The organism is Candidatus Acidulodesulfobacterium ferriphilum (assembly GCA_004195035.1).
Classification (GTDB): Bacteria; SZUA-79; SZUA-79; order Acidulodesulfobacterales; family Acidulodesulfobacteraceae; genus Acidulodesulfobacterium; species Acidulodesulfobacterium ferriphilum.
On sequence record SGBD01000005.1, the window covers coordinates 1 to 103,240 of the forward strand.

96 protein-coding genes, 2 tRNA genes and 1 rRNA gene are annotated in these 103,240 nt (G+C 36.7%); 34 read left to right on the forward strand and 65 right to left on the reverse strand.

Going from position 1 to position 103,240, the window contains the following annotated elements; all coding sequences use genetic code 11:
• From EVJ47_08135 to EVJ47_08190, 12 genes are all read right to left on the reverse strand, one after another.
• Positions 1-437: ribosomal RNA gene (locus EVJ47_08135) — 16S ribosomal RNA — on the reverse strand; the annotation flags it as partial.
• A 140-nt stretch (positions 438-577) separates the two neighbouring features.
• The gene (locus EVJ47_08140) at positions 578-1,894 is read right to left on the reverse strand and encodes a tyrosine--tRNA ligase (protein RZD13891.1); all 1,317 of its coding nucleotides are present in this window, start codon (positions 1,892-1,894) and stop codon (positions 578-580) included.
• An 18-nt stretch (positions 1,895-1,912) separates the two neighbouring features.
• Positions 1,913-2,713: a TIGR00282 family metallophosphoesterase gene (locus tag EVJ47_08145; GenBank protein RZD13892.1), complete on the reverse strand. Its 801-nt coding sequence runs from the start codon at positions 2,711-2,713 to the stop codon at positions 1,913-1,915.
• Positions 2,703-4,241: a ribonuclease Y gene (rny, locus tag EVJ47_08150; GenBank protein RZD13983.1), complete on the reverse strand. Its 1,539-nt coding sequence runs from the start codon at positions 4,239-4,241 to the stop codon at positions 2,703-2,705. The genes EVJ47_08145 and rny overlap by 11 nt, the downstream gene beginning before the upstream one ends.
• Before the next feature lie 57 nt (positions 4,242-4,298).
• Complete coding sequence (locus tag EVJ47_08155; GenBank protein RZD13893.1) at positions 4,299-4,871, reverse strand: 5-formyltetrahydrofolate cyclo-ligase; 573 nt, start codon at positions 4,869-4,871, stop codon at positions 4,299-4,301.
• A gap of 322 nt (positions 4,872-5,193) precedes the next feature.
• Complete coding sequence (locus EVJ47_08160; protein RZD13894.1) at positions 5,194-5,535, reverse strand: cell division protein ZapA; 342 nt, start codon at positions 5,533-5,535, stop codon at positions 5,194-5,196.
• Positions 5,532-5,756 (reverse strand): hypothetical protein, encoded by a 225-nt coding sequence (locus tag EVJ47_08165; GenBank protein ID RZD13895.1) that lies wholly within the window; start codon positions 5,754-5,756, stop codon positions 5,532-5,534. The genes EVJ47_08160 and EVJ47_08165 overlap by 4 nt, the downstream gene beginning before the upstream one ends.
• 67 nt (positions 5,757-5,823) lie before the next feature.
• Entirely contained in the window at positions 5,824-6,561 is a 738-nt protein-coding gene (locus EVJ47_08170) for a hypothetical protein (GenBank protein RZD13896.1), read from the reverse strand.
• An 81-nt stretch (positions 6,562-6,642) separates the two neighbouring features.
• Positions 6,643-8,163 (reverse strand): FMN-binding glutamate synthase family protein, encoded by a 1,521-nt coding sequence (locus EVJ47_08175; GenBank protein ID RZD13897.1) that lies wholly within the window; start codon positions 8,161-8,163, stop codon positions 6,643-6,645.
• Positions 8,160-9,293, reverse strand: coding sequence for a hypothetical protein (locus tag EVJ47_08180; protein ID RZD13898.1), 1,134 nt, complete (start codon positions 9,291-9,293; stop codon positions 8,160-8,162). The genes EVJ47_08175 and EVJ47_08180 overlap by 4 nt, the downstream gene beginning before the upstream one ends.
• A 2-nt stretch (positions 9,294-9,295) precedes the next feature.
• Positions 9,296-9,523 (reverse strand): hypothetical protein, encoded by a 228-nt coding sequence (locus EVJ47_08185; GenBank protein RZD13899.1) that lies wholly within the window; start codon positions 9,521-9,523, stop codon positions 9,296-9,298.
• A 24-nt stretch (positions 9,524-9,547) separates the two neighbouring features.
• Positions 9,548-10,873, reverse strand: coding sequence for a 4Fe-4S dicluster domain-containing protein (locus EVJ47_08190; protein ID RZD13900.1), 1,326 nt, complete (start codon positions 10,871-10,873; stop codon positions 9,548-9,550).
• A 153-nt stretch (positions 10,874-11,026) separates the two neighbouring features.
• Here EVJ47_08190 and EVJ47_08195 point away from each other — a divergent pair, with 153 nt between their 5' ends.
• Positions 11,027-11,914 (forward strand): diguanylate cyclase, encoded by an 888-nt coding sequence (locus EVJ47_08195; GenBank protein RZD13901.1) that lies wholly within the window; start codon positions 11,027-11,029, stop codon positions 11,912-11,914.
• 17 nt (positions 11,915-11,931) lie between these two features.
• On the opposite strand, the gene pgsA is transcribed toward EVJ47_08195, so the two are convergent.
• Genes pgsA through EVJ47_08210 form a run of 3 tightly spaced genes read right to left on the reverse strand, consistent with a single transcriptional unit; the run spans position 11,932 to position 13,809 of the window.
• Positions 11,932-12,492 (reverse strand): CDP-diacylglycerol--glycerol-3-phosphate 3-phosphatidyltransferase, encoded by a 561-nt coding sequence (gene pgsA, locus EVJ47_08200; protein ID RZD13902.1) that lies wholly within the window; start codon positions 12,490-12,492, stop codon positions 11,932-11,934.
• A complete protein-coding gene (locus tag EVJ47_08205; GenBank protein ID RZD13903.1) occupies positions 12,482-13,093 on the reverse strand; it encodes a lytic transglycosylase domain-containing protein in 612 nt (203 codons plus the stop codon). The genes pgsA and EVJ47_08205 overlap by 11 nt, the downstream gene beginning before the upstream one ends.
• Positions 13,090-13,809: a hypothetical protein gene (locus EVJ47_08210; protein RZD13904.1), complete on the reverse strand. Its 720-nt coding sequence runs from the start codon at positions 13,807-13,809 to the stop codon at positions 13,090-13,092. Before EVJ47_08210 ends, EVJ47_08205 begins: the two co-directional genes overlap by 4 nt.
• A 134-nt stretch (positions 13,810-13,943) precedes the next feature.
• On the opposite strand from EVJ47_08210, the gene rlmN reads away from it, so the two are divergent.
• Complete coding sequence (rlmN, locus tag EVJ47_08215; GenBank protein RZD13905.1) at positions 13,944-14,993, forward strand: 23S rRNA (adenine(2503)-C(2))-methyltransferase RlmN; 1,050 nt, start codon at positions 13,944-13,946, stop codon at positions 14,991-14,993.
• Here the strand turns inward: rlmN and EVJ47_08220 are convergent.
• The 12 genes from EVJ47_08220 to EVJ47_08275 form a co-directional block, all read right to left on the reverse strand.
• Positions 14,968-16,224, reverse strand: a complete 1,257-nt coding sequence (locus tag EVJ47_08220) for a DUF4445 domain-containing protein (GenBank protein ID RZD13906.1) — start codon at positions 16,222-16,224, stop codon at positions 14,968-14,970. The genes rlmN and EVJ47_08220 overlap by 26 nt on opposite strands.
• Before the next feature lie 54 nt (positions 16,225-16,278).
• Entirely contained in the window at positions 16,279-17,274 is a 996-nt protein-coding gene (gene selD / locus EVJ47_08225) for a selenide, water dikinase SelD (GenBank protein RZD13907.1), read from the reverse strand.
• 77 nt (positions 17,275-17,351) lie between these two features.
• Positions 17,352-18,932, reverse strand: a complete 1,581-nt coding sequence (locus tag EVJ47_08230; protein RZD13908.1) for an MCE family protein — start codon at positions 18,930-18,932, stop codon at positions 17,352-17,354.
• A 2-nt stretch (positions 18,933-18,934) separates the two neighbouring features.
• Positions 18,935-19,687, reverse strand: a complete 753-nt coding sequence (locus EVJ47_08235) for an ATP-binding cassette domain-containing protein (protein ID RZD13909.1) — start codon at positions 19,685-19,687, stop codon at positions 18,935-18,937.
• 49 nt (positions 19,688-19,736) lie between these two features.
• Positions 19,737-20,516, reverse strand: a complete 780-nt coding sequence (locus EVJ47_08240) for an ABC transporter permease (GenBank protein RZD13910.1) — start codon at positions 20,514-20,516, stop codon at positions 19,737-19,739.
• A gap of 58 nt (positions 20,517-20,574) precedes the next feature.
• Positions 20,575-21,174 (reverse strand): HNH endonuclease, encoded by a 600-nt coding sequence (locus tag EVJ47_08245; GenBank protein RZD13911.1) that lies wholly within the window; start codon positions 21,172-21,174, stop codon positions 20,575-20,577.
• Positions 21,175-21,284: 110 nt separating this feature from the next.
• The gene (locus tag EVJ47_08250; protein ID RZD13912.1) at positions 21,285-22,745 is read right to left on the reverse strand and encodes an L-seryl-tRNA(Sec) selenium transferase; all 1,461 of its coding nucleotides are present in this window, start codon (positions 22,743-22,745) and stop codon (positions 21,285-21,287) included.
• Positions 22,746-22,766: 21 nt separating this feature from the next.
• A complete protein-coding gene (gene recO / locus EVJ47_08255; protein ID RZD13913.1) occupies positions 22,767-23,546 on the reverse strand; it encodes a DNA repair protein RecO in 780 nt (259 codons plus the stop codon).
• 22 nt (positions 23,547-23,568) lie between these two features.
• Positions 23,569-23,937, reverse strand: coding sequence for a hypothetical protein (locus EVJ47_08260; protein RZD13914.1), 369 nt, complete (start codon positions 23,935-23,937; stop codon positions 23,569-23,571).
• Between the two features lie 9 nt (positions 23,938-23,946).
• The gene (locus EVJ47_08265; GenBank protein ID RZD13915.1) at positions 23,947-25,356 is read right to left on the reverse strand and encodes a Mur ligase family protein; all 1,410 of its coding nucleotides are present in this window, start codon (positions 25,354-25,356) and stop codon (positions 23,947-23,949) included.
• A 221-nt stretch (positions 25,357-25,577) separates the two neighbouring features.
• A complete protein-coding gene (locus EVJ47_08270; GenBank protein ID RZD13916.1) occupies positions 25,578-28,037 on the reverse strand; it encodes a 5-methyltetrahydrofolate--homocysteine methyltransferase in 2,460 nt (819 codons plus the stop codon).
• Positions 28,038-28,071: 34 nt separating this feature from the next.
• On the reverse strand, positions 28,072-28,917 hold the full coding sequence (locus tag EVJ47_08275; GenBank protein ID RZD13917.1) for a glutamate racemase: 846 nt from the start codon (positions 28,915-28,917) through the stop codon (positions 28,072-28,074).
• Positions 28,918-29,063: 146 nt separating this feature from the next.
• Here EVJ47_08275 and queF point away from each other — a divergent pair, with 146 nt between their 5' ends.
• The gene (gene queF / locus EVJ47_08280; protein ID RZD13918.1) at positions 29,064-29,471 is read left to right on the forward strand and encodes an NADPH-dependent 7-cyano-7-deazaguanine reductase QueF; all 408 of its coding nucleotides are present in this window, start codon (positions 29,064-29,066) and stop codon (positions 29,469-29,471) included.
• Positions 29,472-29,508: 37 nt separating this feature from the next.
• Here queF and EVJ47_08285 read toward each other — a convergent pair whose 3' ends face one another.
• Complete coding sequence (locus tag EVJ47_08285) at positions 29,509-30,270, reverse strand: glutamine amidotransferase (GenBank protein ID RZD13919.1); 762 nt, start codon at positions 30,268-30,270, stop codon at positions 29,509-29,511.
• Positions 30,271-30,361: 91 nt separating this feature from the next.
• Between EVJ47_08285 and EVJ47_08290 the strand changes: the two genes are divergently transcribed.
• Both EVJ47_08290 and EVJ47_08295 read left to right on the forward strand, forming a co-directional pair.
• A complete protein-coding gene (locus EVJ47_08290) occupies positions 30,362-31,594 on the forward strand; it encodes a pyridoxal phosphate-dependent aminotransferase family protein (GenBank protein RZD13920.1) in 1,233 nt (410 codons plus the stop codon).
• A complete protein-coding gene (locus tag EVJ47_08295; protein ID RZD13921.1) occupies positions 31,585-32,475 on the forward strand; it encodes a methyltransferase domain-containing protein in 891 nt (296 codons plus the stop codon). The genes EVJ47_08290 and EVJ47_08295 overlap by 10 nt, the downstream gene beginning before the upstream one ends.
• A gap of 94 nt (positions 32,476-32,569) precedes the next feature.
• Here the strand turns inward: EVJ47_08295 and EVJ47_08300 are convergent, their stop codons facing one another.
• From EVJ47_08300 to EVJ47_08310, 3 genes are all read right to left on the reverse strand, one after another.
• Positions 32,570-33,130, reverse strand: a complete 561-nt coding sequence (locus tag EVJ47_08300; protein ID RZD13922.1) for a peptidoglycan-associated lipoprotein — start codon at positions 33,128-33,130, stop codon at positions 32,570-32,572.
• 499 nt (positions 33,131-33,629) lie between these two features.
• Positions 33,630-34,061, reverse strand: a complete 432-nt coding sequence (locus EVJ47_08305; GenBank protein ID RZD13923.1) for a hypothetical protein — start codon at positions 34,059-34,061, stop codon at positions 33,630-33,632.
• Positions 34,024-34,506, reverse strand: coding sequence for a dTDP-4-dehydrorhamnose 3,5-epimerase (locus EVJ47_08310; GenBank protein ID RZD13924.1), 483 nt, complete (start codon positions 34,504-34,506; stop codon positions 34,024-34,026). Before EVJ47_08310 ends, EVJ47_08305 begins: the two co-directional genes overlap by 38 nt.
• A 162-nt stretch (positions 34,507-34,668) precedes the next feature.
• On the opposite strand from EVJ47_08310, the gene EVJ47_08315 reads away from it, so the two are divergent.
• The 10 genes from EVJ47_08315 (at position 34,669) to EVJ47_08360 (ending at position 45,076) form a co-directional block, all read left to right on the forward strand.
• A complete protein-coding gene (locus EVJ47_08315) occupies positions 34,669-36,933 on the forward strand; it encodes a hypothetical protein (protein RZD13925.1) in 2,265 nt (754 codons plus the stop codon).
• A gap of 69 nt (positions 36,934-37,002) precedes the next feature.
• On the forward strand, positions 37,003-37,902 hold the full coding sequence (locus EVJ47_08320; GenBank protein RZD13926.1) for a J domain-containing protein: 900 nt from the start codon (positions 37,003-37,005) through the stop codon (positions 37,900-37,902).
• Between the two features lie 33 nt (positions 37,903-37,935).
• Positions 37,936-38,292: a hypothetical protein gene (locus tag EVJ47_08325; GenBank protein RZD13927.1), complete on the forward strand. Its 357-nt coding sequence runs from the start codon at positions 37,936-37,938 to the stop codon at positions 38,290-38,292.
• Between the two features lie 21 nt (positions 38,293-38,313).
• Positions 38,314-39,324, forward strand: a complete 1,011-nt coding sequence (gene bioB, locus EVJ47_08330) for a biotin synthase BioB (protein ID RZD13928.1) — start codon at positions 38,314-38,316, stop codon at positions 39,322-39,324.
• Positions 39,287-39,772 (forward strand): Holliday junction resolvase RuvX, encoded by a 486-nt coding sequence (gene ruvX, locus EVJ47_08335; protein RZD13929.1) that lies wholly within the window; start codon positions 39,287-39,289, stop codon positions 39,770-39,772. The genes bioB and ruvX overlap by 38 nt, the downstream gene beginning before the upstream one ends.
• A 169-nt stretch (positions 39,773-39,941) precedes the next feature.
• Positions 39,942-40,976 (forward strand): endolytic transglycosylase MltG, encoded by a 1,035-nt coding sequence (gene mltG / locus EVJ47_08340; protein RZD13930.1) that lies wholly within the window; start codon positions 39,942-39,944, stop codon positions 40,974-40,976.
• 157 nt (positions 40,977-41,133) lie between these two features.
• Positions 41,134-41,907 (forward strand): glycine zipper 2TM domain-containing protein, encoded by a 774-nt coding sequence (locus tag EVJ47_08345; protein ID RZD13984.1) that lies wholly within the window; start codon positions 41,134-41,136, stop codon positions 41,905-41,907.
• 213 nt (positions 41,908-42,120) lie between these two features.
• On the forward strand, positions 42,121-42,960 hold the full coding sequence (gene modA / locus EVJ47_08350) for a molybdate ABC transporter substrate-binding protein (GenBank protein ID RZD13931.1): 840 nt from the start codon (positions 42,121-42,123) through the stop codon (positions 42,958-42,960).
• A 150-nt stretch (positions 42,961-43,110) separates the two neighbouring features.
• Positions 43,111-43,914 carry an ABC transporter permease subunit gene (locus EVJ47_08355; protein RZD13932.1) on the forward strand — a complete coding sequence of 268 codons (804 nt, stop codon included), beginning with the start codon at positions 43,111-43,113 and terminating at the stop codon, positions 43,912-43,914.
• 16 nt (positions 43,915-43,930) lie between these two features.
• Positions 43,931-45,076: an ABC transporter ATP-binding protein gene (locus EVJ47_08360; GenBank protein RZD13933.1), complete on the forward strand. Its 1,146-nt coding sequence runs from the start codon at positions 43,931-43,933 to the stop codon at positions 45,074-45,076.
• A 4-nt stretch (positions 45,077-45,080) separates the two neighbouring features.
• On the opposite strand, the gene EVJ47_08365 is transcribed toward EVJ47_08360, so the two are convergent.
• The 24 genes from EVJ47_08365 to EVJ47_08480 form a co-directional block, all read right to left on the reverse strand.
• Positions 45,081-46,451 (reverse strand): exodeoxyribonuclease VII large subunit, encoded by a 1,371-nt coding sequence (locus EVJ47_08365; protein RZD13934.1) that lies wholly within the window; start codon positions 46,449-46,451, stop codon positions 45,081-45,083.
• A 16-nt stretch (positions 46,452-46,467) separates the two neighbouring features.
• On the reverse strand, positions 46,468-48,018 hold the full coding sequence (locus EVJ47_08370) for a DHA2 family efflux MFS transporter permease subunit (GenBank protein RZD13935.1): 1,551 nt from the start codon (positions 48,016-48,018) through the stop codon (positions 46,468-46,470).
• A 22-nt stretch (positions 48,019-48,040) separates the two neighbouring features.
• Positions 48,041-51,100, reverse strand: coding sequence for an efflux RND transporter permease subunit (locus tag EVJ47_08375; protein RZD13936.1), 3,060 nt, complete (start codon positions 51,098-51,100; stop codon positions 48,041-48,043).
• A gap of 7 nt (positions 51,101-51,107) precedes the next feature.
• Positions 51,108-52,238: an efflux RND transporter periplasmic adaptor subunit gene (locus EVJ47_08380; GenBank protein RZD13937.1), complete on the reverse strand. Its 1,131-nt coding sequence runs from the start codon at positions 52,236-52,238 to the stop codon at positions 51,108-51,110.
• Between the two features lie 19 nt (positions 52,239-52,257).
• Entirely contained in the window at positions 52,258-52,863 is a 606-nt protein-coding gene (locus EVJ47_08385) for a TetR/AcrR family transcriptional regulator (protein RZD13938.1), read from the reverse strand.
• 50 nt (positions 52,864-52,913) lie between these two features.
• Positions 52,914-53,465 (reverse strand): hypothetical protein, encoded by a 552-nt coding sequence (locus EVJ47_08390; GenBank protein ID RZD13939.1) that lies wholly within the window; start codon positions 53,463-53,465, stop codon positions 52,914-52,916.
• A gap of 3 nt (positions 53,466-53,468) precedes the next feature.
• The gene (locus tag EVJ47_08395) at positions 53,469-54,710 is read right to left on the reverse strand and encodes an insulinase family protein (GenBank protein ID RZD13940.1); all 1,242 of its coding nucleotides are present in this window, start codon (positions 54,708-54,710) and stop codon (positions 53,469-53,471) included.
• Entirely contained in the window at positions 54,707-56,788 is a 2,082-nt protein-coding gene (gene pnp, locus EVJ47_08400; protein ID RZD13985.1) for a polyribonucleotide nucleotidyltransferase, read from the reverse strand. The genes EVJ47_08395 and pnp overlap by 4 nt, the downstream gene beginning before the upstream one ends.
• Positions 56,789-56,875: 87 nt before the next feature.
• The gene (locus tag EVJ47_08405) at positions 56,876-57,145 is read right to left on the reverse strand and encodes a 30S ribosomal protein S15 (protein RZD13941.1); all 270 of its coding nucleotides are present in this window, start codon (positions 57,143-57,145) and stop codon (positions 56,876-56,878) included.
• Between the two features lie 27 nt (positions 57,146-57,172).
• Positions 57,173-57,946: a tRNA pseudouridine(55) synthase TruB gene (gene truB, locus EVJ47_08410; GenBank protein ID RZD13942.1), complete on the reverse strand. Its 774-nt coding sequence runs from the start codon at positions 57,944-57,946 to the stop codon at positions 57,173-57,175.
• 68 nt (positions 57,947-58,014) lie between these two features.
• Positions 58,015-59,139: a bifunctional oligoribonuclease/PAP phosphatase NrnA gene (locus EVJ47_08415; GenBank protein ID RZD13943.1), complete on the reverse strand. Its 1,125-nt coding sequence runs from the start codon at positions 59,137-59,139 to the stop codon at positions 58,015-58,017.
• A gap of 31 nt (positions 59,140-59,170) precedes the next feature.
• A complete protein-coding gene (rbfA, locus tag EVJ47_08420) occupies positions 59,171-59,575 on the reverse strand; it encodes a 30S ribosome-binding factor RbfA (protein RZD13944.1) in 405 nt (134 codons plus the stop codon).
• A gap of 59 nt (positions 59,576-59,634) precedes the next feature.
• The gene (locus EVJ47_08425) at positions 59,635-62,049 is read right to left on the reverse strand and encodes a translation initiation factor IF-2 (GenBank protein ID RZD13945.1); all 2,415 of its coding nucleotides are present in this window, start codon (positions 62,047-62,049) and stop codon (positions 59,635-59,637) included.
• 13 nt (positions 62,050-62,062) lie between these two features.
• Complete coding sequence (nusA, locus tag EVJ47_08430; GenBank protein ID RZD13946.1) at positions 62,063-63,358, reverse strand: transcription termination factor NusA; 1,296 nt, start codon at positions 63,356-63,358, stop codon at positions 62,063-62,065.
• A gap of 40 nt (positions 63,359-63,398) precedes the next feature.
• Positions 63,399-63,884: a ribosome maturation factor RimP gene (locus EVJ47_08435; protein RZD13947.1), complete on the reverse strand. Its 486-nt coding sequence runs from the start codon at positions 63,882-63,884 to the stop codon at positions 63,399-63,401.
• A gap of 122 nt (positions 63,885-64,006) precedes the next feature.
• Entirely contained in the window at positions 64,007-64,798 is a 792-nt protein-coding gene (truA, locus tag EVJ47_08440; GenBank protein RZD13948.1) for a tRNA pseudouridine(38-40) synthase TruA, read from the reverse strand.
• Positions 64,780-66,246: a sigma-54-dependent Fis family transcriptional regulator gene (locus EVJ47_08445; protein ID RZD13949.1), complete on the reverse strand. Its 1,467-nt coding sequence runs from the start codon at positions 66,244-66,246 to the stop codon at positions 64,780-64,782. The genes truA and EVJ47_08445 overlap by 19 nt, the downstream gene beginning before the upstream one ends.
• Positions 66,247-66,267: 21 nt before the next feature.
• On the reverse strand, positions 66,268-68,022 hold the full coding sequence (locus tag EVJ47_08450; GenBank protein RZD13950.1) for a hypothetical protein: 1,755 nt from the start codon (positions 68,020-68,022) through the stop codon (positions 66,268-66,270).
• A gap of 32 nt (positions 68,023-68,054) precedes the next feature.
• A complete protein-coding gene (locus EVJ47_08455; GenBank protein ID RZD13951.1) occupies positions 68,055-69,335 on the reverse strand; it encodes a type II secretion system F family protein in 1,281 nt (426 codons plus the stop codon).
• Positions 69,336-69,350: 15 nt separating this feature from the next.
• Complete coding sequence (locus EVJ47_08460; protein RZD13952.1) at positions 69,351-70,589, reverse strand: type IV pilus twitching motility protein PilT; 1,239 nt, start codon at positions 70,587-70,589, stop codon at positions 69,351-69,353.
• Between the two features lie 197 nt (positions 70,590-70,786).
• Positions 70,787-72,619 carry a type IV-A pilus assembly ATPase PilB gene (gene pilB, locus EVJ47_08465; GenBank protein ID RZD13986.1) on the reverse strand — a complete coding sequence of 611 codons (1,833 nt, stop codon included), beginning with the start codon at positions 72,617-72,619 and terminating at the stop codon, positions 70,787-70,789.
• Positions 72,620-72,692: 73 nt separating this feature from the next.
• A complete protein-coding gene (locus EVJ47_08470; GenBank protein ID RZD13953.1) occupies positions 72,693-73,577 on the reverse strand; it encodes a shikimate dehydrogenase in 885 nt (294 codons plus the stop codon).
• 1 nt (position 73,578) lies between these two features.
• Positions 73,579-74,526, reverse strand: a complete 948-nt coding sequence (locus tag EVJ47_08475; GenBank protein ID RZD13954.1) for a DUF4388 domain-containing protein — start codon at positions 74,524-74,526, stop codon at positions 73,579-73,581.
• A 55-nt stretch (positions 74,527-74,581) separates the two neighbouring features.
• Positions 74,582-74,917: a hypothetical protein gene (locus tag EVJ47_08480; GenBank protein RZD13955.1), complete on the reverse strand. Its 336-nt coding sequence runs from the start codon at positions 74,915-74,917 to the stop codon at positions 74,582-74,584.
• Positions 74,918-75,071: 154 nt separating this feature from the next.
• On the opposite strand from EVJ47_08480, the gene xseB reads away from it, so the two are divergent.
• The 5 genes from xseB to EVJ47_08505 are packed head-to-tail and all read left to right on the forward strand — an operon-like array spanning position 75,072 to position 80,723.
• On the forward strand, positions 75,072-75,374 hold the full coding sequence (gene xseB, locus EVJ47_08485; GenBank protein RZD13956.1) for an exodeoxyribonuclease VII small subunit: 303 nt from the start codon (positions 75,072-75,074) through the stop codon (positions 75,372-75,374).
• A 35-nt stretch (positions 75,375-75,409) separates the two neighbouring features.
• The gene (locus EVJ47_08490; protein ID RZD13957.1) at positions 75,410-76,324 is read left to right on the forward strand and encodes a polyprenyl synthetase family protein; all 915 of its coding nucleotides are present in this window, start codon (positions 75,410-75,412) and stop codon (positions 76,322-76,324) included.
• Positions 76,325-76,370: 46 nt separating this feature from the next.
• Entirely contained in the window at positions 76,371-78,314 is a 1,944-nt protein-coding gene (dxs, locus tag EVJ47_08495; protein RZD13958.1) for a 1-deoxy-D-xylulose-5-phosphate synthase, read from the forward strand.
• Entirely contained in the window at positions 78,280-79,041 is a 762-nt protein-coding gene (locus tag EVJ47_08500) for a TlyA family RNA methyltransferase (protein RZD13959.1), read from the forward strand. Before dxs ends, EVJ47_08500 begins: the two co-directional genes overlap by 35 nt.
• The gene (locus EVJ47_08505; GenBank protein RZD13960.1) at positions 78,960-80,723 is read left to right on the forward strand and encodes a tetratricopeptide repeat protein; all 1,764 of its coding nucleotides are present in this window, start codon (positions 78,960-78,962) and stop codon (positions 80,721-80,723) included. The genes EVJ47_08500 and EVJ47_08505 overlap by 82 nt, the downstream gene beginning before the upstream one ends.
• A gap of 165 nt (positions 80,724-80,888) precedes the next feature.
• On the opposite strand, the gene EVJ47_08510 is transcribed toward EVJ47_08505, so the two are convergent.
• The 5 genes from EVJ47_08510 to rnr are packed head-to-tail and all read right to left on the reverse strand — an operon-like array spanning position 80,889 to position 88,393.
• Complete coding sequence (locus EVJ47_08510; GenBank protein ID RZD13961.1) at positions 80,889-82,310, reverse strand: sigma-54-dependent Fis family transcriptional regulator; 1,422 nt, start codon at positions 82,308-82,310, stop codon at positions 80,889-80,891.
• An 18-nt stretch (positions 82,311-82,328) separates the two neighbouring features.
• Positions 82,329-83,366 (reverse strand): HAMP domain-containing histidine kinase, encoded by a 1,038-nt coding sequence (locus EVJ47_08515; GenBank protein ID RZD13962.1) that lies wholly within the window; start codon positions 83,364-83,366, stop codon positions 82,329-82,331.
• Between the two features lie 41 nt (positions 83,367-83,407).
• Positions 83,408-84,466, reverse strand: coding sequence for a bifunctional riboflavin kinase/FAD synthetase (locus EVJ47_08520; protein ID RZD13963.1), 1,059 nt, complete (start codon positions 84,464-84,466; stop codon positions 83,408-83,410).
• Positions 84,412-86,103, reverse strand: a complete 1,692-nt coding sequence (locus tag EVJ47_08525) for an AarF/ABC1/UbiB kinase family protein (GenBank protein ID RZD13964.1) — start codon at positions 86,101-86,103, stop codon at positions 84,412-84,414. The genes EVJ47_08520 and EVJ47_08525 overlap by 55 nt, the downstream gene beginning before the upstream one ends.
• Complete coding sequence (gene rnr / locus EVJ47_08530) at positions 86,090-88,393, reverse strand: ribonuclease R (protein RZD13965.1); 2,304 nt, start codon at positions 88,391-88,393, stop codon at positions 86,090-86,092. Before rnr ends, EVJ47_08525 begins: the two co-directional genes overlap by 14 nt.
• Positions 88,394-88,530: 137 nt before the next feature.
• On the opposite strand from rnr, the gene EVJ47_08535 reads away from it, so the two are divergent.
• The 13 genes from EVJ47_08535 (at position 88,531) to EVJ47_08595 (ending at position 97,854) form a co-directional block, all read left to right on the forward strand.
• A tRNA-Leu gene (locus tag EVJ47_08535) sits at positions 88,531-88,617 on the forward strand.
• A gap of 36 nt (positions 88,618-88,653) precedes the next feature.
• The gene (locus tag EVJ47_08540; protein ID RZD13966.1) at positions 88,654-90,561 is read left to right on the forward strand and encodes a DUF3857 domain-containing protein; all 1,908 of its coding nucleotides are present in this window, start codon (positions 88,654-88,656) and stop codon (positions 90,559-90,561) included.
• Positions 90,545-91,177 (forward strand): cob(I)yrinic acid a,c-diamide adenosyltransferase, encoded by a 633-nt coding sequence (locus EVJ47_08545; protein RZD13967.1) that lies wholly within the window; start codon positions 90,545-90,547, stop codon positions 91,175-91,177. The genes EVJ47_08540 and EVJ47_08545 overlap by 17 nt, the downstream gene beginning before the upstream one ends.
• A 96-nt stretch (positions 91,178-91,273) precedes the next feature.
• Positions 91,274-91,861, forward strand: a complete 588-nt coding sequence (locus tag EVJ47_08550) for a TetR/AcrR family transcriptional regulator (GenBank protein RZD13968.1) — start codon at positions 91,274-91,276, stop codon at positions 91,859-91,861.
• Positions 91,862-91,867: 6 nt separating this feature from the next.
• Positions 91,868-92,836, forward strand: a complete 969-nt coding sequence (locus tag EVJ47_08555; GenBank protein RZD13969.1) for a hypothetical protein — start codon at positions 91,868-91,870, stop codon at positions 92,834-92,836.
• Positions 92,837-92,870: 34 nt separating this feature from the next.
• A complete protein-coding gene (locus EVJ47_08560; GenBank protein ID RZD13970.1) occupies positions 92,871-93,131 on the forward strand; it encodes a sulfurtransferase TusA family protein in 261 nt (86 codons plus the stop codon).
• Between the two features lie 61 nt (positions 93,132-93,192).
• Complete coding sequence (locus EVJ47_08565) at positions 93,193-94,371, forward strand: YeeE/YedE family protein (GenBank protein ID RZD13971.1); 1,179 nt, start codon at positions 93,193-93,195, stop codon at positions 94,369-94,371.
• A gap of 35 nt (positions 94,372-94,406) precedes the next feature.
• Entirely contained in the window at positions 94,407-94,700 is a 294-nt protein-coding gene (locus EVJ47_08570; protein ID RZD13972.1) for a hypothetical protein, read from the forward strand.
• Positions 94,701-94,743: 43 nt separating this feature from the next.
• A complete protein-coding gene (locus tag EVJ47_08575; GenBank protein ID RZD13973.1) occupies positions 94,744-95,049 on the forward strand; it encodes a hypothetical protein in 306 nt (101 codons plus the stop codon).
• A 17-nt stretch (positions 95,050-95,066) separates the two neighbouring features.
• A complete protein-coding gene (locus EVJ47_08580) occupies positions 95,067-95,339 on the forward strand; it encodes a hypothetical protein (protein ID RZD13974.1) in 273 nt (90 codons plus the stop codon).
• Between the two features lie 301 nt (positions 95,340-95,640).
• Positions 95,641-96,159: a rhodanese-like domain-containing protein gene (locus EVJ47_08585; GenBank protein ID RZD13975.1), complete on the forward strand. Its 519-nt coding sequence runs from the start codon at positions 95,641-95,643 to the stop codon at positions 96,157-96,159.
• Between the two features lie 121 nt (positions 96,160-96,280).
• A complete protein-coding gene (locus EVJ47_08590; protein ID RZD13976.1) occupies positions 96,281-96,499 on the forward strand; it encodes a hypothetical protein in 219 nt (72 codons plus the stop codon).
• 422 nt (positions 96,500-96,921) lie between these two features.
• Positions 96,922-97,854: an L-lactate dehydrogenase gene (locus EVJ47_08595; GenBank protein ID RZD13977.1), complete on the forward strand. Its 933-nt coding sequence runs from the start codon at positions 96,922-96,924 to the stop codon at positions 97,852-97,854.
• Positions 97,855-97,943: 89 nt separating this feature from the next.
• Here the strand turns inward: EVJ47_08595 and EVJ47_08600 are convergent, their stop codons facing one another.
• A complete protein-coding gene (locus EVJ47_08600) occupies positions 97,944-98,525 on the reverse strand; it encodes a hypothetical protein (GenBank protein RZD13978.1) in 582 nt (193 codons plus the stop codon).
• A 199-nt stretch (positions 98,526-98,724) separates the two neighbouring features.
• Here EVJ47_08600 and EVJ47_08605 point away from each other — a divergent pair.
• Positions 98,725-98,811 (forward strand) — tRNA-Leu (locus EVJ47_08605).
• Between the two features lie 68 nt (positions 98,812-98,879).
• On the opposite strand, the gene namA is transcribed toward EVJ47_08605, so the two are convergent.
• From namA to EVJ47_08625, 4 genes are all read right to left on the reverse strand, one after another.
• The gene (namA, locus tag EVJ47_08610) at positions 98,880-99,947 is read right to left on the reverse strand and encodes an NADPH dehydrogenase NamA (protein RZD13979.1); all 1,068 of its coding nucleotides are present in this window, start codon (positions 99,945-99,947) and stop codon (positions 98,880-98,882) included.
• 78 nt (positions 99,948-100,025) lie between these two features.
• Positions 100,026-100,901, reverse strand: a complete 876-nt coding sequence (locus tag EVJ47_08615; protein RZD13980.1) for a sulfite exporter TauE/SafE family protein — start codon at positions 100,899-100,901, stop codon at positions 100,026-100,028.
• Between the two features lie 354 nt (positions 100,902-101,255).
• A complete protein-coding gene (locus EVJ47_08620; GenBank protein ID RZD13981.1) occupies positions 101,256-102,197 on the reverse strand; it encodes a hypothetical protein in 942 nt (313 codons plus the stop codon).
• Positions 102,119-103,132, reverse strand: a complete 1,014-nt coding sequence (locus tag EVJ47_08625; GenBank protein ID RZD13982.1) for a hypothetical protein — start codon at positions 103,130-103,132, stop codon at positions 102,119-102,121. Before EVJ47_08625 ends, EVJ47_08620 begins: the two co-directional genes overlap by 79 nt.
• Positions 103,133-103,240 lie beyond the last annotated feature (108 nt).

Below are 103,240 nucleotides of genomic sequence, written 5' to 3' on the forward strand. Positions count from 1 at the left end.
GCTTTACAACCCGAAGGCCTTCATCGCTCACACGGCGTTGCTGCGTCAGGGTTTCCCCCATTGCGCAATATTCCCCACTGCTGCCTCCCGTAGGAGTCTGGACCGTGTTTCAGTTCCAGTGTGGCTGGTCATCCTCTCAGACCAGCTAACCATCTTTGTCTTGGTAGGCTATTACCCTGCCAACTAACTAATGGTCCATAGGCTCATTTATAAGTGATAGCATTGTGAAGAGGCCACCTTTGATACTTTACCATATGATAAAGTATATTATTCGGTATTAGCAATCCTTTCGAATTGTTATTCCAAACTTATAAGTAGATTACCTATGTATTACTCACCCGTTCGCCACTTTACTTATCCCTTGCGGGACTTTCACGTTCGACTTGCATGTGTTAGGCACGCCGCCAGCGTTTGTTCTGAGCCAGAATCAAACTCTCTATAACAATAAAATTGTATCGAAATTAACTTATTTTTTAATGCGTGCTGTTTAGTTCTCAAAGACCAATCTTCTATAGCAGGCTTTTTTAATACCTTAACTTGAAGTGTTTGAACAGTATATTAAAATATAAAACTCTTGTCAAGCTTTTTTTAAAGAATTTAATTTTATTTTATATATTTTTTTCTTGCCTATTTTTATTATAAATTCTTTAGTGTTTAAAGGCATCAAGGCATAATTCGAATCTAACCTGATAGGGGTTGCGTTATTATTATATTCTAAATCTATTTTAACGGCTCCCTGTTTAATAAGTCTTTTTGCCTCGCTATTAGATTCGATGACGCCGATATGAGTCAGTAAAGATATTAGATTTAAATTAACGCCTTGCGGTAGAATTTCTACATACTTTTCGATATATTCGCGATTAAGCTCTATTGTATTTATCTCATCGGGATTTATTCTTTTTTGAAATTTTTCTTCAAAATATTTCGAAGCCTTTTCGGCCAAAGATTGGCCATGATATGTTCTTACGATTTCTAATGCAAGTTTCTTTTTGGCGAGTATTGGATTCATGCCCTCATTTATTTCCTTTTTTAGAATATTTAATTCTGCATTACATATAGAACTTAAAAGTTCATAATACTTAATCATCATTTCATCGGATATCGACATAATTTTGCCAAACATCTCGTTTGGCTCATCGGATACCCCTATCTGGTTTCCAAGTGATTTGCTCATTTTATTTTTACCGTCAAGACCTTCAAGCAAAGGCATGGTCATAATAACTTGAGGATTCACATTAAAGCTCTTCATTAATTCTCTGCCGACAATAAGATTGAATTTTTGATCATTTCCTCCAATCTCGATATCCGATTTAAGAAATAATGAATCGAACCCCTGAAGCAACGGATAAATAAACTCGTGTATCGATATCGGACTATTGTCGCTAAGCCTTTTTTCAAAATCATCCTTTTCAAGCATTCTTCTTACCGTATAATTTGAGGATATTTTAATAAATTCATCTAATTTTATATTGGATAACCACCAGCTGTTAAAAAGAATTGTTGTTTTTTCGGGCTTCAGTATCTTAAAGGCCTGATTTCTATAATCCTTGGAATTCTTCAGGACATCTTCTCCGGATAGCGGTTTTCTTGTTTCGGATTTCCCTGTAGGATCGCCGATCATAGCCGTAAAATCACCTATTATGAAAAACACTTGATGCCCGTATTCTTGAAAAGTCCTTAATTTGTTTAACAAAACAGTATGCCCTAAATGTATATCGGGGGCTGTAGGATCAAAACCCGCTTTTATTTTTAATGGTAAATTGTGCACCGTTGAATACAATAGTTTTTCATAAAGCTCATCTTCTTTTATCAACTCGACGCAACCTCTTTTTATAGCATCGATCTGGTTTTGAATTTGGCTTTCTATTTCATGTTTTACGCTAATGCTATTCATATACGTTTAATAATTAACCTAATTTTTATCGATATAAATTTTTTGAATATTTTTACTCAATTTGGTTTTTTTGTCAACTATTACCTGCACGGCGTTTAAAACTATATTATTTTCTTCGGGAATAAATTTTTCAGGCATTCCGGTTAAGTATTTTTTGATTGCGATATCTTTATTGGTCCCGACAACCGAATATTTGGAACCTACCATGCCGACATCCGTTATATAAGCGGTGCCTTTTGGCAAAATCATATTGTCATTTGTTTGAACATGTGTATGTGTCCCGACTAAAGCCGATACCTCGCCGTCTAAATACAATGCGAGGGCTTCCTTTTCGGATGTTGCTTCGGCATGAAAATCTATAATTATAGCGTCTGAATGGCCTGAAATTTTTTCGATCACATCCTTTGCAACCGTAAACGGCGATTCTGTAAGCCCCTTCATAAAAACTCTTCCTTCTAAATTTACAACCCCTATTTTTCTTTCAAATCTGGAATTAAATATGCCGTAACCAAACCCTGGAACTAAAGGGGAATAGTTTGCCGGCCTTAAAAGTTTATGCTGCCCCGCTATATAGGGAATTATAGATTTTTGATCCCAAATATGATTACCCGAGGTGATAACATCGATGCCTAAACTTAATATAAAATCGGCAACATCTGGTGTTATTCCCATTCCATGCGCCGCATTTTCCCCGTTCGCTATAATAAACTCCGGTTCGTATTTAGAAACCAAATTGCTCAGGAGTCCTTTAACCGCCAGTCTTCCCGGTTTCCCTATGATATCGCCTATAAAAAGAATTTTAATATCATTATCTTGCAAATTCCGTTGCCCTCGTCTCTCTGATAACGGTAACCTTAATCTGCCCCGGATATTGAAGCGAGGATTCTATCTTTTTAGCAATATCTTTAGATAGCATAATAGAATCGTCATCCGATATTTTCTGACTTTGAACGATAGCCCTAATCTCTCTTCCTGCTTGAATAACATAACTTTTGGCAACGCCGTTAAATGAACCGGCAATCGATTCAAGATCCTCAAGCCTTTTTACATAAGTTTCAAACATCTCTTTTCTTGCGCCTGGCCTTGCGGCGCTTAATGCATCGGCGGCAGATACTAAAACAGCTAACACGCTGTTTGGTTCTTCATCATAATGATGAGCGGCGATAGCATGCACCACTCTGGGAGATTCGCCAAATTTTTTAGCAAGTTCTGCTCCGATAACCGCGTGCGATCCTTCAATCTCATGATCAACCGCTTTTCCTATATCGTGTAAAAGACCCGCCCTTTTTGCCTGCTTAACATTAATGTTGAGCTCCGCTGCCATTATCCCGCATAAGAAAGCAACCTCTATAGAATGATTATACACATTTTGCGAATAACTTGTTCTATACTTTAACCTCCCTAAAAGTTTGAGAATTTCGGGATGGATACCGTGAACGCCGACATCGAAAGTAGCCTGCTCGCCGGCTTCCTTCATTGCAAGGCTGAGTTCCTCTTCGACTTTGCTAACCACTTCTTCTATTCGGGCAGGATGAATTCTGCCGTCCGTTATTAATCTTTCGAGCGAAAGCCTTGCAATTTCTCTTTTAACAGGGTTAAAAGACGATAAGATAACAGCCTCGGGGGTTTCATCGATTATAAAATCGACGCCGGTAGCCGCTTCCAATGCCCTTATATTTCTGCCTTCTCTTCCGATTATCCTGCCTTTCATGTCATCGCTTGGAAGTTGAACCGATGATATAGATTTTTCTGCGACATAATCACCCGCGTATCTTTGTATAGCTAATGCTATAATTTCTTTAGCTTTTTTATCGGCGGACTCTTTTGTTTCATCCTCTATTTTTTTAATAGATTTTGCCGCTTCATGTTTGGCCTCTTCGACGATTGAATTTATGAGGGAATTTTTAGCCTCCGAGACGGTCATCCCCGATATCTTTTCTAGTTCGTAAACCCTTTCTTTTAATGCTTCTTCTATTTTTTTTTCTTTCTCGACTATTGTTTTTTCGGATTGGATTAAACCCCTTTCCCTTCTTAAAAAATCGCTTTCTTTTCTTTCGATTAATGTTATCCTTTTTTCAAGATTATCTTCTTTAATCGATAATCTTTTTTCCATTTGATTTAATTCTTGTTTTTGAATCCTTATTTCTTCTTCCGCAATTTCTTTTGACCTGATAGTTTCGGATTTAACGCTTAAAAGCAAATCCTTTTTAATCTCTTCCGCCTTTTTTTCGGCTTCCTTTATAATTGAATCCGCCTTTGATATAGCATTTTTTAACGAAATTTTATCGATAGTATATTTAACGATAAACCCCGCAATAAAGAATAAAAGAGAAAAACCAATTATCATTCCTATAACAAAACCATTTAACATTATTGTATCTCCTTAATATAATAAAATCATTATTTAATTATTTGCTTTAACAAAACCGTTCTCCGTAAGCATGTAATGCATCTTTATATCGTTGCCGTCAAATTCTAATTCGTCATCCGAAATTAGTTGGAAACCATAACAAACACCCACAAACAGAGAATCTTTTGCTTGATTGAGAGCTTTATCGTAACACCCTTTTCCATAACCTGCCCTGTTTCCAGATATATCGAATGCAACTCCCGGTACGAAAAAAACATCTATCTCCTTTATATCGATAATACACCCGCCCTTTGGGCATAAGATGCCGTAATCGTCTGTTTTCATCGAATTAATATTTTCAAATTTATTAAAACACATATAATTCCCCCTGGAATACTGAGGAAGGTAAAAATTAATACTTTTGGATATATCTAATTTAATAATATATTCTATTCTTACCTCATTTTTTACACTCATATAAATTGCCGCATTTTTAAAAAAATTATCTTTTATAAAAGAATAAGCATTGGCGGCAATATTCAGGCTGAAATATTTAATTTCATCCTCGCTTAATTTATTGCGCCTTTCAATCATCCTTTTTCTTGCGATATTCTTTTCAATCATCATCTATTATCGTATCGTCATTTATTTAGATAAAAGCAATATTATAACTGAATAACTGAACGGATTATTGCGTGAAATTTAAATAAATTTTTAAGGGAATAAAATGGATAGGGCGGCATGACAAACAGAACCCCGCATGTGCCGAAGCGGCTTTAAAATTAGACCTATTTCAAAATAGGTGGCAATCATATGCTAAATGAATTAGGAATCACAGTTGCCTATGTTTCTATATCAAAAAGCAGTGACAATCCCATTCTATCTAACTGTTGGGTCAATTTTAAAAACCTGACATCGAACACTGCAGGGCATAAGCCTATAATCAGTTCTAAAGAGAGCGATTTATATGATTATATATATTGTTAATTTTTTCTAAAACTCTTTTGCTTTCACTATTAACTTCCGTTTTGCTGGATATATAATCGTCAGCTATATTAAGCGCAGTTAGAACAGCTACATTAAAGGAATCAACGGATTTTGTCCGTTTTATAATCTGATCTGCTTTAGCATTCACATAGGCTGCTAATTGCTCTAAATATTTTTTATCTTTATCGCTATTTATAACAAACTTGTGATTCATTATTATAAGCTCCACAAATGAGCTGCCCTGAAGTGAGGCTATCTCCGCCGAACCTGCATCCCGCTGGACTTTCGTCTCGTTCTCCCTCATAATTGTATCGATTCCAAATTTACCATTATACCGTCAATCTTTTTTATTATTATATCATTTTCCATTTCATTTTGGGTAATTTTATTCTTCAATTCGTTAATCTCATCATCTTTAGCTTTAACCTCCATTAAAAGTTTATCCCGTTCAATTTTTATTTTTTCAAATAATTCTTTAATTAAAATAACCTTTTCTTCGATTATATTAAGATTATCGATATCCATTTTTTGAGACCCCGCAAATAATTCATTCATAAGTTTAAAAAATTATTTTAAAAAGTTTAGCGATAAATTATGCCGATGTATAAAGATGGGCATACGGTCTGGCGCTTGAAGGGACAATTTTATAAAAAGGCTTGCCCGTAATGTCTTCAAAAGAAATATTAAAATCATCCGCATATTCCAATAAATATTTTTTTAAAAAAGCCATATCGTTATCATCTGCTTCATATAGTTCAACTTCTTTCGAATATTTTGAGAAATCTATTTTTTTTCGTAAATATATAACCCCTCCATGCATTCCTGCCGCAAAATAATCGCCGGCGGTATCGTCCGCATCGTTCAGCCCCAGCAAGACAATAACTCCTCCAGCCATGTATTCCGCAAAAAAACTCCCCACCTTTCCGCCTATTATTATAACAGGCAACTGCTCATTATAACCCTTCATATGTATCCCGACCCGATATCCGGCATTTCCCAAAATATAAATCCTGCCGCCTCTCATACCGTACCCGACCACATCTCCCGCATCGCCTTTTATTGAAATTTTCCCGGCATTCATAGTATTGCCGACATTATCCTGCGCATTGCCGTTTACGGCTATAGTGGGACCGTCCATAAAAACTCCTAAATCATTGCCCGGAACGCCGTTTATGTTAATAATTATATCGTCGCCTTTGATGCCGTCTCCAATGTAATATTGCCCGTTAACATTTTCCAGGAAAAATTTTTTAACTCCTCTTTCAATCCCTTCCCTTATTAATCTGTTAAGGTCTCTATAATACATCCCATTTGCATCTATCGTTATCATGTTGCCGCTTAATCTCCTTTATCTTTTAGCCAATTTGATATTTTAGATATTTTATATGTGGTAAACACGGGTTTAACACTATTATAGCCCCGCATGTTTGATACCTAATACTTTAAGCTCGGCATCGGTTAATTCGACGCCTCTCAATCTTTCTCTCGAACCTCTTAAACTTTCGATGGAATTAACACCCATGGCTCCCAGCACCTCCTGAATTTCATGGCTCCATGCAGAAATGAGATTATATAACCTTTCCCCGTAAACTTCAGGGTCTAATCTTCTGACAAGCTCCGGCCTTTGAGTGGTTATTCCCCAGCTGCAATTGCCTGTATTACACTTTCCGCATACATGGCAGCCCATAACAATAAGGGCGGCAGTTCCGATTGCAACGGCATCCGCCCCAAGGGCAATCGCTTTTACGGCATCTGCGCTCGACCTGATACTCCCCGCTGCAATAAGGGAAGCCTCATTTCTAATCCCTTCTTCCCTGAGTCTTTCATCAACCTGGGCAAGAGCAAGCTCGATAGGAATCCCTACATGGTCTTTTATTATATTTGGCGCCGCTCCTGTACCGCCGGTATATCCGTCGATATATACTATATCTGCCCCGGCTCTGACTATTCCGCTAACAATAGCGGCAATATTATGAACGGCGGCAACCTTGACGGAAACCGGCTTCTCATAATTTGTAGCCTCCTTTATGGCAAAAATAAGCTGCCTTAAGTCTTCGATAGAGTAAATATCATGATGGGGCGCGGGTGAAATTGCATCCGTTCCTATAGGAATCATTCTCGTTCTGGATATATCTAATCCTATTTTTTCGCCGGGCAAATGACCCCCTATGCCGGGTTTAGCGCCCTGTCCTATTTTTATTTCAACGGCAATACCACTGTTTAAATAATCCCTGTGAACGCCGAATCTTCCCGAAGCAACCTGAACAATGATGTTTTTGCCGAACGGGACAAGATCGTCATGAAGTCCGCCCTCGCCCGTATTCATAACTATCCCCAAAGCCCTGGCGGCCAAAGCCATGGCTTTTTGAGCGTTTAATGAAATAGAGCCGTAAGACATTGCGCCAAAAACAAAAGGCGTCTGCAATTCAATTTGAGGGGGCATCTTCGTTTTTAAAATCGGTTCGCCCTCTTCATTAAAATCAAGCTCGATTTTGGACGGCTTTTTGCCAAGGTAAGTCTTAAGTTCCATGGGTTCGCGCAATGGATCGATGGAAGGATTGGTAACCTGGCATGCATCTAAAAGTATATGGTCAAAATATTTTTTATATTTAAAGGTCGTCCCCATTCCTGAAATAACAATTCCACCCGTTTCGGATTGTTTCCAGATGCTTTTAATGTGATTCTCCTTCCAATTGCCGTTCTCCCTGATAACGGTGGGATTTTTAACAATCGAAATGGCGCTTTCGGGACAATATGTGTAGCACCTGCCGCAAGCTACGCATTTAGCATGGTCGGACAGAATTTTATCGCCGCCGAAGCTATATGTCCCCCACCCGCAGTTTTGGATGCATCTTTTGCATCTTACACATTTTGTGTGGTCTATTAGCGCCAGATATTCGGATTGTATGTTAGAGAAGGAGGATTTTGTCATAAGCCGATTAACCCTCCTTTTTGAGCCACTAACTCTTCGAACTTAACTATAACTGGTTCTCCCGCCTTTGGAGACCATACTAAATCAGGGGAAGGGCAAATTGCTCTAATAGCGGCTTCTTCGGATGCCACATAGGTAAAATCTCCCATTGTCGCTGCAACTAACGGCCTAAGTTTAATCCTGTCATTCATTGCGACCATGCCTCCAGAATAACCGAATACGATAGCAAACGGGCCGTTTAAAAGGGCGCTGCCGTATATTTGCCTGAGCGTGGTTAACAATTCTTTCTTTTCGTTATCCATTTTATCGATATTTTGATAAAAAGGCGCCGCCAGCACAAGGGCGGCTAATTCAATTGGAAGTCCATGTTTTCTAACCAAAAGATCGAAAATATATGTTATAACCTCTGTATCGGTTTTTAGCGAAAGATTATATTTATACATCTCAAGATACCTTTTGTTAATACCGTAAGACGATATCTCGCCATTATGCACAATAGACCAATCGAGTAATGTAAACGGGTGCGCGCCGCCCCACCAACCCGGGGTATTAGTAGGAAAACGGTTATGGGCCGTCCACATATAGCCTTCAACCTCGTCTAACTTATAAAAATCGGCAATATCCTCGGGATATCCTACACCCTTAAACGCCCCCATATTTTTTCCGCTTGAAAAAACATAAGCCCCGTCATATTTTTCATTAATGGACATAACGCTTTGGACAACAAAATCATCGTCTCCGAGATCATGAAATAATTTATCCTGTCTATCGGACTTCGGTTTCATAAAATAACGGTGTAAATATGGATGTTCCTTAATCTTAGAAGTTTTTGATGTTGGTATAGACTCCTCTTTCTCGATAATAAAATTATTTTTAAGGTATTCTTCGACATTATCCTTTGCGGATAAATTATCATACATTATATGGAACGCGTACAATTCGGCGTAATCATGGTAGTTGCCGTAAACGGCAAAACCGCCGCCTAAACCGTTGCCCCTGTCATGTTCAACGGAGATAGCCTTTTTAATGTCACTGCCGGTGGTTTTAACCTTTTTTGCATTTATTATGCCGCATAACCCGCATCCTGAAATATCTCTTTCAACGCTAAATTTATTTTTTAACTTTAACACTTTTAATCCCTCAGCCTTTTGTATATAAAATTGTTTTTATTAAACAGGTCTAAATATTTATAATGGATTACCGCTTCGCCATCTTCGCCCGCGTTTTCGACATGCAAAAACAATCGTGCGGGCGAAAATATGTGTCTGACGACACTCGTGAAGTTGAGCTTCGCTGAACTTCGTTTGCTTTGAAACTTTCCTGCTTCCTTCGGAACGACAAACATATTAAATATTAACATATAAGTAATTTTTTAACAAATATTTTATAACAGATTTTCATCTATAAGTTTTTTAAAATCGGCAGCCACAACCTTTTTTACAGGAGGAAGACCTAATTTCTTTCTAATTCCTTCCTGCGGATCCCCCAGCCTTAAAGTTTTAAAGAAAATGTCCTCAGCCTTTTTAACCTTTTGAGGGGAGGCGTCATTTTTTATCGCAAGATTTTTAAGCGTTGTAAGAACCGTCTCCCAGCTATAATTTTGCGGACACAGTTCGGAACATGTGTGGCATTCAAGACATTCCCAGACTATTTTTGAAGATACCGCCCTCTCAACATCGTTATCCAGAATCATTTTAATAATCAAAGGAGGGTCGTAAGATTCGAAAGAAAGGCTCATAGGGCAATCATTCCTGCAAGCCTGGCAATTATAACATCTAACTAATGAATCTTTCTCGAACATTATCGAGTAATCCGTTAAGGCCTTTGTTCCGTCAAATTTATCAAGGAATTTTACAGCCTTAATTTTATGCTGTCCTATAAGTTCTTCGGTTCCTTCTATGCCAAAAGCCAAACACATAAGCTCTTCCAGTGTGATAACAGGAATTTGATAAGCGGTTCCCTCTTTTAAAAGCATAAACTGGTTTGTATCGAACTGCGTAAAACAAGAAGGACAAACTGTCGTAATTAAATCGGGATTAACTTCTTTAATCGAATCTAACTTTATTCTGGCCATATCAAGAGCCTTATCGTGCTCGTCAACCCTGTCGAGCGCCTGCCCGCAGCACATCATTTTGTTTTTATAATTTATAACATTAGCTCCGAGCGCCTTAAGAATACTATCGTATTTAAAAGGGTCAAAGGGGGAATCAAATCCGATTGCATGGGACGGCCTTACTAAATGACAGCCGTAATGTATTGCGATGTTAATGCCCTTTAGCGGATACTTTACATTTGCTTTAATTTTATCTAATCCAACCTCGTCATGGAGATATTCGATAAAATGGTAAATGGAAGAGCTTCCCGAAAAATTAAGTCCGATATGCCCGAGGGTTTCGTTTAATTTTTTTTGGTACGGAAGATTTGAAACGACCTTTGCCTTGATTTGCTTGAGGTTTGAATAGCATCCCGTGCAAACCGACATTATATCGACATTTTCATTTTCGGCAAGCGCAATATTTCTAACGCCGGTTAAATCAAAGAGTGTTTCGTCGATATTTTTTACCAAAGATTTTTCCGGGCAGCAGGTAAAAGAATCGATATCCCGATATTTTATATTTAATTTATCCAGCACTAAACGGGTAGCCTTTTCCATAAAGGGAAACTTTGCCTGTATCGTGCAGCCCCAAAAAAAAGCGCTCTCTTTATTCATATATTTTTATCTATTTATATTTTTTAATTTAATTAATTATTTTTTTATTTAAATAAAATTTAAAAATTTCGATAATTTTTTCTTTTAATTATTATTAGTAATAGTATAAAATATATTAAGAAAAAATTCAATTTCAAAAATGATACTTAATCTATGGAATCTATGGATATTTTTAAACAAATCCAGCCTGACGATTCATTAAACGATATAGATTATGTAAAAACCTTTTCATCTTTTAACAAGCCGGTTGCCGTTAAAGGAGTAAAAGGGGAAATATTGTATATGAACGAGCTTGCGAAAAATCTATCAAAATTATCGGATCAGGAAATATTTGCCTTATACGATGAAAAATTGCCCGAAGACATAGCGCAGGTTAATGGGCTGGGACTCGTATCGATTGAAAAAATAATAAGATTAAAAACTACCGACGGAGAGATGGAAGAAAAATTTTTTCATATCGAAAGCAAAACCCTTCTAAATAAATTCGGCCTGTTTTACGGCACGATGTTTATTTTTTATGATTTTACTTCGCTTGTTAAATATGTACTAAATATTAAAAATAATTCGGAAAATAAGGTTTATGACGATATAACGGGTTTATTTTTAAAAAATCAATTTAAAGAAATGCTTTCAATGGAAGTAGAAAGGGTTACAAGATATGGATTCCCTCTCACCCTTGCGGTATTTTTCTTTGAAAATCTGGTTTTTTTCGGCCAATCGTTTGGAAAAGATAAATTAAATCAGCTGCTCAAATTTTTCGGTATTTTTTTCAAGCAGAAATTTAGAAAAACCGATACTATTTTTAGAATCGATTTTAATAGCTTTATTTGCATATTGCCTCACACAAACTATGAAAGCGCGAATAACAAGTTTAAGAAATTACAAAAAGAGCTTGATGAGGTAATAAAATTTCAAAGCAGTATTAAACCGATTTTAATTTTCGGAATTTCGGAATTCGACTTAAAAAAGCATTATAAAAATTATGAGCTTTTAATAGAAGAAGCGAGGATAAACCAGCAAAATAACAAATTTTACAAATAAACTTAACCCCCCGCCTGCTAACTTTCCAATAGCACGCCTGATACGCTTTTCAAATATTTATACGAAGAAATCAGTGAAAATACTATACTGATAAAAATCAATATAAGACCTATGTCCCCAAAATTTATATTAAAATGCTCATAATAAATCAATAAAAAAAATATGCCGAACATTTGAAAAGCGGTTTTCCATTTCCCCTCCTTTCCCGCAGAAATAACGACCCCTTTTTCACTGGCAATAGCCCTTAACCCCATAATAAATATTTCCCTGAATATAATTATAACAACCACCCATGCAGGAATTCTATTTAATGGAATAAGCATTATAAGAATTGTTACTACAAGAAGTTTATCGGCGATAGGATCTAAAAAAATTCCTAAATTTGTTACCAATTTTTTCTTTCTTGCTATATAGCCGTCTATAAAATCAGTTAATACGGCAAAGATAAAAAAAACCGAGGCATATATGCCGTAAATTTCTTTTTTGAAAAATAACAACGCAAATATCACGGGTATAATTAAAATTCTAGACATCGTCAAAAGATTGGGCAGGTTATATATTTGTTTTTTACTTTGCATTGTTACTTTCCCTCCTGTAATACTTCATTACCTCGTTAACATAACCGCGGGTTTCGCTGTACGGGGGTATGCCTCCGTATTTTTTAACGGCTTTGCTTCCCGCGTTATATGCGGCGAGAGCCAGGGGCAGATCCCCGTTATACCTGACAATAAGGCTTTTTAAGTATTTTGTTCCGCCATAAATGTTTTGAGACGGATTAAACGGCTTCAAGACATTAAGTTGCCTCTGAGTCCCGGGCATTAATTGCATAAGCCCTTCGGCGCCTTTATCCGAAACCGCATCGTCATTAAATCCTGATTCTGCCTTTATAACGGCTTCTATCAATCTGGAACTAACTTTATATTTATTGGAGGCTTTAAGTATTATCTTTCTGTATAAGACATTATTGTACCCTTTAAAATTATTTGAGTGCTGCCTTGTCTTCATATAAAGCCGATAGTTATTCGAAACGGGAACATTAGAAAAATAAACCGTTCCGTTTTTGCCGACGCGCATATAGATGTCGGCCGCCCCTGCCTTGAGATTAACAAAATTAATTAAGCAAAAAGAAACAAAAATCAATAATAAATATGCATATTTTTTCATAAAATATTTTTTCATAAACTACAGGCCAAAAGAGCGTTTACGGCGGAAGCGGCGGAGGAACTTCCTCCAAAATTTCCGAAATTGCCGACGGAGGAATAAAAATTATCTTCGTAAAGCAATTTTTTGGACTCTGCCGCCCCGACAAAACCGACAGGCATGGCTATTATTATAGGCGGATTGTAATTTATAAAATTATAAAGCCGCTTGCATAAATCCATGACCTCGACAAGCGCGGTCGGAGCGTTTCCTATCACGATTATATCCGGTAATTTTTCTATAGTCGCCAGCCTTATAGAAAGAGCCGTTTTCGTTATATTATTGTTGCCCCCGTTATCTTTCATCTTACCTAAAAATTCATATTTATTTTCTAAATCTTGCTGCTTTTCCGCTAAAATATCATGATTAAAACCTATATAGCAGTTTAAATCAAGTATAATATTTTTGTTGGCATTTTTACTGATACCTGCTTTAGTCATTTCGGAATCGCATACAATTTTTAACGGTTCTTTTTTTTTAATTTTTCCGTTAATAAGATTTATCCCCCTTTGAACCGAATTGTTTGTGAAGAAAATGGTTTCGGCATAATTTATATCGCTCGTAGCATGGATAACTCTTTTAACAACCGCCTTTTCTGCTTCGGAATAAAAACCGTCGAAACGGGTATTCCCTTTTAGTAAAGAATCTATTATGGTTATGCTTTTCTTATAAATTTCTTCTCCGATATTGGACATGCGCCGATGTTTTAATAATTCCCGATAAATGTTATAATATAATACAAATGATACAAATACATGTTAAAATTATATAATAGAATTTATCACACTTTACTACTTAAGACAAGCTCCGAACTTGTTAAAAAATAAAAATGAAAAATAAGGAATCGCTATTCGATAAATCGCAGCTGGAATTGGAAGAATTCTGCATTTTAAACGGGTTTAAAAAGTATAACGCTCATCAGGTTATGAGATGGGTTTATTTCTATCAGACCCTCGATTTTACTAAAATGACCGACATCCCGAAGCCTTTAAGGAATGAGTTATCGAATAATTTTCATATTAATCTGCCGGGGATAGCAGGAACGACATACGAAGAGGATACAAACGGCTATTCAAAGAAATATTTAATCAGGCTTGCGGATGATATGACCATAGAATCGGTATTAATAAATTATAATAACAGAAAAACTTTATGCGTCTCGTCTCAAATAGGATGTAAAATGGGCTGCGCATTTTGTGAAACTGCAGGACTCGGCGCAGGCAGAAACTTATCCTCGGGTGAAATAATATCCCAAATATTGCTGGTAAACGAGGATATAAAAGAAAAAATTACAAATGTAGTTTTTATGGGTATGGGCGAACCGTTAGACAACATGGCAGAGGTAGAAAAATCATTAAATATTATGTCGGATAACAAGTTTCTTGCTATAGCGCCGCGGAAAATCACTATTTCGACTTGCGGCTTATTAGATAAACTTCACGACATCGAAAAATTTAAATATAAAATCGCCATATCTCTAAACGCTTCTGATAATATTACAAGAAATAAGCTTATGCCCATCAACAAAAAGTTTCCGTTAGAAAGCATCGTTAATTTAATAAATCGCAAAAAACCTTCCGTCCATAACAAAATAACGCTGGAGTATGTGCTGATAAAAGGTGTGAATGACGGTATTTCAAACGCTAAAGAGCTTATAAAAATGTTTTCCCCTTCAAAAGTAAAATTTAACTTGATACCATTAAATAAAGGAGAAGATTCCATATTTTTAAAAAACTTAGAAAGACCCGACGATAAAGTTATTAACGATTTTAAAGTTAAATTGCTCAAAGCGGGGTTCACCGTAACGACAAGATTTTCTAAAGCGCAATCGATAAACGGCGGGTGCGGACAGCTCACGGCAAAAATGCTATATTCTTAATAAAATGTTTTTCGAAAAGCTTACTGCCGGAAAGGGGAAAGTTTTTTGCGATTTTGATTATATCTCTTAAATCCTTTTCTCTTTCGGACGGTTTTGCCGTTATATATTTAAGGCATCCTGAAAGGACCGAATCTGAGGTAAAATTTATCGTTTTCCCTTTAAACGGAAGAATGTCTATTAAATCAATAATTTCGGGCTTTATATGGCTACCGAATGTCCCCGAAAGGTAAACATCGAAATCATCGTCATTATAAATTTTAAATTTTTCTATAAGGATTTCCGATGCAGATTTAACTGCTGATTTGGCTAACTGAAATTGCCTGACATCTTCCTGAAAAAACCGCATATTAATTTTATCGTCGAAATACAGGACAACCTCCTGTCCCCCATTCTTTGTATCGATTACGGAATAGCTTTCGGAATCTATTAAGTCAGGGGGAAGAATTCTTCCGTTTCTATCTATAATATTTTCTTTTAAAAGCTCATGCATAAGGCTCATTATACCGCTTCCGCAAATTCCCTTCGGCCTAGCATCGTTTATTGTCTTAAACTTAAATATGCCGTTTTTAAGTTTTACATCAAAAATAGCGCCGGTTTCTGCCGTCATCCCAAACTTAATGTTTCCGCCCTCAAACGCCGGACCTGCGGGAGCGGAAGCGGTATATATCTTATGCTTATTTCCTATGGCTATTTCGACATTTGTTCCAAAATCTGCCAGAAAAATCGGTTTATCTCTTTTTGCCATATCCAGATAATAGATGGAAGCCACCGTATCGCCCCCGACAAATCCATCCAATATCGGGAATATAAATAACTCCTTGTTCTTTAAACAAAAGTCCTGTAAAAAATCGGTTTTATCGGGAAAGAACAGGTCAGCCGAAGCCCTATAAGGCGGCTTCGAAAGCGGAGCAAGCGGATAGCCGCACAAGGCCATTTCCATAACCGTATTGCCCGCTATCGCAACAATTTCGATATCGTTATAGTCGAGTCTGGTTTCCTTTTTAATATCATCTATTAATGTATTTATAGTTAAGACCGCTCTTTGCTGCAACTTTTTAACGGAATTCTGGTCTAATCCATTCTGTATTCTTTTGATGGAATCAAGGCCAAATTCGGGGTATTGAAAATTTAATATGCTTTTGCTTGAGATAACGGAATTTTCACTATTTGCCAAAGCGGCGGCAACCGTCGTCGTTCCAAGATCGATTCCTAAAAAATATCTATTTCGCATTCCGATTAACCCGACAAATAAAGAATAAAGGCGGGACGATAATAAGGATTATGTTTAAACCATATAAATAAGGGCACCCTTTCCCGGAGTTTTTTGTAATACTTTGCCTATTTTGTGCAACGGCTCTCCCGCATCTTTAAAAGCGTGCTCCAGCGCCTTCGATTTTAATTCAGGAACCGGCATTACAAGTCCGCCTGAGGTTTCTGCGCCAAAAGCTAACCACAATAAATTTTCATCGACATTTCTCAAGGTGGATACATATTTTGAAAAATATTTTCTGTTTCGTTTGGTTCCTGACGGGTTTATACCTTTCTTAATTAACTCATATACCCCGTTTATAGCGGGAAGAGCGGATAAATCAATCTCGCATGCGGCGCCGCTTGCAATCATCATCTCGCTTAAATGCCCGACCAGCCCGAAGCCCGTAACATCCGTAATAGCATTTGGCGATTTTAAAGAAACGGCAAGCTCCGAGGCTTTTTTATTGAGCTTTGACATAGACAAAGAGGCTTCGTTTAGCGAATCCTTGCTTAAAAAATCCGTACAGATAGCGCTGACGACAAACCCTGTTCCGAGACTTTTGGTTAAATATAAGATATCCCCGGGGCTTGCCCCCTGATTAGAATAAATTTCATTTATATTGCAAACCCCCGTAACGCTAAGCCCGTATTTAAGCTCTTTGTCGTCTATCGAGTGGCCGCCTAAAAGCGCTGCCCCTGCCTCGTTTATCTTATCCAGACCGCCAAGAAGTATCAGGTTGAAAACCTCTTTTTCTACTTCCTCAATCGGGAAACAGGCAATATTTAAAGCCGTTATCGGCTTCCCCCCCATTGCATAGACATCCGAAAGCGCATTTGCGGCGGCAATCTGGCCAAAAGTATAAGGGTCGTCCACCACAGGCGTAAAAAAATCGACTGTTTGAATAAGGCAAGAATCGTCGCTTATTTTATAAACGCCCGCATCATCTTTATACCCAAACCCGACCAAAACATTATCATTTTTTGGAACAGGCAATTTTTCGAGAATCTTCGAGAGGTCCTCCGGACCTATCTTGCATCCTCAGCCGTGGGCGCTTGTCAAACTTGTAAGTTTATATTTTTTTGCCGTCATGTTTATTTACCTGTGTGTTACGGCATAGGCATTTTGCCGCCCACTATGAGATATTTAAGGTCCTTATCTGTAAATTTAACGCCGCCGCCGATGTAAACAGACCTGTTATGATTACTAAAGATGTCGTCGTATCCGGCATCTAAAAATAAATGCCTGTAAAATGTGTACGCAATGCCGGCGTCAACATATTCGCTGACGTTACCGTTGTTCGAATTAAACCCGAATGCCCTTGTATAAAGCTTAACATTTTTATTCGTGCCGGGTATATAGTAATTAATCCCGACCCCGCCCGTCGAATATAATAAACCTGCAAGAAGGGTAAAATTATAAAAATTTTTGGCTATCAAGGCGTTAAACTTTATGCTGTTGGAATATGTGTATTGCGTCGTGTTTGTGGTTATACTCGATGGATAAAACTGCCCGGAGGGCGGGCTGTTAGTCGTATATGTCGTCGTCTGCGTCTCGCCGAATGTGTTGCCGTAACCCATAGGTACGGAAGCGACGCCCAGCTCGTAATAATGACCGGGAGACGGCTGAAGTTTGACATTTACCTGAGTTATAGAGCTTTTACTTCTGGCAAGGTATTGGGAATTCATGTTCATTTTAATCTGAAATTGACTGTAACCGCCTACTAAGTTATTAATGCCCTTAAGAGAACCGTTTAAATTGTTATATACCGAATTTCTATTGACAAGTTTCCCGATTGTTCCCTGCCCCTTGTTTATTTTTGAAGATATGCCGTATATTTCATCTAACGACAGCTGCAATTTTTTTGTATCGGAGTTGATGTTTTTTAGGCTTTCGTTAATATTATTTTTATTTTTGGCAACAATATGATTTAAATTAGTGGAAAGACCCCGTATGTTTTCCGTAATAGCGGGAAGTTCCTTTTTTAAATTATAAGATATGGAATCAAAATTATGAATCGTTCTTGTGATAGCCGCATCGTTTTTAACGGTTAAACCGTTTATGTGTTTTGAAATAGATGCGAAATTAGACATAATGGTATTGACATTTTCCTGATTTATATAAACAAGCCTGTTTAAATTTTTTGAAAGCATGGCAATATTATAAAGAATTTCTTTTATATGCTTTTCTCCGGTCTTTGTTCCAACGGAATTTCTAAGCGATCTGGAAACTTTCTCTAAATCGTCCGCGGTTTTGGCAAACTTCATAATAAGCGCGGACATACTTTGTGGCGATACCTCGCTCTTAACGATTTCCCCGTTCAAAAGTTCTTTCGCTTGAGCCGCCGGAGTCCCGACAGGTGAAATAGAGATATAACTCTCCCCCAATAAACTCATCGATCTGATGGAAGCGACATACTGGGGATAAACTTTATACTGGGAGTCTATCGCCATGTAAACCCTTGCCATGCCGTTTTCCAATTCAATCTTTTCGACCCTCCCTATTTTTATTCCCGCCATAGTAACTTCCGTCCCTATGCCGATGCCGTTTGCCGATTTAAAATAAGCCGATATAGTATAGGTAGGAGGCTTGAAGATATAAACCTTTCCAACCCTAATGGAAAAATAGGCGAGTATTAATAAAACGATTACCGTAAAGATACCTACCCTGGTTTCTTTATTTAATTTCATAATTAAATCGTATTAAAATTAATCGGGCCGATCATGCTTCCGGCAACAAACTGGCTCACTACCGGATTCTTTGAACTTTTAATTTCCGCAGGACTCCCTATCTCGATAATGGAACCGTCGTAAAGCATTGCGATTACATCCCCAGTTTTATACGCGCCTTCTATATCATGGCTTATTATTATTCCTGTGAATTTAAATTTGTTATAAATCGATATGATTAAATTATTTATCGCATCCGACATAATAGGATCAAGTCCGGTAGTGGGTTCGTCAAAAAGAACTATTTCGGGGTTAAGTATTAAAGCCCTTGCCACTGCCACTCTTTTTCTCATGCCGCCGGAAATCTCCGACGGCATCTTTAATTCCTGTCCGCTCAACCCTACATCGCCAAGCATCGAATGAACCCTGTCTTTAATCTCGCTTTCCTTAAACTTAGTATGCTGCCTTATCGGAAAAGCTATATTTTCAAATATATTTATAGAATCAAAAAGCGCCCCGTCTTGAAAAACCATGCCAAATTTTTTCCTGATTTCATTAAGTTCCTTTCTTTTTAAGATATTGATATCTATGCCATCCACCAAAACTCTTCCGGAGTCCGGCTTAATTAAACCTATTATATGCTTAAGCATAACGCTTTTTCCGCCGCCGCTCCTGCCTATTACAACCGTAATTTTTTGGTCGTCAAATTTTATATCCAGATCATTTAACACCTTGATGCCATTAAAAGATTTCGATAATCGTTCAAGGATAATCATAGCATTTTAAAATGATTTTGACAATTTTAACTAAATTTTTTAAAAATTATTAAAAAAGGATAGAAGTAAGAATATAGTCCGCAAAAAGAATATATACAGAACTTAATACCACGGCCTGGGTCGTAAAACGGCCAACGCCTTTTGACCCGCCGGTTGTTTCAAAGCCTTTAAATGTGCTAATCGTCGCAAGTATTATACCAAAGAAAACCGCCTTTAAAAGGCCGTTATATATATCGCTTAGTTTCATATACTGATATATTTTTTCTACATAAGTAATATGATTGAGCCCTAAAAAATAAGTGTAAACGATATAACCGCCGATTATGCCGATCAGCGAACACAAGATTGTCATAATCGGGAGCATAACCATGGCGGCCAGAATCCGGGGAATCGAAAGATAATAGTATGGATCGACGGCCATCACTTCAAGCGCGTCTATTTGCTCCGTTACCTTCATTGTGCCGATTTCGGAAGCCATAGACGAACCGCATCTTGCCGTTATCATAAGCGCGGTTAAGACCGGCCCCAATTCCCTTGTCATGGATAAAGCGACCGTAGGGCCTATCATATAAGTTACGCCGACAATTTTAGCCGCATAATATGACTGGAGCGATAATACCATGCCTGTGAAAAGGCCTGTTAAACCGACAACATAAAAGGAATCCATGCCGATAAAAGCCATCTGGTCTATTAGATTGCCGAAATTTATGGAATATCTGAATATAGAAAGAATGGATTCCCACAGATAAATAACAAGAGAGCCCAATTCATCGGTTGTTTTTAATATAAATTTGCCGATACTTTCAAAAGGGGTGAGTATTCCATTCATTGAACTATATATGTTAATGTTTATAATTTTGCAAATGCCGTAAGTGGCCGATACTTTATTACGATTCCTCCAGCTCCACATGCCAATAAGCATTATCGACGAGGCTTAGAAACGGCATCCACTCTTTATACATAACATTTGTAAGAGATATATGATAATAAGGGGACCATTCGGGTTTCCGAGGTTTCCTGATAAGTTTCATTCCCGCTCCTTCAGGCGTTCTTCCGCCTTTATTTCTGTTGCAGGGGATACAACTGCATACCACATTTTCCCATGATGAAACCCCGCCATGCGTCCTTGGAACGACATGGTCAAGATTCAACTCAGTTTTTTTAAACTCCCTGCCGCAATACTGGCATTTATTTTTATCCCTTAAAAATATGTTAGCCCTTGAAAATTTTATATATCTTTTGGGCAGTTTATCATAGTTAGCAAGGATTATAACCCTTGGCGCCCTGATCATTCTATCTACAAGCCCTATTGATTTAGATTCTTCAATGATAGACAGGCTCTGCCACGAGTCAAAGCTAAATGTTCTATAATTTTCATCCACAGCCCTGGCAACACCTTGATAAAGAAGGATCAGTCCTCTTTTTAAGGATGTAACGTGAACGGGCAAAAAAGATTTGTTTAAAACAAGAACGCTTGATGAAAGCATAATTTCTATTCAAATTGATTAAAGATACAAATTGTATTTAAGTATTATAATAATTATAAATATTATAGCCTTATTGAACCATTATATCAATAAATCAAAAAAATAAAAAACTAAAAATATTCGTATTCCTTATCTGGAATAGATTTTAACGCTTGTATTATATCTTTAAAATCTATCTCGAGCACGGTCCTGAGATCAATCAGGAATTCATCATTTTTGATTTTTCCGATGATCGGAACGCCAAAACCGCGAAAAATCCGGCTCAATTTATCGGCGCTTAATGTTTTATGGGCAATGCTTATGGAATATGTTTTGAGTTCGTAATCCGGCAAAGCTCCGCCTCCTACGATACTTAAATCCTCTATTATCTTAAAATTGTATATATTTTTATTTATATATTCAAGTTTTTTAATTTTATTTAAAAGCCTGAATGCTTTTCTTTTAATATCTTCTCCGCTTTGCGAAAGAAAAAAAAGGGTAGGTATTCTTTTAACCGCGGTTTCGATATCCAAATATTCAAAAAGGACGGCTTCAAGCGCGGCAAGCGTCATTTTATCTATTCTAAATGCCCTGTTTAACGGATTTGACGCAATTAAATCCACATACTCTTTTTTTCCCGCTATTATTCCTGCCTGAGGTCCCCCTAAAAGCTTATCTCCGCTAAATGTGATAATATCCACACCTGCATTAACAACCTCCGGCGCAGTGGGTTCGTGAGGCAATCCAAATCTTTCGATACCCACAAAACTGCCCGAACCCAAGTCCTCCATAACGGGTATACGGTGGTTTTTACCGATGGAAACAATATCTTTGCTCGATAGTTCGCTAACAAAACCCCTCATTCTAAAATTGCTATGGTGCACCTTTAATAAAAGAGCCGTGTTTTCATTTATATTTTTTTCATAATCTGAAGGCTTTGTCTTATTTGTGGTACCGACTTCCACTAAAACAGCCCCCGAAGCCTTCATTATGTCGGGTATTCTAAACGACCCGCCAATTTCGATAAGTTCCCCTCTCGAAACTATTACTTCCTTTTTTTGTTCCGCACAAAATGATGACAGCGACATAAAAACAGCGGCCGCATTATTATTCACGACGATAGCCCTTTCGCATTTTAAAATTTTTTGAAGCAGGGATTCCACATGCGAATATCTTTTGCCTCTTTTACCCTCCGTCAAACTAAATTCTAAATTTGAATAGGACGATGATATTTGCGCAACATTTTTAACGGCTCTTTCCGGTAAAATGGAACGCCCTAAGTTTGTATGGATAACGACGCCGGTCCCGTTGACGACTCTTTTTAAATTAAAAGAAAAATTGTTTAAGTCATTTTTAAGCTTGCCGGCAAAATATTCAACCTTAAACCTTTCCTCATCGATATTTCCGGTTTCCGCCGTTTCCATATTTAAAAGATTTAAAACATTATCTTTTTCCTGTTTTATTAAAGCATTAAGCCTTCCTTTTACAAAATTATAAGAAAAAGCTTTGCTAAGCAATTTAACATCCTTATTTTCAAGGATTTCATAGATACTCGGAAATTTTCTTAATATATCGTTTTTATTGTGTTCCATAAATTTTTTTGATTTATAATTTTAAAGGCTCTCAAAAGATTTTAACCTTTTACCTATATGAAATGATAAAAAATCTTCCAAAAATGTGGAACATTCCCTTAATAATTCTTCTTTAACGACCAATTTATTTATTATCGACAAATCCGATTCCATCATTAAATTAGATAAATTAATAAAATTAACGGGCAAATTTCTTATTCCTGCATTATTTCCTGAATTGGCGCAAGAGCCGCAAACAACGCCCCCCTTTTTTAGGCTAAAATAAAATTTGTTATCCGCATTCTTCTCCGAACAAACGGTGCAGGTCGAAAAGTTAGGAAATATGCCCGTATATTTTAACAAATTAGATATAAAATAAATCTCGTATTTAAGCAATATCGCGGTCATAGAAAAATCAGGCGAAGATGCTTTTGCGCCGACATGGTTAAGACCTTTATAAATGGCGCGGGTAAGATAAAAAATATTTTTATTGTTATCCCTTTCCTGACATAAAACCCTTGAAACCTCGGCAATCTTGGTTAGAAAAAGATAAATATCTATATCCTTTCTAACATTCTTGTAATCTTCGACTATATCCGCTTCGTACAAAATATCTAAAGTCATGCCCGCCTTTTCATAAAATTTTATATTCGTGAGCATTGCAGGCTCTAATTTGCCCAGAAATCTTTTCCTGCTTTTCCTCGCATTATTGGCAAAACAGGTAATCTTTCCGTAATCTTCGGTGATATAGCTCAAAAGCAAATCAGCCTCGTTTAATTTTTTTATATATATCACAAATGCATTTGTAGAGAATAATTTCATAGCATAGAAGATGCAGAATTATTTATTTTCCAGAATTAAATATTACAAATATTCCTATCATGATTATAAAAACCCCAAACCATCTTTTAAGGCTGACCTCTTCCTTTAAAAATATTTTCGATAAGAGAACTACAAGTACATAGCCGCTTGAAAGCATCGGATATGCAATAGATAAAGGCAGTTTAGACAGTGCAAGAAGGTAAAATATCGTCGCAAAAAAAAGCATTATCAGCGCGCTGAATATAAATGGATTTAAAAAAACAAGGATAGACCTTATGCCTATCTTTAAATGTTCCTTTTTAACCATGCCGGAGCCGATTTTTTGCAAAATTTGCCCAATCGATGTAAATATAACGGCAAGACCCATAAAGATGTAAGGATTTGTCAGCATAATTTATATTTATATTATATACTTTTTAAATTTCAAAAGCTCGGTATAAGTGGGTAAAATAAAAATTTTTTTATTCCCGCCATCTCTGCCACCGCCTTCCCCGCAAATTTTAATAATTTTTTTTAAAGAACTTTTTAAGTTATGATCTACTATAATGCTGTCTTTATCTATGCCGGCGGTCTGCAATCTTATCGCCATATCAAAGGGGCGGGCGCCCGTAATTACGATTTTGCCGAGTTTACCTGCGTACCCCTCGAAATCGACATCCCAAATCCACGAAACATCTCTGCCGTCGGCATCTCTATCGGAAAAAGCAAATAGAACATTTATAAAACCATCTTCACCCGTAATCTTTTCTAAAACCCTGTTAAACCCGGTCGGATTTTTAACAAGGTCAACATTGATTTCGATTCCTTTAAAAATCTTTTTATATGACCTTCCAAATTTTGTCCTAAAATTCTCAAATGAAGTCCTTATGATTTTATTGTTAAGCGTATAATTTTTTAAAACCGCATAAGCCGCCGCATAATTAGCCATATTGTAGTCGCCGGATAACTTTGGCTTAAAATAAAATATTTTGTCCGCAGTTTTATTGCATAAACCTTTCATCCCTTTACCGCTAAATTCACAAGCATAAATTTCAGGTTCTTTACTTTCGAATCCGCAATATTTACAATTAAATCTTAATAAAAATAGACTTTTATTTAAATTTTTTTCACAAAAAAGAATATGCCCGCAATTAGGGCAGGTTAAAGCATCGGATAAATTGGAAGAAACCCCTCTAATTTTATTTATTTCATTTTCAAAGAAGTTTTCATTAAAGCCGTAATAAATCTGCGGATTGTTAAGTCCATAACCGATAAAAGAACCTAAAGGCTCGTAAGAGGGTAAAATGAGAACAGGCGGATAAGGCAAATCTTTTATAGCGTTTTTTATCTTATTTACCGTTATATTGACCTCGCCGTATCTGTCTAGCTGGTCCCTGTAGAAATTAGTAATAACGATAACATTCGGGCTTAACTTTGAAACTATATAAGGAAAAACCTTTTCATCTACCTCCATAACGATAAAATCGGCATTAAATTTCAGCGTTAAATTATATAAACCTATAATGGATCCAAAAATTCCGTTCGGCATATTAGCGCCGTTTGAATTAGTACATACATTTTTACCCGAATTTCTAAGAGCGCCTGCAATCAGGTTTGAGGTTGTAGTTTTACCGTTGGTTCCGGTAACGATAATAACAGGAACGCCGCGTGAATTAATGTCTTTCGAAAAATCGTCGAAAATATCTTTATCTAACTTCTTTAAAATATGGGCGGGTAAAACATCGCCTTCCCTTTTAAAAAAGATATTTAAAACACTTTTAAAAAATTTGTAAAAAAGAATTTCAATTTTATTTTTAAATCTTAAAGTCATAATAAATTCAATAAGTTATAATATTTTATTATAAATATTAATAACTTAATATTGATTAATTATTAATCAATTTGATTAATTATTCGATTTGTTTAACAAATCGACTTTATGAGAATAAGGCTTTCAAAAAAAATTTTACAACCATTGTGAAATTGTCATAAAATTGTAACAAAATTGTAACAAAATTGTAATATAGCTTCCATGAAACCGTCATAAATCGTTTATATATTCCCGCTTATCGGGCGGGACAAATATTGTTTAATTTTTTCGACTGCTTCCATTGCATTTTTAGCATAAATATCGGCATTTATCGATTTTGCGTAATCATCCGTTACGACAGCCCCGCCAACCATTGAAAATACCTTTAAATTATGTTTCTTCAGTTCCTTGATAACATGCTCCATTTCCGTAACGGTCGTTGTCATCAAAGCCGAAAGGCCTACGAAATCAACTTTATTTTTTATAGCTTCTTCTATTATCCTTTCGGTCTTTACATTCCTGCCAAGGTCTATAACCTCGTAGCCGTTATTTTCAAGAAGCATGGATACTATATTTTTTCCTATATCGTGGACATCGCCCTCAACCGTAGCCATTAAAATTTTAGGCCCTGTGGAAGCGCCGCTTTTAGGCAGCTCCCGTTTAATTCTGCTAAAGGCTATTTTCATAGCCTCTGCGCTTTCCATAACCTGAGGAAGAAAATAAATGTTTTTATCAAAAAGCCTGCCGACTTCTTCCAATGCGGGTATTAAATATTTATTTCCGATATCTAACGGCAAATCCCCATCGCTTAGAAGTTTTTCGACATAATGAGCGATATGCTCCTTTTCTCCATGAACAACGGCATCATACAACTGGACTCCCACTGTTTTTCCGGAAGCCAAATCAGGATTTTTCTCTCTATTGCTATTGCCGGCATAGTCCCTTGCTTCCGCCGAATACTTGTTTATATAGTTCTTAAAAAGATAGTCTTTCCCCAGGAGGGCATTTATAGCATAAAAATTTGCCATTAAATAGTTATCTTCGGGATTTATTATAGAGGCGCTTAAGCCCTCTTTAATGCACAGCGATAAAAATGACGAATTAATATATGACCTTTTTGGAAGTCCGAACGATACATTGCTGATACCTAAAACGGTAGGAAGATTTAGTAAAGTTTTATTTTTTGAAAGCGCGTCTATTGTTACCATTGCCTTTTCCTGTCCTGCGCTTATCGGAAGGGTAAGAAAGTCAATGATAATGTCATAAGATTTTATGCCGTAATCTACAAGTCTTTGATATACTTTATATGCCGTTTCCAGCCTTTTTTCCGCAGTCTCCGGAATCCCCGCATCGTCTAAGGCTAAAATCAAAACGCCTGCCCCGTATTTTTTAATCAAAGGCATAATCTTCGCAAGTTTCTTTTCTTCGCCGCTTATCGAATTTATAAGCGGCTTGCCGGGATACAGCATAAGAGCTTCTTCTAAAACGGCCGGATCGGAAGAATCTATAGAAACAGGTGTATGCACAACACTCGTTACGGCGATTATCCCTTTTTTCATTAAATTTATTTCATCGGTTCCGGGAACACCCACATTAAGGTCAAGCACCGTTGCGCCCGCTTCAACCTGTTTTAACGCAGTTTTCCTGATATAATTGGTTTTCCCGTTTTTAAGTTCTTCTATAAAATCTTTTTTACCGGTAGGATTTATTCTTTCGCCTATAACGATAGGCGGATGATTATAGCCGCAGGATACAAAATCGGTTCTGGATGTTAAAAATAGGCCTGATTCTTTCTTTATACCCTTTTCGGGCAGGCCGCTTTTATTTATCGTATCTATCTCGCCTTTAAGCGCACGGGTAAACAAATCATTACTTCCGCAGCATGCAGAAATTACCCTTACGCCTATTAGCGCAAGCTCCGAAATTAATACGGTAAAATCTTCCGGTTTGCCCGGAAAAACCGTTTTTCCGTCGATTAATTTCGGTATTCCGGCATTTGGCTTAGAAATAAGCGGTATTTCAGTTACGGAGGCCATCTTTTTTAAAATCTCGTATATTCCCGCAGGGCCTACGGAACAGTTTGCGCCTATTACATCTGCTCCGAGGCTGTCTGCCGCTATGGCAAAAACCTCAGGGGTGGTTCCTAAAATCGTCCTGAAGGTGTTATCGAATGTCATCATTGCTATAATCGGTTTATCGCATAACTCCTTAACCGCAATGATAGCGCTCCTTACCTCTTGCAAATCTATCATGGTTTCGAGTTGGAATATGTCTGCCCCTGCGTCTAACCCTGCCTTAATCTGCTCCTTGTAAATTTCGACGCTTTCTTTAAAAACCAGATCTCCTACGGGATAAATAAATTTTCCGGTAGGACCTAACGACATAGCAACAAGCGCTCTGTCACCCGCAATTTCCTTGACAGCTTTAACGGCATTAAAATTTACGGCATACAACATGTCCGACAGGCCGTATTCGGCAAGCTTTATTCTATTGCCGCCGAATGTATTGGCGACTATTATTTCGCTTCCCGCCGTAAAATAACTTTTATGAACATCTTTTATATAATTTATTTTTTCCGAAACATTAAAACTTTCGGGAAGCAAGCCTTTGGGAAGCAGGTTTTTTAGCTGCAGAACCGTTCCCATAGCCCCATCCGAAAGCATCAACCTTTTTTTTAATTCGCCTCTAAAATCCTTTATCATAAAATGAATCTCAAATTTATTTTATTTTTATATATTATAAAAATTGGTTAACTATACTGACATTTTCTATCTTCCTGCCTAGAAATTTTTCGCCTAATTCCTTAAACTTTTCAAGGTCGTCGCTGACAAAAAACAATTCGCTGCCATTTTTTGCCTCATCTTTTAACATATCGTTTTCTTTCAAAAAATATTTAACTATTTTTGCGGTTTCGATTCCAGAATCTATTATTTGTATATCCCGGCCTATAACCTCTAATATTAAATCTTTAAGAATCGGGTAATGGGTACAGCCGAAGACAAGACAGGAAAGGTTTTCGTCAATTACTGGATTTAAATAGTAATTTATTACTTTTTTTGTTATCTCTTCATTTAAAAAACCCTCTTCGACAAGGGGGACAAAGAGAGGGCAGGCTTTTTCTATAACCTTAAAATTACTTTTAAACTTATATTCGCCGCTCCTTTTTAAAGCGTTAATTTCTTCGTATATAACCCTTGAATATGCCCTGCTTTTAATTGTGGCAGATGTCCCTATTACAGCGATATTTCCTCCTGAAGAAACCTCTACCGCTTTTTTAGCTCCAGGCTCTATAACGCCGAATATGGGAATAGTTTCTCCTTTTCGCAAATCGTCTAACGCCAGGCTTGAAGATGTGTTGCAGGCTGCCACGACGATTTTAACCCCCTTGCTTATTAAGAATTTTGAAATTTCCGTCGAATATCTGAGAACCGTTTCTTTTGATTTATTACCGTAAGGAACCCTTGCCGTATCCCCAAAATATATTAAATCTTCGTCAGGCAAAATCTTTCTTACCTCTTTAAAAACCGTTAAACCGCCGAGTCCCGAATCAAATATACCTATAGGTGAATTATTGTATTTCATATAATAAAATAATTGAAATAGTTCAGATAAATGTAGTAAAATATCAAAGGCATATATACGCGCTTTAGCTATTATAAAATAAAGAAACCTATTATATCAAATAAAAAACGATATAAATTTAAATAAAATTAAATCAAATCAAGAAAATGAAAGATAAATACTTAAAAAAAAGATTCGATGTTCTGACCGAAGATAATATTGATTTGGATATTTTAGAAACTATGGACTTTGAATACCCCGCAAGCGATACCTCGGTAACCGTAAGAACCAAAGAATTTACCTCGGTTTGTCCGTGGACCGGACTTCCCGATACTGCCGAACTCTTAATTACATATATCCCTTTTAAAAAATTAGTCGAGATGAAATCCCTAAAATACTACCTTTTATCCTTCAGAAATGTCGGAATACTGCAAGAACACGCAGTAAACAGAATTATAAACGATTTAAGTAAATTGCTTAAACCTAAGTCTATGGAGGTCGAAGCAAGATTCGAGTCCAGGGGCGGACTTGATACCGTCGTTAAGACCGCATATAAAAGCAAAAGAAAACAATAGAACGATAAATTTACAATTTATATATGGGCATATTACATTACATAGATATAAAACCACTCAACTCTTTAATATCTTTTCTTGCATTTATTTCAAAACTGTTATCGATTTTAATGCGGTTTATTGATGTGACCTCGTCAAGCGAAATGTTGTATCTGTTTTTTAGCGCAATATCTATTAAATAGTCGCAAAAAACAAAATTTTTAGGTAAAAAACTTCCATGTAAATATGTGCCGAAAAAGTTATCGGTTCTTGCCCCTTCCGTTTTATCTTCCCCGTTATTACCGAATCCGCGCAAAACAGTTCCGAAAGGTTTTTGGGTTTCTTCTAAATATGTCCTGCCGCCATGATTTTCGAAACCGACCGCAACCGTATCGTTAAATTTTATCGCGATATTCCCTGTCAGCCTTGGGCTTTTAGCCTCCGTATAACCTTTAAACAGGGAAATACCTTCGATAATTTTACCGGCAGAGGACTTATAATAATCGCACAAAAGCTGGTAACTGCCGCAAACGGCAAGCATTATTATATGCCTGTCCAATGCTTCTTTTAATATATTTTTTTTATTTTTTATAAAATCGTCGTAAATCAAAGCCTGCTCCGCATCCTGTCCGCCGCCCATAAAAATAATATCCATATTATCTGCCCTTAAAACCTTTTCTAATGAAATATTTTCGATTTTCAGGCTGATTCCGTACATGGACGCCCTGTATCTAAAATAAAGAACATTCCCCCTGTCCCCGTATATGTTCATAATTTCGGGATATAAATCTATTGCCGTTAATTCAAAAGCCTTTTTCATAATTTTAAATAAAGTTTAAAATAAAGTTCGGCAATTTAACGATTTAACATATTTATAAATATTTATAAATATGTTATCATAATAAAAAGTTATGCCTATATTAGATTTGATTTCCAAAAAGCTCGAAGAAAACAGAAAGCTCGGACTTTATAGAAAAATACCAGAGTTCGATTTCATCGGCAAAGGCGCCAAACCTTGTTTCTATTTTAATAAAAATTCAAGCCCGGCCGGGGACATTAACCCCCAATTAGATTATAACACAGGGTTTGTTAATCTTGCAACAAATGACTACCTCGGGCTTTCTTCGAGCGAAAGAATAAAGAACTCGGCTAAAAAAGCTATCGATATCTACGGAACTTCAAGTTCTTCTTCTTTCCTGATATATGGCCATACCCTGCCCCATAGAAATCTTGAGGATTTGCTGTGCGAATTTAAAGGCGGCTATGAAAGATGCATGCTATATCCATCGGGCTATCAGGCTAATATCGGCACTATAAAGGCACTGTCAAATATAGCCCCTCTCAAAACCTTTATAGCTTTCGATGAGTTATCCCATGCATCGATAGTCGATGGAGTTTTAGGCGCCAAGGTTAAATTTAAAAGCTTTAAACATAATGATTTATGCCATTTAAATAATATATTAGAGAGCCAAAAGGATAAAGAAATAAAACTTATTATAACCGAGGGGGTCTTCAGCATGGACGGAGATACCCCCGATTTACAGGGCATCTTAAACATCGCAAAAAAATATGATGCCGTAAGCGTTATAGACGATGCGCACGCAACCGGAACCATAGGAAATAAAGGCGGCGGCAGCGTCGATTTTCACGGGATAAAACCGGACATAATCGTAGGAACGCTTGGTAAGGCATTAGTGTCTAACGGAGCTTTCGTCCTTTCTAACCGTTTGATTATCGAATACTTAATTAATTTTAGCAGATCTTTTATATTTTCGACGGGCATACCCCCGTCATCTGCCGCGACAAGCCTCGAAGCGCTAAATATTATAAAAGAAAATCCAGAAATAGTTAAAACTCTGCAAAACTATTCGGAATTCGCGAGGAATTTTTTAAAAAACTCGGGATTAAATATATTGAATTCTACTACTCATATAATTCCCGTTCTGATCGGGAACGAAGAAAATGCCGTTAAAATAGAAAAAAAACTTTTGAAAGATGGAATCTATCTCAAAGCCGTAAGATACCCCACGGTTGCGAAGGGGAGCGCAAGATTAAGACTGGGTATAAACGCGGCCATTGATTTTGCAAATCTTAAAAATGCATTAAAAAATCTCGTAAAAGTTGCGGAACAAACATGGGAATAATCACAAATAAAGTAAACGCACACAAAATAAATAAAAAGAAAGTAAAAAGAAATTTCTCAAATGCCGCAAATTACGACAGTTTTACCTCTTATCATAATTTAACCCTTAAAATGATATCCCAAACGGTAAAAAATTATTTAAATAATAATGTATCTAAATCGCCAAAACACATATTAGATATAGGATGCGGGACGGGGCAGGGATATTTTATCATTAATGAAGCTATTCCAAGCTATAAATTTAATTATCTTGGACTTGATTTTGCAATCGGACTCTTAGGCGGGGCAAAACAGAAATTTTCAATTTCGGATAATATGAATAATGCCTTGCTAATTTGCGCCGACGCCGAATCATTGCCGCTAAAAGATAAAAAATTCGACATAATATTTTCTAATATGGCGCTTCACTGGTTAAATAATACCCTGCATTTCTTGAAAAAGGTTAAATCCGCATTAAAGGATGAGGGTATCGTTATATTGTCATTTTTAAGCTTCGGAACGCTAAGGGAGTTGTCCGAATGCCTTAAAGATGCCTTAATTGAACGACAGGGAACGACGGGGAACAAACCCTGCAATTTTAAAACCTTCGATTTTAAACTTCATAAATTTCCATGTCTAACTCATACGGAAAAAGAAATAAATAAATCCGGTTTAAAAATAATAGACTCCAAAGTATTTGAATATGTCGAAACCGCGGATTCTTCTCTGATATTACTAAAAAGAATGAACATGCTCGGAGCCAAAAATGCCATTGACGCCGGAAAAATGCCGCATGGCTTATTGAAGCGGATTTTAAATATCTACGATAAATACTACCTTAATTGTGACGATAAAGTTTATGCTACTTATAAAATTGCTTATTTGGTGCTAAAAAAAAACTAATGAAAAATAAAAAGCCCTAACTATTAAATATTTAGGGCTTTTTATTTTATAATTTATCCAGCGTATTAGAATATGCGGAATATAACACAAAACTTTACTTTGAAACGGCTACAAAATGATCCCTTCTATTAATGGCATAGCATACCCTAGTATGCGCCCTGCATAACGGTCTTTCTTTACCGTAGCTTATGGTCTTAAGCCTGTCTGCGGCTACGCCGAGATCCTCAAGATATGCCTTTGCGGCATTTGCCCTTCTCCAGCCGAGCGCGAGGTTATAGGCCTCAGAACCTCTTCTATCGCAATTGCCCTGTATTTGAATAACTTCACCTGGGTTATACTTAAGATAGATTGCGTCTTTTTTAAGCACCATCTTGGCAAGCGGAGTGAGAATAGATTTATCGAAGGCAAAATGAATATTGTTTGAGTTTGCCTGAATATTGTAGGTTGCAAGCCATGGATACTCTTTGGCGTATGACGGAACTTGCTGGGCCGCTTTAGGCGTAACTTTGGGCGCAACGGCAACGGCAGGTTTTTGTGCCGGGGGCAAAGCGCTTGAAGTAGTTTTGGTTACCTTAGGGGCACAACCCGAAAGAACGGCAGAAACGCCAAAAACTAAACCAAGAATTGATAAACCAATCTTTGTTTTTTTGTTCATTGTAAATTTTCTCCTTTAAAAATTAATTTTAAATTTTAAAAACTTTTAGACCCTAAAACTTTTGGGCCCTAAAAACTAATTGAATTAAATTGGATTGAAGGCAATTATTAACAAAATCAAAAATTAAACGCACCACTCTCCTTGATAAATTAAGGTTGAATAAAATATCCCATCAATTTCACATATATCATACTTATATCATTATTTAAAAAAAAATCAATACCTTTTTTTAAACCTTCTGATAAATTTTATAAAATTGAAAAATTTTAATCCTGTGATAGACTTTATAATGAACAAAAAAATAAGGAGGTGAAATTTATGAAAAAGGTTTACGAAGCCCCGCTATTTCAGGAAATCCCCGCCGAAGAATTTTACAGTTTAATCATGGAAGGCTACGGGATTAAGGATTCGTGCTATTCCTGAAAGTCCTGCAAATAAGCGCAGTTGGCGCTACTTTGCTCACCTGCCTTCTTTATCAAGTTAAGAAAGGCAGGTGAGCTTATTTCAAATACTCTATAAGCTCTACCATAATCCCGTTTGGATCATTCAGAAAAGCAATTTTCATGCTCTTATCCATCGAATAAAAAGGGTCTCTCGAAAAAACCGCACCGTCTTTTTTCATTTTGTAGGCATCACCGTCAATGTCATCCGTTTGAAATGCAAAATGGGCAAAGGAATTTTCGCACGGGTTAATTTGCTTTGGATTATCTTCGGCTATAAGTTCAATTTCGAAGCCTGTTTTTATATCTTTTAAGAAGACTAAGGTAGTTTTATGAGCCTCTATATATCTTTTTTCCCTTACGGCAAAGCCAAAAAATTTAGCGTAAAAATCGATAGACTTGCTTAAATCGTTTGTTCTTATTGCAGAATGTATAAATTTCATTATTTTTAATTTAATCAAAGACAAAGACGGTACCGGCATCATTTTCATGCCTTATCTCATCTACCTGTTCTTTTTTCATTTTTCCGGCATACAGCTTATTCGCTGCATTGATAACTAAGCCGTTTTTCCCGCCTGCATTTTTGTAAGCGTGAACAACGCCGGGAGGAACGATGAGAGCGGCAGGCCTATTCTCTCCAAGAAATAATACCATTTTATTGAGATAAGTCGATGAGCTTTTTCTATTATCCCACAATATAATCTTAAAATCGGAAGGACCTAAAAAACAAAAATAATCCGTTTGATAAACATGTTCATGAGGACCTCTTTTAACATTGGGCATGGTTAAAGAAACATAGGCCATCTGAGGAAAGATTGAGCCGTCAATCTCGTCCTCCCTGTACAGTTCGGCAAGCCAGCCCCTGTCATCGATATGTTTTTTAATATCTTTGATAACGACATCTTTAATTTCGGATAATTTAAAAGAAGCATTCATTTTTACAGCCTTTATTTTTTGTGATTTTAGGATATTATTAAACTATGTAAAGCAAGTTAAATTATATGCTATTAAATTTTTAATTTCAACCATTTCTAAAATTTTAAAATTACAAAAGCAATGCAAATTTTTATAAATTTTATAAATAACAAATTTATAAAAATGTCATTTTACGGCTGCCTGATAATTTTTGTTTTAATATTTTCAAGCGGTTATTCTTTTGCTAAAACATTAAAAATAATCAGTCCCGCTCAAGCTATTGCCATAAAAGCCGTCATCATTCCTTTAAGGAAAATAATAAAAGGCACGGAAACCATCAAATATATTCAAAATATTCAAAGCGCCAGACCGATTAACAATGATTTTAGAACCGGCAGGGACAGCCGCATAAATAAAATTAAAAATTCAGGCAACCGATTTAAAAATCTTAAGGGATTATATGTAAAGCTATCCGCTAATTTATATTTAATGCTTTATCCAAATAATTTTTATAAAAAGCCGAAGCATTTAAGGGACTATAATATTCATCAACTTTATCCGTACACTTTCAATAAAGGATTTATAACCGTAGATAAATTATCGGAAAAGACCATAATAAACAGATTATATAAGCTATATATAATTAAAATTAAATTTAGAACAAAAATTCCCGAGGCGTTTGGCAATTTCGGGTATTTTAGAAAAGAAATAGTATTAAATGCCCCCTTTTATCCGTATATTTCGGCAAATAAAAACTCAAATCCGCAGGTTTTTACCCGCTTTAAAATAAATTTAGCAATAAAAAACGGATATGAAGCATTTTTTAACGGAAAAATTTATACGCATAGATTGATTATTGCCCGGACCACAAATTTCATTTCTATTATATTATCCAAAAAATTCAGAAAAAAGGAATTACATTTAAATGCCTTATCGTTAAATTTTTTCTCTCCTTACCCTTGTAATTTTAATAATAAAAATAAAAAAATTTATAACGGGATAAGATTATTAAGCAAATTCTATAAAATAAAATTGAACCGAATAAACATTGTTTATATCTATTTAAGAAGAAGCATGTGGCTGAAACCCCCGCTGCACTCAAACACCCTTCTCGTCAACACGCGGTTTACAGGCGTATTTCCCAACTTTTACATATACCAAAAACTGAACCTTATAAGAGGAATAATTTATTTAAATTTAATAAATTCCAAAAAAACAATCGAAAAGGCGAGCAAAAACAGTTATCCTTTTTATTCTCAAAGATTGCAAAGGCTTTCGTTTATTAATTTTAAAGCATTTTTAATTAAATATTCAAAAAAAAATCCAGACATAAAAACATTTTTAAGGCATTTTAATTTTATTCAGGGGGTCAATACCGTCATAAACCACCCGATATTCCCTCTTTCTTACCTTTACTTTACAGGTTTTCCCCGCACGCATGCATTAAAAAACAGCGTTTATTATTATAATAACGATTTAAATCTTATTCCCTATAAAAAAATAAAGACCGAATTTTTAAACCTGAAGAAAAAAGATTATTATACCGTTTTTGTGAGCGGCGCAGGCGGAAATATCAGTCCGAACAGCGGGAGAACGGAAGGATATATAAACTTTACCATGACAAAAAGATTCAGTTATAGAAATAATCTTTTATTAGGCGTGTTCAAAAATTATTACAACAGGGGTTTTAGTATAGGATTTTCCCATCAAATCGGCAGGTTTTTCCCTGTATCCCAGATGTATAAGCAGTCTATTTTCGGAACGGCAAGCCTCATGGAAATCAGCCCTGAGGCATCGGGCAATTCTTTTGTTTATCAAAATGCGAAAAGGGTGGCCGAATTTAGTCTGGGCTACGCTTATAATTCTATAGATTACAATATAAATCCGGGGTACGGTTCTTCATTTAATATTTCATATAATATTGCCAATTCCAATATTTTTTCCCCGTTTTCATTCAGTCAATTTACATTGCGGTATATTAAAAATTTTTCAATAGATGCGTCCAATATAATCGCGTTCAGAGGAATCGGGGTTTTTGCGGTCGGCAGCGTTCCCTCCGCCCTCGACTATAACCTCGGCGGTATAAACGGAATTATGGGGATGCCGGCCAGCCTTCCGTTTATCAATAATGATACCCTTATTGCAGAAGTCGATTACAGAAAAAATATCTACAGGGGATTAAATATAAATCTACTAAATAATCTTTTAAATATAACGGCTATAACCTCGGATGTTATTTTGGGTGCTGGCAAAATAGGGGATACCGTTCCGTCCGTTTTTAATAAAGGTCCGCTTTACAGCTTTGCAGGGCTTGGAATTCATTTTAAAACCTATTTTTTCGGAATATATCCCGAAATGATAAGTATTTATGCCGCCAAGGCATTTGGAAGCAGCGTAGGTTCGGAATACGGCGTAAGGTATTATCTTGGTTTAAATCAACCGTTCTAGTTTCAACAGGAATGACAACAGTAATAACATATTGAAATTTTCTACAATTTTTGATATAAATATATAAGTATGGAATACAAAGACTATTATAAAATACTCGGCATAGATAAAGCCGCTTCTTCGGATAATATAAAAAAGGCTTACAGAAAATTGGCAAGGAAATATCATCCCGATGTAAATCCTAACGATAAAACTGCGGAATCGAAATTCAAGGAATTACAGGAAGCTTATGATGTCCTTAAGGATGAAAAAAAACGCAAAGAGTATGATGAATTAGGTTCTAATTATTTTAACTTTAAAAATGCAGGGGCGGGTGGCGGTCCATCGCAAGGGGAATACTACTACGATTATACCGGCGGAGGTCCTTCCGGATTCAATTTTAATACCGGCGGGGCAGGTTTTAATTTCGAAGATATATTCTCCGACCTCTTTAGCAGGTCAGGAAAAAAACAGGGGCCGCTTAAAGGAAGCGACTTGAGCGCCGCGATAGAAATATCCGTTATCGAAAGCGTTAAGGGAACCGAAAGGATAATTAATATCAACGGTGAGAAAATAAAGGTAAAAATACCTGCAGGGATTTCAAACGGCGGAAGAATAAAGGTTTCTGGAAAGGGTTCCCCCGGTTTAAACGGCGGTCCGAGCGGCGACCTTTATATCGAAATTGCCGTTTTAAACGACAACATCTTCGAAAGAAAAGGGAACGACATCTATATCAACAAAAAAATAAAATTAACCGAGGCTGTCCTCGGGGCAAAGGTGGAAGTTTCCACTATTGATGGGAAGATTATGCTGACAATCCCCGCAGGAACTCAAAACGGAGCAAAGTTCCGTGTTCCCAAAAAGGGCGCAGCGGACATTTCGACAAAAAAACCCGGCGATTTAATAGTTACAATACAGATAGAGGTTCCTTCTAATATTTCCGAAAAAATAAAAAAAATATTTACGGAACTTTCGAAAGAGGGAATTTAAAAAAAAGTTTAATCGTATATTAGTTTATTAATTATGGATTATTTTATTAGCCTGACAAGCTTTTGCGATGAAATTAACTTAAATAAAGAGTCTGCGATGTTTTTCGTTTACGAAGGTTCAATCTCCGTTAAAAAACAGGAAGACGAATTTTTTATAGACAGCGAAACAGCCGAAACGCTCAGACTCATTTCCGGGATTCAAAACGACCTCGGGGTTAATGACGAGGGTATATCCGTAATACTCAATCTAAGAAGGAAAATAATAGATTATCAGACTAAAATTAAAACTATATTCGAATCGATAGATAAGTCTAAGAGCATTGACGAGCTTATTTTTATACTTGAAAAAACAGGTATTTTTAAAAATACTGATAATGACGAAAATATTTAATATTTATTTACGGTATATTTTATGAAAGATATGTCTTTTTCACTCACTTTTCAAATAAAAAACTTGATCGATAACGGCATGGAACTGCCTGACGATATGCTTTTGTCCATCTACGAGGCATCAGGTTCAACCCTTATGGAACTTTTTTCTTTAGCGCTTGAACTTAAAGAAAAATATGCTGGAAAAAAGGTTAATTTTTGTTCGATTATTAGCGCAAAAACGGGGATATGTTCGGAAGACTGCGCATTTTGCGGCCAATCTTCATTGGTTCGGAAGAAGAACAAAAAAATAAAAATAAATAGCCTTGTCACCGAATCCGAGATTGTGGAAGCCGCAAAAATTGCCAAAAATAACGGCGCAAATGAATTTTCTATCGTAACAAGCGGAACCTCTATAAATAATAAAAATGAACTTAATATCATTGCCAATGCCGTTAAACGGATTAAAGAAGAGGTCGGCATTACCCCCTGCGCATCTTTAGGGCTTATGAAATACGAACATCTATTATTATTGAAGGACTATGGTCTCGAAGTATTTCATCATAATATCGAAACCAGCAGCAACTTTTTCCCAAAAATCTGTTCCACTCATTCTTTTAAGGACAATATCGAGACTATTAAATCCGCAAAAAAAGCCGGGCTTAAGATATGCTCCGGCGTCATAATCGGAATGGGCGAGTCAAGGCTTGACAGGATAATGATGGCAAAAGAGATAAAAAATCTTGATATCGATAATATTCCAGTTAATTTTTTAAATCCGATTCAGGGTACCCCTCTCGAAAATGCGGAAGAGCTTACCCCGATGGAATGCCTTAAAACTCTCGCAATGTTTAGATTTGTAAACCCCCTAAAAAACATCCTTGCGCAGGGGGGCAGGGAACATAATCTTCGCCAGTTGCAGCCTCTTGCCCTCATGGCGGGTGCAAATGGACTGCTTTTAGGAAATTATCTGCTTACCTCGGGAAGAAACCCCTCCCTTGACATAGAATTAATAAATGATCTGGGGCTTGAAAAGGCGGAGTATGCCAAATAGAAAAGCCCTTGGCATCGATTACGGCTTAAAACGGATTGGACTTTCGTTAAGCGATGACACTCAAACAATTGCATTTCCGTTCAAATATATTCCTAACACTTCATTAAAAGAAATAATCGCCGAATTGGAAGAGATTATTTTTAACGAAAATATCGGCTTAATCGTGATAGGGATGCCGTTTGGCCTTAAGGGAAAACAAACCGATTTGTCGTTAAAAATAAATGAATTTGTCGAGGAACTCTACCGCGCCCAAAACTCCGGCAAAACCGAAAACCCAATCCCTATTGTAATTTATGACGAAAGATTTTCAACGATTCAGGCTCAAAAAAGCCTGATCAGCCAAAATGTTAAAAGAAAGAAAAGGAAAGAAATTGTGGATTCCGTGGCTTCCACTTTTATATTGCAATCCTATCTCGATAAAAACAAAAAAAACAATAAAAATTTATAATTAATTGCAACTCTAAAAGTTTTTACTTACTTAAATTTATATAATTTTATATAATTTACAAGATGTTAATAATATTAATAAATATAATTAATAAAATATATATGACAAATTTACGAAACATAAAAAAACATAGATTAAAATAATTTAAAAAAATCAACAAATTCATTGAATGTGCTATTTTAACTATCCTGCCCATAAACGATTTAAAAAGATTGCGTTAATATTAGAATTTATTATTCCCTTAACCATTATTGCTTTTATCGCATCATATGCGTTCCTTCCGCAGTCATATCGCTATAGAAAGCCCGAACTTATTACGATTACCCGCGGAAATTCCTTAAAGGAGATAACATATAAACTTTACGATAAAAAACTGATAAATAACCCATACCTATTTTATTTTATGGGCTTTATCAGCGGCTATTCAAGATATATCGAGGCCGGAACTTATTATGTATCCGCAAGCGAGTCTCCCGCTTCCATTTACCACAAATTTGTGAATGGCGATGTGGCATCGGCTAAGGTAACCATTCCGCCGGGTTTAAATATTTTTCAAATAGCCGAAATTCTGGCGAAAAAGAAAATTACAGGACAAAAACAGTTTTTAAAGGAGTGCTTTGATAAAAGATTTCTTTTAAGCCTTAAAATAGACGAAAAATCGGCTGAAGGTTTTTTATATCCCGATACATATATTTTTAAAATTCATTCAAACCCGCAAAATATAATTAAAGAAATGTTAAACGAATTCAATTTAAAAACAAAAAATCTAAAACTTAATTACGATGATTTGATAATAGCTTCCATGATTATCAAAGAGGCGGACGGAAATTATAAAAACGGCATGAGATTAATCTCATCGGTTATACACAACAGGCTTAAGATAAATATGCCGTTGGATATCGATTCAACCTCCATATACGGTAAAAATTTATTAAGTTATAAAAAGTATAAAAAGGAGGATAAATTTAAAATCGACCTTAACATGAACCTGTCTTATTTAAAAATAAAGTCCCCGTATAATACATATCTAAATTACGGCCTTCCGCCCACGCCCATTGCAAACCCGAACATCAGGGCAATTAAAGCAGCCATAGACCCCGCTAAAACACGATATTTATATTACATGTCCACAAAATCAGGAAAAACAATATTTGCCGAGACATTGATAAACCAAAATGAAAATATTAATAAATATCTTAGATAAGTAAAAACATAAAAATAAATTAATTTATTTTAAAAAATATATTATAATATCAATATGAGAAAGCTTGAAGGAGACCGTTTAAAATTTTTATTTATGGAGGAAAAACAAAATGAAATCGTTAAAAGTCGGATATTTGACTAAATTATCCGCAAAAGACATGCTTTTGCATATAAAAACTTCGTTTTTATTTCAAAAATCGAACAGGGCATTAGCAACTCTTGCAGTGCTTCTTCTTCTGCCTGTTCTTGCCTTTTCGGGATGCGCCACAACCGCGGGACCGACAACCAGTGCAAGCGGGCTGTCTTCCGGCAATGTCGCGTTAAGCACCAAAATGAGCTCAAGCATATTTCTGCAGCCTGTTGCGCCGCAAAAAAAAGTTGTATATGTAAGTGTAAGAAACACTTCTACTGCTACGGGACTTAATTTTAGAAACGAACTTATTTCAGCCTTGATCGGCGAAGGTTACCGCATAACGAATAATCCTCAGGAAGCCAATTTTATGCTTATGTCTAATGTTCTTTATATCGGTAAAGAATCACAAAATTATACGGTGGCCGGCGCTTTAGCGGGGGGTTTCGGCGGCGCTTTTATAGGCTCAAGATATAACTCAGGCACTTCGATGGTAGCAGGAGGAGCGTTAGGAGCCTTGGCGGGCGGTATTATAGGCTCGATGTTTCAAAACAAAAACTATATGATGATTGTAGATATTCAGCTTGAACAGAGACAGGCTGGAACCTACACCACGAACTCCACCGCCGCGGGTCAGGGAACGGCAAGTACCATCACGACTTATAATGCAGGCGTTAAAAACTGGGCCATATACAGGGATAGAATCGTATCGCAGGCATCGGCAATGAATCTGGAATTTGCATCTGCCGAACCTTTATTAAAACAGCAGATGGCTCATTCGATAGCTAATTTATTGCCGTAAATAATTATAAATAATTAATTGGCTATTTAAAATCTTAAAATAAAAAAGGCGCCGTAGGGCGCCTTTTTTGCAGTTGCTATTGAAATATCTTATATAGATAATTTCCCTTGACAAAAGATTATTATCGTTATATCATTACAGATATAACACATATAAAACAAGCCTGTAACAAGTAAGATAAGTAAATAAATAACTAATTAATGGAGGTCAAGCATGAAAAATCACATTAAATCCATTTTAAGATTTGAATATTTATCATTATTTTTAGCACTATTGTCTATAAGTTTTGTAAGTTTTACGACATTTAATATCACCGCCGCAAATGCCATTACCCTGAGGATAATGGCAGCCGATGCCCTTCCAAAGCCGATTACGGAAATCGGCAATATCTTTAAAAAAGAACACCCGGGCGCCAAAATAGATTACGATTTTCTGGGCGCAGGCGTCCTTAAGGGCGATATCGAAGAAGGAGCGCCGTGCGATGTCTTTTTATCGGCAAACGGAAAATTTCAAAGGCAGCTTAAAAGAAAAGGGTTTTTAAATTCTTACAGGGTTTTTGCATACGATTACTTAGCAGCCGCCACGCCTTATAACAATCCTGCCCATGTTACAAAGTCTAATTTAATACAAAAACTAATGGATGCCAATGTTACGCTTGCAACATCCAGTCCGCATTCCGACCCCGCCGGCGATTATACATGGAAGATGTTTAAAATAATAGACAAAAATATCCCCGGCGCTTTTGAAAAGATTACAAACCACGTCAATCACCTGCTTGACGCCGCATTAGTTATGCCGATCCTTGAAAACGGAGACACAGACTTGGGTATTCTCTATACATCGCAGCTTCTTGAGCTTAAAAGAAGCGGAGCTAAGATTAATATTATCAAGATACCCAAAAAATATAATACTCACGCAAAATTTACGGCGGCAGTTTTAAATCAATCAAAACATAAGGCTCTTGATGAAGACTTCGTAAAACTTCTTTTTTCAAAAAAAGGAAAAAAGATATTAAAGCACTGGGGATTTTCTCCCGTAAATTCCGCAAAGTAAAATATTTTTGTTTTAATTTATGTAAAAAGTGTGGATTTTTTGATTTTGAGATTTTAACAATCTTTATAATATTATAAAATTATATCAATATGAATAAACAGAAATCAAAAAACTTCTGAAAAATAAAAATTTCACATATTAAGATAACATATGGCTTTTAATAAAAATAAAATATTCGACATACTTGTTTACATTATCTCGTTTTCATTTTTTATTGCGCTGGCACTGCTCCTTTCAGGCATATTTTTTCAAACATCGCTTAATCTTTTTATAAAAGAATTAAAAGATATCCGGCTTTGGAACTCCATCTTTTTAAGTTTTAAAATATCTTTCATCGTTATTTTAATAAACTTGATAGTCGGCATCCCTCTTGCCTATATATTGTCGTTTAAGAGAAGCAAAATATCGTTTATACTTGATTTAATCTCCGCTCTTCCGCTCACGACATCGCCGCTTGTAATAGGTTTTGCCGTTCTAATTACCATGGGTTCGTTAAATCCGATAGGCAAGTTTTTTATGAGCAGGGGAATAAAATTCGTATTTACCCCTCAGGGAATTATATTGGTTCAATTAATTATATCCTTTCCGTTTTTCGTAAATATAACAAAAACCTCTTTTGATTCTATAAACAGAAAAATGCTGGATTCGGCTAAAACCGTAGGGGCATCATCTTTTGACGCTTTATTTAAAATTATTCTGCCGCTTTCATATAACGGCATTCTGGCGGGACTTGCGATGAGCTGGTCAAGATCGATGGGCGAGTATGCCGCAACACAGATGGTTTCAGGCGTTATTCCAAATGTAACTGAAACCGCCCCTATAGAAGTTTTTGTCAAAACCGGCTACGGCAATTACCCTGCCGCCATTGCCATCGCCAGCATTTTAATGTTAATATCCATGTTTTCTCTTGGAATTTTTAAATACTTTAATTACAAAACAAGGACAAACAATTAATCTTTCCTGCCTAAAAATGAAACTATTAGAAATTAAAAATATTTATAAAAGTTTTTCGGATAAAAAGGTCTTAACCGGCATAAATTTAGATATAGAAAGCGGGGAAATCTCCTCTATTTTCGGCTATTCCGGCGAGGGTAAAAGCACGCTTTTAAAGATAATTTGCGGAATTATAAAGCAGGATAACGGCGATATCATGCTTAACGGGAAAAGCATAAACAGCCTTGAGCCTTATGAAAGACACGCCGTCCTCGTAATGGATGAACCACTCTTATTCCCGCACATGAATGTATTTGAAAATATAGCCTTCGGCTCAAAATTAAGCTCTAATAAAAAAAGGCATATAAACAATAACAGGAATATATTGAAATCTACAAAAGAAATAATGGAATTACTTGGAATTACGGGTCTTGAAAAAAGATACCCTGATGAAATAAGCATGGGGCAGGCTCAGAGAGTGTCTTTGGCAAGAGCGTTAATTGTGAACCCTGAAATTATACTTATGGATGAACCGTTTTCGAACCTCGACATTATTTCAAAAACCAAGGTTAGAAAACTAATTAAGGATATAAACAATGAACTTAAAATTTCTATGCTGCTTGTAACGCATGACATAGAAGATGTTTTAAATCTATCAAATAAAATGTTTATTTTAAATAACGGAAAAATTCAGGATTCCGGAAAACCTAAGGATGTTTTGAAAAAACCATCCTCTATGGATGCGGCTTTCCTTCTGGGAACGGAAAATATATTTGAGGGCATCATATCGGAAATAGACAAAAAAAATAATTTAATTAAAATTAAACTTTTAAATGGAAAACAAGGAAATAGTTATATCGAGACGGATTTTCAGGGAGATTTCGAAATAAACGAGCAGGTTTTTTTTGTAATAAGACCTGAAGAAATAATAATACTGAGGGATGACAGGCAAACTTCGAAACCGGTGAAGGAGAATCACTTTTCGGGAAGGATTATTTCAGCCGTTTTTACATCGCGGATGATGGAAATACTGATTAGCTCTGAAAATGATTCCATGTTTAAGGTTTTAATACCCTTTCATGCTTATGAGGTTATGAACCTTTTTGAGGGAAAAACAGTCAATATCTCTTTAAAAAAATCGGCGATACATATCATAAAAAAGAAAAAACCGATAAGACTTTAACTCTCTATTTAACATCTCTCCCCTTGACCACGGCACTTAAGTTTCCGTCGCTTAAAGTTATTTTTATATTTTCGTTTTCTTCCACATTTAAAACCGATGAAATAACCCTTTTATCATCGGTAAAAACTATACTATACCCTCTCTTTAAAACATTGTAAGGACTTAATGAACTTAATGCCTTATTTTCGGTCTTAAGCCTATTTCTATAATTCAATATCACTATTTCCATTGCCTTTTTAAGTTTTCCCGATAAATCTGTGATATAAGATTTGCGCTCATTAAAAACAGATAAAGGGCTTCTCAATAAAAGCCTTTTATTAAGATGTTCAAAATTAATTTTCGATAAATGAATACGCGAAACGATGCTTTTACGCAGACTGTCCGCAAGATCATATAACCTGAGCGTTTTATCCTGAATAAACCTTTTTGGAGAGGCCGTTTCCCTGTTTTTAATTAAATTGGATAAAGCATCTTTTTTAGTTAAAATAACATTAAAAATCCCCTGTTCTACCCTGCCTCTTAACGATTTTATCTGTTTTATAAGTTCAAGCTTTACAGGAACAACCATTTCTGCGGCATTAGAAGGTGTTGACGCCCTTCTGTCCGCTACAAAATCGGCAATAGTAAAATCGGTTTCGTGACCGACTGCGCTTATTACCGGAACTTCCGAATTATAAATAGCCCTTGCGGTAGTTTCTTCGTTGAAAGCCCATAAATCCTCGATGCTCCCCCCGCCCCTTCCGACTATAATCACATCGACTTTTTCCTGCGTCCTGCTATATAAATTTAACAAGTCAATTGCATAAGCTATTTCTGCTGAACTGTTTTTTCCCTGGACGCTCGCATTTGCAAATACTATAGATACATTTTTAAATCTTGACCTTATTATTTTTATCATATCGTGTAAAACAGCCCCGCTTCTCGATGTAACTATTCCTATGGTTTCAGGTAAAAACGGAATCTTTCTTTTACGGGATTCGTCGAACAACCCTTCACTTTTAAGTTTTTCTTTTAACTGCTCGAATAATAGATAAAGCTCTCCATAACCCGAAGGCTCTATTTCCGATATTATAAAACTATATTCGCCCCTCGGTTCATAGACGTTAATCCGTCCATAAACGGCCACAGACAGCCCCTCTTTAATCTCAAACCTTATCTTTCGAATATCGTTTCTAAAAATTATACATTTTAATTTAGCATATTCATCTTTTAAATCAAAATAAATACCCGAAGAATAATTAGTTTTTAAGCCGGAAATCTCCCCTTTTACCCTTATGTCGTAAAGACTCCCTTCCATCATATCTTTAATAAAACGGGTAATTTCGGATACGGTATAAACTGCCTCATCCGCAACATTATTCATATTCATATTCATAATTTTATCATATCTCTTATAAATTTCTCCCTGATTTTTTATTTTTAATAAAGAAGGCTATAGCTGCTCCGGCCAATGTAATATAGCCCAGAATCGCAAATGAATCGCCGTAAGCGGCAATGGAAGCAAACATCTGTACAACATAATCAAAAAAGCTCAGGGATGGATTTGGAAAAATCGTTCCCTGCCTGAAATACGATGGCGCTTTGTTTATTAGACCGCCGCTAATAAAATTCATCATATTATGATATGCGTAAAAATTATATTTAATATCGCTTGCGTATTGATTTAAATGATAAACCTGCCTTACCACAAGTTCGTTGCCTATAAAAGCTATCCCGAACGAAGCCCCTACCTGAAGCGTTACAGGAATTAAACCTGAAACCTCGGGAATTTGTTCCGTTTTTACCGAATTTAGCGCGGCGCTCATAACAGGGGCATTTAACAGCCCTATGCCTACGCCTCTTATCAGTTGATTTATAACGATATCATAAACGCTTGTGTTTAATGAGAGATTGTCGAACATAAACATAGATGCCGCAACAATCAAAAGGCCTAAAAAAAGCGGATACCTCGGTCCTATTTTATCGGATATTTTTCCTGAAAACAGAGAAACACACGCAACCGAAATTGCTGTCGGAGCCATTAAAATCCCTGTTCGCATAGCATTGTAATTTAAAACGTTTTCTATGAAAAGCGGCAGTAAAAACATTGCCCCGAAAATTCCAACCGCCCTTATCATATTAACGATGGAAGCTATAACAAAATTATAATTTTTAAAAATGCCTAAATTAAGAAGGGGCGTTTCGACAAATAATTCCGTTATTATAAAAAAAACAAGTGAAAAGCCGCTTATAACCTCTGATTGGACTATAATAGGAGCATGCCAGCCATAGGTCTGCCCCTCGTTTAACGCATATAACAAGGAACCCATCGATAGCGCCATAAACAAAAAACCAAAAATATCAAATTTCTTTACATATTTTTTTATAGGAATATCGTGCGGTAAAATTGCGATTGAACCCAATATAGAGATAATCCCTATCGGAACATTTACGAAAAATAACCATCTCCAGTCAACATAATCGACAAAATATCCTCCGATAGTCGGCCCGATTGCCGGAGCCACCATTGCCCCTATAGACCAGATACCCATAGCCTCCCCTCTTTCCTCGGGAGCAAAAACCTCGGCTATAAGGGTTAGCCCTGTAGGCGTAAGCCCTGCGCCGCCTATTGCCTGTATAATGCGAAATATAATAATATCGGTAAACGACGGCGCCATCCCGCATAAAGCTGAACCTATCACAAAAATACTAATGGAGACTATAAAAGGATATCTTATCCCGTATTTTCTTCTAAAAAAAGCTACTGGAAGTATAACGATAGAATAAGCTATCGTATAGGCAATCATTACCCATTCGACATCGGTAACATTGATGCCAAAATGGGACATCATTTTTGGAAGAGCCACCGTTACGATATTGACATCGAGAATAGCCATAAAGGAAGAAACGACCACGAGGGCGAGAACTATCCATTTGTAATGCTTATGCGATTTTTCAACCATTATTTTAACCTGTTATTTTCCACTACGACTTTTTAAAAAACCCTTTTAGATTGTCCGTATAGGAGTATAAAACGGGAATTACAAGCAGGGTAAGAAACATAGAGGTCAAAAGCCCGCCTATAACATCGATTGCCATAGGCGCCCTTGAAGAAGAACCCACGCCAAGGCCGGTTGCGATCGGAAGCATGCCAAAAATCATTGCAAGAGTCGTCATTAAAATCGGGCGGAGCCTTATGCTGCCGGCTTCAACGATAGAATCATGCTTATTTAACCCCCTCTCTCTCGACAGTATTATAAAATCGACTAAAAGTATGGCATTTTTTACAACAAGACCTATCAGTAAAATTACCCCTATAAGCGCAATTACACTCAATGCCCTGTGCATTAAAAGCAGTCCTCCTATCGCTCCTATCAATGCAAAAGGAACGGAGACCATAATAACAAGCGGGTCAATAAAACTATCGTATAACGAGGCAAGAATCATATAAACTATAATGAGCGCCAAAAGCAATGCGGAACCCATGGCGCCGAACGATTGATTCATTTTGGAAGCCATACCGCTAAACTGGTAAGTGTATAATGATTTTTTAGGTATTATACGGGACATATATTTATTAATCTTTGCAACCCCGTAGCTGAGGGGAACATGGTTTGACATATTCGCATAAATCGTAACGGCATTTTCAAGATCCCGTCTGTTTATAACCTGCGGGCCTATCGTTTTCTTAATCGTTATCAGATCTGATAAAGGTATTAATTTGCCTTCATTATTTGACACATATAAATTCTTTATATCGCTTACCCGGTTTCTTTCATTCCTGAAAAGCCTTATCTGCTCATTATAAATATGTCCCTGATAAATAAAATTGTAATTTTTAAATATATTTATATCCCCCCCTATAAGCGCATCAATTGTTTCGGCAATGCTCGAAACGCTCACCCCGAGGCTGCCAGCCATATTTCTTTTTATATGAATTAAAAGCTCCGGTTGATGGAACTGCATATTGGAAGTAACATCAATCAGGCCCGGCGTCTTCCTTAAATCATTTAAAAGTTTATTGGAATAAGCTACCGTTTTTTTGATGCTTGGACCCATCACGATGACCTGAAGGGGGGAAACATTTGCGGAAGCGCCACCGACCACGGGCATATCCATAACCTGCGTAAAAACGCCGGGGACTTTGGTAAGCCTTTTTCTTAAAATAGCCATTATCTGCTGCTGATTTACATTCCTATTATTTTTTAAGGAAATAAAAAATAACCCCTTATACCTTGAACCGTTAACACCTGAAGCGGTAGCCATGAAAATTGTCTTTCGGAACGGGGTCTTTTTAACAACCATATATAAAGAATTGGAATATTTTTTCATAACCCTTACGCTTGTCCCTTCCGGCGCTTGAAAATAAACAAGAAAATTGCCCGAATTAGACGGAGGCATCATCTCTTTTCCGATATATTTTGTTAAATATAATGAAAAAACAAATATTATAATCGCCGATACTATAACGATTAATCTATGATTTAAACTCCAGCTAATCATTCTTTTATAAATATTAGTCGTTTGCGCCATGATATTTTCAAAAAAAGTAAACAAAAAGCCGTGTTCCTTTTTATGAACGATAAACCTCGATGACAGCATTGGGGTGAGCGTAAAAGAGACAAACAGGGATATTAAAACGGCAAAGGCAACGGTTAAAGCAAATTCATAAAAAAACTTTCCTATCATGCCCGGCATAAATGCAACCGGAATGAAAACTGCAACGATGGAAAATGTGGTTGCCATTACTGCAATGCCTATTTCATTCATGGAATTAGACGCCGCAAACATTCTATCTTCTCCGCCCTCGACATGCCTGTATATGTTTTCGAGAACAACGATGGCATCATCTATCAAAAGGCCGACAGAAAGCGATAAGCCAAGCATGGTCATATTATTGAGCGAAAAATTCATTAAGTGTAAAAAACCAAAGGCTGAAATTATTGCCGCAGGCAAAGCCGCCGCCGCAATTATGGTAATTCTTAAATCCTTTAAAAAGAAAAATACGATAAGCACCGTTAATAAAGCGCCCCAGATTATATCAAATTCGACGCTTTCTATGGATTTTTTAATATAAGTAGCGCTGTTATAAGCAACCTTCGCTTTAACGCCGGGAGGCAAAGAAAGCTTAACCAAATTTAAAAGATGTTTTGCTTCGGCAGCCACTCTGACTGCATTTGCGTGGGTTTTTATGGTAATGCCGAGCCCGACCGTAGATTTTCCGTCAAATGTAGTAATCGATGTTTCAGGAGCTTCATAGTTTACGGCATGCCCTATCTGCGAGAATCTAACAGGTACTCCAAGGTAATTATTAATTATCATCCTGTTAAATTCTTTAGCGGTATGGAATCTTCCCTTAAGATATGTAAAATAGGTTTTTGTGCCGGTTTTTAAATTTCCGGTGGGCAGCGATACGCTTTGGGACTCGATGGCATTAATAACTTGATTAACACCGAGTCCATGGTTTGTCATTTCATTGTTATCGACATGAAAGACCATCCTTCTGTTTCGAACTCCGCCCATAATAATTTGACCGGCTCCGGGAAGCCTTTCAAATTTTCTCTCTAAGACTTTTTCGGCATAAAATGACAAAAATCTCTTTGACCTGTTGCCGTACAAAGTAATCCACATAACGGGAGAAGAGTTGACGCTGAGCTTTTTAATAACGGGAGTGTTGATATTTTTGGGCAGCGTATCTAAAATTGCATTGACATCGGCGGTAACGGTTTGATAACGATGGGCGATGTTTTTATTTAAATGAAACTCGACGGTTACAACGCTCATCCCCACGCTGCTCATAGACATTATATGCTTTATGCCTGAGGCAGAATTTACCGCGTCCTCTATCTTTTTAGTAACATCGAGCTCCATTTCCTTTGGACTTGCGCCGGGAAGAGTGGTTGTGATAGTAATTATCGGAAACTGGATGTTTGGATAAAGATTTACGGCAAGGGTAAAATACCCGAATATACCCAAAACGACAAAAACACTAACCATCATTACCGCAAAAACAGGGCGTTTGATGGAAATATCGGATATTTTCATAAATCCCTCACTTTGCTATGGTTACTTTTTCGTTATCATGGACTAAATTAGAACCTTTGACTACGACAAGTTCGCCCTTGCTCACGCCTTTTATAATTTGCAAATATTCGTCTTTTGTCACTCCGGCAACAACCCTTTTTTGTTTTACGATGCCATTATTTTTATAAACAAACAAATAATCGCCTTTTAGACCTGTTCTAACGGCGGCTTGAGGCACAAAAAGGCCGTCCTTTACAAACCCCACGGGAAGTTTGACATCCGCAAAATATTGAGGCTTTATAAGATTTCTACTGTTTTGAAATAATGCTTTAACCCTGACCATGCGGGTTTGAGAATTTAATGACGGACTTATAAAATAAATCTTCCCTGAAAAAATCTTTTTGGAATAGCCCTTAACGGCTGCAAAACAGGTCTCGAAATTTTTAATAAGAGGGACTTTGCTTTGAGGGACATAAAACTCCAGTTCTAAGGGCTTCAAGGCAACGACTTGATAGGACAATTTATTTACGGGAACATAGTCGCCGAGGTTAATATACCTTTTATAAACAATGCCGCTAATTAAAGAAACTATAAGCGTGTCCCTGTAATCTTTCCTGTCCAAGCTTAAAAGCGATACCCCTGCATTATAAGATGCCAGAGCTTTTTTATAATTAGAAACCGCGGTATCGTAATCTAAAGCGGTCAGAAGCTGTTTTTTATACAATATCGTGTCCCTTTTAAGAGTCGATTCTGCTAAAAAAAGTGCCGCTTTAGCCTGTTTCACGGCACTTTCCTGAGATTTCATTGTAAAATATGCCTTTTTTCTATCGATTATTGCGAGCACCTGTCCCGCTTTTACAAAATTTCCATCCCTGGCGATTATCTTAACAATCTGTCCTGCCGACCTCGAGGCAATATTTGCAGTCTTGTACGGCAAAAAATAACCCGGCTCTTTTAAATAAATCTTTGTACTTAAAATCTTGACTTTACTAATTGTTACAGGAAGCGCCGCTTTTGCGGAAACCTTCTTTTTCCCGCAAGCGGTAAGCGATAGAGCGGAAACCAGAACAAGTATTACCAGAATAGGCAGTAATATTTTTATACTACCTGAAATTTTAAATTTAAAAAATTTATTTTTACTGGTTTGTTTGGTTTGCATCCCGTCCTCCAAATATATATTAATGCTTACTTATTCCATAGATTAAAAGATTAAATATCTCTTCCGAATCGCTTTTAATCATTTCTTCGGTGAATTCAGGTTTATTATCGAGAAAATTATATATCGCGTTTGTTTTAATTAATGAAACAAGCATATATCCAACCTTCGTCGAATTTAAATCATGTCTGAACTCACCCGATTCGATTCCCGATTTAATAATTTCGCCGATAAAATCTGTATATCTCTTTCTTCTTAAATTAAAAGACTCCTGAGATTTTTTTTTCAAAAAAACAACATTAACCTCATCCAAAAAGACGGTTTTAAAAAAATACCTGTTTTCATAAATATGGTTAATATTCTCGGCAATTAGAACCCTCAATTTTTCTACATGACCTTTTTGCGTGTTGACTTTGGACTTAATCCTTTCAAACATCCTTTCAAATCCCTGCTCCAGCACTTTTTCCAAAAGTTCATTTTTATCTTTAAAGTAAAGATAGACCGTCCCCTTGGCAATGCCCGCCTTTTGCGCGACCTTGTCCATCGTCAAAGCCGAAAACCCTATTTCTTCTATCAGCTTCCTTGAGGATAATAAAATTAATTCGTATTTATCTACATTTTCTGCCATATCTATTAATTATAATGACTTTAAAGTCATAATTCAACAAAAAAAATATTTTAATCTTGATTTTGACAAAACTGCATCAGCGGCTGCCGTAATTTCTTTATTAAAAAGGATAGGGCTAAAAGCATTATAACAAGGTAAATTATGGAAAAGATTATATGGACGGAGTCGTTATTTTGCAATTCTAGACCATAGAGCAATAAATTTGCAAAAATCAGGAATGGAAATGACCACATTAAAATCCATCCCTCTATAAAATGGAAGCAATGGGCCTCTTTACCGTAAAGACCTGCTAATCCGGCAAGGACAAATCCCATCGATATAATTAAAATCTCGGAATTTCTAAAAAACAAAAAACCCGCGCCAAAAATAATCCCCAAAATAATGCAGGACAATATAAATATTTTTACCTCTTTTTTCCATACCAAAAGAAATATTCCCGATATTAAAGAACCGAGATAAAAAACCGAAATGCCGAGAGCAAAACCCTGCCAATTAGAAAAAAGATACGACAAAGCAAACAAAAGAATACCTAAAAAGCCGATAACATAGCCTGACCTATAGATAATATCGTAAGTTTTGGGGTAATAAATATCGGTTTCCATAAATTATCCAACCCTGCCGAGAACAGAAATATTCCTGTTCGCTTTGGCGGAAAACAGCTGTTTTGAAATTCTTTTTATAGCCTGGCTATCCACAGAATCTATCTTTTTTAAAATCTGCGCTTTAGAAATGTATCCATTATTATAAATTTCATTTATCGCATTATTATTCATTATATAGCTTGTCGATTCCATTCCCAATAAAAAGCTGTCGGAAATATGCCTTTTTGCATTTAAAATTTCTTCGTCGCCGATATTATCCTGCACCAAGCTATCTATTATATTAAAAATCAGTTTTTTAGAAAGTTCAAATTTTTTTGGAGAAACACCTGCATATATATATACATATCCATCGAATTTGTGAAAGGCGGCATTTGAATAAATAGAGTAGGCAAGCCCTTTATTTTCCCTCACCTCTTGAAACAGCCTCGAACTGACGGAACCGCCTAACAGGGTATTTAAAACCTCTAAAGTATAATAATCTTTATCCGTTTTTTTTATTCCGTCGAGACCGATAATAAAATGAGCCTGCTCCAGTTCCTTTTCCTGAAAAAATTCACCGTAATTCTTGTTCGTATCGGGTTTTTCGGGAGAGACCATTTTTGCAAAACTTCCCGAAACCTTATCCATGTAATTATCTATGGACCTTGCAATTTTTTCATGGTCAAAATTACCGGCAACTGATATAACTACATTTTGCGGGGCATAATGTAAATAAAAATAATCCAGTATTTTCCCCCTGTCAAAATCGCCGACGGTTTCGAAGGTTCCAAGTATCGGATAAGCAAGCGAGGAATTTCCGTAAAAATTTTTATGGAAAAGTTCCATGGAATAATCGAAAGGGTCGTCTTGAACGCCTGAAATTTCCTGTAAAATTACATCTTTCTCTTTTTTTACTTCATCAGGCGGAAATAATGAATTAAACATGAGGTCTATTAAAAGATTAATTGCATTATCATAGTTTTCCGAAAGAACGCGGGTATATAAACAGGTGAGCTCGGTTCCGGTAAAGGCGTTTAAAGCCCCGCCCATCAAGTCTATTTCTTTATTTATATCTTTATATGTTCTGGTTTTAGTCCCCTTAAAAAGCAGGTGTTCTATAAAATGCGATATTCCGTTTAAATTTGCAGGCTCATAAGCACTGCCCGTTTTAACCCACAATCCTATGCTGACGGAATTAAAATACGATTTTTTTTCGGTTATCAGCGTAATGCCCGATTTTAATTCTTCTCTTTGGAAGTTTTTCATAAAGTTTCTTTTCTGGAAAGTTTTATTTTTCCTGTTTTATCTATATCTATAACCTTTACTTTTATTTCTTCCCCCTCTCTTAGAACATCCGTCACCTTTTCGACTCTCTTGATATCTATTTGAGAGATATGGACAAGCCCGTCCGTTCCGGGAAATATCTCTACAAAAGCTCCAAAATCCATTATCTTTCTAACCTTACCGTAATAAATTTTGCCAATCTCTGCCTCCTGCACTATATCGTTAACCATTCCTATTGCAATATCCAGCGCATTCCTGTTTGACGAAGAAATCGTAACCTTTCCAGAATCTTCGATATCGACGCGCGCGCCGGTTTTTTCGATTATTCCTTTAATAACCTTTCCGCCCTGGCCGATGACTTCCCTTACCTTCTCAGGTTTAACCATTATCGTAACAATTCTGGGAGCATTTTGCGCCAGCTCTTTTTTTGGTGCGGAGATTGTCTTTAGCATAATATTCAGTATATGTAAACGGCCTTCTTTGGCCTGTAAAAGCGCATGCCTTAAAATCTCTTTCGTAACACCCGAAATTTTAATATCCATTTGAAGCGCCGTAACCCCGTTTTCGGTGCCTGCCACTTTAAAATCCATATCTCCGAGATGGTCTTCGTCCCCCAAAATATCGGAAAGAATCGCAACCTTATCTCCTTCTTTTATAAGCCCCATGGCAATCCCTGCAACGGGGGCCTTTATCGGAACACCCGCATCCATTAAAGCCAAAGTTCCTCCACAAATCGTAGCCTGAGAAGAAGAACCGTTAGATTCGAGTATCTCTGACACAACCCTTATGGTATAAGGAAATTCCTCGAAAGAAGGTATAATATATCTTAAAGCCTTTTCCCCCAGAGAACCATGACCTATTTCCCTTCTGCCCGGCGACCTTAAAGGCGAAACCTCGCCGACGGAGAACGGAGGGAAATTATAATGAAGCATGAATCTTTTAACGGACTCTTTTTCGGGAGCGTCGATAATCTGTTCATCAAATTTTGTGCCGAGGGTCACAGCGACAAGCGCCTGTGTTTCTCCTCTCGTAAAAATGGCGCTTCCGTGAGCCATAGGAAGTTCATTAACGGAACAGCTAATCGGCCTGATATCTCTTAGTCCCCTTCCGTCAACCCTCAGCCCTTCGGTAAGAACCCTGCTTCTTAACAAATCCTTTTGGATAGATTCAAATATATGATTAATTAAAGCTTCTTGCCCCGAGTGTGATTCTTGAAGCAATTCGATAACTTTTGAATTAAGATTTGCTACCTGCTCGCTTCTTTCCTGTTTTGTAGATATTTGCAGGGCTTTTGACAAATCATTATTAACGATTTCTTTAACCTTTTCATATAGCCCGTCAGGAATATCTACCGGTTTCAGGTCTATTTTATTAACGCTAATTTCCGAAAGAATAGCGTTTTGAAATTCTATTAACTCTTTAATTTTATTATGTCCAAATTCTATTGCCGAAAGAAGCTCCTCTTCGCCAAGCTCGTTAAAGCTTCCTTCCACCATCGTTACGGCATCTTTTGAACCCGCTATTATAAGAAAGGTGTCGCTGCTTTCAAGCTCTTTATAGGTAGGATTTGCAATAAAAGCGCCGTTTACCCTTGCTACTCTCACTCCTGCAGTAGGTCCGTTAAACGGGGATTCGGAAATCATCAATGAAAACGAGACGCCGATCATGGCAGCCATATCGGGGTCGTTTTCCTGATCCATCGATATTACTGTAGCAATTATCTGGGTGTCAAAAAAATAGTTATCGGGGAAAAGGGGTCTTATCGGCCTGTCTAAAAATCTCGATGTTAAAACCTCTTTTTCGGATGGTCTTGCCTCTCTCTTAAAAAATCCTCCGGGAATTTTTCCTGCGGCATAAAATTTTTCCACATAATTTACCGTCAGAGGTAAAAAATCAACCCCTTCTTTTATATTTTTGTCGATACATGCCGTAACAAGAACCTTAGTATCCCCAATAGTAACTAAAGCACTGCCCGAGGCCTGTTTTGCAAGCCTTCCCGTTTCAATAGTTATTTTTTTTCCGTCAAGCGTAAAACTCCTCACCGCATTATAACTTGCCATCATATCTCCTTTGCAAATCTAAAATCATTAAAGCCGTTAAAATTGAATTATTTAATTAAATTAATTTATTATTTATAAATATGCCGTTTATTTGCGAAGTTCAAGCGAACTTATAAGGGTTTTATACCTTGTTTCATCTTTACTTTTTAAATAATCAAGCAAATGTCTTCTTCTCGAAACCATTTTTAAAAGTCCTCTTCTCGAATGATGGTCTTTGGCAAATTTTTTAAAATGCTCAGATAATAAATTAATACGATATGTGAGCAGCGCAACCTGAACCTCAACAGAACCGGAATCCCCTTGATGCGTCTTAAACTTCTCGATTATTGTGTTTTTTTCGTCTTTTGAAATTGGCATTTAATTAACCCCTCCAGATATTATATATTAAATATTATTATACTTTGTTATCGATATATCGTCATTATTATTAATAATCCTATGGCTGTGGACCTGCACAATATTTTCTATCATAAAATCTACACCCTTTGTCAGTGATTCAAAAGGTAAAGCCTCATAGATATCAAAACCGCCGGCGCTCGTTCTTCTAAGACTGAACAAATGGGCAGGAATATTGAATTTATCCATTATATCCTGAGCTATGGCTCTCACATAGGTTCCCTTTGAAACACTACATTTAAAATATATGAAAGCGTTATCGTAAGACTTTACTTCAAAATCATAAATATTTACAACCCCTGTCTTTTTATCGCCATATATACTGCCTATATCGATATTTTTTCTCGCATACTTATATAAAGGTACACCCTTAAACTTTTTTGCACTAAACATCGGAATTTTTTGAGTAAAATCCCCTTTTAGCTTGCTTAAATAATCGGCTATATTTGCAATTTCAGAACCTGACACCTGTTTCTTATCGACTTCTATGCCCGAAACATCAAGGGTGTTTGTGCTTACGCCGATTTTGAAAGCGCCTTCGTATGATTTTGGAATATTAATGAGCTTATCCTGAATCTTTGTCGCCTTATTTATAAGAACGGGAAGCACTCCCGTTGCAAAAGGATCTAATGTCCCCGCATGACCGACCTTTAAGCAATTAAGCTCTTTTTTAATCATGGAATCCACTGTAAAAGAAGTCATATCTTTTGGTTTATCTATTACAAGAATACCGTTAATGTCACTGTTTTTAACTACTTTCATATCTTAATTTTTATATTTATTATAAACAAATAAGAGCGCCTGAATTATATTCAGGTTTTATTTTAATTTTATAAAACCTCTTCGCAATATTTATATACCTCTTTTTTAATTTCGTTTAAATCGCCGCTGGCTTTGCATCCTGCAGCGAACTTATGTCCGCCGCCCCCAAATCTTTCGGCAACTTTTGCAACATTTGCATAACTTTTAGACCTGAAATTCAACCTGTATTCGTTAAAGGATACTTCTCTAAAAAATATCGCTATCTCCACGCCTTGAATCGACCTTGGATAATTGACAAAATTTTCATATAACCCGTTAACCCTGTATCCATCCGCCTTCTGAAGAATATCGTTAATCATCTTTTTAGTTCCAACCATCGATGCTACTTTACCGTCTGCGGCAAACTCGAGAGTGCCTAAACTCTTTCCTAACAATATATACATTTCTGCAGGCTTTGTTTCAAAAATTTCGGTAGCTATTTTTGATGGGTTTATATCATACTCATTTAAAACGGAACAGATATAAAAAGATCTTTTATTTGCCGACGAATAATGAAACGAGCCCGTATCCGTCAATATCGATGTATATAACGCTAATGCAATTTCGCCGTTTATCTTAGACAAAATTTTATTTCTTTCATCCAAATTGCACGGCAGCGGCTCATTTAATTTTCCATTCAGAAAGCTGTCATAAGGAGAATAAGGGATTTTATTTTCATGAGCGGCATAAGATAAAAAAAGATAAAAAAGAATCTCTCCCGTTGAACTTGCATCTGGTATCACGAGGTTTGAATGCCCAAAGCGTGTATTAGTAAAATGATGGTCTATATTAATTATTCTATTTATACCCGAAAGATGTTCAAAATTAGCTCCAATACGGGAAAACTCGCCGCAATCGACGACGATAAGCAAATCAATAGGCTCTCTTGGAAATTCATTTAAAAATTTCTCCGCCCATGGCAAAAATTTCAAGTTATTTGGAATAGAGTCCTTATTGTAAAGAAACACCTCTTTATCTAACGAACGAAGAAACAGGGCTGCGGCAATAACGGAACTTATTGCATCGCCCTCAGGATTTTCATGGGTTGCGATAAGAATTTTTTTAGATGTCTCTATAACATGAAATATATCATTCGTCGAATTTTTTAGGTCTATTATATCCACATTTGAATATTCTTTTATTTCATGAATCAAATTTATTCCTCTGCTTTATTTATTATTATACTTAATTTTTAGGTTGCGCATGTTCGTCATTTGTCGAATTATGCTCGTTTATTATTCGGTTAATCTCAAAAGCCTTTTGCAATCCCCCATAATACTCGAATGTGATCTCGGGAACAACCCTTAAGAGTACTTTAGAAAATACCTCTTTTTTTATAAAATTTTTGGAACTCTTAAATCCGCCAAGAGCTTTATTTATTTCTTTTTCAGACCCCATAACGCTAAAAAATATTTTACAAAATTTTAAATCTTTTGAGGCTTCGGCGCCTACTATCGTAACATTTTTTAATCTGTTGTCATTAACCTTAAATTCAAGCGCCAGAGATACTTCTCTGGCAATGAGTTCGCCAACCCTTTTATTTCTCTCTATCAAATTCCTGCTACCCCCGCTCCAACCCTCCCCTAACATTACAGTAAAGGGGGGATGATTTATGCCCTGACTCCCCCATTGTAGAGGGAGAGGATAATTTATGCCTCATTAGAAGAAGACTCAAGAGTTTGTTTGATATATTCAATCTCGTAAGCTTCTATTATGTCTCCGGCCTTAATATCGTTAAAATTTTCGAGAAGTATCCCACATTCAAAATTTACCTGAACCTCCTTAACATCCTCTTTGAACCTTTTAAGCGAATTTATGTGACCTGTGTAGATTACCACATTATCCCTTAAAAGTCTGGCGTTAGAAGACCTTTTAATAGTCCCGCTCAATATGAAAGAACCCGCAACCGTCCCCACCTTAGGAACGCTAAATACATCTCTTACCTCAGCCTTACCTGTTATCTTCTCTTTTTCGACGGGAGCAAGAAGTCCTTCCATGGCATCTTTAATATCTTTGACGGCGTCATAAATAATATTGTAGTATCGTATCTCTATACCCTCATTTTCGCTTAAAATTAATGCTTTTGGCTCGGGGCGAACATTAAACGCTATTATTATAGAGTTTGTCGCTTTTGCAAGCATAACATCGCTTTCGGTGATTGCCGATGCGCCGCTATGGATAACATTGACTTTAACTTTAAGAGTCGAAAGTTTATTAAAAGATTGAATTAATGCCTCCATCGAACCGGAAACATCCGTTTTTACAATCAGTCTTAATTCTTTGATTCCCCCTGATTTTATCTTTAAATATAGTCCCTCCAGTGTCGTTTTGGCAGTGGAACTTAATTCAACCTCTCTATACTTTAACTGTCTTTCTAAACTAATCCTCTTAGCCTCTTTTTCATCCTTTAATGCGATAAAATTGTCGCCGGGAGAGGGAACCCCCTCAAGACCGAACAGCTCGATAGGTGTTGACGGCCCCGCTTTTTCAATCTTAGCCCCTTTGTAATCCGCCATAGCTCTAACCTTAACATAATATAAACCGCATACGGCGCTATCATTTACATGTAAAGTCCCGCTCTGTATCAAAACGGTAGCAACCGGCCCCCTTCCTTTGTCGAGCTTTGCCTCGATTACCGTTCCTCTTGCCAGTTTATCGGGATTTGCCTTTAATTCTAAAATTTCGGACTGAAGTATTATGAGTTCGAGAAGTTCCTTTAATCCCTGTCCTGTTTTGGCAGAAACATTAGCATAAAGAGTGGTTCCGCCCAGGTCTTCCGAAACAAGGCCAAATTCCATCAGGCTATTTTTTATTTTAGCGGGATTTGCACCGGGCTTGTCTATTTTATTAATTGCAACGATTATCGGAACATTTGCCGCCTTTGCATGATTAATCGCTTCCACGGTTTGGGGCATAACGCCGTCATCGGCGGCGACGACAAGAACAACTATGTCGGTGATGCTTGCCCCTCTTGCCCTCATCTCCGTAAAGGCTTCGTGACCGGGGGTATCTAAAAATGTTACCATAGAGTCATCTACTTTAACGCTATAAGCGCCTATATGCTGGGTTATCCCTCCCGCTTCGTTCGATGTCACATTTGTTTTTCTAATAGCATCGAGCAAAGAGGTTTTGCCGTGGTCGACATGCCCCATAACGGTAACAACGGGAGCTCTATGTATAAGGGATTCAGGGGAATCGGGCGACTCTTCCAGCGCAAAGGCCTCATTGAAGCTGACATTTTCCACAGTATAGCCGTATTCCGTGGCAATAAGCGATGCCGCATCGATATCTATTGCTTGATTTATAGTGGTTATAATACCGACATCCATTAATTTTCTAATAACCTCCGATGCCTTAACGCCCATAGCCTGCGATAAATCGTTAACGGTTATGCCGCTATTTATCTTGATCACCTTTTTGGAAGCTCTTTTTTCGGGTATAACCTGCTGTAATTGCGAAATCTGTTGAACCCCTCTATTCGACTTAAACCTTTTTTTATGCCTTCTATGGGCAAAATATTCGCTCTCTTCGGATGTATCTACGAATTTTTCGTTTTTATTAAACTTTATAGGAGATACTTTCTTAAATTCGTCTTTTTTTCCTATCTTTTTTGGGGATGCCTGGCTTTCAGGACCTTCTTCGCTTATGTGTTTTACCTTATCTATATCTAAAGTCTTTACCACGCTTAATACATCGCCTGCGCCGGCTATGTGCCTTTTGGGTTCTTTTTTTTCGTTACCCTTTTTAAACGCGGCAATATTATCTTTGGCAGGCTTTTGTTTTTTTAAATCCTGCTTCGAAACTGTATTTTGACGGGCAGCGGCCTCAACTGCCGGTTCCTTGACAGCCTCAGGTTTAACGGCTTTTTCTATTTGCAACGCGGCTTTAGATATTTCCTGCGAAACCTTTTTAGCGGAACCTTCGGTTTCAGCGGAAATTGCCGGTGTGGCGGGAGAAACTGCAATTTCAGCTTCCTCTACCTTGCTTGCCCTTCTCCTGATTACGCCTTTTGATACTCTTCTTTCTTCCATTTTCTTTTCTTCCGTCCTTGCGGAATTATTCATATCCACAATATTTTTAATTAATTTCTTTATCTATCTTTTCTTTAAGCTCCATATCCGATTTTATTCTGGCAAGAAACTCACCTGCAGAATTTATAATTTTTTCAGCCTTCTTTGCATCTACCGAAATATCCTTGACCAATTCGGAAACAGAGGCATTTGCTATATCTTCGACAGAACTATAGCCGCTCTGATATAAGAGTTTTGCTATAATATCGCCAATCCCCGGTATATCCATAAGAGCCTTATATGCCGACTGGTCCTTTTTGCCTGCTTTCGATTCGCTGTTAATATCTATCTTGTAATCGGTTATTTTTGTTGCAAGCCTGACATTTTGCCCCTGCTTACCAATTGCGAGAGCAAGCTGATCATCGGGAACTATAACCGTAATTGTTTTTGTATCCTCGTTAACGGCAACCTTGGAAACCTCGGCAGGGCTTAAAGCATTTACGACCAATTTTGCGGGATTATCGGAATAAGGAATAATGTCAATCTTTTCTCCCCTTAATTCGTTGATTATGCTCTGTATTCTAAACCCCTTTACGCCGACGCATGCGCCGACAGGATCTATATCTTTATCAGTCGTATAAACCGCAATTTTAGACCTGAACCCAGGAGCTCTCGCTACTCTGACAATTTTAACGGCGCCGTCGTAAATCTCCGGTACCTCCAATTCAAAAAGCTTGATTAAAAATTCATCGGAGGCGCGGGAAAGAATAAGTTTTGGTCCCCCTTTTTCCATTTTAATATTAGATAATACTGCCCTTATTCTATCGTTCGGCTTATATGTTTCGCTGTATATTTGCTCTTGTTTGGGTAAAATCGCCTCCGTTTTTCCCAAATCGACTATTATCATCGATTTTTCAACCTTTCTAACAAGGCCGCTTACAATTTCGCCCTTTCGTTCATTAAACTCGTCAAAAATATTTTTATGTTCTATCTCTTTTATTTTTTGAAAGATAACCTGCTTTGCAACCTGCGCTTCTATCCTGCCGTAAATATTTTTTTCTACTTTAAGCCCGAGGCTGTCTCCAACAATGGCATCGGGGTCATTTTTAACCGCATCTTTAACAGAAATTTCTGTTCTGGGGTTTTTAACCTCATCTACCACCTGTTTAAACATAAACACCTCTATTTCTCCCGTTTCTTCGGTATAATGCGCCTCCAGATCATATCCTATGCCTAGATTTTTCCTGGCAATAGCAAGTATTGCTTGCTCTAAAGCCTCGATAACTAAAGAGCGGTCGATATTTTTATCTTTAGAGACCTGATCTATTACCGAACTAAGGTCATTTATGATAAGTTGAGACACCTCTGAACTCCTTAAATATTAAATAATTAATTTATATATTTTATACGATTAGTAAATTTCCCTTTTTAATTTGAATAAAGGGAATAATTTGTGTTTTATTTTCGATTTCGTCAAATATTTTTATGGAAGGGTTTGCATAAGGTTCGCTATTTTCCACATCGATTATCTTTCCGATTAAATTTACCCTTCCGTCAATTTTTTTTCGCAGGGATATTTTTACCCTTTTCCCCTTATATTTTTCATAATCGCTAAACTTTATAATAATCCTGTTGATACCCGGAGATGAAACCTCAAGGGTGTATTTAAATTTTATCAAATCTTTGATATCCAGTATCATACTTAATTCTTTTGAGATATCGGACAACTGGGATATATTAACCCCTCCTTCGGCATCGACATAAACCCTCAAAATTACCCCGCTATCCCTTCTTGCCGGGACAAACACAACGCCGACAAGATAACATCCGTAATAAATAACAATATCTTCTATCAGTTTTTCTATATTTTTTATCAAATTATCGTGCATAAAACAAAAAAAGCGGGCAAAACCCACTTTTATATAAAAAATCAGTAAAATATAAAAATAAGACAAATTACAAAATTTGTATATACTTATCTAATAAATTATAAATAAAATTTAATAAAATATCAACAATAATTTTTATGCCTGTATTTTACCGAATATAAAAAAAGCCCGCAAGGCGGGGCATTAAGCACCTTCCCCGCCAAGCTTTTTCCATTCAGCATGTCTGCTATATATCCAATATTTGCCTTGCCGCTGCCGCAGGCAATTATAGCGCCGACAATTCTTCTCACCATATGCCTCAAAAAACCTTCCCCCTCGACAAATATATCGAAACCGTAATTTTTTTGGCATATTCTTATATCGTTGACTACCCTGTAATAATTAATTAAATGCTTTTCTTTTCCCCTTTTGGTAAAATTAATAAAGTTGTTTCTGCCTGTAAAAATTTTTGCGGCTTCCTTCATAAGTTCCAAATTTAATTTTTCTTTAATGAACCATGAATATCCGGATAATAAAGAACTCTTAAACCCTGAATTTATTTTATACAAGTATGTCTTGGAAACGGTGTCGATGGTCGAATGAAAAGAATCATGAACTATCTCTATATTTTTTACGGATATGTCGGGCGGAAGAATGCCGTTTAGGGATGCCTTTAACTTAACTATATCATAATAAAAGGGGAGTTTAAAATTGGCAACCTGGTTCAGAGCATGAACGCCCGCATCGGTTCTTCCCGAAACAAACAATTTCGGCTCAAATTTTGTTACGATACCGATAGCCTCTAAGAGTTCGCTTTCAATAGTTTTAACCTTCCCCGATTTCTTGGGATTATTTTGGCTCTGCCAGCCGTTGTAATTTAAACCGTTATATTCGGCAACAATTAAGTAGTTCACGGTCAACCCATTTTTGATAATATATACCTTAAAGACCTTAAAGACAAACCAAGACTCTTTGCTGCATCCAGTCTGGAATTATCCTCTTTTATCCTGTTTTTTACGATAATTTTTTCGATATTTTTAATGAAATCAGGCAGCGATAACTTTTTTTCATGGTTAAGACGGTCAAATATTTCGATTATTTTCGCAAAGTATTCACCTTCAAAATCGTTATTTATTTTTTTATTATTATCCTTTTTAAAAATATAATCGGGAAGGCAATTTTCGCCTATCTCCATAGGCGAACCGGTTTTATCGCCGCCTTCACAGTAAATGCATGCCCTTTCGGTAATATTTTCAAGTTCCCTTACATTGCCGGGGTAATCGTAATCCATCAGTAATGATACCGCTTCCGGTGATATAGAATTTATCGATTTTGAAAACCTCTTTATAAAATATGACGCTAAAATAGGGATATCCTCTTTGTGCTCCCTTAACGGAGGCATTTTTATGTTTACACGGTTTAACCTGAAATATAAATCATCCCTAAATTTACCGGAAGAAACCAAAACATTCAAGTCTTTATTTGTAGCGGCAATTATCTTTGTAGCCATAAATTCTTCTTTGTTTGACCCTAATTTCCTGTATGACTTCTCCTGTAAAACCCTTAATAACTTTATCTGCAGCGGCAACGACAAATCCCCTATCTCGTCAAGAAAAATAATCCCGTTGCCGGCATATTGTATCAGTCCTGGTTTATTTGTTTCCGCACCGGTAAAAGCGCCCTTAACATAACCGAATAATTCGCTTTCGACAAGATTTTCAGGAATAGCGGCTAAATTTACGGGGACGAACGGGACATCTTTTGGGGTTCCATTATCTTTAGAATAAATCTCATGAATCAGCCTTGCGGCTAATTCTTTTCCTGTGCCAGATTCCCCTGTGATAAGAATAGTATTAAAATTTAAAGAAACGCGGGCTATCTCGTTTAAAAGATTTTTTATAATTTTAGATTCTCCTTTTATCCCGCCCCTTATCGTTTCAGCACTTTTGATGGCGTTCAATTCTTCAAAAGCCTTAAAATAATCCAGCGCCCTTTTAACGATAATTTTAAATTCTTCATTATCGAAAGGCTTGGTTATGTAATCGAAAACCCCTTGTTTAATAGCTTCTACTCCTGTTTTGACATCTGAATAGGCGGTCATCAATATTATCGGCAGCAGCTTAGAGCTTAAATCCTGCCTTGCTTTTTTAAAGAATTCAATAAAATCTAATCCTGATATTCCGGGCATTCTCACATCGGAAACGATAAGATTAAAATCTTCTTCCTCCAAAAATTTTATAGCAAGGTTCACGCTTTCGGCGGCGGCAACATCATAGCCTTCAAAAGTAAGCATCATCTTTAAAGAATCCAGTATCGATTTTTCATCGTCTATGAGTAATATTCTTTTCTTTGAGCCGCTTGCGGCTATAAACCGTTCGTTCATATTTAAAAATTTGAATACGAGTTAAACAGGTATCGTTATTTTTATTAATGTTCCTTTATTAATCTTGCTCAGAACTTTTATTTCGCCGTTAAGATTTTCAAGTATAGAGTAAACAATGGATAGGCCAAGGCCGTATCCGTCTTCTTTAGTGGTAAAAAGCGGCTTAAATATATTTTTTAGCGTAAAGTCGTCCATCCCCTCTCCGTTATCTGACAAACATACCAAAAGTTGTTTTCTTCCATCCCTATTTTCTATTATTTTAGAACCGAATCTTATAATGCCTGCCCCATTTTTAATTTCCTTTTTTTGCACGGACTGTACGGCGTTCTGGAAAATATTGGCAAATATCTGATGAATCCTGTATTTTTCGGAAAAGACGACTATGTCAGGGTTAATCCTATTGTATATACTTATTCTCATTTTATCGCCTGCGTTATTTTTTGATGAATCATAAAACCTGGATATTAAATCATTAACCATTGCAAAAAGATTAAAATTCTCATAATTGCCTTTATTGCATCCAATATTTTTTGATTTTATTTTCGCAAAACCTAAAAAGTCATTTACTAAGTTATTGAGTCTTAGCGATTCCGTCTTTATAATGCTTATTAATTTTTTATAATCACCGCCATTATAATCCAAAGTTTGCGAATTTAAAATATCTACCGATGTATTTATGGCAAAAAGAGGGTTTCTTACCTCGTGGGCGAGCCACCCAGCAAACTTGCCTGCGGTCATTAAACCCTCGTTTATTTTTGATTCCATTTCCACCTGCTTCATAAAGGTAATATCCCTGAATAACAGCATAAATTTTCCCGGAAAATTTTTATAATTAGCAAACTCCGTATGGGCAAACCCTAAAATCTTACCTTGATGCCTTACCTCAAATCTTTTTAGTTCATTGTGTTTATTTGCATACCCTGTATCATATCTTTCATTGTCCCCATTTAAAACGATGAGCGGAAAGTTATCTAAAATATCCCTTATATCGAGATTAAAATTAAATAAAACACCGGCCTTATTTAAAAATGCCTGATTAAAATTATCTAAATTTAAAATCTGGACGGCCGCCTTATTTATGAAAACTATCGCATAATTGTTATCGAGAACAATGACCCCCTGGGAGAAACCATTTATTAATTCCCTGTTAAAATTTTGGGAATTTTTTATAAATTCATCTCTTTCCACTATCTTTTTGCTTAAAATTCTCATCCCCCCGGAAAAGTGATGTAAAAGCGAACCGAATATCAGAACCCCTAATATATTAATGCTCGTCAGAAATAGCAGTTTATCAGGATTGGCCGTAAAGAAAAAGTGGTATCTAAAATTAAAATAGTATTGAAGGTCTGCCAGAAGCCCGATGGCAATCGAAGAAGCGATAGAAAATACTAATGCGCCAAGCCTTAAAAAAATAAATCCGCCGATTAAGATTAATAAATAATATAAAAAAATTAATTTACTGTTTAATCCCCCGTTAAATAATACTATTATGGATATAATAGTAAAATCGATAAAAAGTTGAATAAAACCAAAATATTTTAAAAATTGAAAGTTTTCTCTTTTTTTTAGATATTGCAATATTCCGAAATAAAGGAATGACAAGCAAATTAAGGTAATTACTAAAAAATATACAATATTTTTATAACTGTAAAGATTATTAAAGCGGGTTAAAATATACGCGAGTATTATAACGGAAGAGGCAAGCGGCCTAAAGATTATTATAAATTTAAGTTTTTCATAAATTTTTTCGTAATCGTCTAAAATTGAACCTGCCATATAAAGCTAACCGTATGCGGGTTAATTATTTGTTACCCTTTAATAGCTTTTCCAAGGTTAAATATAGGCAAATACATTGCAACAACGAGCGTTCCTACAACTATTCCGAGAAATATTATTAATGCTGGTTCTAACATCTGGGTTAAATTGTTAACGGCATTATCAACCTCTTCATCGTAATAATCGGCAACTTTGGCAAGCATGGCGTCTAAGTTTCCGGTCTTTTCGCCGACCATAACCATTTGAATTACTAACGGAGGGAACAAATTGGTTTTATTTAAGGCTGCCGAAAGGGGAGAGCCTGCGGAAACATCCTGTTTGGTTTGCATAAGCGATTCTTCGATGATTTTATTTCCGCTTGTTTTGGAAACAATTTCTAATCCTGCCAGTATCGGAACGCCGCTTTCCACCATCGTGGAAAGGGTTCTTGCAAATCTTGCTATCGCGACCTTTTTGAGTAATACGCCGATGAGCGGTATCTTAAGGAAAAGACGATCTATATTTCTCCTTCCGCTTTCCTTTTTATGGTAAAACCTTAAGGCAAATATAAGCGCTCCAACGCCTATTATTATGTATAAAATATATGCCCTCATAAAGTCGCTGAATGCTATCACATCCCTTGTTAGCGCCGGAAGTTTGGCACCGACGCTGGCAAAAAGATTGGCAAATACGGGAATAACGAATGTCATGAGTATAATAATGACGGCTACCGCAACGCTTAATACGACTATAGGATAAATCATAGCCCCTTTTATTTTCCTTTTTAGCCTGAGTATCTTTTCGAAATATACCGATAATCTTTTAAAGACCCTGTCTAAAACGCCGCCCTTTTCACCCGCTTCAACAAGATTTACATATAAGTCGTTAAAAACCCGGGGAAATTTTCTAAGGCTATCCGATAAAGATGCGCCGTTCTCGATACTTTCTTTTATCTTAAGCAGTATCCCTTTTAATTCTTTATTCTTTTGCTGTTCTATCATTATGGTTAAACCCTGAAGAATTGGAACGCCGGAGTCTATCAGCGAGGAAAACTGCCTTGTAAAAACAATCAGGTTATTATCGCTGATTTTGGTTTTAGGACTGATTTCTTTTGTCCCTTGAAGGCTTAGAGTAAAAAACTCATTCTTCTTTCCGATATTTATGGGGTAAATATCCATTTTCCTAAGTTCTTCAGCGACGAATCTCGGGTCTGAGGCGGTAATTTCCCCTTTTAAATACTCCCCCGAACGCCGCTTGCCTTTCCATTGATAGATAGCCATTTTAAATACATTACCTTCCTTATCCCTGCCCTGATACATTGCAGAGATGACCATTGTATTATTATATATTTATAGTTTGCTAAAATCTATACCGGCAAACGGCTTATCTTTATTCATATTAATCCTGCCGCCTGTCGCTCCGGCGTCACCGCTCCTTTCAGTCCCCGCCTTCTCTGAGGCGCTCATGAATGATTCGCCTTTGGATATACCCATATTTGTCCCGTTAATACCTGTTTTTGATGTGAGTCCCGAAGTTATCGCCTGTTTTAACTCTTCTGTGTCAGATGACCTGTTATAGGCATCCTCTTCGCTTATAATCCTTTTATTTGCCAGCGAGGCTAACGCCTGATTCAGTGTCTGCATTCCATATTTTTCTTGCCCTAATTGAAGTTGAGAGTATATCTGATGAATTTTATTTTCCCTTATCAAATTTCTGATAGCCGCATTCGGTATCATTAACTCTGCGGCCAAAACTCTTCCCACACTGTCAATTCTGGGAATAAGCGTTTGCGATAAAACTGCCACAAGCGAAAGCGAAAGCGACGATCTAACCTCGGGCTGCTGATTTGGGGGGAATATATCTATAACCCTGCTTATTGTTTGAACCGCAGAGTTTGTATGCAATGTTCCAAATGTAAGATGTCCCGTTTCGGCAATTGTAAGAGCTGCTTCCATTGTCTCCATATCCCTGATTTCCCCTACAAGAACAACATCGGGGTCTTCTCTTAATATATGTTTTAAAGCCTCGGCGAAACTACTCGAATCCTGGCCTATTTCTCTCTGGTTGACAAGGCATCCTTTGTGGGGAAAAACATATTCTATCGGGTCTTCGATTGTTATTATGTGCTCGTGCCTGCTCAGGTTTATCGCGTCTATCATAGCGGCAAGCGTGGTCGTCTTACCTGAACCGGTGGGACCGGTTACAAGCACGAGTCCTCTCGGCGCTCTAATAATTTCTTTAACCATGGGAGGAAGACCTAATGTATCCATAGTGGGAATTTCATGCGGTATAACCCTGAAAGCGCCTGCGATGGCGCCTCTGTCATAATATAAATTTCCCCTGAATCTCGAAACATCCTTCTGGCTAAATGAAAAATCCAGTTCATGCGTTTCTTCGAACTTTTTCTTCTGTGAATCCGTTATAACGCTATAACAGATACCCTGGGTATCGGACGGGGTTAATATGGGGTAGTTCAACGGGACCAGCGACCCTCTCAGCCTGATTTGAGGAGGCGTTCCCGCAGCTATATGAAGGTCTGAAGCGCCTTGATCCACGGTTGTTTTTAATAAATCCGCAATGGACGGCATATGTTAACCTTTTTAATTAATATTTATTAAAGTATAAGTTAATAATTAAATTATTATATAATGTATAATAACTATTTATATCAATTTATGTCAAGCCATTTATTCATCCCAAAATTGCCGATAAAAATTTCTAATCCAGTATTGATAATACTTTGAAGCAGTTTTAAGAGTTTCTATCTGCAATTTTGGGTTCATCCTTATTCCAAATTCTCTCCTTCCATATATTGAATAATCTCCGAAAGCGATGTAGTTCCCTCCAAAAACTTTTCTTTTGCCGACTGCCGTAATGTCTTCATCCCCAATTTTATAGCAAGTTTATCTATTTCAAATTCGTTTGCATTTTCGTATATTAAATTTTTAATTTCATCCCGAACATTAAGGACTTCATAAATCGCTATTCTCCCTTTATATCCCGTTTTATTGCAAACGGAACACCCTTTTGCCGCATAAAAACGCTTGCCTTGGATTTCGCCGTCCGTAAACCCCAGCCCCTTTAAAACATTTACTTCGGGATAATAGGCCTCTTTACATTCGTTGCATAATTTTCTTATAAGCCTTTGAGCGATTATAAGATTTAAACTGGAGGCAACCAAAAACGGTTCGACTTTCATATTTATAAGCCTCGATATCGTGGAAGACGCGTTATTCGTATGAATAGTGGAAAGAACTAAATGACCTGTCAAGGCGGCTTTAATGGCAATCTCGGCTGTTTCCAAATCCCTGATTTCGCCGACCATAATTACATCCGGATCCTGCCTTAAAAAAGACCTTAGAGCCTGAGCAAAGGTTAGACCTATTTCTTCGTTTACCTGAACCTGATTGATTCCCTGTATATTATATTCGACAGGGTCTTCCGCCGTTGAAATGTTGACATCTGGTTTATTCACATCCGACAGCGCACTGTAAAGGGTCGTCGTCTTACCCGAACCTGTCGGTCCCGTTACCAATATCATACCGTAAGGTTTATGAATGGCAGTTTTAAAATCGGAAAGCTGCGATTCCGAAAAGCCCAGCTTTCTCATATCGAGTTGAAGGTTAGATTTATCGAGTATCCTTATGACAATTTTTTCGCCAAATAGCGTCGGAAGACACGACACCCTCATATCAACCTCTTTACCGTCCATTTTAGCCTTTATACGGCCGTCCTGCGGCAGTCTTCTTTCCGCTATATCCATCTGGGACATGATCTTTAATCTTGAAATAATAGGATTTTTGAGCTGACCTGGAAGCTTCATCTGTTCAATTAACTTACCGTCTATTCGATATCTGAATCTCACGACGGATTCGTACGGTTCTGCGTGAACATCGCTTGCGCCGGTTTTTACGGCATCAAAAAGAACCTTGTTGACAAATTTAATAACGGGCTGATCCGAAGACGACCTCTGAAGTTCCGATATATCAAGCTCTTCGTTGATTTCCTCGATAGCTATCGAATTTAAATAATCTTTATTTTCCGTTAATATAGTAGATGCATTGTAATATTTCGATAACGCCTGTGCAATTTCGCTTTCGGAAGAAACAACGACCTCGACATTAAGACCCGTTAAAAACTTTATATCGTCGAGCGCTCCTACCTTTGTAGGATCAGATACCGCAAGATACAGCGTATTCCCCTGTCTTTTAAAGGGAACAACCTGATACCTGACGGCTAAGTCAGGCGGAATAAGTTTTACGACGCTTTCGGGTATTTCCCCGTCAAGCAGGCTGACCGTTGCCGCGCCAAATTCTTTGGATAAGAAAGAAACCAGTTCGGAATCCTTCAGAAATCCCAGCTTTGTAAGCTGTCTGCCGATACTGCCCCCGACCCGCCTCTGTTCATCTAGAGCTTTGCTTAATTCATCCATAGTTATAACTCCGTTTTTCACAAGAATCTCGCCCAGCTTCAGGTCCTGAACTTTTTCGCCTTTTGCAAGGCCCGAGCGTATCCTTTCCTGTATTAATAAAGCATTGGATACATCATCCCTTTTTGCAATCCCCCGCTTTATTAAAATTTCGCCGATTTTATCGCCGGGATATTTGTTAAGCGGCATAAAGTCGTTATCCATACCCAAACCTTTTTTTAATTTAATTCGTCAATATTATTTTACCATATAAAAATAAATTTTATAACACGCTTTTAAGCGCGCTCAAATCAATCCTATGTCCCGTCCATATATAAAAGCTTTCTATCGCCTGAAGAAGCAGCATGGATAAACCATTGGCAGATTTTACGGCCTTACCGCTTAAAAGCTCAAGAAACGCGGTTAAAGGCGGGTTATAGGAAATGTCCATAGCAAAAGATTTGCCGCTTAAAGCTTTTAAAGGAAGAGATTTAATTAATCCAAAACTGCCTTCCGACGGAGTTATAGTATTAATAATAATATCACACTTTTCAAAACATTTATCATCCAAAATCCCCGTCAGGTTAAAACCTGAATAAAAAACTTCGGAATTTGACTTTAAAACGGCTTTCCATGAATTTGCTTCTTCGAAGAGTCTTTTTGCATTGCCTTCATTGCGGTTTATTATTAAAATCTCTTGCGCTCCCTCTTTTATTAACGAATATAAAACGGCTCTCGAAGCCCCGCCCGCACCCAAAATTACGGCATTTTTATTTTTCAATTCTATTCCGAATTCGTATCCGACACTTTTTGTAAAGCCGGTTGTATCGGTATTATAACCCCTGTAAAAACCGTCGCCCTCAAGATTAACGGTATTGACGGCCCCTATCAGTTCGGCTTCGCCGCTTAAACACTCTATATAATTTAATACCTCTATTTTATAAGGCTGAGTAATATTGGCGCCTTTGAATTTAAGGCTTTTAAACCCGTTAAATGCGGCCCCGAAGGTTTTTGGAGAAATGTCAAAACTACCGTAACAGATGTTCATATTTGAAAGTTTCGACATTTTGCTATGTATTAATGGAGAAAGGGAATATTTTATATTATAACCGAAAATACCTGTAAAAAGGGGGCGAACAAAAAGATTAAAATCTTTTTGTATTTCCATATCAAATACCCATTAACAACTGCTTCAAAAGATAATCAATCTTTGCGGCCTTTTTATCGTCTATAAACATATAGACATACCTTTCGATTTCCTGCACGGCCTTCGCCAAAGATTCCTTATCCAGCTTTATATTATTAAAATTTACGGGTATTTTATCGGCCTTATTGCCTAATTGTTCCTTTAATATTTTTTTTATGGAGCTAATAACATCGGTGTTTTTAACTCCTTCATTTTGAGGAGGCTCAAGCTCGATGTAACCGCTTTGCAACAGGTTATAAAGGGTTTTTAAAACAAAAAAATCATTTTCGACAGATAATGCAATAATCTGAATAATGCTTCTTTTCCCATCGACAAGGGAAAGTATGTTCCAGAGGGCAGGGGTCAGTGAAAGCGGCCTTAAATTACCGCTTCTATTTGGCACAACGACAGGAATATAATTTTTAGACGGAATAACCTTTGTCATCACTGCAAGTTCGTCCCTCCTTTTTTTGCAGGCGGTAAGGACAGGCAAAAAATTCATCGGGGAAGCAAAATTTATAACATCAGGCAAAGGCTTTTCGTCAAAAGCAAATTCTCCGTTGGTTAAAAACAGTATATAATTCAAGGTTTCCGATATGTAGTTAGAGGTAAATTCATGCTCTTTGCCTTCGGGTATTGCATCGGATTTAAAAAAATATATATCGAAACCCGCGGTTGTCTTGTAATATGTTCTGTATTTTTCAAGCATTTGCAAATAATTCTGCTTATCGAGATTAAGCAGTTTCATGACCAATTTTTCCAGGATCAAGTTGTCGGAAATTGAAAGAAAATATAACATGCCGTCTTTTACAAAAAGCTTGGAAGCAAAATTTTCAAAGCGAAGGTTTAAAACCCCAGTTTTTTTGGAAATCTCTAAAAACCTTAAAACATCGAAGAGTTCAAGATTTGTTATATTTCCCTTTACATCCATAATAACCCGTCCTTACCTTAAATGTTCTCTAAAGTTATAATAGTTAATGCCGCCTTTATTTATCTAACGCTAATTCTTTAATTAAATGATAAACAAATCTATTAACTACCGCCACAAAAACAGAGCCGAAAAATAAAACTAAACCGATAAGAAAATAAGATAAATTTATGTTATTAAGGGAGGTAATAAAAAAGAACGCGCCCGCTTCCGCCAAAAAGAAAAAAAACATAAAGAACCACATTATCAGAAGCCATTTTCCTACAAATCCCCCGGGTATTTTGTTCTTTAAAGAGGCCGCTATAAGCATATTCGAGAACATTATTACAGCGCCAAGCAAAACGAATACATAAAAAAGATTTTTAAGGGTTATGAGAGAGCCAAGCGTTAGCATTTTCGCCTCCTAAATTTATTTAACCGTTTACTTACTTTACTTATTTAAAAAATTAATAATAATTTAATAATACAAAATAGATTTATTTTTTTCAATATCTTTTTTATTAAAAGTTATATTGATAATTTTTGGCTTTTATTTTATAATTATTACTATGGTAGAAAAAGATATAAATAGTTTAAATAATTTGACTTTCGAAGAAACCCTTAAAAAATTGGAGGGCAATGTTTCAAGTTTGGAAAGTGGCGATCTCGGCCTCGAAGAGGCGATTAAAGTCTATGAAGAAGGCATCAAATACTCTAATTACTTAATAAAAAAGCTTGAATCGGCGGAAAAGAAAGTTGAAGAACTGACTGCAAAAGATAACAATACGGGCGAACAGTCTTTAGACCGGAGAACCGCGGCTCGTGCTCCGCTCACCTCATCCTTATCGACAAAACCCCTTGAAATCGACTAAATAAGATAATTATATACGATTCATCAAAGAAAAATATGACCGACATAGAAAAATATATCGAGGAAAATAAAAATTTAATTAACGACTTCCTAAAAACTCACTTCGGTAAAAAAGCATATAATAAAAAATTCCCCCACAATAAATTTTCGCTTAACGACGCAATGCTGTACACTTTAACTACGCCCGGAAAAAGAATTAGACCTATAATTCTTTTAATTACCGCGGAAAGCCTTGGTTTTTCGGACAAAAAAAGGCTTATCCCTTTTGCCTCGTCTCTCGAATTAATACACTCCTATTCCTTGATACACGACGATCTTCCCTCGATGGACAACGACAGTTTAAGGAGAGGAAAACCCGCAAACCATATAGTATTCGGGGAAGCTTCGGCAATACTTGCGGGAGATGCCCTTCTTACCGAAGCATTCGTTATCCTTTCGGACAACGAATACGCCGAAGGATTTGATCCGAAAAAAATTATCGAAATAATACGGGAACTTTCTTATGCCTCAGGCGCCGGCGGCCTCGCGGGAGGGCAATTTCTCGATGTCAATTCATTTGGAGCATCTTTAGGTTTTGAAAACATTGAATACATAAATAAAAATAAAACGGCAAGCCTAATCGGGGCAGCTTGCGCAATGGGCGCAATTTTGGCAGGAGGCGATAACTTGATTGTCGATAATTTTAAAAAATTCGGCTCGTGTTTAGGTCTTGCCTTTCAAACTATCGACGATGTCCTCGGTATTACCGGAAATAAGGAAATTCTTGGAAAAACGACAGGTATAGATAAAACAAATAAGAAATTCACCGTCGTCGAAAATATAGGGCTCGAAAAAACCTATGAATTAATTAACGAATACAATGAAAAAGCGCTGTTTTACCTTAATAAAACGGGTGCTCAATCTGATGCTTTAATAGAATTTACATATCATCTCACAAATAGAATAAAATGATTAGATTCTGCGCTTGCCAGGGAATGGCAATTAAATATAGAATAAAATGACAGCTATGCTTTTAGATAAGATAAAAAAACCCGGCGATGTAAAGACTTTATACATCGAAGACCTTAAAATTCTTGCTAAAGAACTCAGGGAAGAAATAATATCCACTTGCTCGAAAAATGGCGGACACCTTGCGTCAAGCCTGGGGGTCGTGGAACTTACTCTTGCCCTTTTAAAATCATTCGATATAGAAAATTCCGATAAAATAATATGGGATGTAGGGCATCAGTCATATTCGTATAAAATCCTTACCGGCAGAAAAGATAATTTTGCAACTATCAGAAAATTGGGCGGCATCTCAGGATTTCCGTCTATAAACGAAAGCAAATACGACTTTTTTGGAACAGGTCACGCTGGAACTTCCATATCCGCCGCCCTTGGCATAAGCGTAGCGCAAGATTTATCAAAAAAAGGCGATACGGGCAGGGTCATAGCGGTAATAGGCGACGCCTCGATATCTAACGGCATTGCTCTTGAAGGTTTAAATCATGCAGGAGCATTAAAAAAAGATATCGTGGTAATTTTAAACGATAATGAAATGTCTATTTCAAAAAATGTCGGGGCAATTTCAAACTATCTTAATAAAATAATGGGTGGAGATTTTTATCAAAGCTTCAGAAATGACATCGAAAAATTATTAAAATCCATTCCGTTATTCGGAAGTCAGGTTGCAAGACTTGCTTCAAAATTAGAAGAGTCTTTTAAAAATTTGATAGTTCCCGGCATTATATTCGAAGAACTTGGCTTCACATATATAGGGCCGATAGACGGGCATAGCATATCCAATCTTTTAGACACATTCGAAAATATAAAAAAAATAAAAAAACCGATCCTCCTGCATATTATAACGCAAAAAGGAAAGGGTTACGAACCGTCGGAAAAAAACCCGTCCCTGTTTCACGGAATCTCTGCTTTTGACAAAAATACGGGACTGACCCTTAAAAAGACGGGCAATATCACTTACGGCGAGACTGCATCAAACTTTTTAATAAACCTTGCAAAAAATGATGATAAAATAATAGCTATTACGGCGGCAATGCCGGATGGCACCGGCCTTTCAAAGTTTTCCAAGATTTTCCCCGAAAGATTTTTCGATGTCGGAATAGCCGAAGAGCATGCGGCGACCTTTGCCGCAGGTTCCGCCGCATCAGGTTTGAAACCTTTTATATTTATATATTCAACCTTCCTTCAGCGCTCTTTAGACCAGATAATACACGATATATGCCTTCAAAATCTCCCCGTGGTATTCTGCATCGACAGGGCGGGCATTGCAGGAGAAGATGGGGCAACACACCAGGGATTATTTGATATTTCTTTTTTAAATTATATCCCAAATCTTATCTTTATGTCTCCAAAAGATGAATATGAACTTATGCAAATGGTTAAAAGCGCCCTTTCGTACAATAAACCTGCCGCGATAAGATACCCTAAAATCGAAATCCCATATTTTGAAGCGCCGGATATAGACAAGGTTGCGATAATAAATGAGGGGGAATTCGAGGTTCTGCAAAATTACGGCGAAAACATCATAATCAGCCTTGGCGCCCCCCATACCGAAATTATAAAAAATATACTACGCAAAATAAACGAAAATATAACGGATGAGAGCCGTAAGATAGGACTAGTTAATGCAAGGTTTATATCCCCGATATCTAATAAACTGATAAATAAAATAAAAAAGGCTAAAAAGATTATGACGGTGGAAGAAAATGTCGAGTATTCGGGATTCGGATCTAAACTTCTAACCATCCTGAGCCAGAATACTTCTATGTTAAATATGGAGTACAAAATATTATCACTTAAGAATAGCTATATCGAACACGGTCCAAGAAAAGAACTTCTTGCCAATGCCGGGTTTTCCCATGAAGGGCTCAGTAATTCCATAAATCTTTTTTTTAATATAAACAGTGAAAAAATTAAGATTAGACATTCTTCTTTCTGATACCTCGCCTGCGCATTCTTTGACCAGAACCAGGGCATCGTCATTAATAATGGAGGGCAAGGTATCGGTAAACGGGAATATCTGCACAAAGCCGGGGACATTGGTCGCTCCCGAAAGCAGTATAAGTATTAAAGAAACAAACCCCTATGTCTCAAGAGGCGGGTTAAAATTAAAAGGTGCGCTAACCGATTTTAACTTAGGAGTAAAAGGTAAAAGGGTTATAGATATAGGTGCTTCGACCGGGGGATTCACGGATTGTCTTTTAAAAGAAGGAGCGGATTTTATATATTGCATCGATGTAGGGTATGGACAGCTTCACTATTCCATTAGAAATAATGACAAAATTAAAAACCTTGAAAATATAAACATAAAATATCTCCCGTTTGAAGAAATAGGCGAAAAACTTGACTTAGCAGTATGCGATGTATCGTTTATATCGCTAAAAAAGGTTTTTCCTCATATCCCAAAATTTTTAAAAGACGGCGGTTTAATACTTTCATTGATAAAACCTCAGTTTGAAGCGGAAAATAAAAATATCCTTAAAAAAGGCATCGTAAAGGATGAAAACATACACAAATCAATTATAGATGCTATAATAGAATTTTCAAAAACATTAAACCTCATGACCATTGGAGTAAAAAAATCATGCATAAAAGGAAAAAAGGGGAATACGGAATTTTTCATTCTTTTATCGAAAGATTCGGAAACAAAAGATTTAAAAAAATAAACCATCTGCCTTTGTTTGTTTTGAGCATGTTTGTAGTTTTATTTTTTACGGCCGGCATTTTTAATTCCTCCTTTGGCGCAACAACGCAACAGACGTCTTTTATGCCTTTAAATTCAAAAAATATTAATAATCTTATTACCGGCTTTATTTATTATGATAGCGGCGATTATGTTCGCGCAATAAAATATTTTAAAAAAGAAACCCAAAAAATAAACAACGGTTACTGGAATTATATTCTTTCGGATGTTTATTTTAAGAATAAAGAATACGAGAAATCTTTATCCCGCGTTAACCTTGCCATAAAATTAAAAAAGATTAAATTAAGAAAAAATTTAACAAAAAACGATATGCGGTATTTAATGCTTAAGGCAAAAATACTGGCTGAAAATAATAGTCTCGAGAAATCTATAGGGGTTCTTAAATTTATCCTTAAAAAAGAGCCGCTTAATTTAAAAGCCCTTTTATTTATTTCAAACCTCTATATCTACAAAAAAGAATTAAAAACGGCAATACTATATCTGAATATAGTAAAATTAAATTATCCGAGCAATATGGATGCTTATTATATACTGTCTAAAATCTATATCGCCGAAAATAAAACGCAAAAAGCCGAAAAAAATCTGCTGCAACTCATAAAAATAGACCCGTATTTTAAAAAGGGATATTTTCAACTTTCTGCTATTTATATACTTTTAGGAAAAGAAGAAAATGCCATTAAGATATTCGACAGGTACTTAAAAATAGACCCGTATTCCAAAACGGCGCTTTATCAATCCGCCGTACTTAATTACGCGATAAAAAAATACGATACCGCCAGAAAACATTTTTTTAACTTTCTCGATATTACAAAGAAAAATAAAAATATGCTAAATTTCAGGAACAACTCCATTTTTTTTATTGGACTTTCTTATATACTTCAAAAAAATTATGCAAAAGGATTAATTTATTTAGACAGGCTTAAATTTGGAAAACATTATCTCGACGCAAAACTTGAGGAAATAGAAATTTATTTGATTTTATACAGAAAGGGCAGGGATGATAAATATAAAGCAAAGGTAAAAGGCATTATAAGCATCCTGCTGAAGAATCCAAAATTAAAGAAAAATTTGAAGGTTTATTACTTTTCGGCAATCGCTTTAGCCGAAATAAAAAACTTTAACAAATCAAAAAATGTCATACAAAACGGGCTTAAATATTTTCCGGACAACACTGCCCTTTTATATGAGCTTGGCTCGGCATACCATTCTTTAAAAGAAGAAACAAAAGCAAACTCGGTAATGCAAAGAATTTTAAAAATAGACCCGCTTGATGCGGAGGCTCTTAACTTTATCGGGTATTACCTCGCGGTAAAAAATAAAGATTTAAGAAAAGCAAAAATTATGCTGGAAAAAGCCTTATCTATAGATAAAAATTCGCCTTACATCTTAGACAGCCTCGGCTTCGTATATTATAGATATAAAGAATACGATAAGGCTATGAAGTTTTTTAAACTTGCGCTTAAAAAACTCGGCAAATCATCTACGGTCTTAAAACACGTGGGAATGGATTATTTTAGGCTAAAAAAATATGAAAAGGCGCTAAAATATTTTAAGGAGTCTTATAAAATAAAGAAATCGAAAGAGGTCGAAGATTATATCAAAAGAATCGAAAATATTTCTAATACTATCTTAAATCACCGTTAGAAACTATTAAAATTGTTTCAACATATTATAAATTCTGGATTCCTGCCTACGCAGGAATGACGATACCGGAATTTAACTTTTCACCCAACGGGTGTCATTCCTGCGTAGGCAGGAATCCAGAAAAAGAGATTTCTAAAGGTGATTTAAGATACTAAATAAAACCTGTTATCCCTGAGATGCGTCGCTAAGTTTTCTATAAATTGTCTTTAATCCGATATTTAAATCCTTTGCGGTTTTTAACTTATTATATGAATTTTTCTCCAGAGTTTTTTGTATAATCAGGTTTTCCGCCTCTTCGAGGGTTAAACTGAAAGGTATTTTAATATAACTTTCGGGGGAGGGGGAAGCGTTATCAGAAACATTACCTGCGCCGCCGGCAAACTTGTTTTCCTGATGCCTTTCTTTTAAGTAATTTGGCAGCATATGTTCATCCAAAATTTCGCTGTCAGAAATAGCCGTCATAAATTCTATCGCATTTTTTAGCTCTCTAATGTTACCGGGAAAATCGTACTTTAATAAAATATCAAGCGCGTTCTTATTTAATCCCTTTATATTTTTGCCGTTTTCTTTGGAAAAATCCTCCAGAAACTTTTTTATCAAAAGCGGTATATCTTCTTTTCTTTCTCTGAGCGGTATAAGTTTCAGATTTACCACATTCAATCTGTAATATAAATCCTGCCTGAATTCCCCTTTTTCTACCTTTTTTTCGATATCCTGAGAAGCGGCAATAATTCTTATATCTATCCTTATGGTCTTATTCCCTCCAACCCTTTCGAACTCTTTTTCCTGAAGAACGCGTAATATTTTTGATTGCGTCCTTAGCGGAATTTCGCCTATTTCGTCAAGAAAGATAGTTCCGCCGTCCGCTATTTCGAATCTGCCTTTATAAAGCGAATCCGCCCCCGTGTAAGCACCCTTTTCATGCCCGAAAAGCTCGCTTTCCAGAATAGACTCGGAAAGCGCGGCACAGTTCACCTTTATAAAAGGTTTACTTTTTCTATGGCTGTTATTGACGATAATGTTTGCGAGCATCTCTTTACCCGTGCCGGATTCCCCTTCTATTAGCACGGTAGAATTTTTATCTGCCACTGCCACAGCCGTGTTTACGATGTCAATCATATTCTTTGACGAAGTTATTAAATTTCCAAAATTGAACCTTTCATCGAGTCTTGTCTTTAGAATATTTATTTCATCGATAAGCCTTTTATTGGATATTATCCGCTTGATTATTAAACCAAGTTCATCGAGATTTATGGGCTTCGTTATATAGTCATAGGCTCCAAGCTTAATAGCTTCGACGGCGCTTTTTACCGAGCTAAACCCTGTAGTAATGACAACCTCCGCTCTTTGAACCATGCCTTCATTTATACTTTTTAGCAAATCCAGGCCTGTTCCGTCGGGAAGTTTAAGATCGGTAATAATAATACCTATATTATTATTTGAATTTAAAATATTTAAAGCGGCATTAACGGTATCTGCCTCAAAAACACTATAGCCTTCAAGTTTCACGAACTCAAAAAGCCCCAAACGCGAGGCTTTATCGTCTTCGACTATTAATATTGCAGTGGCTTGAGATAATTCTTCCATTTTCTATTTGGAGGGATGCTAATTCTCTAAATCTTTAAATATGACGGAAACCTTTGTTCCTTTGTTATAATTAGATTCTATATGCATTTTAAAACCGTGGGCATCCAAAATCTTTTTTACCAGCGCAAGTCCCAGCCCTACCCCATTTTTCTTTGTGGTAAAAAACGGCTCGTAAACTTTTTTAATTATTTCCTGTTTTATGCCTTTTCCGTTATCTTCGATAATTATTAATATCTTATTAAGGTAAAAAGAAGAATATATTGAAACATCGCCTTTTTCGCCGTCATAAGATTCTATGGCATTTGATACTAAGTTAATAAAAACCTGCTCCATTAAATCCCTGTCCATTTTAACGGAGATGTTTTTATCTAATGAGACACGCAGGTTAATTCCTTTATCTGCGGCTTTCGGCTTTAATGTTTCCGCAACGAAGTTTAACAGGTCTGAAAGGTTAATTTCCTCAAGATTAAGGTGATAATCTTTTGTAAATTTGAGGATGTTCTCCATTGTTTGAACTAACTTATGCGTCTCTGTTTCTATAGCGCCGCTAATTCGGGTTATTTCCTCTTTTTCCCCTTCAAAATCCTTAACCCCTGCAACCCGCGCGCCCAAGACCCTTGAGTTTATAGATAACGAATTAATATTGCCTTTAATTTCGTGTAAAATAGTTGACGGCATTTCCAGTATGTTTTTTTCGACGGATTTTAGGGTTGAAAGGGTTCCCTCTTCTTTGTCTATAAGCCTGTAAAAATAAGCAAACATAAAGATAATCAGGGATGCCGATAATATTAAAGAAATCGTAAAAAAGTAATAAAACGCGCTGTTATGCAAGTTGTTAAAGATATCAGGATAAGCAAGCTTAAGCCTGTCATTACCGCCGAAAAAAACCATATTAGACTGTTTAAGCGAATAAATTGCGCTGTTTTTTGAATATAATGAGGAAAACAGGCTGTATGTTTCCGAGGCATAAAACCCTACCATTAAAATAAGCAAAAATGTAAAAAGGCTCAATAAGAAAACTCTGAATTTTTTAGTCTTAAAAAATTTTCTTATCATAATGATTCATTTTATTAAATTTTTTCACAAAAATCAATCACCTAAATCGGAGCCGCATGTTCTTTGCTTAAGATAACGGCTGCAAGAGCTATATCTTTTTTAATTCTATTTTCAAGGGATGCGGAATTGTCAAATTTTATTTCCGGTCTCAGTCTTGCAACGAAAAATACCTCTATTTCTCTGTCGTATAAGTCCTTATCGAAATTAAATATATAGGTCTCTATCCTTCTTATTTCTTCATTAAAGGTAGGGTTTGACCCGACATTCGTTACCGAGTCGTGAAACTCGTTATCCACTTTTACAAGGGTGGCATATACCCCGTCTTTAGGAAAAAGTTCCTCTTCAGGAATAATGTTTGCCGTAGGAAACCCAAGGCTTTTACCCCTCCCGCTTCCTTTGACGACCTTCCCGTGAACGGAATAGTGTCTTCCTAAAAATCTCTTTACGGCGCAAACCTGTCCTAGTAAAACGAACCTCCTTATAATGGTGCTGGAAACTATTTTTTTGCCCATTTTAACCGGACCGACGACCGTAAGGTCGAAATTCAGTTCATTCGCTAATTTCTCAAGAAGGAGGGTATTCCCCGATTTTCCAACGCCAAAGCCAAAATCATGGCCTACTATAACCTTAACGGGATTTAATTTTTTAACTATGACATTTTCTATAAAATCCTCCGGCGTCATTTTTGCAAACTCAGGCGTGAATGTGATGTAAATCAAATAATCTATGCCGATTGCCTCTATAAGCTCGACCTTTTTTTCAAAAGTGGTTATCAAATGTATCCTTTCCTCCGGATGAAGAATCTTTAAGGGGTGGGGATGAAAAGTAAGAACTACCGAAGGTAAATTTAATTTTGAAGCATAATCTTTTGTTAATTCCATTAATTTTCTGTGTCCTAAATGGATGCCGTCAAAACTCCCTATAGTAATTACCGAACTTGTAAATTCAGGATTAAATTTGCTAATTTCGGATATCTTCAAGTCTATGTTTACCCCCTTCCATTGCGCCTTAAGTAAGTTTAGTTTATATAATTTATATAATACCTTTATTTTAATCCTCTGATTAATAAAATCAATATGTACAAAAATCCGAAAATCCATCCGATAAAACCAGCTATCAATATCCAGTAATGCAATAACGCCCCCCCTGTAAACATAAGAATACTGGAAGATATTATAAGCGCGGCAACCAAGAATCCTCTCATAAGCCGCTTGCTTGATTTTTCCATCTCGCCCATAAGTCCTTCTAATCCCTTATGAATAAAATCTATAGAAAAATTATCCTCCGACATTTTTTTAAGGATTTTTTCCGCCTTCTTCGGAAACTCCCCAAAAAAATCTCTATAATTTTTTAATTTACTTATTATCTGCTCTTTAATATCTTTTACCTTTTCTTTTTTATTTATCAAAACATCGAAATCAAAAAATTCCGTACCGGAGGTGACAAAAGAAAAATCGGGGTCGAGAATTTTTGCAATGGACTCTATGGATAACAATGCTTTAAATAAAAGCGATAATTCGGCCGGAATAACAAGATTATGCCTTTGCCCGATTTTTAATGTTTTCAGAAGAATTTCCGCGCTGTAAATATCTTTAAACGGCCTGTTAAAAAAGCCTTCTATAAATTCCGCAAGCTCAAATTTAAATGCCTGCTCCTCTTTTTCGGAAAGGTCTCCCATACAAATTTCAATAAATTGGACGGCCATTTCTTCATAATTGCCGCCGATAAAATTAATAAAATATTCGAGAGCCATTCTTTTTAAATCTTTAGTAAGAATACCGACGGAACCAAAATCTATTAATCCAATTTTTTCTTCGTTTATCACAAAAACATTGCCGGGATGCGGGTCGGCATTAAAATACCCTAATATGAATATCTGCTTAAAATAATGGTTTAAAAATATTTTAAGTATATTTTTGGTGTTATAACCTCTTTTGAAAAGTTCTTCCGTATTCGATACCTTTATTCCATGGATAAAATCTTCCACCAATAAATTATTAGATATGTAATTCCAGTAAATCTGCGGTATTACGACGGAATGTTTATCCATATTACTTCTTCTAATTTTTTCCGTATATCCCGCCTCCGTCAAAAAATTTAGCTCGCAAATTATATTTTTTCCGAATTCTTGATATAATTCATCCAGATTATCTATATAAAGCAATTCTTTAACCGGTTTTCTTATAATATTTACGATAAAGTAAAGAACATCTAAATCGTTTTTAATAATTTTATCGATATCCCCTTTTTTGATTTTAACCGCCACGACGGTTCCGTCTTTAAGAACAGCCTTATGGACCTGGGCAAGGGAAGCCGACGCGATCGGGTTTTCATCGAAACTGCTAAAAATCTCGTCAGGATCCTTTCCCGTTTCCTTTTTAACGATGCCTTTAATTTCATCGAATTTAATATAATTTAGCTGAACGCTGTCCTGAAGCTTTTTTAATTCATTAATATATTTAGAGGGGAGCATGGTTACTTCCTGAGAGAGTATCTGCCCTACTTTAATAAAAGTAGGTCCGAGATCTTCTAACGCGTATCTCAGCCGTATTTCAGGGGGAACATTCAGGTAATCGTCAACGGGATAGGCTGCTTTAAGGTATTTTTTAAAAATAAAAAATTTAGATAAACCGATGTTCGTTATGACTTGATAAAAACCATGCTTGGCAAAAATCATGGTTATCTGTCTTATCCTTTTAACCGCCCTTATAAATTTAATAAAATCAGTTATCTTCATAAAATTCGATAAACCTCAAATCTATTTCATGCTTCAAAAGATCTATGGAATATATGCTCACCGTCACATGGTCGCCCATTTTAAAAATCTTTTTGCTATGCCTTCCCTTAAGTATTTTTGTGTTATCGTTATACTCGTAATAATCATCGGCTATGGTGGAGACATGAACGAACCCTTGAATAAAAAATCCTGCTATATCGACAAAAAAGCCGAAATTCATAACATTTGTAATAAATCCTTCGTAAACCTTCTGGCTGTTTTTCTTTAAAAACTGCATCTTCTTAAATTCCGAATATTCCCTTTCCGCGTCCGTCGAAAGTTTTTCCCTTCGGGACAGTACATTGGAAATCATTTTTAAATTATCATGATTAAGCCATGAAGGCATTTTGCCGGTTTCCCTGTTTTCCGAAAAAACCTCTTTATCGTTATCGCTGTTGCCAAGCGCGCCTTTTCCGTTGTCGTTATACAATATCCATTTAAGAATTCTATGCACCATCAGATCGGCATATCTTCTAATCGGAGATGTAAAGTGGGTATAAGATTTCAGGGCAAGTCCAAAGTGATGGCTATTGACCGGCGAGTACACCGCAATTTTCATAGACCTCAGAAATGCCTGCTCTAAAAAAGACGAAAGCGGTGTTTCTTTTAGTTTATTCAGCATTGTTTGATAGTCTTTAACCTTTTCCGGCAGCTTTTCCGGAAAAGAAAATTTAAAATATTTTAATATCTTTAAAAATTCTTTTACCTTATCCTCATCGGGTTTTTCATGCACCCTGTAAATGGACGGAACTTTTTTTGACTCTATGAACCGTGCCACGGCGCAGTTTGCGGCAATCATAAAATCCTCGATTAAATCGTGGACAAAATTTCTTGGCTCGGGAATAACCGATATGACTTCATTATCTTCATTTAATATAACCTTCCCCGATAATGAATCAAAATCGAGACCGCCGTTTTTAATTCTTTTATCCCTTAAAATTTCGGCAAGCCTCTTCATGTTAAGCAGCATATCTTTTATAGGGGACAGTTTATTGTCTAACTCATTAAATTCATTATCGTTTCGAGCCTTGCCCGCCTCCAAGCCCGCCGTTAAATATTTGCAAGTTTCGTTATAGGTAAGCCTTCCGAATGTTTTTATAGACCCCTTATAAATCTTTGTTCCGGTTATTTTTCCCTTGCTGTCTATATCCATTTCGCAAACCATCGCAAAACGGTTTTTTTTCGGAAGAAGGCTGCAAAGATTGTTTGACAGCATTTCGGGAAGCATCGGATAAACGGTTCCAGGAAAATAAGTGGAATTGCCCCTTTTAAACGCCTCCTTATCCAGATAACTGCCGTCCCCGACAAAATAGGAAACATCGGCTATGGCAACATAAAGTTTACAGTTATTGTCTTTTTCCGAACCTTCCAGATAAACCGCGTCGTCAAAATCTTTAGCGTCTTCGCCGTCTATCGTTATAAACGGCAAATCGGTTAAATCGATCCTTTCTCCTCCTCCGTCCTCTGCCGGATTTTCTTCAAAATCTGCCGGTATTTTTTTAAGTTCTTTAACGGCGGCCTCGTCAAAAACTTTATATATATCGTATTTACTTACGATAATATCCTCTTCCGTTCCCCTTGATTCGATATCGCCCAATATCTTATCCACTGATGCTGTTCGTGAAGAAAAATCGTTAGTATCAGGCAAAACCGCATTTACTATAGCCCCGGTTTTTAATTTATCCCTGTCTTTAAATCTATGTAAATCAAAATAGAACGAACCGTCGAATTCAGGAGCAATGGGAGTTAAAATTGCTATACTTTTTTCGACCCTTACAACCGCTTTAAAATTTTTTAATTCCCTCTTTATTATCCTTATAACCCTTCCCCGCCTGCTTTCAAATTTACCCCGCGCTTTTAGCTTTTCCCGTTTTCTCTTTTTTAAATAATAAGGATTATCGGGTATTATTTTTAAGATAACGGTATCTCCGTATATTGCATCGCCGATATCGGAATTTTTAACAAAAATATCCCCGCCTCCGCCTGAGTTGTCGCTCACAAAGGCATAGTTGCGCCTTTTTGAAAGAACTTTCCCCTGGATTAAATGTAATTTTTGGGGATACGCATATTTTTCTCCCTTGGTAAGTATCAGCTCGCCGTTTTTCACCATTAAATCAAGGATATTCTTTGCGGACGACAGCATTTTTGCCGATGTAATATTTAAATTGTGCTTAATATCGGTAAAAGAGAGCGGAATATCGGATTTTTGGGAAAATAAATAAACTATATCTTCCTTAGTAACTGCTTTCATATATTTTTTGCGTTTCTTGCTTAAATTATGATAGAATAAAAAATCAAAAAACTTTAAATAAATAAGTATTATAATAACACTAAGTAATTATTTTTTCATTAAAAAAGATTTAGGTTAATCCGAACGAATTTATTTATGCCGGAATGGCGGAACTGGTAGACGCGCACGGTTCAGGGCCGTGTAAGATTAATCTTGTGGGGGTTCGATTCCCCCTTCCGGCACCAATGTAAGTAAAACACTAAGTAATCACGGGAGATTTTATGCTAAAAAAGGGAATAATATGTTTGCTTCCTCTTTTATTGTTAATTAATTTTATAAATATTAATAATTCTTTTGCCTATAAAAATGTTAAATCCGTCAAATCCGATAGTTCATCGAAAACTCTGCTTGATTTCACAAAAGAAAGGATTACGCGAAATTTTGAAGATATCATAACGGAACATGAAATAATAAAGATATTAAACGAAAAGGGCATTAAAAAATATTCAGCGCTGAGCTTTCCTTTTTCTAAAAAAAATCAAAAACTTAAGGTGTATTTCATTAAGATTATTCAGCCGAACGGCGATATTATTAATATCAATTTAAACAGTTTAAGGACTGTTACCGCTCCGTTTAACCCCGAAGCGCCGATATTTTCGAATCAATTATTAAAAACGGTCCAGCTTCCGGGGCTTGTCATGGGCTCTATTATCGATTATAAATACAGAAGCACGGTTATGAAGCCGTATATGAAAAATAATTTTTTTACGGAGGACTACTTCGGCGGGCTTCCTCCATTAAAAAAATCTGTTTACAAGTTAATTATACCAAAAGGTATTCATTATCAGTATGCCGAATATAAATTCAACGAAAAACCGCGCATAATTAACGGCAGTAAGAATACCGCGCTTATATGGACGATGCGGAATAGAAAAAAGATATCCCCCGAAGAATTGGGGCCGCGCGAATCCGTTATAATTCCACATGTTACGGTGTCATCGGTTAAATCATGGGATGAAGTAGCGGAGTGGTATGCCCATCTTACGAAAGACAGGATAAAACCGGGCGTTAATCTTGCTAAATTTATAAAAAAATTGACCGAATCCAAAGAAAGAAAATTAAAAAAGATTAAAGCCGTATATAATTTCGTGGCAAAAAAAATCAGGTATGTCGGATATGAATTCGGCATCGATGGATATAAGCCAAGCAATGTCAATTCTATTTTTAAAAATAGGTTAGGCGACTGTAAGGACCATGCAACCCTGTTCGCATCGATGTTAAACCAGATAGGCGTTAAAGCATACCCTGTCCTTATTCCCACGACCGAAATTCCCGATATGAATCCCGTTATGCCGACGCCGTTCGTATTCGACCACGAAATAACGGCAATAAAGCTTAAAAACGGCAAGTTTATGTTTGCGGATACAACATCCAATGTAACAACCTTCGGCGATCTTCCCCCGATGGATCAGGGCAGAAATGTTCTAATAATTGCCGGCGGCAAGGGTATAACGGCAAAAACCCCTATATTCCCCGCCGAAAAAAATAACATATCGACAAAAGAATATGCAACCGTCAAAAGCAACGGAAGTCTATCCGCAAAAACAACCCTTATTTACACGGGGGCTTACAATATGTATAAAAGATATTTATATTCATCGACATCAAAAAGAAAGAAAAGGGACGGCATCTTAAAAGATATTCTTAACATAACTCCAAATGCTAAACTAACGGGATATTCTTTTGAAAACGGCAACAGCCTTTCCAAGCCATATATCGAAAAAATTTCCTTTTCCGCCAAAAATTATTCAGAAAAAAACGGACGGCTTGTTATAATAAGACCCCCCCTCAGAACAAGGACGACATTATCCCAACTAACAGCCCTTAATTACAGAAAGTATTCTTTAAGGATCGGATATAATTTTTCGGAAAACTCCGTCGTAAGTTTAAAATTTCCAAAAAATTACAAGCCTGTTTTTATTCCTAAAGATATAGAAATCAAAAATACCGTCGGGACTTTCAAAACAAGTTACACGGTTAAAAATAACAGGATTATATTCAGATCGTTTTTTAGCGTCAACGGCTATAAAATTCCCGTAGAAAACTATTCGAAGGCAAAACATTTGTTTAATGCCGCGATAAAAAACCTGAAAGATCAGATATTGATATTTAATGAATCCAAACGATAATACAGACAACGCACGAACAGGTAAAACCGATAACAAGAATCTATCGGTTCATAATAATTGGTTTAAGGAAATTTCTAACCGAAAAGCCCTCGAGATTGGTTTAGTTCAGGTTTATACAGGCAACGGCAAAGGAAAAACAACGGCCGCATTAGGGCAGGCTTTAAGGGCAAGCGGCCATAACTTAAAATCGGTAATAATCCAGTTTCTGAAGGGCGGTTCGTATTCGGGAGAGTTTAAAGCAATAGAAAAATGCCTCCCCCTAATTAAGATTTATCAAGTCGGCAGGCCATTTTTTATCGATAAAAAAAATATTCCGAAAAAAGATATAGAACTTAACAGGGAAGGTCTAACCCTCGCCGAAAATATTGCCGCGGGCAAAAACGATATAAGCATTTTGATTTTAGATGAAATAAATGTCGCTTTAAATTTGGGAATAATAAAAACGGAGGAAGTTATAAACTTAATAAAAAATAAAAGGCCGGATATAGAATTAATACTGACTGGAAGAAATGCCCCCAAAGAAATAATAGATGCGGCTGATTTGGTTACCGAGATGAATGAAATCAAACACTATTATTCTAAAAATATTCCGTCGAGAACGGGAATAGAAAAATAATAAAACGAGCGTTCATTTTTTTATTGACAAATTATTTTTAAATAACTTATAATGTTTCAAATAAAATAAAACGAGCGTTCATTTTAAAAAATAGAAATGAGTTCAATAAAGGAAAATATAGCAAAAAAGAAGATATTTGAATTTTGCATAAGAGAATTTGCAAGGGCTGGTTATGCAAATGTAAGCATTAGAAATATATCGAAAGGCGTCGGCATAAGCATAGGAGCAATATATTACTATTTTTCTTCCAAAGAACAGATAGGACAATTTTTATACGATAAGACTACAGAAATTATTCTAAATAAAATCAGGTTGGGTATCAAAAAAGCTCCGAATGACAAAGAAGCGTTAAGATCAATTATATATAACTTGTTCGATATGTCGGAAAAAGAACCGCATCTAATGGAATTCATCCTTTATGTTAAGCACAAAGAATTTTTGCCTGACGCCCCGCCGATATGCTCTTCAAAACCTTTTGAATTTATAAAGAATTTTATCAAAGAAAAGATCGAAAGCGGAGTCTTCAGGGATATGGATATCGTCATTGCATCGGCTTTAATAATGGGACCTGTCATCAGGATAATCCAGTTGAGGATGGATAACATTTTAAAGAATGACATAAGATTATACACCAAACCTTTATTAAACGGCATCGTTAAATCTATATTTAAAAAACAGGCTTGACTTGAAATGAAATTTCGCAAATATTTCTTAGTTTTCCCCTTGTTAATTATCTTTCTGATTAATATCGGATATATTCATAACGCGAATGCGTTAAATTTTAAAGTCGGAAGGTCGCCTTACGGGCTTGCCGTGGGAAAGAAAGATAATATTTATGTTGCCATCGGCGGATTTTTAAATGTTATTAAACTTAACGAAAAAGGAAAGATAATTAAGAATATGAAAGCAGATTTTGCTCCATCCGGGGTTGTAATAAATAAAAACGGGCGCATTTATGTTACGACGGGCATTGGATATGTAGTAAAGCTCGGCAGAACCGGAAAAATCATTAAGAAGGTTAAGGTTGGAATGATTCCTGCCGGAATCGCGATAGGTCCGGATGGGAATATTTATGTTGCATCAATCCACTCTAAGACCGTTACAAAATTAAACCCGTCGCTTAAGATATTAAAGGTCTTTTACGCGGGAATTGCCCCTTACGGTATAGCAATAAACGGGAACGGCGATATTTATGTTACGAATTTTTTAAATAAAGGAACCGTTACCGTTTTAAATAAAAGCGGAAAGATAGAAAAAATATTCAAAGCTCAAAGAAAGCCGGAGGGTATTGCTATAGGTCCCGCGGGTAATATTTATGTTACAAACGGGTTAAGCGACAGTGTATTGAAATTCGATAAAACAGGGAAAATTTTAAAGACATTTCATGTGAAAGGCGCACCGTACGGAATTGCGTTAAGCACTTCGGGAAATATGTTCATATCCTGCATATATTCCAATAATGTCGTCAAGTTGAGCCATGCGGGAAAGATTCTAAATACTTACGCAACAGGGATGAACCCTAACTTCATCGCAATAGACAATAAAGGCAATGTCTGGACGGCAAACTGGGGAGACGGTACGGTAACTAAAATTGCAGGCGCAACAAAGGGAATAGAGTTTTTCCCGTATAAAGGACCAATTTGGCAGGAAAGTTTTTAATTTTAATATATAAAATTATAAAAGGAGGCTTGAAATGGCTGAAGAAAAAAATTTAGAAAATGTAAAACCGGATGAAACATTAGATGTGTTGGGCGAAACATGTCCTATTCCTGAAGCTATGGCTCATAAAAAGCTCAACAAAATGAAAGTGGGGCAGGTGCTGGAGGTTTACACCGACCATGCGGCGGCGGTTGAAAACTCGTTTCCATCCATGCTCAATAAATTAAACTATCCTTACTGCGTAACAAAAACAGGTCCGGGCGAGTTTACTATCAAAATTAAAAAAACATCTTAAATAATTCAGTTATAATTTAATAATTTAATAATTTTATTTTAAGTAAAGGGGGCATTATATTATGAATCCTTATTTTCTCGAATATACTATAATAGGTATTGCAGGATTAATTTTTGGCGCGGCGCTCGAAAGGGGAAGAATGTGTTTTGTGCTTGCCACAAACAACATGTTCATGGCAAAAGATACAAAAATATTGGAAGGTATTTTATGGGCTTTTGGAATTTCTATTCTTGCTTTCGGCATTATAGAATCGCTTGGAATCGTTCCAATAAAAGCCGCGGTTGAAGGCGTATTTCCTTCGGGATGGTATGATTTGGTCGGCGCGCTTTTATTCGGGTTTGGCATAGGACTTTGCGGCGCATGCATGAGCGGTTTGATATTCAGGGCGGGTTCAGGATTTACGCAAAATTGGATGCAATTATTTGGAATACTGGTAGGAACGATATTCTTTGCATTCTTGATTTTTCCATTAACTAATTTTCTTTACTGGATTTTGCATACTATACCATGGCTTACTATAAAACCCGGCCTTTCCGATTATATTCCTCATCAGTGGTTTGGAAATGCCGTATGGGGACCCTTTGTCGTAGCTTTAATTTTTGGCATTTTTTTCCTTGGTTTAGGGTTATATCTTACCAAAAGAAGATTTACGAAGATTGGCAAGGAGCGGGGCGAGAACTATAAAGAGCCTGTCATAACATGGGATATGTTAAAATTTAAAGAGGCTTTTTCCCCGAGATTGGGCGGATTATTGTTTGCCGTCGTTGCAATTATAGTTTTTTTAGTCTCATATTTTACCGTACATAAAGCGGCCTACATGGGCGTTACCACTCCTTACGGCAGTTTCGACACATACATTTTGGCTCCTTTCATAAATTTATATACCACGGTCGGACATTATAAAGCCTCATTTTTACCGAAAATATCGTCAAATTGGTTTCAAATAGTCCCCGTAGCTATTCCGATGACCTTGCTTGTTATAACCACATTCGCCGGTTCTACGACCACAGCTATTTTAGGAGGAGAATTTAAATGGAGAGTGCCGAAAAGGAAAATAATGTTTCTTCAAAATTTTATTGGCGGCATTCTTACAGGCGTGGGCGCAAGAATAGCGTTAGGGTGCAATATCGGAACTCTATGGTCAGGGTTTTTGATGTTTTCATGGGCAGGGGCGTTATTTTTACCGACGCTGGTTCTCGGAATGTATCTTGCCCTTAAGTTTCAACAGGCGATATGGTAATAAAACATTAAATATTAGTACTAAGGAGGATTTAAATGGCTGCAGCTAACATGAAAAAAAGAAAAAATCATAACTGGTGCGGAATAACATTTTTAGCTTTATATGGATTATTTACTATATACGCATCATTTTTCTTATCTTCTTTAAATAAAGGTAAGGTCATAGGAAAATTATCCGATGAAGCCGTTACCGGAATAAAAGAGAGTTTTATCCTGTGGGGTATAATCATGATTATAGGCGCTATTCTTCTTTTAATAAGAGAATATGTCCTGAAATCCGGGCAGGAAGAGGTTAAGGATACGGAAAGCGGCGTGTCTCCACATTATTAAAATTCCCTTACAAATAATATATATAACATTCGAGGATTTTTAAATGAAACTTGCAATTTTAATAACAACAGATAAATATAAGGGTCATGTCGAAAATATTATAGGCAGCGCTAAACATTTGGGTTATGAAATAAAATGCTTTATAATGGATGATGGAGTAAATTTATTAAACGATAAAAATTTTGTCGGTAAATTAAAAGAAGCCGGTTCGGATGTCTCGCTTTGCGAATATTCGTGCAGCATTAGAAGCATACATGAAAAGGTTGAAGGTTTCCTGTACGCTTCTCAATACGAAAACGCAAGCATAATAAACGCATTAACAAACGAAGACAGGCTTTTGGTTTTTTAATGTAGGAGGTAAAAAAAATGACTAAAAAAATTGCGGTTTTTACCCGCGACAGACAGGCTGAAGCGCTTAGAATGTCGGGGGGGCTTACGCTTCTCGATGATAAGGTCGAAGTATATGTTCTTGATAAAAAGCTCGAGGATAATAAAGTTATAGCCAAGCATCTCGATATGGTTCAAAACATGCTTGAACTTCCCGTTTTTACAAATTGCAGGGACAACCCTTTCGAATATTTGACAAATGAAGAATTGGCAAATAAAATGCTTGAATTCGATGTGGTTATACCTTATTAAATTATTCTAAACAATAAATGAATGTAAATGGCAGGGAGAGCTAAATATGAAAATACTTCATGTATTAAAAAGAGAGCCGTCAAAAACGGAAACCGAAATTATCGATATCCATTCCAAGTCTTATGATACAAGCGTTATTAGGCTTTACGAAGACGGCATCGACTATAACGGCTTCTTAAAGGATGTATTTAAATATGACAAGGTATTTTGTTGGTAGTTTAAAAGATTATCATTATAATATATAGTTAATATATATATTATAATAAATTTAATGCAATACTACTAAAAAGGAGTTAAGATTATGAAAAAGATTATTATCTTAAGCGTGATTTTCTTACTTTCGTCAGCGGCCGTTTCTTATGCCGGAAATTTTAATCAAGTGTTGGCGCAAAAGGCTTATGAAGCGCTGAACCCTCATAATGTCGGTCCAAAACCGAACGCCGTCGGAGTGGTGGGCGTCCCCCAAATTATGGCGCCGGTGCTTTACAAAGAGTATGTCGTAGAACACAACCCGAAACACTATTTTCTTTTAGATGTAAGAGAGCATGCCGCATTTGTGAAAATGGGTCATATTGCCGGCGCCCATAATATTCCCCTGCAGGTGCTTTTTACTCCAAAGTATTTAGAGATGCTTCCAAAACACCATACAATTATCAGCATCTGCTATGTCGGGCAGTGGGAATCGATGGCTGCATCGCTGTTAAAGGTAATGGGCTATAATGTTAAAATATTAAGATTCGGCATGTCTTCATGGAATCCCAAAATAGACTTGCTTCACCGGAATAAAGTAGTATTTGGAGACTTTCCCCTTGTTCATTAATTTAGAAAGGGACATATACAATCTTATGTGTTTATGTTATACTGTTAAAAATTGGTTAATATAAGTACGATTATTATTAAAATTAATTCTAAATCAATTAAAAAAGGAGATGATCAATACGATGAAAAAATTCATTATCAGTACTGTTTTTACCGCCGCCGCAGCTTTTATATTCATGGTCAGTTTTAGCATGGTTTCGGGCATAAATAACAGTTATGCTTTGCAAGGCAGTCATTTGACGGGCAGCGGTAAGATAACGGCTAAAAAAAATTCAAAGACTAAAAATGACGAAAATAAGTCAAAAAAGAAATTAAATAAAATGGGCGCCGGTTGCTTATAATCATTTATAATCTTTATTTAAACCTGCCCCACGGCTCTAATTAAAGTTGAAAAGCTCCGATAAAATTATTTATCGGAGCTTTTTGTTTTTTAAAGAACTTACTCATTATAACTAACGGCTTAATATAAATTATACCAAAAATTGCCGATAGAGATTGTTAAACATATTGCAATGCATTAAGAACACTGGATTCCCGCTTTCGCAGGAATGACACCCAACGGGTGAACTTTTAAAATCCCTCAAAGTCATTCCCGCGAAAGCGGGAATCCAGAAAAATAAATTTCTATCGGCAATTTTGAGTTATAATTATTTATTGATTTTTTAGGCGGTTATATTATATAATTTATTTTTTTCAAATTAAATAAAATTAAAACAACATTAACATTTACAGTTACAGTCCCTTATTCAGGAGGCAATTTTTAATGAAAGTTAGCATAATTGGAGCAGGCAGGTTGGGAGCAACTCTGGCTTACACTCTAACTCTTAAAGATATTGTGAGAGAGGTTACCTTAATCGATATTAACCACAATTTATCGAGAGGCGAAATGCTTGACATTTCCCATGGAATATCGCTTACAGGATACACAAGGGTTAAAACTGCGGATTACGATTCGGTCAAGGATGCCGATATCATCGTTATAACAGCGGGGATTCCCAGAAAACCCGGCGAATCGAGGCTTGATTTAAATAAAAAAAATGTTCATATATTGAAAGATATTGTCGCCAACATAACCAAATACAATAAAACCGCTATTCTATTCGTTGTTTCTAATCCCGTTGATATAATGACCTATGTTACTTATAAAGTTTCCGGTTTCGAAAGAAAAAGGGTATTTGGCATGGGGACAATGCTTGATACGACAAGGCTTCGTTCCGCCATAGGCTCATATTTCGATTTAAATCCCAAAGATGTCGATATAATGTTTCTGGGGGAACACGGAGATAGTATGACGCCGGTATTTTCTCTTGCAAGCATTAACAGCGTACCTTTGAGCGCAATTCCAGGTTATAATAAAGAAAAGCTTGAAGAGATAGCCGAACATTCAAGAACCTGCGCCGCCGAAGTCATCGCCCTTAAAGGCGGAACAATATTTGCCCCTGCCGTCGTAATGGCCGAAATTATCGAATCTATGGTAAAAGACAGAAGGCAGATAATGCCGCTTTCCGTTTATCTTGAAGATTACTACGGGATTGACGGAATATATACCGGCATTCCAGCTATTCTTTCGAAAGACGGTATAGAAAAAGTAATAAAGCCGCCGTTAAATGAAAAAGAAATAGAGGGGTTAAAGAAATCCGCATCCGTAATTCAAAATGCGATAAAAGACCTACGAGACGGCGGATTTATAGACTAACCGCCGGCACTGACGGATTTCAAAAGCAAGCCAAATACCCGATATATATATCGTTAAGCCGGAAAGATATTTTCTAATAATGGATATGTTTAATACCTGCCGCTTGTAAGCACACCTAATACGCCTTTATTGCTTTTCGTTTTAGTTTCAATTAACGATGTTATTTTAAAACTGCCCGTATGCATCTGCAAACTGTAAATGTTTAAATATACGGCATAATCCCTCATAAGACGCAAACCCTTAAGAAATCTTCTGCCAGAGGACATCATCCCGATATAAATATGTCCATCGCGAACCGTAATGGATTGAACATAAGTTAAACCAAATCTATGTATTGACAAAAGATACAATAAATTTGAAATATTTACCTGATTTTTATTTACCTGTTTAAAAAAAATAAGGTTAGTCTTAACTTTGTTATATCTTAATGTATCCCCTTTTAAATTTAAACTTAATCTGCTTAAAATGCCATTATATTTTTTTGATGAATTTACATATGACAGATAATAAAAATACACCGAAAGCCATGTGATAACGATAAGAGTGATAAGCAATATGATTATAAATAGGCTTAACGCATCCCGTTCTTTTTTATTTGTATTTTTATTAAAAGGAATATTCCTATCGTCTTTGAAAAGTTTATGCAAATCGGACTCGCTAAGTTCGGTCATATCATTTGTCCTCATTAAATTTAGTTATTATTTAAATCCCGTTTTTTATATTTATCGGAATAATTTTCCTATTGCTAAATATAAATTTTTGCGCTTCGAGGTTTTTTCTTATGTTTTTTTCTTGAATTTTAATAAATTCTAATGTAAAATTTTACAATATCCCATTCTAAATAACAAGCCTATTTTAACGATATATTATGCCGAAGTGGTGGAACTGGTAGACGCACCGGACTCAAAATCCGGCGGGAGCAATCCCATGGGGGTTCGATTCCCCCCTTCGGCACCAACTTACAACCCCTTTATTTTCGACATATAATGCAACTGCTTCCTTAAACCCAAAATTAACTAAAAATACTATAATTTTGCCCTCAAATACTGCTTGGGCCATTCTATATTAACGCCGAGCTTATAAGCGGCGTGTAAAGGCCAGTAAGGGTCTCTTAACAACTCCCTGCCCATCTCGACCATATCGGCAGTTTCCGAACTTATTATAAAATCGGCAAATTCCGGCTTTGTAATAAGCCCCACACCCGAAACCGCAATCCCCGCCTTTTCCCTAATCTCTTTTGCAAAACCAAGTTGATAGCCAAAATATATATTCATTTTTGCGGTTGGCGAAATTCCGCCCGAAGAACAGTCTATAAGGGATATTCCGCTCTCTTTTAACATTTTAGCTAATATTACCGCTGATTCTATGTCAAAACCGCCTTTTACCCAATCGACCGCAGAAATCCTCACAAAAATAGGTTTGTTTTTTGGCCAGTTTCCGCTTTTTATAGCTTCTATTATCTCCAATAGCAGCCTTGCCCTGTTTTCAAGGCTTCCGCCGTATTTATCCTTTCTTTTATTTGAAACGGGGGATAAAAACTCGTTTATTAGATACCCGTGCGCCGCATGTATTTCTATGACATCAAACCCCGCCTTATCGGCATTTTTTGCGCCGTTTGCAAAATCTTTTACGACCTTTTTAATATCATCCTCATTCATTTCTTTTGGAACGGGATAACCTGTATCAAACGGAATTGCGCTTGGCGCAAGAACCTGCCACGCCCCTTCTTCCTGTTTTAACGGCCTTTCTCCCAGCCAAGGGGCGTTTGTCGAAGCCTTTCTCCCCGCATGCGCCAGCTGAATCCCCATTACCGACCCGCATAACTTGCAAAAATTTATTACAGGCTTAAAAGCCTCGACCTGTTTTTCATTCCATATACCTGCGTCATACGGGCTAATTCTGCCTTCGGGACTTACGCCGGTTGCTTCTACGATAATAAGTCCGACGCCGCCCACGGCGCGGGCGCCAAGATGAGCCATATGAAAATCTCCGACAACCCCTTCTTCTGCGGAATACATGCACATCGGCGCCATCATTATTCGATTTTTCATCTTAATCCCGCCTATTACGATAGGCTCAAAAAGCATTTTCATAATTAATATGCCTCCAATTTACAATTATTTTTCCGGATTAAAATTATTATACCACAATTTTTATTAATTATTCTTTTGCTACGGCTTGAATACATAAAACACGCCGATAAAAAATAGTAAAACTATTAAGGTATATTTTAACCATTTTTCGTTTAAACGCTGAGAAATTTTCGGGCCTAATGCCGAACCCAATATAACCCCTGCAACTGTCACTAAAAGAACTGGGATTATAATATGAACCCCCATTCTGATATAATTTGATACGCTGGTTATAGACGAAATTAAAACCACTAATATGCTTATGCCGGCGGCTAAAAAAACAGGCAGTCCGTTTATATCGGTTAAAAACGGAACAATCAAAAAACCGCCGCCTACGCCGAATATGGAAGATATTACCGCTATTATAAACCCGGCAAAAAACAAAAATGGCGGGCTGACCGAGTAGTTTTTAGATAGACATTCAAAGTCGATTCTCTTAAAAGAAACCCTGCCGATTGACGGCAATTTATTTAAATCTTCAACGGGGGTATCCTTCTGTTTTATTTTTTTTCCTTGTTTCAAAATATTGTAAATCATCAAGCCCGCCACCAGAAATGTCAGGTAGCCGAACAGGTACTTAAAGGATTTAAGTTCAGAAAGATATTCCTTAGAGAACCACGACCCGAAAAGAGCTCCGATTATGGCACCGAAGGCTATGATAAAGCCGAGATAAAATAAAATACTTTTTATTTTTTTAGTCCTGTCCTGCCGCAAGTAAACGGGAAGCGCGATTAACGGCGAGATAATAATTAAAATTTGGCTCATTACCTTTACCGAATTTGCAACCGGGATATGCAAAACGGTTATAAACCCAAAACTTGCAAGTATTCCACCTGCGGCTCCAATCGATGAAAAGATAAATCCGGTAAATATAGCCCATAAAAATGCGATTAAATAATAAATTAGGCTATGCATAGGTATTCCTCCATTTGTAAATTTTTATTTTTATATAAGAAATAAAATTTATTTGGAGAAAAACGAAACTTTTAACGCAGGTATTAACAGGAAATAATATAGGAAGTAAGATAGCCCGGGCAGGTAAATAGTTGACAGGTAATAACAAAAAGGGGGACAAGAAAAAACCATCCTGGTTTCTTGTGTAAAATATTCATCCGCAATCCATATTTAATTAACCTCCTGCTCAATTTATACGAAGCATTGCGATATTATATTACAATTTAATTATAAAAAGCAACGATAGGCAAAAACCCAAAATGAAAATGCCCCGCTTTTTGAAGGCGGGGCAATAAATGCGTTTAAGATTTTGTTTCAATTTTGCAACAATAGCGTCTCTAAATCACTTTGCTCCGAACTCGCAAAACTTTGCATAAGCCTCGCCATTTCAACATAAAATGGGGAATTAGCCCTTTCCGCCACCTCGTCCGCAAATAAGTTTATCCAGTTTTTAATAAATTCGTTAAAAAAGGAAAATTCATTGCTTATAACCTCTTTAAAAGGAAGCTGTTTTTTAACCTGCCCCGGCTGATGCCTTTCCTCGAGACCGACTAAAGCGGCCATAAAACCTAAAATATAAGAAATATGGTCAGCCCGTTTTAATGATACCTCGCTTGCATCCCTTAATGTAAAATTTAACTTTTTATACAAAAGTTCAAGCTTGTTTACGAGTGCAACACCGCCCTCGTCCACACCTTTCACGTCCTCAAGATTAATCCTCTCCGATTTGTTGCCTAAATAATAACTGATATACGGAGGAATAAATCTGTCATTTACGGGAACCACAAAAAGCCCTTCAAATTCCCTTTCAACTTCAAAGAATTTATCGCTATTAGAAAGAATATTCCTTATCGTCTTTGTTAATTTCCCTGAAGACTCTTCGTTTTCGCAGACGCCGCTTATGATATCAATAATCTCCCGGGACATAAGGCTTTCTAAAAATTCTCTATCGACCTTTCTTGCAAAAACTCTGGAAAAAAGGTTATAAATCATACTTCTGTATCGTGAAAGTTTTGCAAAATCATCGAAACGGATAAGCTCTTTTCCCATATATAAATACCTCCTTATTTCAAAGTATGGATTACCGCTTCGCCATCTCCAGCACGCATCAAAGACATGCTTTGACAGACGCAGGCCGGAATATCTGCGAAAGCGGTAATCAAGAGTCTTTAAGGCCTTTACGCTTTTTCCACCCTGACCGGCGCATAGTAGTAAACCATAGAGCCGCCCACGGGGTCGGTTAAGACGGTCGTCCATCCGTCTTTAGCCGCAATGGAGTTATCGAGCAGGAATAGCGCGTTCGGATGGACGCCCTGATTCCTTGCGGGGTCTCCCGTATATTTCTTTCCGTTTATATACCACTCTCCCGAGCCGTAAAGCCACCTTCCGAATGCGGTGGGCGCGGTGATTACGCCTGGTCTTATAGACGGCAAAATCCTTACGCGGTGGGTAATCCCCTTTTCGTAAGTGGGGGATATTACCTTTATAGTATCCCCGTCGGATAGGCCTAATTTCCTGGCGTCTATTTCGTTTAATTCCCAGAAGGCGTCGGGTAAAAGCTCCTGAAGCCACGGGTCTGCCATGGTCCTTGATTTTGAATGTATCGGCTGCCTGTGGGTGGAAGCCATTAACGGATATTCTTTCTTAGGGTATAATTTACCCAATAATTCACCCTTCATATTTCTATGGGGAAGTAAAACGGTGGTTCCGTTAAACCTTTCCCCCGTTATAGCGTTATGAGTAGTTGCAACGTCTTCGTTATACAAATTGACGGGGGTTTTGGGTCCCCAGAGGTGTGTTACCCATTTCGGCTTTCCCCACGGGAGGTATCCTGTGTCGTAGTTCTCGAACCTTCCTCCCCTCGATATCACATAGGCAACCTTTGTCCATTCGAAAGAATGGAGCGCCTTAGGATATTTTTTTATGTATTCCTTTACGGACTGCATCTCGTCCGCATTTGCGTTGGGAACGGGTCCAAGATGGACGAAGCCGTTTCCCTTTTTGGCAAGGAAGGTCTTGGGGTCGTAGGCAATATTTGCGGCCATTTTAAGGTAATAGTCCTCCCTTTCGTCAAGGCTCCCTCCTTCGAGGAAGGCGTTTTTCCCGAAGCCGGGAAGGGAAAGAGCCTTGGCGACATCTATCAGGAAGTTCTCCACGCAGATAGGCCTTCCGTCCGGGGTCTTCTCCGTCATAGGCTCTATGACGGGCTGCCTGATGGATTCAAAAAAATAAAGATTTCCCTTACCTCACTGGTATTCCGCTTTCTATAAAGGATATTTTTTTGATAAAAGGTAAAAAAA

Excerpts from the sequence above, each read along its gene's own strand:
- EVJ47_08380 (RZD13937.1), bottom strand. The coding sequence starts at position 52,238 with ATGCAAACCAAACAAACCAGTAAAAATAAATTTTTTAAATTTAAAATT.
- EVJ47_08490 (RZD13957.1), top strand. The coding sequence starts at position 75,410 with ATGACCGACATAGAAAAATATATCGAGGAAAATAAAAATTTAATTAAC.
- EVJ47_08235 (RZD13909.1), bottom strand. The coding sequence starts at position 19,687 with ATGATTATCCTTGAACGATTATCGAAATCTTTTAATGGCATCAAGGTG.
- EVJ47_08425 (RZD13945.1), bottom strand. The coding sequence starts at position 62,049 with ATGAATAATTCCGCAAGGACGGAAGAAAAGAAAATGGAAGAAAGAAGA.
- EVJ47_08600 (RZD13978.1), bottom strand. The coding sequence starts at position 98,525 with ATGACCGAACTTAGCGAGTCCGATTTGCATAAACTTTTCAAAGACGAT.
- EVJ47_08185 (RZD13899.1), bottom strand. The coding sequence starts at position 9,523 with ATGTTAATATTTAATATGTTTGTCGTTCCGAAGGAAGCAGGAAAGTTT.
- EVJ47_08260 (RZD13914.1), bottom strand. The coding sequence starts at position 23,937 with ATGCTGACAAATCCTTACATCTTTATGGGTCTTGCCGTTATATTTACA.
- EVJ47_08590 (RZD13976.1), top strand. The coding sequence starts at position 96,281 with ATGAAAAAATTCATTATCAGTACTGTTTTTACCGCCGCCGCAGCTTTT.
- EVJ47_08580 (RZD13974.1), top strand. The coding sequence starts at position 95,067 with ATGACTAAAAAAATTGCGGTTTTTACCCGCGACAGACAGGCTGAAGCG.
- modA (RZD13931.1), top strand. The coding sequence starts at position 42,121 with ATGAAAAATCACATTAAATCCATTTTAAGATTTGAATATTTATCATTA.
- xseB (RZD13956.1), top strand. The coding sequence starts at position 75,072 with ATGGTAGAAAAAGATATAAATAGTTTAAATAATTTGACTTTCGAAGAA.
- EVJ47_08550 (RZD13968.1), top strand. The coding sequence starts at position 91,274 with ATGAGTTCAATAAAGGAAAATATAGCAAAAAAGAAGATATTTGAATTT.
- EVJ47_08240 (RZD13910.1), bottom strand. The coding sequence starts at position 20,516 with ATGAATGGAATACTCACCCCTTTTGAAAGTATCGGCAAATTTATATTA.
- EVJ47_08345 (RZD13984.1), top strand. The coding sequence starts at position 41,134 with ATGCTTTTGCATATAAAAACTTCGTTTTTATTTCAAAAATCGAACAGG.
- namA (RZD13979.1), bottom strand. The coding sequence starts at position 99,947 with ATGAAAATGCTTTTTGAGCCTATCGTAATAGGCGGGATTAAGATGAAA.
- EVJ47_08470 (RZD13953.1), bottom strand. The coding sequence starts at position 73,577 with ATGGAAATACAAAAAGATTTTAATCTTTTTGTTCGCCCCCTTTTTACA.
- EVJ47_08455 (RZD13951.1), bottom strand. The coding sequence starts at position 69,335 with ATGGTCATCTCTGCAATGTATCAGGGCAGGGATAAGGAAGGTAATGTA.
- rlmN (RZD13905.1), top strand. The coding sequence starts at position 13,944 with ATGAAAAATAAGGAATCGCTATTCGATAAATCGCAGCTGGAATTGGAA.
- EVJ47_08165 (RZD13895.1), bottom strand. The coding sequence starts at position 5,756 with ATGGATATCGATAATCTTAATATAATCGAAGAAAAGGTTATTTTAATT.
- dxs (RZD13958.1), top strand. The coding sequence starts at position 76,371 with ATGACAGCTATGCTTTTAGATAAGATAAAAAAACCCGGCGATGTAAAG.
- EVJ47_08575 (RZD13973.1), top strand. The coding sequence starts at position 94,744 with ATGAAACTTGCAATTTTAATAACAACAGATAAATATAAGGGTCATGTC.
- bioB (RZD13928.1), top strand. The coding sequence starts at position 38,314 with ATGAAAGATATGTCTTTTTCACTCACTTTTCAAATAAAAAACTTGATC.
- EVJ47_08375 (RZD13936.1), bottom strand. The coding sequence starts at position 51,100 with ATGAAAATATCCGATATTTCCATCAAACGCCCTGTTTTTGCGGTAATG.
- EVJ47_08290 (RZD13920.1), top strand. The coding sequence starts at position 30,362 with ATGCCTATATTAGATTTGATTTCCAAAAAGCTCGAAGAAAACAGAAAG.
- EVJ47_08275 (RZD13917.1), bottom strand. The coding sequence starts at position 28,917 with ATGAAATACAATAATTCACCTATAGGTATATTTGATTCGGGACTCGGC.
- EVJ47_08620 (RZD13981.1), bottom strand. The coding sequence starts at position 102,197 with ATGGACGACCGTCTTAACCGACCCCGTGGGCGGCTCTATGGTTTACTA.
- EVJ47_08155 (RZD13893.1), bottom strand. The coding sequence starts at position 4,871 with ATGATGATTGAAAAGAATATCGCAAGAAAAAGGATGATTGAAAGGCGC.
- EVJ47_08560 (RZD13970.1), top strand. The coding sequence starts at position 92,871 with ATGGCTGAAGAAAAAAATTTAGAAAATGTAAAACCGGATGAAACATTA.
- mltG (RZD13930.1), top strand. The coding sequence starts at position 39,942 with ATGTGCTATTTTAACTATCCTGCCCATAAACGATTTAAAAAGATTGCG.
- EVJ47_08525 (RZD13964.1), bottom strand. The coding sequence starts at position 86,103 with ATGAAGATAACTGATTTTATTAAATTTATAAGGGCGGTTAAAAGGATA.
- EVJ47_08265 (RZD13915.1), bottom strand. The coding sequence starts at position 25,356 with ATGACTTTAAGATTTAAAAATAAAATTGAAATTCTTTTTTACAAATTT.
- EVJ47_08505 (RZD13960.1), top strand. The coding sequence starts at position 78,960 with ATGCATAAAAGGAAAAAAGGGGAATACGGAATTTTTCATTCTTTTATC.
- EVJ47_08520 (RZD13963.1), bottom strand. The coding sequence starts at position 84,466 with ATGGATTTTCGGATTTTTGTACATATTGATTTTATTAATCAGAGGATT.
- EVJ47_08190 (RZD13900.1), bottom strand. The coding sequence starts at position 10,873 with ATGAATAAAGAGAGCGCTTTTTTTTGGGGCTGCACGATACAGGCAAAG.
- truB (RZD13942.1), bottom strand. The coding sequence starts at position 57,946 with ATGAAAGTAGTTAAAAACAGTGACATTAACGGTATTCTTGTAATAGAT.
- pnp (RZD13985.1), bottom strand. The coding sequence starts at position 56,788 with ATGGCAAGTTATAATGCGGTGAGGAGTTTTACGCTTGACGGAAAAAAA.
- EVJ47_08555 (RZD13969.1), top strand. The coding sequence starts at position 91,868 with ATGAAATTTCGCAAATATTTCTTAGTTTTCCCCTTGTTAATTATCTTT.
- EVJ47_08170 (RZD13896.1), bottom strand. The coding sequence starts at position 6,561 with ATGATAACGATAGATGCAAATGGGATGTATTATAGAGACCTTAACAGA.
- ruvX (RZD13929.1), top strand. The coding sequence starts at position 39,287 with ATGATCTGGGGCTTGAAAAGGCGGAGTATGCCAAATAGAAAAGCCCTT.
- EVJ47_08390 (RZD13939.1), bottom strand. The coding sequence starts at position 53,465 with ATGGAAACCGATATTTATTACCCCAAAACTTACGATATTATCTATAGG.
- EVJ47_08160 (RZD13894.1), bottom strand. The coding sequence starts at position 5,535 with ATGAGGGAGAACGAGACGAAAGTCCAGCGGGATGCAGGTTCGGCGGAG.
- EVJ47_08615 (RZD13980.1), bottom strand. The coding sequence starts at position 100,901 with ATGCATAGCCTAATTTATTATTTAATCGCATTTTTATGGGCTATATTT.
- recO (RZD13913.1), bottom strand. The coding sequence starts at position 23,546 with ATGAAATTATTCTCTACAAATGCATTTGTGATATATATAAAAAAATTA.
- EVJ47_08220 (RZD13906.1), bottom strand. The coding sequence starts at position 16,224 with ATGCGAAATAGATATTTTTTAGGAATCGATCTTGGAACGACGACGGTT.
- EVJ47_08460 (RZD13952.1), bottom strand. The coding sequence starts at position 70,589 with ATGCCGTCCATTGCGGATTTATTAAAAACAACCGTGGATCAAGGCGCT.
- EVJ47_08395 (RZD13940.1), bottom strand. The coding sequence starts at position 54,710 with ATGAAAAACTTCCAAAGAGAAGAATTAAAATCGGGCATTACGCTGATA.
- EVJ47_08210 (RZD13904.1), bottom strand. The coding sequence starts at position 13,809 with ATGTCCAATATCGGAGAAGAAATTTATAAGAAAAGCATAACCATAATA.
- EVJ47_08250 (RZD13912.1), bottom strand. The coding sequence starts at position 22,745 with ATGGAACACAATAAAAACGATATATTAAGAAAATTTCCGAGTATCTAT.
- EVJ47_08545 (RZD13967.1), top strand. The coding sequence starts at position 90,545 with ATGAATCCAAACGATAATACAGACAACGCACGAACAGGTAAAACCGAT.
- EVJ47_08305 (RZD13923.1), bottom strand. The coding sequence starts at position 34,061 with ATGAAAATGATGCCGGTACCGTCTTTGTCTTTGATTAAATTAAAAATA.
- EVJ47_08585 (RZD13975.1), top strand. The coding sequence starts at position 95,641 with ATGAAAAAGATTATTATCTTAAGCGTGATTTTCTTACTTTCGTCAGCG.
- EVJ47_08370 (RZD13935.1), bottom strand. The coding sequence starts at position 48,018 with ATGGTTGAAAAATCGCATAAGCATTACAAATGGATAGTTCTCGCCCTC.
- EVJ47_08300 (RZD13922.1), bottom strand. The coding sequence starts at position 33,130 with ATGAACAAAAAAACAAAGATTGGTTTATCAATTCTTGGTTTAGTTTTT.
- EVJ47_08475 (RZD13954.1), bottom strand. The coding sequence starts at position 74,526 with ATGGATGTAAAGGGAAATATAACAAATCTTGAACTCTTCGATGTTTTA.
- EVJ47_08310 (RZD13924.1), bottom strand. The coding sequence starts at position 34,506 with ATGAATGCTTCTTTTAAATTATCCGAAATTAAAGATGTCGTTATCAAA.
- EVJ47_08320 (RZD13926.1), top strand. The coding sequence starts at position 37,003 with ATGGAATACAAAGACTATTATAAAATACTCGGCATAGATAAAGCCGCT.
- EVJ47_08230 (RZD13908.1), bottom strand. The coding sequence starts at position 18,932 with ATGAAATTAAATAAAGAAACCAGGGTAGGTATCTTTACGGTAATCGTT.
- EVJ47_08140 (RZD13891.1), bottom strand. The coding sequence starts at position 1,894 with ATGAATAGCATTAGCGTAAAACATGAAATAGAAAGCCAAATTCAAAAC.
- rny (RZD13983.1), bottom strand. The coding sequence starts at position 4,241 with ATGATAATTGGTTTTTCTCTTTTATTCTTTATTGCGGGGTTTATCGTT.
- EVJ47_08245 (RZD13911.1), bottom strand. The coding sequence starts at position 21,174 with ATGCTTTCATCAAGCGTTCTTGTTTTAAACAAATCTTTTTTGCCCGTT.
- EVJ47_08195 (RZD13901.1), top strand. The coding sequence starts at position 11,027 with ATGGAATCTATGGATATTTTTAAACAAATCCAGCCTGACGATTCATTA.
- EVJ47_08360 (RZD13933.1), top strand. The coding sequence starts at position 43,931 with ATGAAACTATTAGAAATTAAAAATATTTATAAAAGTTTTTCGGATAAA.
- EVJ47_08450 (RZD13950.1), bottom strand. The coding sequence starts at position 68,022 with ATGGCAGGTTCAATTTTAGACGATTACGAAAAAATTTATGAAAAACTT.
- EVJ47_08285 (RZD13919.1), bottom strand. The coding sequence starts at position 30,270 with ATGAAAAAGGCTTTTGAATTAACGGCAATAGATTTATATCCCGAAATT.
- EVJ47_08510 (RZD13961.1), bottom strand. The coding sequence starts at position 82,310 with ATGGAAGAATTATCTCAAGCCACTGCAATATTAATAGTCGAAGACGAT.
- EVJ47_08480 (RZD13955.1), bottom strand. The coding sequence starts at position 74,917 with ATGCTAACGCTTGGCTCTCTCATAACCCTTAAAAATCTTTTTTATGTA.
- EVJ47_08325 (RZD13927.1), top strand. The coding sequence starts at position 37,936 with ATGGATTATTTTATTAGCCTGACAAGCTTTTGCGATGAAATTAACTTA.
- EVJ47_08540 (RZD13966.1), top strand. The coding sequence starts at position 88,654 with ATGCTAAAAAAGGGAATAATATGTTTGCTTCCTCTTTTATTGTTAATT.
- EVJ47_08595 (RZD13977.1), top strand. The coding sequence starts at position 96,922 with ATGAAAGTTAGCATAATTGGAGCAGGCAGGTTGGGAGCAACTCTGGCT.
- pilB (RZD13986.1), bottom strand. The coding sequence starts at position 72,619 with ATGCCGCTTAACAAATATCCCGGCGATAAAATCGGCGAAATTTTAATA.
- rnr (RZD13965.1), bottom strand. The coding sequence starts at position 88,393 with ATGAAAGCAGTTACTAAGGAAGATATAGTTTATTTATTTTCCCAAAAA.
- EVJ47_08315 (RZD13925.1), top strand. The coding sequence starts at position 34,669 with ATGTCATTTTACGGCTGCCTGATAATTTTTGTTTTAATATTTTCAAGC.
- EVJ47_08435 (RZD13947.1), bottom strand. The coding sequence starts at position 63,884 with ATGCACGATAATTTGATAAAAAATATAGAAAAACTGATAGAAGATATT.
- EVJ47_08295 (RZD13921.1), top strand. The coding sequence starts at position 31,585 with ATGGGAATAATCACAAATAAAGTAAACGCACACAAAATAAATAAAAAG.
- EVJ47_08355 (RZD13932.1), top strand. The coding sequence starts at position 43,111 with ATGGCTTTTAATAAAAATAAAATATTCGACATACTTGTTTACATTATC.
- queF (RZD13918.1), top strand. The coding sequence starts at position 29,064 with ATGAAAGATAAATACTTAAAAAAAAGATTCGATGTTCTGACCGAAGAT.
- EVJ47_08570 (RZD13972.1), top strand. The coding sequence starts at position 94,407 with ATGGCTGCAGCTAACATGAAAAAAAGAAAAAATCATAACTGGTGCGGA.
- EVJ47_08445 (RZD13949.1), bottom strand. The coding sequence starts at position 66,246 with ATGAACGAACGGTTTATAGCCGCAAGCGGCTCAAAGAAAAGAATATTA.
- EVJ47_08565 (RZD13971.1), top strand. The coding sequence starts at position 93,193 with ATGAATCCTTATTTTCTCGAATATACTATAATAGGTATTGCAGGATTA.
- EVJ47_08270 (RZD13916.1), bottom strand. The coding sequence starts at position 28,037 with ATGATAAAGGATTTTAGAGGCGAATTAAAAAAAAGGTTGATGCTTTCG.
- EVJ47_08625 (RZD13982.1), bottom strand. The coding sequence starts at position 103,132 with ATGACGGAGAAGACCCCGGACGGAAGGCCTATCTGCGTGGAGAACTTC.
- EVJ47_08515 (RZD13962.1), bottom strand. The coding sequence starts at position 83,366 with ATGATAAGAAAATTTTTTAAGACTAAAAAATTCAGAGTTTTCTTATTG.
- EVJ47_08175 (RZD13897.1), bottom strand. The coding sequence starts at position 8,163 with ATGACAAAATCCTCCTTCTCTAACATACAATCCGAATATCTGGCGCTA.
- EVJ47_08205 (RZD13903.1), bottom strand. The coding sequence starts at position 13,093 with ATGAAAAAATATTTTATGAAAAAATATGCATATTTATTATTGATTTTT.
- EVJ47_08365 (RZD13934.1), bottom strand. The coding sequence starts at position 46,451 with ATGAATATGAATATGAATAATGTTGCGGATGAGGCAGTTTATACCGTA.
- pgsA (RZD13902.1), bottom strand. The coding sequence starts at position 12,492 with ATGCAAAGTAAAAAACAAATATATAACCTGCCCAATCTTTTGACGATG.
- EVJ47_08385 (RZD13938.1), bottom strand. The coding sequence starts at position 52,863 with ATGGCAGAAAATGTAGATAAATACGAATTAATTTTATTATCCTCAAGG.
- EVJ47_08405 (RZD13941.1), bottom strand. The coding sequence starts at position 57,145 with ATGCCAATTTCAAAAGACGAAAAAAACACAATAATCGAGAAGTTTAAG.
- rbfA (RZD13944.1), bottom strand. The coding sequence starts at position 59,575 with ATGTTAGGGGAGGGTTGGAGCGGGGGTAGCAGGAATTTGATAGAGAGA.